Origin of the sequence: Corynebacterium sp. MC3 (assembly GCF_900099485.1) — a bacterium.
GTDB classification, from domain to species: Bacteria; Actinomycetota; Actinomycetes; order Mycobacteriales; family Mycobacteriaceae; genus Corynebacterium; species Corynebacterium pseudogenitalium.
On the sequence record NZ_LT622816.1, the window covers coordinates 345,552 to 460,894 of the forward strand.

The window sequence follows — 115,343 nt, forward strand, 5'->3', positions numbered from 1 at the left end:
CAGTTGCGGAGTTCCGCGAGCTCGAAGCTAAGTACATGCCGTCAGAATAGGGAGCGCGGAGCGTTTTGGCTGATCCCACTTCCTACCGTCCGGCTCCAGGGACGATCCCCACCGACCCAGGTGTTTATAAGTTTCGCGACCCTCATGGTCGCGTCGTCTACGTCGGTAAGGCGAAGAACCTGCGAGCTCGACTCAGCAACTATTTCCAGCCACCGGCGCAGCTCCATCCGCGAACGCGCCAGATGGTATTTACCGCCAGCTCCGTGGAGTGGACGGTTGTAGCGAGCGAAGTTGAGGCGCTGCAGCTTGAGTACACGTGGATCAAGAAATTCGATCCCTGGTTCAACGTCATGTACCGGGATGACAAGACGTATCCCATGCTCGCTGTGAGCGTGAAAGAGCGCTACCCCCGGGCATTCTTCTACCGGGGGCCGAAACGAAAAGGTGTCCGCTACTTTGGGCCGTTCTCGCACGCGTGGGCCGTACGCGAAACGCTTGATCTATTGACGAGAGTGTTTCCGATTCGTACCTGTTCGAACGGTGTGTTTAATCGACATGAGTCGCTCGGGAGACCATGCCTGTTGGGCTACATCGATAAGTGTTCGGCACCGTGCGTACAACGTGTTGATCAACAGGAATATGACGAGATTGTTGCCGGGTTCCTCTCGTTTATGGGCGGACGAACAGAGCACGTTGTCAGATCCCTCAAGCAGCAAATGGCTACTGCGGCAGAAGAACTCGAGTTTGAAAAGGCAGCGCGTCTTCGCGATGACCTTGGCGCACTGGACAAAGTGATGGAGCGCCAAGCCGTAGTGCTCAGCAGCGATACGGATGCTGACATCATTGCTATCGACAGCGATGAGCTGGAAGCAGCTGTGCAAATCTTTAACGTTCGTGGTGGTCGCATTCGTGCCCAGCGAGGCTGGGTCGTTGAGAAGACCGGCGACGAACCCGGCAGTTTGGACCGGTTAGAAGAGGGGGAAAAGGACCCTGCAGTTCCCACACTGATGCAGGACTTTCTGGTTCAGTACTACTCAGATGCCGTTGAGCGTGACGCCCAGGAGCGAAAAGAAGACCTACAGATTACAGAGCAATTCCGACGAAGGGGCGTCGATAAGCAATCGCATCGCGAAGCGGTGCCGAGTATTCCGGTGCCGCGTGAAATCCTTGTTGCGGAACTTCCAGAAGAGTTGGCCGACGTCTCTACGCTATTGACACAGCTTCGAGGTGCGCAGGTTGACATCCGCGTGCCGCAACGTGGCGACAAAGCAGCGTTGCTGGAGACAGTCCACCGCAATGCCGCTGAAGCACTCCATCAGCACAAGCTGAAACGCGTAGGCGATCTCACTGCCCGTTCACAGGCATTGCAGGATATTCAGTCGGCGCTTGGCATGGATGAAGCTCCGTTACGAATTGAGTGCACCGACATTTCTCATATTCAGGGCACAGACGTTGTGGCGTCGCTGGTTGTGTTTGAAGATGGTCTGCCGAAGAAGAACGATTACCGGCGATACCAAATTAAAGAAGCAGCCGGCGATGGGCGCTCCGATGATGTTGGATCGATAGCTGAGGTCACTCGACGGAGGTTTAAGCGCTACCACGAGGACAAACTCGCCAATCCCGACGAAGAAGTAAGCAAGATGATGTTTGCGGAGGAGGCGAGTGAGGTTGCTTCCACCGGCAATCAACGATTTGCCTATCCACCACAATTGTTTATCGTCGACGGCGGAAAACCACAGGTAAACGCAGCACAGGCGGTTTTTGATGAGCTTGGTATCGTGGATGTACAGCTCATCGGGCTGGCAAAGCGACTAGAAGAAATCTGGGTTGCCGATGACGATGAACCAATCATTTTGCCCAGAAACTGCGAGGGTATGTACCTGCTGCAACAGATACGAGACGAGGCTCACCGCTTCGCGATCACCTATCACAGACAGCAGCGTTCGAAACGGATGAGAGCATCAGTACTGGACAACGTACCGGGGCTGGGGCCTGCTCGGCGAAAAGAACTGGTGAAGCATTTCGGCAGTGTCAAACAGATTCGCAAGGCTTCGCTTGAGCAATTGCAGGAGGTAGCGGGGGTCGGGCCGAAGTTGGCAGAGACGATTTACAAGCACCTACACAAGGACATCGAAGCCTAGCTAGTATGGGCCTATGACTTCGCCTTTATTACCTGCATCCGAATCTCGTCGCCCTGTGATAATCACCGGGCTTTCTGGTGGTGGTTTGTCGACTGCCGCGAAAGTTTTTGAAGATAAGGGATACTTCGTTTCCCAGAATCTGCCTCCGCAGCTCATTCTCGATCTTGTCGAGATGTCAACTGCGGACGATTCCCCCGTTGACCATCTTGCTGTAGTCACTGATGTACGTGCCAGGATGTTCAATGGCTCGTTAATGGAGACGATTGAGGCGATTGAGGCAAAAGGCCTATCTCCGTTCATCTTATTTCTCGACGCCCGCGATGAAGTCCTTATCCGCCGATTCGACAGTGTGCGACGTACGCACCCGTTGCAGGGCAATGACACGCTGAAAGAGGGGATCGAACGGGAGCGAAAGGAGATCGCCCCGGTTCGGGAGCGTGCAGATCTCATTATTGATACGACACACCTCTCAGTTCACGACCTGCGTCGGTCGATTGAGGCCTCTGTTGGCGACCTCTCTGCACCGAAACAGCACGTCACCGTGGAGTCGTTTGGGTTTAAACACGGGACCCCTCGTGATGCGGATTTAGTGTTGGACGTACGGTTTTTGCCAAATCCGTTTTGGATCCCCGAGCTTCGGGAGTTTCGAGGTATCGATGCACCAGTCGTAGACTATGTTCTGTCGCAGCCTGGAGCGAAGGCATTCGTCGATAACTTCTTGACAATGCTGAAGGATATGCTCAAGGGCTACCGTCATGAAGGTAAGGACTTTATCACTGTTGGGATCGGCTGTACTGGCGGGCACCACCGGTCAGTCGCAATTTCGGAGGAGATTGTACGCAGGCTTCGGGAATCTGATGACGTGGACGTCAACGTCTTGCACCGTGACTTAGAACGCAACTAGCTGCTCTTTATCGTTGGAAAGAAGCACTGATTAAATTATGGGACCTGCATTTACTTGCCTTGGGGGAGGGCACGGTTTATACCAAACACTATTGGCGGCGCGGGCGGCTGAGGCTCGAGCCATCCACGCCGTGGTAACAGTTGCTGACGACGGAGGCTCATCCGGTCGGCTACGCCGTGAGATGGATATCATTCCGCCTGGTGACCTGCGGATGGCGCTCTCAGCCCTGACCGCGGATGACGAAGATGGCGCTCTGTGGAGAGATACATTACAACACCGATTTGGCGGAAATGGAGCGATGGCAGGGCACGCAGTTGGCAATCTGCTCCTTGCCGGACTAAGCGAGGAACTCGGCGATATTCAGCAAGCGTTGGACGTCATCGGCTCATGGACAGGCGCACAGGGCAGGGTTGTTCCTATGAGTCCTATGCCTCTCGACATTGAGGCCGATGTCGCGGGGTTAGACGACGACCCCCGTGTTTTGCGTTCTGTTCGCGGTCAAGTTGCCGTTGCCACCACACCCGGAACTGTGCGACGCGTCCGCCTTTTGCCCCACAATCCTCCCGCAACCGACGAAGCAGTGCAGGCGATCATGGACGCAGAAGTGGTGACAATCGGGCCTGGATCGTGGTTTTCGTCGGTGATTCCGCATCTACTCGTTCCGGACATTGTCCGCGCGTTGAATGAGACGTCCGCGTTGGTAGTTGTAGTGCTGAATCTTTCTCCGGAGGCAGGAGAGACACCGGGATTTAGCACGGAACGCCATATTCATGTCTTCGAGCAGCACGCTCCGAACCTGCATGTTGATGTGTTCCTGGCTGATAACTCAATTAGCCCGACGGAGGGCGAACGCGTTCATCTCGGGCGAGCCGCGGATCGCGTGGGTGCAACTGTATTGTTCCGAGATATTCATGAAGTTGATGATCAGTACCGCAACACAAACCGGCATGATCCACGCAAGCTTGCACATGAGCTGCTATCTCTCGTTCGTGATTTTCACGCATAACGTGCGCTACACTAATCCACCGATGTTTTTGTAGAAAGGATCACTCGGTGTCGCTGACCGCCAAAACCAAAGAAGAGCTGCTTCGAACTCCAATAGGAGCGAAGTCTGCCGCGGCCGCCGAGGCATCCGCGTTAGTTCGGTTTGCAGGAAAACTTGACGCCTCAATCCACGGGGTAACTATGATTGCGGATTTCGCGGAAGAGGCGGTGGCACGTCGCTTAATCCTGATTCTTGAAACTCTTTTCATGAGCTCACCAAAGTTCGCCGTGGTTTCACCTGGCTCGGCGACAAAGGAAACGAAATACGAAGTACGTCTAGATACTGGTGTTGAAGCGCTGTATCGGCGTCTAAATCTTCGGACGCAGTCTGGTCATCTCGTGGTAGGTATGCCCCCGCAAATCGTTTCGGGAGAAATTGCTGAAGTTGAAGCCGCGTGGCGGGGTGCGTTCCTCGCTAGGGGAGCGCTCACAGAGCCGGGCCGAACTGCCGCTTTAGAGGTCGAGTGCCCATGCGAGGAGGCTGGGCTTGCCCTAGTGGGGTTAGCGCGTCGTCTTGGGTGCCACATCAGAATGCGGGAGACTCGCGGTGTTGAGCGTGTACATGTCCGTGATGCGGAGACGATAGGGGTGCTTCTCAGTCGAATGGGTGCGCCTCTTGCTCGCCTGGAGTGGGACGCAAAACTTCGGGAGAAGCAAGCGCAGATGCGTGGCGGTCAACGGTTGGCAACTTTTGACGACGCCAACACCCGCAGAAGCGTACATGCTGCGACGGTCGCCGCTCAGCGTGTGGAACGTGCGATGGAGATCCTCGGCGACGATGTGCCTGAGCATCTCGCCGAAGCCGGATACCTGCGTGTTGAGCACCGGCAAGCCTCGCTTGAAGAACTTGGCCGGTTGGCTGACCCACAGATGACGAAGGATGCGGTCGCTGGGCGAATTCGTCGGCTGTTGTCCCTTGCTGACAAGCGGGCTGCTGAGCTCGGTATAGCGAACACTCGCGGTAAAGACACGAAGGCAACATAGAGCGTTCTGGGGCGCTCCCAGACCGCCCTGTGTGCAACATCACAATTCCGGGGGATAGCGCACAAGCAGCTTCGCCAGATACGCCCCGCGGGGGTAAAAGAGATTACCTTTGTCGTTGTTTGAGTCGCATTAGGTGTGGCTTTGGCGGTAAACAGACATTCATGCTTGGTGAAATTATGAGACGATACCCCCGGTTTCGCCGTCTCTTTGGTGATGCACCTTTAGGGCGTCTCTTGCGGCATCGTGGCCATGCACATGTTGAAATCTCTCGCTAAACTGATGAGCAACGGGCTGAACCAAGGAGCTCACCGAGAACGGAAAGAGATTGGTACCGGCCCATCAGCAAGTCTCAACAATTTCCGACATAGAGGAGTAAAGACTGTGACTATTCGTATTGGCATTAATGGCTTTGGTCGTATCGGCCGCTCGGCATTCCGCATCATCCTGGATCAGTACTCGAGCGACCTTGAGGTCGTGAAGATTAATGACCTGACCGACAACAAGACTTTGGCCCACCTTGTCAAGTACGACACAGCGTATGGCCAGCTCGGCCGCGACGTTGAGTACGACGAGTCCTCCATCACCGTTGATGGTCACCGCATCGAGGTTACCGAAGAGAAGGACCCATCCAAGCTCGCATGGGGCGACGCAAACGTCGACATCGTCCTTGACTGCACCGGCCGCTTCACCGATGGCAATGACGCAAAGGCTCACATCGAGGCTGGCGCTAAGAAGGTCATCATCTCCGCACCGGGTAAGAACGTCGATGGCACCTACGTCTGGGGCGTCAACCACACCGACTACAGCAATGATCAGCAGATTATCTCCGCTGCATCTTGCACCACGAACTCCCTTGCACCAGTCGCGAAGATTCTGGAAGAGCAGTTCGGCATCAAGTCCGGTCTGATGACCACCATTCACGCTTACACTGGCGACCAGCGCATTCAGGACGCACCTCACAAGGACCTGCGTCGTGCCCGTGCAGCAGCTCAGAACATCGTCCCAACCACGACGGGTGCTGCTAAGGCAGTTGCCCTGGTTCTGCCTGCACTTGAGGGCAAGCTGGATGGCTTCGCAATGCGCGTGCCAACGATCACCGGTTCCGCAACCGACCTGACCGTCGAGCTGAACAAGGACGTCACCGTTGATGAGGTGAACGCAGCAATCAAGAAGGCTGCTCAGGACCCAGAGTTTGGCAAGGCGCTTGAGTACACCGAGGATCCAATCGTTTCCTCCGACATCATCGGCAACACCCATGGTTCCATCTTCGATGCTGGGATGACCCGCGTCATCGACGGCAACCTGGTCAAGCTGATTGCTTGGTACGACAACGAGTGGTCCTACACCTCTCAGTTCGTCCGCATGACGAAGCACGTCGCGGATAACTTGGCATAAGACCTAGAACGGCCCGGGTGTGCAGTACGCACACTTCGGGCCATTTCTTTCGCTACTGTTTGAAAAGAAAACTACTGCAAACAACAGTCAACTGAGGAGAGTCCCATGACAATGAAAACGCTGCAACAGCTTCTGGATGAAGGCGTCGAAGATCGCCACATCCTGGTCCGTTCTGACTTCAACGTTCCGCTTGATGAGGACGGCAATATTACCGATGCTGGTCGTATCGACGCATCACTGCCAACTTTGAAGGCGCTCTTGGAAGGTGGCGCGAAAGTCATTGTCATGGCTCACCTCGGCCGCCCAAAGGGGGAAGTGAACCCTAAGTTCTCCTTGAAGCCAGTGGCTGAAGCCCTAAGTGAGCGCCTAGGTCAGTTCGTAGCGCTCGCCGGTGATGTTTCTGGTGAGGATGCACATGAGCGGGCAAATGGGCTTACCGGTGGCGAGATTCTGCTTCTCGAGAATGTACGCTTTGACCCACGCGAGACCTCGAAGGACGAGGCTGAGCGCACTGAGTTCGCAGCTGAGCTTGTAGCACTAGCTGCGGACAACGGCGCGTTTGTTTCTGACGGTTTCGGTGTAGTACACCGCGCACAAACCTCCGTCTACGACGTTGCTAAGAAGCTTCCTGCCTACGCTGGTTACCTCGTCGAGAAGGAAGTCAAGACTCTGAGCAAGGTGAAGGATGCTCCAGATCATCCATACGTTGTTGTGCTTGGCGGTTCGAAGGTTTCCGACAAGTTGGGAGTCATCGAGGCACTTGCGGCGAAGGCTGACAAGGTAATTATCGGTGGCGGCATGTGCTACACCTTCCTGGCTGCACAGGGCTACAACGTTCAAAACTCTTTGTTGCAGGAAGACATGATTGAGACCTGCAAGGACCTCATCGGCCGTTTCGGCGACAAGCTGCTATTGCCTGAGGACCTGATCGCAGCGTCTGAGTTTGCAAAGGATGCAGAGAAGCAGACCGTCGCGGCCGACGCTATTCCGGAAGGCTGGATGTCTCTCGACATTGGCCCGAAGACTGCCGCGCGTTATGGTGAGGCGCTGAAGAGCTCGAAGACCGTGTTCTGGAACGGGCCAATGGGCGTCTTCGAGTTTCCAGCGTTCGCCTCTGGCACAAAAGCCGTTGCTGAAGCAATGATCGCTGCTACGAAGGACAACGGGTCCTTCACGGTGGTCGGTGGCGGCGATTCCGCAGCATCTGTTCGCATTCTGGGCCTCGATGAGGCTGGGTTCTCCCACATCTCTACGGGCGGTGGCGCATCGCTCGAGCTGATCGAGGGCAAAGAGCTGCCCGGCGTTGCTGTACTTGGACAGTAGTCGTTGTTGAAAAGGAGTATGAATATGTCTCGCAAACCACTGATTGCTGGTAACTGGAAGATGAACCACGACCATCTCGAAGCAATCGCTTCGGCCCAGAAACTCGCGTTCGCTTTCCCGAAGGACGGCTATGAGTTCGTGGACGTTGCATTGACCGTGCCGTTTACCGACCTTCGTTCTATCCAGACTCTCGTTGAAGGCGACAAGCTGCAGATCACATATGGTGCACAGGACGTGTCAGCGCACGATGCTGGTGCCTATACTGGTGAAGTTTCGGCCACAATGCTGGAGAAGCTTGGCTGCACGTGGGTAGTTGTCGGCCACTCAGAACGCCGTGAGTACCACGGTGAGGACGATGAGCTAGTTTCCCGCAAGGCAAAGAAGGCACTTGAGCACGGCATGAACCCAATCGTGTGTGTCGGTGAGCCGCTAGACATTCGCGAACAAGGCACCCATGTCGACTACGTCGTAGAGCAGACGAAGAAATCCCTGGACGGTTTGAGCAACGAGGAGTTGGAGAAGACCGTCATTGCATATGAGCCGGTATGGGCTATCGGCACTGGCAAGGTTGCCTCTGCCTCCGATGCGCAGGAAGTGTGCCAGGCTATTCGCGGCCTGATCCGTGACTTGGCCGGTGATGCGGTTGCTGATGGCATCCGTATTTTGTACGGCGGATCCGTAAAGACGGAAACTGTCGGTGAGATCATCGCTCAGCCTGATGTTGACGGTGGTCTTGTCGGAGGTGCGTCTCTTGACGGCCAGGATTTCGCGAAATTGGCTGCTGCGGCTGCCCAGGCAGTACAGTAGATTTGCAAGATATGTCGCTCGGACCAGAGCGCGTCGAATAACACCATTCGGTGACTTCGTGTAGTCTGGACCGAGTTACATCAATGTAGGTTTTATAGTGAGGATTTACCACCATGACGTTGGCTCTTGAGATCGTGCTCGTAATCGCTGCGGTCTTGATGACAGTGTTCGTGCTGCTTCACAAAGGCAAGGGAGGCGGGCTTTCGAGCCTGTTCGGTGGTGGCGTGCAGGCTAACCTGTCCGGCTCCACTATCGTGGAGAAGAACCTCGACCGTTACACGGTTATCATTACGCTCATCTGGCTTGTATGCATCGTGGGCCTGAATCTAATTCAGACTTTTGCTGCCTAGCCGCTAGCAAAAGGCCCGCCTGGAGCAATAAGCTTCCGGCGGGCCTTTTCGTTGGTCAAAAATCCGAATCTGCGGGAATCTAACGTGGTGCCGCGTCTTCGGTGACCCACAAGATCGTTTCTTCCTTGCCGACAGCACCGGCCGCTGGCCAGTCAAGATACTCTGCCCGGTTTGCAACTGCGGACGCAGCTTCTGCCTTCTCTGCACCAGAAACAAGAAGCCAGACCTTTTGTGCTTTCCAAACAGCAGGTAGTGTCAACGAAACACGTTCCGCAGGTGGTTTTGGCGAATCCGTCACAGCAACAACCAGAGCGGCGTCCTCTCTCACAGCAGGCGTATGTGGGAATAGCGAATTAATGTGGCCTTCACCGCCCATTCCCAGTAGGTGGAGGTCGAACCCCTCAGGCGCCTCAACTTTCAGGTGCGCTTCATAACGAGTGACAGCGGGCTCCATCGTCCCTCCGTCCAACCCATACCCGAAAATGTTTCCTTCTGGGATATCTATATGATCGAGCAACGCTGCCCGGGCCTGGCCTTCATTCGAATCAGGATGGCTGACGGCTACGTTGCGCTCGTCGCCAAAGAATAGCTTCACCCTGGACCAGTCGATATCTGATGAAACAAGCGATTCAAGGAACCGGATTCCGGCTGTTCCGCCAGTAAGCACAACACGTGCGGTTCCGTCGCCGTTTACGCCACCGGTAGGGGAGCTGTGGATCTCTGAAATCAACGTTTGGAATGCGGAGGTGGAGACGTCGATAAGCTGTTCGAGGTTTGTAAAGGTGTTGGTCTTGACTGTATTGGACATCCGTCGACCCTCTTTCGGTGCGAAGTTAAGGGAGGTTATGTAACAAAGCCCGAGCATACATGGCGTCAGGATCGAGGTGGCGTAGCTCCTCAGCGAGGCATTCTGCGTCCGAGCGTGCACTCAGTGCAACAAACGCATCAGGGTATCCCGGTGCGGAAACTCGCACGGTGTGCTCATCAACAATTTGTACCTGCACAGAGCCTTGTTCGCAGTCCAGCGATAGGTGTTGGATTGGGGAGCCAGGAATGGCGTCGGCGCCTGCTACGTTTTGCACGGTTACCTCAACGCCAAAGCAGGCATCGAGCCAAGAGGCTGCGATTTGTACGCTTGGATGCTCGGTAATACCGCTGAGCAAGATCCGGCGTGGTTGCTGTTTATAGCGGTCGAAAGCTGAGGCGACAACGCCGCGCCATGGCGTGATTTTAGACCACATCATGTCCGAATCACCTGGGACGTACGCCTTAGCCAGCTGCTCTATGCATTCTGCCCCCATAGTGCGCCACGCATTCGTGATTCTGCGGTGCGCGATACTACCCAGCTCTGCTTCTGCAGGAACATCTGGCACAGTTGTGGGCCACCAAGCAACGATAGGGGTATCGGGCAGCAACAGCGGGGTGACCACCGCGTCAAGATGCTGGGTAAGTTCACCGTGGAGAGTCATGACAACCATCTCAGAGGCGCCAGCGTCCGCCGCGACGATTACCTCTGCATCCATCCAGGTTTGCTCGCTCTGGCAGTCGAGCAACAAGACGAGAACTCGAGCCGGGTGCTCCATGGTCGCGTTCCGGACCGTCTCCAGAATAGAATCGACATCATCCTCGGCATGTGCAGCGACCAAGAGTGTGAGCACGCGCCCAGTCGCCAACGAGTAATTTTCACGAGCCTCTAGGAGCGCTGTGGACACATCGCGGGTGGTCGTGTCGGGAAGAGTGACAATCAAGGATTAAGCCTCACGTTCGTTGTTTGCACACATTATGGACGACGCCATTGGCGGCCGTCCTTGGCCAGCATCGCGTCTGCTGATGCGGGCCCCCAAGTGCCCGCACGATATTCATCTGGATGTCCGTGCGACTCCCAGTAGTTGAGAATTGGATCGAGGATTTCCCAGCTCCGCTCGACTTCCGCATTGGTTGGAAACAAGCTAGATTCGTCGAGTAGTGCATCGAGGATGAGCCGCTCGTATGCTTCGGGAGACTGTTCCGTAAATGCCTCCGCGTACGAGAAATCCATGTTGACATCCCTAACTTCAAATGCAGTTCCAGGCACCTTGGAACCAAAGCGCATCAGCACGCCTTCGTCCGGCTGCACGCGGATAACGACTGCATTGTTCGTAAGTAGTTTTGTCTGATCGTCTTCGAACGGCTGGTACGGAGGACGCTTAAAGACCAGGGCAATCTCAGTCACTCGACGCCCGAGGCGCTTACCAGTGCGAAGGTAGAAAGGAACACCTGCCCAGCGACGCGAGTTTATCTCTAACGTACAGGCCGCATAGGTTTCGGTTGCAGAGTTGGGGTCAAACCCGGACTCCTCCCGGAGCCCGATTACGCGTTCAGAACCTTGCCAGCCCGCTACGTATTGGCCGCGTGCGGTCGTCTCATCGAACGGCTCGACGGGAGTCGTAGCGCGGAGGACCTTGAGTTTCTCCGCACGAAGACGCCCCGGGGAGAACGACGTCGGCTCCTCCATAGCGATCAAGGCGAGCAGCTGAATCAGGTGGTTTTGGATGACGTCTCGTGCTGCACCAATACCGTCGTAATAGCCTGCGCGGCCGCCGAGCCCAATATCTTCAGCCATCGTGATTTGTACGTGGTCGATGTAGTGCGAATTCCACACTGGTTCAAACATCTGGTTTGCGAAACGCAGCGCCATAATGTTCTGCACGGTTTCTTTGCCGAGATAGTGATCGATTCGGAATACGGATCGCTCCGGGAACACTGAATTCACTACTCGGTTTAGCTCTTTGGCGGATTCCAGATCATGCCCGAATGGCTTCTCGATGATCACTCGGCGCCAGCCGTGGTCTTGAGGCTGTGCCATTCCACTGCGGTCCAGCTGGTGGACAACGCTCGAAAAGTGCTCGGGCGGCACAGAAAGGTAAAAGGCCCAGTTTCCGTTCGTCCCCCGTGTTTCATCGGTCGAGCGCAGTGTATTGGCTAGGGCGTCGAACGCGGCGTCGTCATTAAACGAGCCCGAGACGAACTGCATACCTTCTGCGAGCCGGTCCCAAACGTTCGTATTAAACGCGGTGCGGGAAGGTGCTTCAACGGCTTCACGCACATAGTCCTCAAAATCTTGTTTAGACCAGTTTCGACGCCCAAACCCGACGAGAGCAAAGCCCGGTGGGAGGAGACCCCGGTTCGCGAGGTCGTAAATTGCCGGCAGGAGCTTTTTCCGAGCTAGATCTCCAGTTACACCGAAGATCACCATCCCAGACGGACCCGCAATGCGGGGAAGCCGCTTATCCTCGGGGGACCGAAGCGGGTTCACCCAATGCGTGCTCTCGTCACTCACATGTACTCCTTTTTATTGCAGCTTTTCCGACATGGAATTTAGCAATTCTTGCCACGCATCAACAAACTTATCGACGCCCTCCTGCTCGAGGACTCGCACGACATCAGACAAGTCGATTCCTGCAGCGGTGATAGCGTCAAACGTCTTCTGCGCGTCGTCAGCACTGGCAGACAAAGTATCGCCGTGAAGACTGTCGCTAGCCAGGGTGGCGTCGATAGTTGATTCCGGCATGGTGTTGACCGTGTTTGGGCCAGCCAGCTCAGACACATACAACGTGGCAGGGTACTCAGGGTTCTTTACACCAGTCGAGGCCCACAGCGGGCGTTGAACGTTGGCACCAGCTGGAAGGTCATCCAACGAAGAAAATTCCTCAAGGAACAAGCGGTATGCCAGTTGAGCGTTTGCCACGCCTGCTTTGCCTCGCAACGCAAGTGCTTCAGAAGTAGCAATTTGCTCAAGGCGAGCATCGACTTCGGTGTCCATGCGAGACACGAAGAATGAGGCAACAGAATGAATGGTTGAGACATCGTGGCCGTTGGCTGCAGCCTGCCGAATACCTTCCTTGTACGCGCGAATGACCTCGCGGTAGCGCTCCACAGAGAAGATCAGCGTGACATTCACTGAAATACCAGCTGCCAGTGCTGCTGTGACTGCTGGCAACGAGGCGTCTGTGGCTGGAATCTTGATCATTGCATTCGGTTTACCCACGCGTGCCCACAGCTCTTTCGCTTGAGCGATCGTCTTCGCTTCGTCGTGAGCATAGCGGGGGTCAACCTCGATGGAAACGCGACCATCAAGGCCGTCGGTCGCATCGTAGATGTCCCGGAAGATGTCGCACGCGTCGCGGACGTCGTCAATGCTCATCGCGTAAACCGCCTCGTCGGGGCTGGCACCTGACGCTCTCAACTGTTGGATTTGCTCGTCGTACGCGCTTCCAGTCGACATTGCTGAAGCAAAAATTGCAGGGTTGGTTGTCACGCCAACGACTGACTTCTCACGTTTGACTGCTTCTAGATTGCCAGTGGCGATGCGCTGGCGAGAGAGATCATCCAGCCAAGTGGACGTGCCGAGCTCCCGAAGCTTTTCAACTGTGTTCATGCTCAGATTCCTTTCTAAAAAATGGGCCTGGCCAAGCTAGGGGAGGGCTTGACCAGGACAACTCTTCAACTATCGCTGCACCGCTGCTACAGACGCGCGTCCGGCTGCTGCAACGTTGTCTGCTGTAAAGCCGAACCGCTCGAAGAGCTCTGGACCTGGTGCGGAGGCACCAAAGTGCTCCAAGGAAACGCACTGACCGGCGTCGCCTACAAAACGATGCCATGGCATGGACAGACCGGCCTCGACAGAGACCCTTGCTCGAACCTCTGCAGGAAGTACCGATTCAATGTACTCCGGCGATTGCTGCGTAAACCACTCCATGCAAGGCACCGAGACAACTCGAGTTCCGATACCTTCGGCTTCCAAGGACTTCGCAGCCTCAACAGCAAGCTGCACTTCCGAGCCAGAAGCCATCAGAATCAAATCAGGCGTCGGGGTAGAGGAGTCCACGAGTACGTACGCACCGCGAGCAACACCTTCGAATGCCTTTTCCTTTGTGCCCTCAAGCACAGGGAGGTTCTGACGGGAAAGCGCCAGTGCCTTCGGCATCGGCTTAGCCTCCAGCGCAGACTTCCACGCAGCAGACGTTTCATTCGCGTCGGCCGGTCGGATCACCGCCATATCCGGGATGGCTCGAAGCGCAGTGAGCGTTTCAACCGGCTGGTGGGTCGGACCGTCTTCGCCCAGGCCGATCGAGTCGTGCGTGAAGACGTAGTAGCCGTCGATACCTGAAAGTGCTGCGACGCGAATTGCCGGGTAGAGATACTCGGAGAAGATCAGGAACGTACCGCCGTAAACTCGTGTGTTGCCGTGCAGTGCAATGCCGTTCATGATCGCGCCCATGGCATGTTCGCGGATGCCGAAGTGCAAATTGCGACCGTACGGCTCAGCGCTGAACATATCGGTAGAAATCGCCTGAGGCCCGAACGATGCAGCCCCCTTGATAAGGGTGTTATTGGAGCCTGCAAGGTCTGCGGAGCCACCCCAAAGCTCTGGAAGGGCCGCAGCCGCAGCCTGGATTACTGCTTCAGAAGCCTTACGGGTAGCAAGGCCCTTTTCGTCAGCGTCCCAAGTTGGGAAGTCCTGCGACCAGTTGGATGGGAGCTCTCGAGCCGTCAATCGGTCAAACAGGGCCTTCTTCTCTGGGTTGGCCTCAGCCCAAACAGCAAACGTCTCGTCCCACTGTTTACGCTTCGCAGCACCACGGTCCCGGAGCTTTCGAGTATGGGTGATAACGGACTCTTCCTCCGGGAAGTGAATCTCCGGATCAAAGCCGAGAATCTTTTTGACAGCTGCGATTTCTTTCGCACCGAGAGCTGCGCCGTGTACTGCACCCGTGTTTTGCAGCGTAGGAGCAGGGAAGCCGATGACCGTCTTTACCTGAATGATCGTTGGGCGATTGGTGTCGGACTGTGCTTCCTTGATCGCTTTCTCAATCGCGACGACGTCCTCGCCGGACTCAACCGTTAGTGTTTGCCAGCCGTAGGCCTCGTAGCGCTTCATAACGTCTTCAGTGAACGCGATCTGGGTATCATCCTCGATCGAAATCCTGTTGTCATCCCAGAATACAATCAGGTTTCCGAGCTGCTGCGTCCCTGCGAGAGATGAAGCCTCCGATGTGACACCTTCTTGAAGGCAACCGTCTCCAGCCACGACGTAGATGAAATGATCGAACGGCGATTCGCCAGCCGGAGCCTCAGGGTCAAACAGGCCACGTTCCCGGCGCGAAGCCATCGCCATACCAACTGCTGATGCCAACCCCTGGCCGAGTGGGCCAGTTGTAATCTCTACGTGGTCCGTGTGGTTGTACTCAGGGTGACCGGGAGTCTTAGCACCCCAGGTACGAAGCTGCTGGAGGTCTTTAAGCTCAAGTCCCATGCCCCCCAGGTAGAGCTGAACATACTGCGTCAGGGAAGAGTGGCCGTTTGACAATACGAAGCGATCGCGCCCTGCCCAATGTGGGTCAGCGGGGTCTACATTCATCACCCGCTGGTAGAGCGTATATGCAAGAGGGGCGAGCGACATCGCGGTGCCTGGGTGCCCAGAGCCGCAGTTTTCCACGGCGTCAGCCGCGAGGATTCGGGCCGTATCAACTGCCCGCGTATCCACGTCGGTCCAGTCTTCGGGATAGTTACGTACAGTTTTTGCTTGAAGTTCAGCTGAAAGCGTCACAGAATCCTCGATTCATGCTATGGAAACAGAACAGGACCCAGCCTAGTGTAAAACTCGCTTTGTGGTGGTGACACCCAACGGTGTTGTGCGAAGAAGACTCGCGGGTGTAGCCGCCACGTTAATTCTGACAAATTGGTGAGCGGAGGCTAACATCACCGGGAGGGTCAAAGTATAAGAGGGCTGAAAAGATCATCGTGTAATGCGTTGCGGTACCATATCAGCCGAAATGCTCGACACCTGAACGCGAACCAATGTTGCGTAAGAGTTCTAGCCGAACGGTTGAAGTTTGATGTGGAGGAGAAGTATTGGAGACCATCAAGGCATACTTCGCGCTTACGAAGCCCCGGGTCATTGAACTTCTTCTAGTGGCAGCTATCCCTGCAATGTTGCAAGCAGACCGTGGCACTGTGCACGTGTGGCTCATTCTTGCAACGCTGTTCGGTGGTTGGATGGGGGCCGGTGCGGCAAATGCATTTAACATGGTCGCCGACTACGACATTGACCAGAAAATGGGGCGAACGCGTGCACGGCCACTTGTCCGGGCAAAGGTCACCAAACAGAAAGCCGCCGTATTTGCTTGGGCGCTTCTCGTCGCGAGTGTGCTTTGGCTTGGATTCCTGTGTAAGTCGTGGCTCGCGGCGTTCTTTATCATTCTGACCAACTTCTTCTATATCTACGTGTATACAAAGTGGCTGAAGAGGCGAACTTGGCAGAATGTCATCTGGGGCGGCGCAGCAGGTTGCATGCCCGTGATGGTCGGTTGGGCGGCAATTAGAGATAATGTCACCGACGGCTCCAAGGATGCGTGGTGGCAGGCGATCGTGATGTTCATGATCATCTTCTTCTGGACTCCACCGCACACCTGGGCGTTGGCAATGAAGTACCGAGCGGATTACGCCCGCGCTAATGTCCCGATGCTGCCGGTGGTAGCTTCCCCGGCGGAGACAACCCGTCAGATTCTCATGTACTCATGGTGGACCGTCGGGGTGTCCCTGCTCCTGGTTCCCGCCACCTCGTGGATCTATCTTGCAACCGCGCTGATTTCGGGTGCATTGTTCCTCGCCGTTGCCACACAGCTGCATGCTGGGGTAAAGCGCGGGGAGAAGGTGAAACCCCTCAAGCTGTTTATCCTCTCCAACAACTATCTTGCGGCGTTGTTCTTGGGGCTTTCCGTTGATGCGGTACTCGGTTGGACTCCACTATTCGCTGCCTTCTTCTAGCTCGTGGATCCTTGGAGCTTGATGGCTCCAAGGTCATTGTCACAAAACTCCGAAGTTTCGGAACCCAGTAGCGAGCTGGCGTCATCTATCGATTCACACACGTGAACTGGCGGTTCCCATCGTGTTTCTTCGAGCACTCTGGTAACAGTCTGTGCATGCTTACGGAAGCCGTTGGCATCCATTCGTATCGACGCTAAGTCCTTCATAGCAACACGTACGCGCAGAGCTGCGCCCAACTTCGTGCGCAAAGCCATTTTTGAAGTCAGAGCGTGTCAGCACAACTGCATCCACCCCGATCCCATCATTGAGCGCTTTGATCTGTGCAGCAGTACCTGGCTGGCCACTGAATACGGCTGTGGCTCCAGCCTCATCTGCTGCTACTCGGCCTTCCTCGCTTTCCGAAACGGCATACACGATGATGTCCTTCTCTCGAGCGATTGCAATCATGTACAACCCAATTGCGGAACCTGCATTCGTGACGACGACAGCTTCACCTTGCACAAGCTTCAAAATTTCGAATAGCGAATAACTTGCGGCCATTCCCGGCCGCAACATTGAAGCACCAATGTGTGGGGCGATCAGGTCAGATACAGCGACTACCCGGCTTCGGTCAACGACAACCTGCTCGGCGATGGGGCCGGAGGCATCGCTCCACGCAACCACAGTTCCTGGCGCAACCTCGTCGAGGGGGTCTTTCAGGACACGACCGCATCCTTGGTTGCCGAAGGAGGCGTCGTGAAGAAAAAACCCAGCGTAGAGGACCTCGACTAGAAGTTCTCTATCGCTGGGGAACGGTGAAGCGATATCAATGCAACGCACCTGCTGCGCGTCGAACTCAATCGCTTTCATACTTTCTCAGGCTACATGGTGTTTGCGTCTAGCGATACAGCAACTCACGACGCACAGCGTGCGCGTACAAGAACGCCGTGAACGCTACAACCAGAGAAGACAGCCCAATATGGATCGGAATCGTCCAACGCGGCACGCCCATGTAGTACTGGCTTAAACCTACTGCCCACTGGACCACGATGAGTCCAAGAAGGATCCAGGAAGTTTTCTGTGCCGCATGCGGGGCTTTCGCTCTACGTAGCAGGAAAAATGTGATCACTGTAAGAAGTAGATACGCGTACATGCACCCTGCGTGAATATATGCCAACAACGCTGTGTCAATCGCAAGCCGACCTTCCATACCGACGCTTGCGTCACCCGAGTGCGGGCCGGACCCTGTCACCATCGTTCCTGTCACAAGTACACAGCTCAACGCAACGGCAGCGATCACGGCGATCACTCGGATGTGCTCGGGGTAGCGGTCTTGAGCATCCGTGGACTCGTCTTCTGCCAAACGCATGTACAGCAATGCAGCGACCCACACGAGCACCATCGAAGGCAAGAAGTGCACGGCGACCGCCCACCACTGCAAATCAAGGCGAACAGAAATACCGCCGATAATCGCCTGGACAACGACGCCGGCGAGGGAGAACCATGCTAAGAATTGGGCATCTCGACCGCGGGATGCGCGGTAGACAGCCCAAAGCACGGCGATCGCGGCAGCCGCGACCACGAAAGTAAGCAGGCGGTTACCAAACTCAATGGTTTGGTGAATCCAAGGCGCGGCACCAGCGACGGGGACAAGCGAACCTTCGTGGCAAAGTGGCCACGTATTGCAACCAAGCCCCGAACCGGTCACTCGCACCAACGACCCTGTTACGGTGATTCCGCCTTGGCAGAGCAAGAGAATCATGGCTAGAGTTCGTTGCAACTTCAGACTGGGGGCTTGCTTTTTATCCTGATGCGTCATCGGCGCACCGGTCTGTTGTAAAGTCATGCACTTTCCTTGGACGTATAAAACACGTTCGACTATTCAGGCTCGAATCTTAGTCGATGAGCGCATGGCCTTAATCATCGAAACGGAAGAAGCGAACGCTTGAGCCAACGCCGACGATGAGCCACGCTAGCAAGCTGAGCAACGCAGGACCATTCGCAGTCAGCGCGAGTGCATCAGAAATACCAGCTGCCAGCGAAACCGTGGGTACTAGGTTCCACCAACCAGCGTGGCTAAGGTCGCCAGAATAGACGACCCAACCCACGATTCCCATCATGATTACCCACATTAAATTCGAAATGGCAAGGACCATCTCGGAACTTAGCGAGCCGCCCATCAGCAAGCCCAAGGAAGTAAAGCAAGCAACTCCCAGGAACAAGACGCAGGCCCCAAGCACCGCGCCAACGACTGAGGGTCGCCAGCCAAGGAAACCTGCAACGGCTCCTAGCACCGCAATCTGGACGCAGACCATCGCGACCACGCCAAGGGTTTTTCCGACGATGATCGTCCACGGTGGGACTCCGGAAGCACCGGTCCGCTTCAGCGCACCGTATCGGCGGTCAAAGGCGAGCGAAATCGCCTGGCCCGTAAATCCAGAGCTGGTCGCCGCGACGGCAAACACCATCGGCACCAGGGTGTCGAGGCTGTAGTCATCCCCAAAAACAGGCAAATATACCGATGCGATGAGCAACGCTGCCGGGATGAAGATGCTGAGCACCAGCTGTTCGCCGTGACGGAGCATCAGCTTGCTTTCGATGAGTCCCTGAGCGCTGGCCATCGCAAACTTCGAAGACCGTTGCGGGGCGGGCGTAAAGGTTCCTTCCTTGATGTGCACCGCTAGCTCCTTAATTCCTTACCGGTGATGTTCAAAAACACTTCTTCCAACGCCATGTGGCTTACTTGCATATCCCGAATCAGCACGGATTGGCGAAGTGCTTCTTCGGTAATACAGGCGACGAGTTCAGGAGAAACCGAACCGTTGACTACGTAGCGCATTGGGCGAACTTGGGCCACAGCTGTATCGATCTGACACAAAGCCACGTGCTGCTTCAGCTTCTCGAGGTCGAGTGGTTGCGCCGTACCAAACGTGATTTGCTGCTCAAATGATCCGCTGGTCAGGTCCGCCGGTGAACCTTCGGCGACAACCTTTCCATGATCCATGATCACAATGTCATCGGCGAGCGACTCCGCCTCGTCCATCAGGTGCGTAGTCAGGACGATCGTGGTTCCGTCACGTTTTAGTGCAGAAACAATATCCCACACAGCGTTGCGTGACTGTGCGTCCATGCCAGCGGTTGGCTCATCAAGAAAAACCAGCTCCGGACGACCTATAAGTGCAAGCGCCAGGGACAAGCGTTGCTTTTGCCCTCCGGAGAGGCGTCGATACGTGGTATTGGCGACTCCCTCGAGCCCTAGGAGGGCCATGAGCCACTCAGGGTCGTGAGGATTTGCGTTGTATGAAGCCGAAAGCTTCAGCATTTCTCTGACTTTGACGCCCGAATATGATCCGCCACCCTGCAGCATGATCCCAATTCGGTCGCGCACACGCTGAGGGTGGGTTGCAGGGTTTTCGCCTAGTACCGTGATTGTCCCTGAGGTTGGCCGGGTGAATCCTTCACACATCTCGATGGTCGTTGTCTTGCCGGCTCCATTCGGACCGAGCAAAGCCAGCACGGTTCCTTCTTTTGCGGCAAACGATGCTCCATCTACAGCAGTAACGTCCCCAAAAGTTTTCTTCACATTGTCAACTGAAAGAACAGGCGCGTTCATGGATAGCTAGTGTAGCCTGCCGGCACCAAAGCGCCGATACAACAGGAAACTGAGCCCAACAAATACGACAAAACAACAGGCTGCGACACCGTAAATAGTGAAAACTGTCTTTGCTTGCAGGCCGAGACCACGCGGTAGTACCAGAAAACTAAATACAGCAGAGTACACAGCCACCCCGGCGCGGAAAAAGAACCTATTTGCCCATGCAGCAAGGGGATAAATAGCCCACAGAGGGTACCAAGGGTGTACAACTGGGAAGAATATAACAAGCACGAGCGTTGCGACGCCAAGTCCACCTGCAGGGTGAATGGCTCCCCGCAACGTAGCCCACAGTAGGCGAACCAGAAACGCCACCGCGATGGCCACTCCAATCCCGCGGGTGACAATGAGAACTGCGTCAATGTGGTCGCCGAGACCAAGCAGCATTCCTAGAAAGCCGCTGATTACGCCCACGTCTGTTGAGATCGAGAGCCAGCTACGAATCGATGCTGCTCCGCCTTGACCAGTGACCCATCCGAGCCCAATGCTTGTTATAAGTGAAACGGCGGCAGTAGTGACAATGAGAATAACTGTCTGAAAAAGCACCGCGATGCTAAGGGCTGTAGCTTTGCGCTGGCGTTGCCCAAGCACACGAGCGATTGCCATGCCTATAAAACCGAGACCGAGAAAGCCTGTCACTTTGACTAGTCCTCCGCAGGTAATGGTGATCGCGGAGAGAGCCAGGTAACCCCACGCTTGCGCTGAACTGATGGTCCTCAACCTGTCGGCCCCGCGAAGTCCTAGCTCAAACCCGACTAACACCAATCCGAGCATGATCGCTTCATTATGGATGCCACCAATGAGATGCAGAATCGTTAGCGGATTGAGCACCCCGAGCCACAGTGCGGCAGTCTCTGGTACGCCACAGCGGCCGGCAATCTTTCGGATCCCCCACGCTGCGGCGAGCACTCCGACGAGTGATACGACGCGGTGCGCAATCACCCCGAGCACAATAGAGTCAGCAGTAATACGAGAAATTGCCGCTGCAATACCTAACGCGACAGGCCCGTAGGGGCTTGGAGAATGCGCCCAAATAAACGGGACCGAGCGCGCTAGATGGTGTTCTGGCCCGAGAAGCTCGACTGGTCCAGCGGAGTACGGGTCAAGACCAAACCGGACAATTGCACCATTAGCTAAGTATGAATAGATGTCTTGGGTAAAGAGGGGAGCGGTAATCACCAGAGGAGCAACCCATACAACGAATGTTCGCATAAGAAGCGGCGTCGAAACGCGGGGCCTCTGGCCACTTACGCCAACGAAGGGGCCCATACACAACCAAGCGGAGACCAAGAGTCCTACTCCGAACAGAACTATGGAAGACGACGCTTGCATCATTCGGCCAAGCAAGGCCCCGCCAGGCAGAGAGAACCAAGGATTATCGACGACCGGCAAGGCCCCGCCCCCGAGGCCTCCCAAGCCAATGAGAAGTGTGCCGACCAAACCCAGCCATCGAAGTACGGCAAACCGGTTCTGCTCAGCGTAGTTGGTTGAACGAAAGTCTTGTCCTCGCCAAACCTCTTTAGAGACTCGGTGGAGCCCAGCCGACCGTGATCCAGGCTTGCCGATGCGAGGAAACGCATCAAGCAAAGACTTTATCGGTGAATCCTGGAACAACACAGGCAAGATTGTAGCCGAACGACCGGGTTAAACGTGCACATTGAATTAGGACACAGTAGTGTTGTGTAAAGGCCGGTCGGTGTACAGCCAATCGGTTGGAAAGTCAGAGATCAAAGCAGATCGAAGCGAGGTGAGCCAGTGCTGAACCAAGCGCGGTCAGTTGACGGTGGCACTCGCAAGCGAGTGATGGCGCTCTTGCTGAAAAGCGGACCGGTGACTGCATCAACACTTGGTGAGCAAACTGGAATTTCAGCTGCCGGTATCCGTCGGCACCTGGATAAGCTCACTGAGGCTGGACTCATTGAGACGTGTGAGCCACTGCCGGTTGCTGGAGAAGAGCCACCGCGAGGCCGTCCCGCGAAGCACTACTGCTTGACGGAAGAAGGCCGAGAAAGCTTCGGTAGCAACTATGAGAATATGGCGCTTGATGCAATCGAAGCTCTTGAAGAACTTGGCGGCCATGAAGCAGTCAAAGCGTTCGCCAAAACTAGGATTGAACGCATCCTTGAAGAAGTGGAGCCGATTTCGGAGCGATCAAGCAGTGGCGACCTTGAATCAGTCGTGCTCGAAGTCGTGTCCGTTTTAGAGCGTCACGGCTATGTTGCCTCGGTGACTCAGGCAGGAACTGGAATTCAAATTTGTCAGCATCACTGCCCGGTGTCACAAGTAGCGTCTGCGCATCCCGAAATTTGCGAAGCAGAGCAAGAAATGATCGCTAAGATCGTAGGCCGACACATCCAACCACTTGCCTCCATTACAGAGGGCAATGGTGTCTGCACAACAAACATTCCACTCGCTGCTGTTCACGGGCCGAAAAATAACGTATCTGAAAGGAGCGGAAAATAATGACGAAAGCTAATCCCGCACCCGGTTTAGAGAAACCAATGAACGACGAAGAGATTATCGAGTCAATCGGTAGCTACAACTACGGGTGGCACGACCCAGACGCTGCCGGGCAGGCAGCAAAGCGTGGTCTTAACGCTGGGGTAGTCAAGGACATTTCTGGCATTAAGGAAGAGCCAGAATGGATGCTGGAACAGCGCCTCAAGGCTTTGGACATTTTTGAAAAGAAGCCACTGCCGACTTGGGGCGCAGACCTGAGTGGCATCGACTTTGACAACATTAAGTACTATGTCCGCTCTACGGAGCAACCAGCTACGAGCTGGGATGACCTTCCTGAAGACATTAAGAATACGTACGACAAGCTTGGCATTCCTGAGGCAGAAAAGCAGCGCCTAGTCGCTGGTGTTGCTGCGCAGTACGAATCTGAGGTTGTCTACCACCAGATTCGTGAGGATCTCGAAAAGAAGGGTGTCATCTTCGTAGACACTGACACCGCGCTTCGCGAGCACGAGGACATCTTTAAGGAGTACTTCGGCTCGGTCATCCCCGCTGGCGATAACAAGTTCTCAGCTCTGAATACGGCAGTATGGTCAGGCGGTTCGTTTATCTATGTTCCGCCGGGCGTCCACGTCGATATCCCGCTCCAGGCATACTTCCGTATTAATACCGAGAACATGGGCCAGTTCGAGCGCACGCTCATCATCGTTGATGAGGACGCCTACGTCCACTACGTAGAAGGATGCACCGCCCCGATTTACAAGTCCGACTCGCTTCACTCCGCGGTCGTTGAAATCATCGTGAAGAAAGGTGGCCGCTGCCGGTACACCACGATCCAGAACTGGTCGAACAACGTTTACAACCTCGTCACCAAGCGCGCTAAGGCCGAAGAGGGCGCAGTGATGGAGTGGGTCGACGGCAATATCGGTTCAAAGGTGACGATGAAGTACCCAGCAGTCTGGATGACTGGCGAGTATGCCCGTGGCGAAGTGCTTTCCGTCGCTTTTGCTGGTGAAGGACAGTTCCAGGACACCGGTGCCAAGATGACACACATGGCTCCGCACACCTCGAGTTCAATCGTTTCAAAGTCAGTTGCGCGCAGTGGCGGACGCGCGGCCTACCGTGGCCTGGTACAGATCAACGCAAACGCGCATGATTCCGCCTCGAACGTTGAGTGCGACGCGTTGCTTGTCGATGACATTTCTCGTTCTGACACTTACCCGTACAACGACATTAGGAACGATCGGGTTACGCTCGGACACGAGGCGAAAGTCTCCAAGGTCTCTGAAGAGCAGCTGTTCTACCTGATGTCCCGCGGTATTGCCGAAGAAGAAGCTATGGCGATGATTGTCCGTGGCTTCGTCGAGCCTATTGCCAAGGAGCTCCCGATGGAGTACGCCCTGGAGCTCAACCGTCTGATTGAATTGCAAATGGAAGGATCAGTGGGCTAATCACCATGACTTCAACGATTAATCCCGTATCGAATGCAACTCCTCACAACAACAAGGGAGATCTGTTTTCGTCGTTCAATGTTGAGGATTTTCCCGTTCCACGTGGACGTGACGAAGTCTGGCGGTTCATTCCACTTCGCCGCATCCGAGGTCTGCACAACGGGGAGTTCCCGCAACAGGCTGACGCCCAGATCACGATTGATGCGCCAGATGAGGTCGTCGTCACGGAGCTTGACGCAGCTGACGATCAGCTCAAAGTAGCCGGCGCGCCCGTAGACCGCGTTGCTGCACAAGCATGGTCGAGCGCGAAAACCGGCACCTTGATTACCGTGCCTGGTAACAGCAAGTTGTCCAAGCCCATCACCGTCACCATCACTGGTGCCGGCGCCGACGTGACATCCTTTGCAACGATCCTTTTTGAAGTTGGGACCCATGCAGAGGCTGACATCGTTGTCAAGTACACCGGCACAGGTGTGCATGCAGACAACGTCAATTGGCATATCGGCGCAGGCGCGCACGTACGCGCAGTCGTAGATACGGACTGGGACTTGGACGCAGTACACATTGGTCAACAGTCCATCTTGATGGAGCGCGATTCGGTACTGCGCCACAACGTCGCAGCTTTCGGTGGCGAGATCGTGCGCATCACCCCACGCGTAAAGTTCCAAGCTCCGGGGGCAGACGTCGAGCTCAACGGCGTTTACTTTGCGGACGCGGGTCAGTACATCGAAAACCGTATGCTGGTCGACCACAGCGTTCCGAACTGCCGGTCGAACGTGCTGTACAAGGGTGCGTTGCAAGGCGACAAGGCGTCGGATCTGCCAGAAGCACGAACCTGCTGGGTCGGTGATGTGCTGATTCGCGCAGGCGCGCACGGCACAGATACATATGAAACGAACCGGAACCTGGTCTTGACGGATGGTGCTCGCGCTGACGCAATTCCAAACCTCGAGATCGAGACTGGTGAAATCGCTGGAGCCGGCCATGCCGCAACCGTTGGTCGGTTCGATGACGAGCAAGTGTTTTATCTCCGGTCCAGGGGCATCCCTGAGGACGAAGCCACGCGCTTGATCATTCGCGGATTCTTTAACGAGGTCCTCAATCAGGTCCCGCTCGAAGACCTCCGTGAAGAACTCGTTGCACGTGTGGCCGGAGAGCTCGAGCAAACGAACCAGTAAAACGAAAAGGAATCAGTAAAACAATGTCTACCCTGGAAATCAAGAACCTCCACGCAAACGTCCTGCCGACCGAGGAAGGTCAAGAGCCAACGCCGATTCTCAAGGGCGTAAACCTCACTATTAAGGGCGGAGAGACTCACGCCATCATGGGGCCGAATGGTTCCGGTAAGTCCACGCTTGCCTACACGCTCGCTGGTCATCCACGCTACGAAGTTACTGAAGGCGAAGTACTCCTCGATGGTGAGAACATCCTCGAGATGGATATCGACGAACGCGCTCGCGCCGGACTCTTCCTGGCAATGCAGTACCCAGTTGAGGTGCCGGGCGTCTCTTCTTCGAACTTTATGCGCTCTGCTGTGACTGCTGTTCGTGGGGAAGCGCCGAAGCTTCGCGATTGGGTTCGTGAACTCAATGATGCTCGCGACTTGTTGAAGATGGACTCTTCTTTCACTGAGCGTTCGGTCAACGAAGGCTTTTCTGGCGGTGAGAAGAAGCGACATGAGGTCATGCAGTTGTCGTTGCTCAAGCCGAAGTTTGCTGTGATGGACGAAACGGACTCCGGCCTTGACGTCGATGCGCTGCGAATCGTATCCGAGGGGATCAACCGCTACCAGGAAGAAACCAACGGCGGTGTCCTAATGATCACCCACTACAAGCGGATCCTGGAGTATGTGAAGCCTGACTTCATTCACATCTTCTCGGATGGCAAGGTCATCCAGACTGGCGACGCCTCGTTGGCTGATGTTCTCGAGGCAGAGGGATACGAAAAGTTCATCTAATGGGATACTTACATTCCGATGGAACACTGAACACAGACGCGATTCGCGCAGAGTTCCCGATCCTGAGTCGGACCGTGCGCGATGGGAAGCCCCTCGTCTATTTGGACTCCGGGGCTACGTCCCAGCGTCCGCAGTCTGTGTGGAACGCTGAGCAAGAATTCGTCCTGAACACATTTGCACCAGTCCATCGTGGCTCCTACCAACTGGCTGAGGAGGCGACAGACGCTTATGAAACTGCCCGTGAGCGTATCGCTAACTTTGTTGGTGCTGACGGGGAGGAGATTGCATTCACGAAGAACGCTACTGAGGCTCTGAACCTCGTCGCATATGTTCTTGGTGATGATCGTGCCGGTAAGCACCAGATCAAACGCGGAGACACGATTGTTGTCACTGAACTGGAGCACCACGCGAACCTCGTGCCTTGGCAAGAACTGGCCCGCCGCACTGGAGCAACGCTCAAGTGGTACTCGATGACTGCTAATGGACGCATCGACCTTGACAGCTTGGAACTCGACGATACTGTAAAAGTTGTTGCGTTCACGCACCAATCAAACGTAACTGGTGCAGTAGCGGACGTCGATGAAATCGTGAGGCGTGCTCGCGCAGTAGGAGCACTCACGGTCCTTGATGCGTGCCAATCTGTTCCGCATATGCCTGTTAACTTTCACGAGCTTGACGTCGACTTTGCAGCGTTCTCAGGGCATAAGATGTGTGGACCTTCTGGTGTGGGCGCCGTATACGCGAGAAAGTCGATCTTCAGGGAACTTCCACCATTTTTGACAGGTGGATCCATGATCGAGATCGTCAAGATGGACTCTTCGACGTATGCGCCGACGCCCCAACGGTTCGAAGCTGGCACGCAGATGACAAGCCAGGTCGTTGGCCTTGGTGCTGCCGTCGAGTTCTTGGAATCCATCGGAATGGAAAATGTCCAACGCCACGAGCATATGTTGACGGAGTATGCCCTGGAACGAATGCAAGAGATTCCAGGATTAGTTATCGCTGGTCCTGCGGTGGCTGAACAGCGCGGCGGTGCGATCGCTTTTACCGTCGATGGCGTGCATCCGCATGATTTAGGACAGGTGCTTGATGCTCACGGTGTTGCTATCCGCACCGGCCACCACTGCGCGTGGCCCGCTCACAGAGAACTCGAGGTGCAGGCAACCTCTCGAGCAAGTTTCTACCTGTACAACACCAAAGAGGAAGTAGACGCCTTGGTTGAAGCCATTCGCGAAGCGCGCCGCTTCTTCGGAGTCGAGGAGGATTCCTAGACGATGAACCTAGAGTCTATGTACCAAGAAGTAATCTTGGACCATTACAAGAACCCACGGCATAAGGGGCTGCGCGAACCGTACGAAGCGGAGGTGCACCACGTCAACCCATCTTGCGGTGATGAGCTGACGCTGCGTGTGCACCTGTCTGCCGACGGAAAGACGGTTGAAGACGTCTCTTACGATGCTCAAGGTTGCTCGATCTCCCAAGCCTCAACCAGTGTGATGACAGAAGAACTGGTGGGGCTACCTGTTGCGGATGCGATGGAAAAGTTGCACTCGTTTGAGGAAATGATCACCTCTCGCGGGACCAAAGAAGGGGATCCGGAAGCCATCGGCGATGGCATTGCGTTCGCAGGTGTTTCTAAGTTCCCAGCTCGCGTCAAGTGTGCGTTGTTGGGCTGGAAAGCATTTGAAGCCGCCACGTCCGAGGCGTTAGACAAATAGAAAGGCGAAAATATGGTGGACAACGATCACACTTCGAACCTTGGCGATGGCGACGAGCGGCCAGCACAGACCGAGGAACAGCTCAAAATCTGTGGTGAAGTAGAGGAGTACCTACACGACGTCATTGACCCCGAGTTGGGTATCAATGTTGTTGACCTTGGACTTGTCTATGACGTGTGGGTAGAAACTAACGATAATGTCCACCGAGCAGTCGTCAACATGACGTTGACTTCGCCGGCTTGCCCGCTTACCGATGTCATCGAAGAACAAGCTGATCACGCTATCACGACGAATACTGTGTGTGATGAAGTCGTCATCAATTGGGTGTGGATGCCACCATGGGGACCGCAGATGATTACGGAAGAAGGGCGCGAGCAGTTGCGTGCACTAGGTTTCGCTGTTTAGACCACGTTTTCGTCTACTCACGCGGCCTTGTAGAGTAACCCTTTGTGATTGTTACTAATGATCTCGAAGTCCGTGTAGGAGCCCGGACGCTTCTCGAAGCGCCTGGGCAGCATCTCCGTGTTCAACCTGGTGACAGAATCGGTCTCGTCGGCCGAAATGGTGCCGGGAAGACCACTACGATGCGAATCCTCGCAGGAGAAACAGAACCCTACGCGGGCACGGTTACTCGTACTGGCGAGATCGGATACCTGCCACAAGACTCCAAAGAAGGCAATATCGAGCAGAGTGCCCGAGATCGCGTTCTTTCGGCGCGAGGCCTTGATCAGATCCAACGCTCGATGGATCGGCAGCGTTCCATCATGGAAGAGTCAGATGGTGCGACCCGTGATAAAGCAATCGAGAAGTTTTCCCGGCTCGAAGAGCAGTACCACGCGCTAGGCGGTTACGAGGCGAACGCAGAGGCTGCGCAGATATGTGACAACCTCGGGCTTCCAGCACGAGTGCTCGACCAACAGCTCAGTACCCTCAGCGGTGGTCAACGCCGTCGCGTGGAGTTGGCACAGATCCTTTTCGCCTCTCGGGCGGGTTCTGGAAAGTCCCAAACCACACTGCTTCTCGACGAGCCCACTAACCACCTCGACGCGGACTCTATTACATGGCTGCGTTCGTTCTTGAGCAAGCACGATGGTGGCTTGATCATGATTTCGCACGATGTTGAGTTGCTTGAGGCAGTATGCAATAAGATTTGGTTCCTTGATGCAGTGCGCGCTGAGGCTGATGTCTACAACATGGGCTTCAAGAAGTACCAGGATGCCAGGGCACTCGATGAAGCACGACGCCGCCGTGAACGCGCTAATGCGGAAAAGAAAGCTTCCGCACTGCAAAAACAAGCGGCCAAACTCGGAGCGAAGGCGACGAAGGCTGCAGCTGCTAAACAGATGCTTGCTCGCGCTGAGCGCATGATGGGTGAGCTTGATGACATTCGTGTAGCGGATAAAGTAGCGTCTATTTCCTTTCCGAAGCCAGCACCATGCGGCAAGACACCCTTGTTTGGCAAGGGCCTTACCAAAATGTATGGCTCCCTCGAAGTGTTCGCTGGCGTCGATCTAGCTGTTGATAAAGGATCCCGAGTTGTAGTGCTTGGCACCAATGGTGCAGGCAAGACGACGCTGCTCAAGTTACTTGCTGGCGTTGAACGCACGGATGGGGAAGGCGGAATCGTGTCAGGGCATGGCCTCAAGATCGGGTACTTCGCCCAGGAGCACGACACGATCGACGGTAACAAAACAGTCTGGGAGAACACGATCGAAGCCTGCCCAGATGCAGGGCAGCAGGATCTACGCGGTCTACTCGGGGCGTTCATGTTCTCGGGAGACAAGCTAGACCAGCCAGCTGGAACACTGTCTGGTGGTGAGAAAACGAGGTTAGCGCTGGCAACGCTCGTTTCCTCGCGCGCAAATGTCCTTCTTCTTGACGAGCCGACAAACAACTTGGATCCGCAGTCCCGACAGCAAGTATTGGATGCGCTGAAAACCTATACCGGCGCTGTCGTTCTCGTCACGCACGACCCTGGAGCTGTCGAAGCACTCGAGCCAGAGCGAGTGATCATCATGCCTGAAGGCGATGAAGACCTGTGGAGCGACGAGTATATGGAGATCGTCGAATTGGCGTAGTCGACTCAGTGTAACGTGGAGGTCGTGAATACGACACGATTCGAAACACTGTTACTTGACGTACGTAATAGCTGGAGCGGCATGTCCGCGCAGGAGCGCAGGCTCATTGCATCGCTCGCCTCCATCGATTTACTGGGCAAAATTACGGCGCTAGTTCATTTGGCCAGGACTGATAACCGGAAAATCCGCGGCTCGAAGTGGGTATGGGGCCCTGCCGTGGGCGGCGTGAATATGTTTGGATGGATTGCTTACTTCCTCTTCGGGAGGAAGTAAGCCCCACCGCTGGGGTGTTTAATTCCGGAACCCGTGGACCGGCGCAGGGATGAAGCCACCGCGCTGAATAAACTCCGTATTTTGTTTTGTACCTACCTCGATTACAGGGGCGTAGCCGAGGAGGCCACCGAAGTTCACCTCGTCGCCCGGCTTGGTGCCCGGTACGGGGATGAGGCGCGCTGCGGTGGTCTTATGGTTCATGACGCCGATTGCAGCCTCATCAGCGATCATCCCCGCGATCGTTTCCGCCGAGGTGTTGCCGGGGATGGCGATCATGTCAAACCCGACAGAGCAGATCGACGTCATCGCTTCGAGCTTGTCCATACTGATGGATCCAGCGCGGACCGCGTCGATCATGCCCTTATCTTCCGAAACCGGAATAAAGGATCCAGAAAGCCCTCCGACACGGGAGCAGGCCATCATGCCGCCTTTTTTGACGGCGTCGTTAAGAAGCGCGAGCGCAGCCGTCGTGCCGTGCGTGCCAACCTGCTCTAGCCCCATGTGTTCGAGGATATGCGCAACGGAGTCACCAACCTCAGCGGTCGGTGCCAAGGAGAGATCGACGATGCCAAATGGCACTCCGAGACGTTCTGAAGCAAGGTTGCCAACCAGCTGGCCTGCGCGGGTGATCTTGAACGCAGCCTTCTTGATCTCTTCAGCTACCTCGTTCAAGCTGGCTTTTCCGAGCCGCTGGATCGCATTGTCGACGACACCAGGGCCTGATACACCAACTGAAACAACCGCGTCAGGCTCCTCAATGCCATGGAACGCTCCGGCCATAAATGGGTTATCACCCACAGCATTTGCGAACACAACAAGCTTTGCGCACGCAATCGAAGAACGGTCTTTGGTCAGCTCCGCTGCCTCTTTCACGACGCGCCCCATCTTCGCGACAGCATCCATGTTGATACCAGCACGGGAAGTAGCGATGTTCACCGAGCCACACACGTTCTCCGTGACGGTCAATGCCTCCGGAATGGACTCGATGAGACGCATATCAGAGGTGGTTGCCCCCTTTTCAACGAGCGCCGAGTAACCACCTACGAAGTTGACTCCCAGCTCACCCGCCGCTTTGTCAAGCGCTTTTGCAATGTCGACCGGATTGCCGTCCACCCCAGCTGCGACCAAAGCAATGGGAGAAACGGAGACTCGCTTGTTCACAATGGGAATACCGAGCTCGCGTTCAATGTCCTGGCAAACTTCTACCAGACGGGCTGCCTTCGTCGTCACTCTGTCGTAGACCGCCTGGCACGTTGCATCCATAGTGGGACGTGTACAACCGATGAGTGAGATTCCCATTGTTACAGTACGAATGTCCAGCCGGTAGTCCTCAATCATCTTGATGACGTCAAGAATGTGTTGGGACTTGAAATCAAAATCAACAGCCACAGCAACCCCTCCCTAGATTTCGTTCATGGCGGTGAAAAGGTCCTCGGACTGGATCCGAACAATGACCCCCAAAGATTCACCAGCTGCTGAAAGGTGAGTTTGCAGTGATTCCATGTTTACATCGCCTTCGGGAAGTTCCACACGCATGATCATGGTGAAGAAGTCATCCATGAGAGTTTGGGAAACATCTACGATATTGAGGTTTACCTCAGCCGCGGCGATCGCAACTCCTGCGATGATGCCTACACGGTCTTTACCTGTGGTTGTGATGATTGCATGCATAAGTAGGAATTCTAGCTACCAGAAACAAGTTGTTTCTACTCAACCCACGCAGTATTGCGTAAATGATTGTAAAATTCTGTTTGCCCACGAAACATCGTGAAGAGGCAGCCCCTTTACGATCTTGTCGTAGTCTTCCGGAGAGAAGTACCCATAGTTAGCGAAGAAGTCCATACGAGTCTGCATTGCTTTGGCATCCATCTCCGCATGAAATTGCGTCGCCCAAACATGATCACCGTACCGAATCATCTGAACCGGACAACTATTCCCAACTGCCAATATCTCAAGTGAGGGCGGGAGGGTGGACTCGTCAGGATTCTCGGTATGTCCGGTCAGCGCTGTGAAGTTCCCTGGGAACCCCTGAAGCAGTACGTCACGTTTACCGGCGTCTGAAAGCGAAACCTGTGTCGGGCCAGAGTCCTCTGGATGCGTGTGAACGATGTTTCCTCCGAGGTAGTGCACCAGCCAGCTCGTTCCGAAACAAACGAAGAACACGGGTTTTCCAGATTCCACAACCTCAGTGAGCACAGCATCTACATGCTGCGCCCACGCTGAGGTATGTGCATCTGAAACGTTTAAAGAACAACCTCCAACGATCACGCCTTCAACTGAATCCAGTGACTTCAGCTGGGCGTGCTCGTCAGAGATATGACAGAGCTCTATAGCTGTCTGATCCATCTTCGTCGCTTTGAGTACGTCGTTGTACTCGGCGTGAGCAACGTCAGCACCGATCTCACCATTTCGCAGCGACACCATAAGCAACTTAGACATGACGAACAGTCTATATCGCCCGGTAGCTAGCTAGAAACCGAAGATCGAACAGACTGCTCGACAACGTCTAGCATTGCTTCCAGCTGCTCTGGTGGCTCACCTGCGGCCAATTTGATTATGAACCCTTCCAGAACTGTCTCTAGATAGGTCTGCATTACTTCAATTGGCACATCTTGCCGCATCGCCGTATTCGATTCCAGCCGTTTCCGCACAGCCTCATCAAGTACTTCCTGGTGCTTCCTCCACCGAGCTTCAAATGCAGGATCTGTGCGGAGCTTTCGAACAATCTCAGAACGCGTCACGAACCAGTCATTTTCTTCCGGATGTTGCAAGAGGTCGTGCATAACTTCTACGAGCCCCTGTCGGCTAACTACCTCAGCTTGGCGTTCAGCGTCCTCGCTGGCGATGGCGAGAAACAACGTTTCCTTGTCTACGAAGTGATGAAAAATAGCACCACGCGTTTTGCCAGTGGCCTTTTCCAAACGAGCTACGGTAGCTCCTTCAAACCCATACTTGGCGAAGCATGCTCTCGACGCATCCAAGATTTCTTTGCGACGCCGCGCGAGCTCTGCATCACTAATGATCGGCATAGTCAGGCGCCCAACCTTTCGAGCTACTTAATAATTGCATTGGAGAAAAAGAAAGACTTAAGGGGTCACCACATACCGCGGAGACCCCTCAAGCGTGTTACGTAACTACGGTGTTAGTTCTTGACCATCTGGCGAAGAACATACTGCAAAATACCACCGTGACGGTAGTATTCAGCCTCACCTGGTGTATCTACGCGGACTACAGCGTCGAATTCTACGGTCTCGCCGGAATCCTTCGTTGCGGATACACGGACGGTCTCAGGGATCGTTCCGTTCTCATTGAACGCTGTGATGCCGCTAATGGAGATCGTCTCTGTGCCGTCGAGCCCGAGCGATGCGTGAGACTTTCCTTCTGGGAACTGCAGTGGAAGCACGCCCATGCCGATGAGGTTCGAACGGTGAATACGCTCGAAGGACTCAGCGATGACAGCGCGGACGCCGAGCAGCTTCGTGCCCTTTGCAGCCCAGTCGCGGGAAGAACCAGTGCCGTATTCCTTGCCTGCCAGGACGACAAGCGGAATACCAGCGGCCTGGTAGTTCTGTGCAGCATCGTAGATGAATGCCTGCGGTGCACCTTCCTGGGTGAAGTCGCGAGTGTAGCCACCAGCGTCTTCAACAAGCTCGTTGCGGAGACGGATGTTGGCAAAGGTACCGCGAACCATGACCTCGTGGTTACCACGACGTGAGCCGAAGGAGTTGTAGTCCTGACGCTTGACGCCGTTTGCATCGAGGTAGTTTGCTGCCGGCGTACCTGGCTTGATGGACGAAGCAGGGGAGATGTGGTCCGTCGTCACAGAGTCACCCAACTTGGCAAGTACGCGAGCACCATCGATGTCCGAAACGTCGTTTGGCTCAGCTGGCATTCCGTCAAAGTACGGGGCCTTGCGGATGTACGTGGAATCGTCGTTCCACTCGAATGTCTTGCCGGTTGGGATATCCAGATCCTGCCACTGCTTGTCACCCTTGAAGACGTCGGCGTAGTCAGCCTCGTACATTTCACGGGAGATTGTGCCAGCAATGGTGGATTCAATTTCCTCAGTTGATGGCCATACATCCTTCAGGAAGACGTCGTTGCCATCCTGGTCCAGACCAAGTGGCTGGGTCTCGAAATCGAAGTCCATCGTGCCAGCGATGGAGTAGGCGATGACGAGCAGAGGCGAAGCCAAGTAGTTCATCTTGACGTCAGGAGAAATGCGGCCCTCGAAGTTACGGTTGCCAGACAGGACTGCGGTCGCGGTCAGGTCGTATTCGTTGATAGCGTCGGAGACCTCTGTTGGCAGAGGACCAGAGTTACCGATGCAGGATGCACAGCCGAAGCCGGTGAGGTAGAAGCCAACAGCCTCGAGGTCCTTCCAGAGATCGGCGCGTTCGTAGTAGCCGTCGACAACCTGGGAACCCGGTGCCATGATTGTCTTAACCCATGGCTTCGCCTTCAGACCCTTTTCCGCAGCCTTGCGTGCGAGCAGAGCAGCGCCAACCATGACCGATGGGTTGGAAGTGTTGGTGCAGGAAGTAATAGCTGCAATCGCAACCATGCCGTGATCCAGGGTGTACTCGCCACCCTGCGGCGACTCAACGATAACGGGCTTCGAAGCACGACCCTCTGCGCCGACCGCTGCAGATTCTCCATTTGCAGGCCAGGACTGATTGAAGTCAACTGTCTCAACCTTCGCCGCACGAACTGGCTCGAAGGTCTCGTTGCCAGCATCGTTGTAGTCCGGCAGCTGCTTACGGAAGGTGTCCTTGGATTCGGACAGGAGGATGCGGTCCTGCGGACGCTTCGGGCCAGCGATTGACGGAACGACCGTTGAGAGATCAAGCTCCAAGTATTCGGAGTACTTCGCCTCTGGAGCGTCCTGCTCAAGCCACATGCCCTGAGCCTTCGCGTATGCCTCCACACGGTCGATGTCCTCCTGGGAACGACCGGTAAGGTGCAGGTAGTTGATGGTCTCTTCATCGATTGGGAAGATCGCACAGGTGGAGCCGAACTCAGGCGACATGTTGCCGATCGTCGCACGGTTTGCAAGTGGGATCTGCTTTACACCATTGCCGTAGAACTCGACGAACTTCTGAACCACGCCGTGCTCGCGCAGCATCTCGGTAATCGTCAACACAACATCGGTAGCGGTGACGCCGGCAGGAATCTCACCGGTGAGCTTGAATCCGACAACGCGTGGGATCAACATCGAAACTGGCTGGCCAAGCATTGCAGCCTCAGCCTCAATACCGCCAACGCCCCAGCCCAGGATGCCAAGGCCATTTTCCATGGTGGTGTGGGAGTCGGTACCAATACAGGTGTCTGGGTATGCAACGCCATCGTTATCGAATACAACACGGGAGAGGTACTCAATGTTGACCTGGTGAACGATACCGGTCCCCGGTGGCACAACGCGGAAGTTCGAGAAGTTCTCAGCGCCCCAACGCAGGAACTGGTAGCGCTCCTCGTTGCGTTGGTACTCGATTGCGACGTTCTTGTCGAGAGCGTTGGTGGAACCGAACGCCTCGATGATCACAGAGTGGTCGATGACCATCTCGGCTGGGTTCAGCGGGTTGACCTGATCAGGATCACCGCCGAGTGTGGAAACTGCCTCACGCATGGTGGCCAGGTCCACGACACAAGGAACACCAGTAAAGTCCTGCATAAGGACGCGGGCAGGGGTGAACTGAATTTCTACAGATGGCTCGGCATCTGGATCCCAGTTCGCGATAGCCTCGATGTGTTTCTTGGTCACGTTCTTGCCGTCCTCAGTGCGGAGGAGGTTTTCACCAAGAACCTTGAGGGAGTATGGAAGTTTCTCCATGCCTTCAACCGCATCAAGTGCGAAGTAGTCATAAGACTTCTCGCCGACCTGAAGCGACTTCTTGGCGTTAAAGGAGTTCTTGCTTTCGGTCACAGTAAGCTCCGTTTCTCGTCGTAAACCAGATAAATTGGAACAAGGTCCAAACGGTCAACCTCAAAGATATGCGATTAACCGCCTATGCGTAGCAATGATAACAGTACGGATGTAATGTTTGTTCTCCAACAGGGAAGATTTGAGAAAAAATGGAGCTAAACCCCCCATTTGGGGCACAACCCAACAATCTCCGCAGTTAAGGCGAACTGTACGGGGGAGTACAAGGTGATTATCGCCATACAGGATAGAATGAGGGGCCCATCGACCACAGAGGAATGTAGCCGCGACATGCAATACCAAAATCCAGACCCACGATTCGATAGCCTTGTAGATCAGCTCAATATTGACGGTATCGCATTCGAGACTGCCAATGAAGGCACCGGCAGCCTGGAACAGTCACTATCTTCCACCTTGTCGAGCGCGCATGATCATTCTGGCCTTAATGTGGGGCTCGTTTTTCTCGACTCGACGCCTCCCCGCATTCCTGAGTTAAGAGATCTGGCGCAAGACCTCAATCTTGCCACCGGAATCGAAACTATCTATATCCGAACGCCCGATGTCGCCATTGCTACATCAGAAAAGTTTCCACGTTCCTCAATCGAGGCTGGCCAGCTCGCCTCTGTACGGGCCTCAAGCTACGAAGATGGGGTGGCACAGTTTCTGCAAGAGGCAACCTCTAGGCAGCTTGATTGGATTTCGGTATTGATTGCGGTTGCAGTAGTCCTCATCGTCACGTGTGGAGCCACCGCTATCCAGAATTGGCGTCAGGCGTAGAGCCTTGACATTTCGATTAGCAACTTTTAAGTGACGATAATCACACTGCTACTTTTGTGCCTACATAATCCAAGGTTAGAGCTCTCGTCGTCAAGTGAAAATCCTTAACTTCTGTTACTGAAGATAAAGTTTGTGTAACAAATCAGTTAAGTGTCGTATGGTTTGTTTGTTGCCTCATGAGCTGAGGTGTGTTGCAAACGTGCCAGAGCTTTCCTCTAGTCAAGGAAGTTGCACTGACTTTTGACACGTGTGGTCCAGTCAAACCACGTCTATGTTTGCGTCGTACACAACCGTGAGGCTGTTTTCAGTAGTCGATTTAACAGAGCCGTACTCGTCTCAGCACGCGGAGTCTTCACAGGTCGGGTTTGCCTGACAGCGAGCTAGTCACTCGCTTGCTTGCCCGGCGTGAGACTTTGCATGAGTTGATGTTGGGTGCGGCGTGAGGAGCACCTTCGTGGTTACCCCGTCGAAGAGCACGCGAACGCGTGCTCGCCAGGTTTGGTCCAGCACCCTTGCTTGTTCAACCAGTTTCGCGTTGGCTTTTTCATTGAGCTCTCCTGTGGGCCCTGCTGTTGCTGCTCCCGCAGCGCAGTCAACTGCGTCTGCTCTAGTAGCCAAGCTTTCAGCATCGCAAGCTGAGATCGCCGAACTAGACCTGAAAATTGGTCAACTACGGGAAGCGGCAAATCGTGCTTTTGTAGACCTCCATGATGCTCAGTCTCGTTCTGAGCAGGCACGCCGCGGTGCTGAGGAGGCGAAGCGTCGTCTGGAGGAATCGCAGGCGGCAGTTGAGAAAGCTCGTGCTGAGCTATCCGCAGTGACTCGGTCGCAGTATCGCAACTCCGCTGGTGGAAGCCCGATTCAGGCACTCGGTGGAGAGCAATCGCAAAAGGATGTACTTGACCGTTCACTCTTTCTCCGTCAACGAAGCGAGGAAAAACAGCAAAAGCTCGCCGAAGTTGAGCAAGCACGCCTCGAGGCTGCGAACGATGAATCTCTGCAGCGCCAGGCCAGTGAAGTTGCGCAGCAGGCTGCGGACGAAGCTGCGGCCGCAGAATCCGCTACGCGTGATGAGCTTGCCTCTCTGTCTTCACAACTAGACGATGTCATTGAGCAGCGCGAGGCTGCATCTGCGGAGTTGAACAGCATCGAGAGCGACGTCGCGCAGGAACGTGGCATCTCAAATAGCCCTGCGCCGCAGTCAGCTGAGGTTCAGGAGACTCCAGCTGAAACGTATGAGGTTTCGCCTGAGCTTCTTGACGCCGTCGAAGAACGAATGAACGAAATTGCCCCCGGAGCTGAGGTTCCAAATGAACAAGCACTAGTACAAGCCGTGAATACGGCGCAGCGTACAGGTGGATATGTGGAGGTCTCCAACCAGGCAGATACGCCGCGGCTCGAGTACTCCGAGGGGAGCGATGTCACTGACTTGCTGACCCAAGCGGCAACCATCGTCGCTTCTGAAGCCCTCGTTGGTTCCTCTCAGCCTGATCACAGCGAAACAGCGAACCCCTATGGAGGCTCGAGCACAAGTGACGTCATTGCTGCTTTCGCACAGGGGCTCAATAGTGTTCTGGCTGCTGATTCCTCCGCTGGTCAGCCTGACTCTGCTACTTCCGATCTGTCGCAGGTCGTTCCTGCAGTTGGCACTTTCGAGTCGATTACGAATGAAGTTCGGTCTGCCTTAGCACCGTCGGCAAATTCCTCGTCTGTAGAGACAGTAATCGCACGTGCCGAAGCGATGATCGGTACGCCGTATGTTTGGGGCGGTGGTGACGCGAATGGTCCAACCGTGGGTGTGAATGGCGGGAGCATGTCTGGATTCGATTGCTCTGGGCTTGTGCTCTACGCCTTTGCTGGCGTAGGAATTTCGCTGCCGCACTACACGGGCTACCAGTACCAGCGAGGAACTCCAGTTGCGCCGAGTGAAGCACAACGTGGCGATCTCTTGTTCTGGGGCCCTGGCGGCAGTCAGCACGTGGCAATTTACCTCGGCGACGGCATGATGATCGAGGCTCCTCAAGCTGGCCAGAATGTTCAGATTGCTCCAGTTCGTTGGTCTGGTATGTCAGCGAATGCAGTCCGTCTGCTTTAGTTCATTAGAATCATTCCCCATGGCATTCAAAAATTTCGATGCGTTGCTCGTGCTCTCTTTCGGTGGACCAGAAGGGGAGGGCGAAGTAATTCCATTCCTCGAAAATGTCACACGCGGCAGGGGCATCCCGAAAGAGCGGTTGAAAGTAGTTGGTGAGCACTATTTCCACTTCGGTGGAGTGAGCCCAATTAATGGCCAAAATCTAGAAATCATCGAGCAGCTTCGTGCCGAGCTGAGTAGGCGGGGGCATAATCTTCCGGTCTATTTCGGAAATCGGAATTGGCATCCTTTCGCAGAAGATACCGCACGCGAAATCTCAGAAGCTGGGCATCGGAACATCCTCGTTTTCGCTACGAGCGCTTGGGGCGGTTACTCCGCTTGCCGTCAGTATGATGAGGATATTGCTCGGTTGCACCAGGCACACCCTGAGCTGCATTTCACAAAACTGTGGCAGTTCTACGGGCACCCAACGTTTGTCCGGCTCATGGGTGATTCGTTGAAGCAAGCAATGGAGTCAATTGATGACAAGGCTTTGCGAACGACCCGGATCCTCTTCTCGGCGCACTCAATTCCCACAGCTGCAGATGCCGCCGCTGGCGGCCACGAGGACGCTCATCTTTACTCGCGGCAGGTCCTTGAGGCTTCGCGCCTCGTCGCAGAGCATGCAGGAGTAGAGACTTACGAAAACGTTTGGCAATCGCGTTCCGGCAACCCGCAGACTCCGTGGCTAGAGCCCGATATTATCGACCGCGTCAAGGAGCTCCATCAACAGGGAGTCACTCACATCGTTTGCGTGCCGATCGGGTTCTTGACTGACCATATGGAGGTTGTGTGGGATCTCGATACCGAATTGAAGGCTGAGTGCGACAAGCGCGGCGTTGAATTCACCAGGGTCCCGACTATCGGTCTCGAGCCGCGGTTCGCATCGATGATCGTTGACATTGCAGAATGCATTAGCCACGGCACGACGCCTCCTACGCTGTCCACGATTTCGGTGCAGGGCTGCACCGAAAATGGTGTTCCTTGCCACACTGATTGCTGCGCTCCGATTCGTCCGCGCGTTACCGAGTAGCCCGAAAATCGCGAACGGCTTCCGCAACGCCTGCTGTTCGCGCTCTTCGGATGCTCCTTCCTAATACGAGCAAGTGCTGATCAAAAGAGTGATCTCCCAGCCGGTCTGTCACCGTCTCGACGATCGCCGAGACTCTATCCGCGCGCGCAAAAATCTGAGCTGCCCTTGGCGTGGTGGCAATTGGCAATCCTGGGGTGTCATAGAAATCGGTGATATGGCCGACCGTGAGTCGGGGTGAGGACAGCGTTTCGTTGGGCTGGGCGACGGCCTCAATCATCATCGCAGCTTGATCTGTTGCGTTTCTCAGCATTTGGTCGGCCTGACCAGGAGAAAGCCAGTCTGGTTCGGGTGGGCGTCGATAATCCTCGAACCAACGCCAGTGCACGCCGTCTGTTTCGAAGCTCGGAATGAGAATGTGATAGAGCCCTTCTGCACCGATGATGATCAAGGCTCCTGCATCCGTCATTGCTTCCGCCGCTGCTGTGTGAGCCCACAGCGCCGGAGTGTCGCCCGCTCCACCTAGGACTAGCCGCACGACCGGCTCGCGGGACTCAAGATGAGCCACCCTGCGAATTTCGGTGAGTAATTCTACGCCCCCACCGGTGACATAATGGTGGCCTCCACCGAGCTCGTCAAGTGCTGCGAGCGTTTCGTCTGTCGACGTCACGTGATACAACCACGCTGCGATCCACACCGCAGTGTTTTGCAGTGGCGAGTAAACATACGCGCGAAGATTCATTCGTCTGATGGTAACCGATAGACTAGTGCCACTATGACACCGGATAATCGTTACAGCGGAGATATTTTCCAAGGGCATTCGCGCAACAAGAAGCCCAAGTATCCCAGCATCCCCGCAGAGCCGGGCATCATCGTTGAGATTGTGGGCGACGAATTCGTGGGAGCCGTAGTTGGTTTTGAGCGTACGTACGACGGTGATTTCGTTCGTCTTGAGGACAGGCACGGGCAACAACGCCTTTTTAAGATGCTTCCCGGAGCCTTCGAAGTAGAGGGACAGCGAGTCTCCTTACACCGCTATGTCGCTCCGCAGCAGGAATCGAGCACCCACTCAAACTCCGGTTCACGGAAAGTAGCTAACGCGAAAGCGAAAGTTGCGCAGCCAAGCCGAATTTGGGTGGAAGGTATTCACGACGCCGCTATCGTACAGAAGGTATGGGGGCACGACCTCAAAGTCGAAGGTGTCGTCGTTGAGTATCTTGAGGGGCTTGACAACTTGAGCGACAGGCTGGAGGAGTTCCACCCGGGACCGGGGCGACGCATCGGTGTGCTTGCTGACCACCTCATCGAAGGCACAAAAGAGTCCCGCCTCGTCGAGGGGGTAGGTCCACACGTACTTGTCACAGGCCACCCATACATCGACATTTGGGAAGCCGTCAAGCCGGAACGAGTTGGGTTGAAGAACTGGCCAAAGGTGCCTTACGGAGAGGATTGGAAGACAGGGGTATGCCAACGCGCCGGGTGGGGCAGCCCGAAGGATGGCTGGCGGCGTGTCTACGATGCTGTCGAGACATACCGAGATCTTGATTCCACCCTTATCGGCGCAGTTGAGCGACTCGTGGATTTTGTCACCAATCCGCAGCTTAAGAAATCCGACTGCTGACCGAATCGTTTTTGTATAGTGAAGCCGTGGGTAGTCTTATTTGGCTAGGCATTGCCGTAGCATTCGCAGTTGCTGAACTCGCCGTAGGGGAGTTCACGTTCCTCATGATTGCAGCAGGGGCGCTTACTACGTCTGCTATTGCGCTTGCCGGGGTGCCTTTGGGGGTTGAAATCGGGGCGTTTGTAGTTGCTTCGGCCGGTTTCTGGTTCCTCCTCCGGCCTTACTTGCACAGGCGCTTGCGCCGCCCATCTGCGGTGGGGGAGCTTGGCCAATCACTCATTGGCGCGAGTGCACAAGTGGTTGAGGAGATCACGCCGAGCAGCGGTCAGATTCAACTGGACGGATCGCTTTGGTCCGCGAGAGCAATTGATCCAAGCCACACCATTAAGTCTGGTTCCACAGTCATCGTTTCAGATATTGACGGCCCAATCGCCGTCGTATGGAAGGAGTCGCCATAATGGCCTTGGTAATACTGGGGCTGCTGCTCATCTTGGTAATCGCGGTGCTGCTCGCATCTGTGAAGCTAATCCCGCAAGGTGAGTCAGCAGTTATTGAGCGTCTGGGGTCCTATACACGGACCGTTTCCGGTGGGCTAACACTACTGGTGCCGTTTATTGATCGTGTTAGAGCGCGCGTTGATACGCGCGAGAGGGTCGTTTCGTTTCCTCCGCAGGCAGTAATTACGCAGGACAACCTCACCGTCGCAATTGATATTGTGGTGACGTTTCAGATTAACGATCCGGCAAAGGCTATTTACGGCGTCGATAATTATTTGGTAGGTGTTGAGCAAATATCCGTCGCGACGTTGCGTGATGTCGTCGGCGGGATGACGCTTGAGGAAACGCTGACCTCGAGAGAAACTATTAACAGGCGTCTGAGGGGTGAGCTTGACGCTGCTACCGCCAAGTGGGGATTGCGTATTAGCCGCGTTGAGCTGAAAGCGATTGATCCGCCACCATCGATTCAGCAATCGATGGAAATGCAGATGAAAGCCGACCGCGAAAAGCGCGCCATGATTCTTACCGCTGAAGGTAAGCGCGAGTCGGACATCAAGACTGCCGAAGGTGAAAAGCAGGCACGAATCCTCTCTGCTGAAGGCGAGAAGCACGCTGCTATTCTCGCGGCTGAAGCTGAGCGTCAGGCGATGATTCTACGCGCGGAAGGCGAGCGTGCGGCGAAATATCTTGAGTCGCAAGGTGAAGCGCGAGCCATTCAGAAAGTCAACGCGGCGATCAAGTCCTCAGAGGTGACGCCGGAGATGCTTGCGTACCAGTACCTGGAGAAGCTGCCTAAGATCGCGGCCAATGAAGCATCAACGATGTGGATGATTCCGAACAGCTTTGGCGATTCTTTGGAGCAGTTCGCCAAGGCGTTCGCTGGCAAGGACAGCGACGGAGTGTTCCGCTACGAACCCCAGCGTGCAGATTCACAAACGCGCGCTATGGCCGGCGAAGACGACAGCACGGACCAGTGGTTTGATACCTCCACTGATCCTGAACTTGCTCGGGCACTTGCAGAGGCGCGTGCCGTCGCGAACAAGCACGTCGACGACCCGGATCCGACAAGCGCATTCGACGAAGTCTCTACCCCAACCGAAACGCCGCAAGTTGCCCAAAAGGGCGAGCACCGGGCAATTGAATCTAATGACTCGCGCGACGCATAAGGTGTAGCGCGAGTTTCCAGCCAGCCTGCTCGGCCTGCCACCCGGCGGCCTGCAGGCGCTGGCTCATTGCCTGTTTAGAAATACCTAGCTGCGCTGCGGCTTCATTTTGGTTGAGCCCAGAGCGCACGAGCGATGTGGCTTCGCGGCCTTCAAACGTTCGCTTATGCAGAATGTGCGCCAGCAGGGCAAACGTCGCTGAGATATCTTCTGCCTCGGTGTCAGGCGCATGAGCATCCGTGATAACTTTCACTTGCGCTGCACGTGTGCCGACAGCCTCAGTGGCGGCAAACTCTGCACGTCGCCTGCGCGTGATTCCCAGGCCGACAGCCCAATTACCATCTGACAGCAGCGCCATAATGAGGTTAAGTGCCGTCTCCGGCCCATCCACTGTTGTGCGGATATCCTCAACGCCAATGACTTCGAACGGCGAAACACCCGGAAGCGTCGAGAGCGCGTGAGCCGAGGACTCGACGAACGCGGCGCGACCTTTTTCGCGACCACGGTAACGTGCATGCACAGCAATCATGCGTACATACTAGCGTGCTTCAAGAAAGTACACGCTCGAGCCTTTACTCTTCTATTCGACGCGGCTTCGCCGGGTGGCGCGCGTCGATAATCAGTCCTGTCACGCCAAGAACCGATAGTGCAAACACTGCGCCGAGAAGTACTGGGTTTGCATCTCCGCTCAACGTGTCTCCGAACAATGCAACGAGAATCGTGTTAGGAGCCGAGCCGATGAGCGTTGCCCCCATGAACGGCAAAAGCCGGACTCTACTTAGCGCTGAAGCGTAGTTCATGACCGAGAAAGGGATACCGGGGATGAGTCGCAGGCTCATTACAGCCAGCCAACCGCGCTGTTCCAACCGTTCATTAATCATGTGCAGCTTGGGGTGAGAAATTTTGCTCTCAACCCAGTCACGTAAAAGAAACCGCACAACAGTTAGCGAAAGACCTGCTGAGGCCGTCGTTGCGGTAATAGCGAGCAGAATCCCGAACCAACCACCGAACAGAACACCGGAGGAAATGGTGAGCAACGTACGGGGGATCGGGAACTGCGTGATGAGTACGTAGAGCAGCCAAAAAACGACTGGGAACCAGGTTCCCGTGCTATCAGCCCATTCGCGAAACGTCGACAGCGAAGGTATTTCAAAGAAGCGCCAGACCCACAGTGCAATTGCGAGAAGTACCAAAATGACCATCACGCGTAGTGGTGACTGTTGGCGCATCCGTTTGCCCTTCGTTTTAACTTGCGGCCTAAACAAAAAACCGGCTTCCTGGAGGAAGCCGGTCTTTGTGCCCGGAGGGGGACTTGAACCCCCACGTCCGTTAATAGGACACTAGCACCTCAAGCTAGCGCGTCTGCCATTCCGCCACCCGGGCTGGGTGTTTTGCTTTCAACCTCTCGGCTGGGCACTTGCACTACTATAGAGTGACGTTGATTCAAGATGCAAATCGCCAGTACAAATGCCCAAACGTAGGTCACTAGGCTAGTCGGAGCTCAAGGCGATCCAGGGGAGTTCGGAGCCAACAGCATCTGTAATATTGGAAAGTCCATGGGCTTTAAGTTGCTTCTGTAAGCCCTTGTGAATTCGGTAGATCCACCCCGGACCACCGTAAATAAACGGCGTATACCCCTGGAGAAGGCTTGCGCCGGATGTGATACGCTCCCATGCCTGTTCTGGTGACGAAATGCCACCGGAACTAACCAGTACGAGTTGGTCGCCGACTCGCGCATGGAGACGTCGCAAAACCTCCAGTGCGCGGTTGTTGAGCGGCGCGCCGGAAATGCCACCCGCCCCCATGTCTTCCACTTCGGCAGCATCGGTTCGAAGGCCTTCGCGGGAGATGGTCGTATTGGTCGCCACGATGCCAGCAAGGTTCATTTCGACGGCCAGGTCTGCAACTGCGTCGATATCCTCGTCGCTGAGATCAGGGGCAATTTTTACCAGCACAGGCGTCGTAGTTGCCGTAGTAACCACGTCAAGGATTGGCCTCAACGATTCAACTGACTGAAGGTTGCGAAGCCCAGGGGTGTTCGGGGAAGAAACATTGACCACAAGGTAGTCCGCCAGAGGGCCGAGCACAGTCGCGGTAGCCCGGTAGTCGCCAACCGCGTCCTCGGAGAGCTTGTTTTTCCCGATGTTGATTCCAACGATCTCAGGAGTCTTCCGGGCTCGGAGACGCTCTGCAACGCTCAGCGCGCCATCGTTGTTGAAGCCCATTCGGTTGAGGATCGCTTTGTCCTTCGGCAAGCGATAGAGCCGTGGACGTTCATTTCCGGGTTGCGCCTTCGGGGTCACAGTTCCTAATTCCGCATAACCGAAGCCGATCGCCGACCACGTGTCCGGAGCTTCCGCATTCTTATCAAATCCTGCTGCGAGACCCACCGGGGCGGGGAAACGCACGCCGAACAATGTCTGCTCGAGAAGCGGACCGTCGACACGTACGACACGAGTCATAGCTCGGGTGAGGGGAGTTAGGCGTTGTAGGGTTTTCAGCCCGCCCATGATGATGTCGTGGATGCGCTCAGGCGGAATTGTAAACATTCCCCGAAGTGCGAGCCCATATACCATGTCGTACAAATTGCGTTGATTCATTTCTATTTGGCCTCAATGCTTTCAGTGGAAACTATTTGCAGGCCACTACCTGACGCAGATCCGATAATGAGTGTTCCGTCAGAGAGTGCTGCAATACTTTGTGCATCTGGAACTGTACTGACCTGAGCACGTTCAACGGGGACGCCGTGGGAAATGTCATAGGCAGTCGCCAGGTTCCTTTCGGTTGAAGTCACCCACGCGAGCTTATTAGCGCTATCCCACGCGACGTCCCACGCTCCGGAGGGCACCGGCACACTCTGCTGGAGACGAATGACTTCATTGGTGGTGTACACGAGTAGCTGGTTACCCGTCGCATCCGCAGCGAGCACCAGACCGTGCTCTCCAGCAGCAACCTTGCCGACGCCAAGCCCAGCGCGCAACGTTGCCCCCTGACGTCCAGTGCCCCAATCAAGGTCCTGAATGGTGGTGTCAAATGTGTTGACGCGCACCACGGAATCGGCACCACCATCTACCGGAACAGCCTGCAGCTGGTGAGTTTCGCGCGCGACAGAAAACTCCTTTTTGAGCTCACCGTTGCTATACAACCACACTGACTTCGCACTGTCGCTTCCGGCTAAAACACTGCCGTCCGAGGCGACTGTTGCCGCAGTCACCGGGTGGTCGGTAGCAACTTTTTGAAGCCCCTCTTTGTTAATGATGGCAATGAAATCCCCGCACCCTACCGCAAACTGACCAGCGTTTGCCGAGACTTCACCGCAAGCATCCTCCAACTTGAACTCTTCTACTCGGTCTTCTTCGAATTGTGCGCTGGTCCCAACGTAAAGCGCATCCGGGGTGCGCACACCAATCAAGTCGTTCGTTTGATCCACATCGACGATGGTGCCAAATTGAAGCGACTGGCCGTCAGGATGTGCCGAAGGGGGTGACGCAACTGGTTCAGCGCTACCCATACTTATGGCGTCATTTGGGTCAACGACATCAGGAGTACACGCCGCAACAGCCAAAGCTACGGCCATAATGGGCAGCATTAAGGCGACTTTTCGTTTTGTTCTCACGGAGGTCAACCTTATCAATGCTGTACGCATGTGGGGATTTTTCTCCGCACGGGTAAGGTTTTCCAACATGATTGCCGCCTCTCAGTTAGCAGAGTCAATGACATGGGCTCAAGTGATTGTCCTCTCGGTCGTCCAAGGCTTAACCGAGTTCCTTCCAGTCTCATCGTCAGGCCACCTCCGCATTGTGTCCGAGCTTTTGTGGGGCGAGGACGCTGGCGCGAGTTTTACCGCTGTCATTCAGCTCGGCACCGAACTCGCTGTGCTGGTCTTCTTTGCGAAGGACATTTGGAGGTTCCTCTCTGGATGGTGTGTCGGACTGTTTGATAAGACGAAGCGCGGGTTCGATTACCGGATGGGGTGGATGGTCATCGCTGGCACTATTCCAGTCGGGGTGCTTGGCTTTGCGCTGAAAGACTTGATCCGTGAGAACTTCCGTAACCTTTGGATTACTGCAACAGTTCTCATTTTGTTTTCGTTCGTGTTCATCTTGGCGGAAAAGCGCGGGACGAAAAAGCGTAGCTTCGAGCAGCTGACAGTAAAAGATGCCATCGTGATGGGCCTGTGGCAGTGTTTAGCTCTCATTCCGGGTGTTTCGCGTTCAGGCGGCACTATTTCGGGCGGTCTCTTTTTGAACTTTGAGCGGGAAGTAGCAACTCGTTTTTCGTTCCTCTTAGCTATCCCGGCTGTGCTCGCATCAGGCATCTTCTCACTACCGGATGCGTTTGACCCGCAAGCAGGGCAAGCAGCAACAGGTCTGCAGTTGCTCGTCGGAAGCGCTATCGCATTTGTTTTGGGATATATTTCCATTGCTTGGCTGCTGAAGTTTGTTTCGCACCACTCATTCTCCTGGTTTGCTGCGTACCGCATACCTCTTGGCATCATCGTGATGGTGCTGCTGGCTACCGGAGTTATGCAACCGGTGTAGGCAATGCTTGCCTTTGAACGCCGGTAACCGCGGCATGATGAGCATGCCGCGGTATGGTGGTCACTATGCATTCTTGGCCACAACCTGTAGTCCCTGCTGTCTCTGGTACTCCGGTGCCGCTGTCTCTGTACGACACCGCAGATAGGGTGGTAAAGCCCGTTAACACAGCTGCTCATCACTCGGGGAAGGTGGGAATGTACGTCTGCGGCATCACCCCATACGACTCCACTCACCTTGGACACGCAGCTACGTACCTCTCCTTTGATCTCATCTACCGTCAGCTCCTTGCTAACGGCCACGACGTTCATTACGTGCAGAACATCACCGATGTCGACGATCCATTGTTCGAGCGCGCGGAGCGAGACGGCGTCGATTGGCGCGAGCTGGGAACGGAACAGATCAACCTTTTCCGCAGCGACATGGAAGTGCTCTCAGTCATCCCGCCTCAGGACTATGTTGGCGCGATGGAGACTGTCGATGAGGTCATTGAGATGGTGCAGCGCTTGCTCGACGTCGGCGCAGCGTACCGCCTAGACCACGGTGATATTTACGCTGATATCACCGCAACCAAACAGTTTGGATACGAGTCAAACATGACGCGCGAGCAGATGGAGCATTTCTTTGCCGAGCGCGGGGGAGACCCTGACCGTGAGGGGAAACGAGACTCACTCGATGCGCTGGTGTGGCGTGGACACAGGGAAGGGGAGCCCGCGTGGGATTCGCCCTTCGGCCCCGGCCGCCCAGGTTGGCATGTCGAGTGCTCTGCCATCGCTGCGAACCGTCTCGGCGTACCGTTTGCAATCCAAGGCGGAGGCTCGGACCTAGCGTTTCCACATCACGAGTTTTCTGCCGCGCATGCTGAGGCTGCGACTGGAAAACAACGGATGGCACACCACTACGTGCACGCGGGAATGATCGCGCTTGAGGGAGTGAAGATGTCGAAATCTCTCGGCAATCTCGTCTTTGTGCACAAGCTAACAGAACAGGGACACTCAGCGTCTGCGATTCGCCTTGCCGTTTTCTCCGGCCACTATCGCCAAGACCGTGATTTTTCCTACGAGGCACTCGATCAAGCAGAGCATCGACTCAAGTCGTGGCACACAATTCTTTCTCAGTCAGATGAGCAGTCTCACGTGGAGCAGACAATTCAAGATTTGCGCCAGGCCCTTGCTGACGACCTCGACACACCAACTGCGATTCAAATTATCGACGCCGCCAAAGGTGATTACAACGGGTTACTTCGACAAGCTATCGAAGGCTTACTCGGTGTAAAGGTAGGCAGCAACGATGAGTAGTCTCCGATCCGCATTCCAATCCGATGTCGACGAGTTCATCGAGGATTTGAGGGTGTTTGCATCCGGTGAATATTTGCAAGAGCAGGATCTCGAACTCTGGGAAGCCCCATTTGACCCTGCCGTACTACCTGATCTCCGGGAAATCCTCGAGATCTTCCTCGACACTGCGTCGCTCGTCGCACAGCCGGTTGACGACGCCACCATCAGCGACCTCTACACGGGCCTCATCGCCAATCTTGAAGAGTTCAACGCTAAGCATCAATATGCCGTGCTCGAGCCAGAGGAGATGTCGGACATCGAGGGAATTTTCGCGAAGGTCTCGGCACACATTGGCGCGGATCCATCCGTTGTCCAGGAGCTGTTCAATCGTGAGTAGGGTTCGCGCTCCCCAAGCTGTGCTGTGGGATATGGATGGGACGCTCATCAATACCGAGCCGCTTTGGGCACAAGCAACCTTTGAGCTGTCTGAGCTTTTGGGCAAGAGGCTTTCTGCGGAGGAGCGTCGAAAAGCGGAGGGCGTCAGTTTCCCCACAGCGTTGAGCATCATCACTACTTGGACCGGGTATTCCTTGCAGCCCGGAGATACAGAGCGGCTGAAGCGATGGATGCAAGAACGGATGCAGCAACTCCTCGCCCAAGGTATTGAGCTGAACCCGGGAATACGCCATGTCCTTGACATACTGCGGGACCATGGCATTCCGATGGCCATTGCGACGAACACAGAACGCGCGCTCGCTCAAACCTGCATTGATTTCATCGGCAACGATTACTTTCAAGCAACCGTGACTGGAGATGAGGTATCCAACCCAAAACCAGCTCCGGATATGTATCTGAAAGCAGCGCAATTGGTTGGTGCTGAGCCGTCGCGCTGTATCGCAGTTGAAGACTCTCAGGCGGGAATGCAAGCAGCGATTAGGGCAGGTGCACGGGTGCTCGGCTTGGCCGACTATGTCCCGAAGCCGGCCACAAGAATCACCTTCAGCGATTTACAGTCTGCGACACTTCATGATGTTGCAAGGTGGTATTCCGCGCCATAAACCGCGCTCAAAGCTCTTCTGTTTCCGCTAAGGTGTTGTGCGTGAAGGACTTCGATCAACTTTTTGCTCAGCTCACTGAAACTGCCGACTCCAAGCGCCCTGACTCAAGCACGGTGCAAGCGTTAGAGAAGGGCGCCCATTTCATCGGCAAGAAAATCATCGAAGAAGCTGGTGAAGTGTGGATCGCTGCCGAGTATCAGTCTGACGAGGAGCTGGCGGAGGAAATGAGCCAGCTGATGTACTGGACCCAGGTAATGATGCTGCAACGAGGTCTTACCCCTGATGACATCTATAAATACCTCTAAGGATTTCGCCTGATGATTAAGTTTGCGGTTCCAAATAAAGGCTCTTTGTCAGAGAAGGCGCTCCAGGTTCTCAAAGAGGCCGGTTACAAGGGGAGGGGCACGTCAAAAGCCCTGAATATCTGGGATGAAGAAAACGGTATTGAGTTCTTCTTCCTGCGTCCAAACGACATCGCTATTTACGTTGCTCAAGGCCACCTTGACCTGGGTATCACTGGGCGAGATTTGGCGCTCAATTCCCATGCCGAAGTAGAAGAAGTACTTCCGTTGAGCTTTGGTGCATCGACATTCCGGTTTGCTGCCCCGCAGTCTGAAACGTGGGCGGTGCCTGATTTGGAAGGTAAGCGGATAGCAACTTCATACCCGCACCTCGTGATTGACTATCTTGACGGGCTCGGCATCACTCCGAAGGAAGTCATTGAGCTTGACGGCGCTGTTGAGATTTCGATCAAGTTGGGCGTCGCCGACGTTATTGCTGACGTCGTATCCACTGGCACGACGCTAAGACAACATGGACTGGCACCATTTGGGGAGCCCATTCTTGCCAGCGAAGCCGTCGTCATCAAGCGCAAGGGCGTAACGCTAGCAAACGAACATGAGGTAGTGCTTCAGCGTATCCGCGGCATCTTGAACGCGGAGAACTTCCTGATGCTCGATTACAACATTTGCCGAGATGACCTCGACAAAGCCAGCGAACTTACACCAGGCATGACGGGGCCGACTGTCTCGCCGCTGTCGCGCGACAACTGGGTCGCGGTGCGCGCTATGGTTCCGCGAACCCAAGCGAATGCGGTTATGGACGCTCTCTCTGCAATTGGCGCGGAAGCCATTTTGGCCACTCAGCTGCGCATTGCACGCCTATAGGATTTTCAATTAATCACCGATAAGTCACCCCTATCCCTATTATTGGGGTGACTAGGTGGCCCAAAAGTTGTATAGCGTCGAATTTGCGTACAATCAGTGGCATGAGTAATCGCATTGAAGAAGATCTGCTTGGCACACTTGAAGTGCCCTCCGACGTCTACTACGGCATCCACACCCTGCGTGCCGTCCACAACTTCCCGATCTCCGGTCAGACCATCAATGACCTGCCAGAGTTCATTCGTGGCATGGTGGAAGTAAAGAAAGCCACCGCACTGGCCAACCACCGCCTCCGTGTTCTGCCAAAGAAGAAGGCGGACGCCATCGTCAAGGCCTGCGACGAGATCCTCGACAACGGTCGCTGCATGGACCAGTTCCCAATCGACCAGTTCCAAGGCGGCGCTGGCACGTCCCTGAACATGAACACCAACGAGGTTGTCGCAAACCTCGCTCTTGAGATCCTCGGTGAAGAAAAGGGTAGCTACGACATCATCAACCCGAATGATGACGTCAACATGTCCCAGTCCACCAACGACGCATACCCGACCGGCCTTCGCCTCGGTGTGTACTACGCCGTCCAGGGCCTGCTGACCGAGCTTGAGGAGCTCACCAAGGCGCTCAACGCTAAGGGTGAAGAGTTCGACGACATCATCAAGATGGGGCGCACCCAGCTCCAGGACGCAGTCCCGATGACGCTCGGCCAGGAATTCACTGGCTTCGGTGCACTGCTTGAGGAGGAACTGGACGTCATCAAGTCCGCAGCACAAGCACTGCTGACCGTCAACCTCGGTGCAACCGCAATTGGTACCGAGCTCAACACTCCAGACGGCTACCGTCAGAAGATCGTTGAGGCTCTCGCGGAAGTCACCAAGCTGGATATCAAGGGCGCACCGAACCTGATTGAGGCAACGTCCGATACCGGCGACTACGTGTGGATGCACTCCGCACTGAAGCGCGCCGCGATGAAGATCTCTAAGGTATGTAACGACCTTCGCCTGCTGTCCTCCGGCCCACGTGCTGGCCTGAACGAGATCAACCTGCCGGAAATGCAGGCTGGCTCTTCGATCATGCCTGCGAAGGTGAACCCTGTCATCCCTGAGGTTGTAAACCAGGTGTGCTTCAAGGTCTTCGGCAACGACGTTGCCGTCCTGACCGCATCTGAGGCCGGCCAGCTCCAGCTCAATGTCATGGAGCCGGTAGTTGCCGAGGCCCTGTTCAATTCCATCCGTCTCCTCACCAACGCCGTTCGTACGCTACGTGAGAAGTGCATCGTTGGCATCACCGCTAACAAGGATGTGTGTGAGGCCTTTGTGAACAACTCCATCGGCATCATCACATACCTGAACCCAGTGATCGGCCACCACAATGGTGACGTCATCGGTAAGGAAGCTGCTGCTACGGGCAAGAGCGTTCGTGATCTTGTTCTCGAGCGTGGCCTGCTCACGGAGGAGGAGCTGAAGGTTGTGCTGGGCAAGGACAACTTGATGCACCCAGAGTACCGCGGCGAATTTTTCGACGAGGACTAATCAACCAAAAGTAGTAAATCTCACACTCCCCTGATTCGGTAGTTATCGCCTCTTAGTGCGATAATGGAAACGAATACTAATTCGACCGAATCAGGGGAGTTCCTGTGTTACTTGTGATACAACTCATCATCCTGTTCGGCGCCATTGTGCTCGGCGCCCGGATGGGTTCCATTGCTATCGGTTTTGCCGGTGGCCTTGGCGTTTTGCTTCTCGGACTCACTGGCATGTCCGTAACTGCCGATGACATCCCCTTTGATGTCATCGGCATCATCATGTGTGTGATCGCTGCTATTTCTGCAATGCAGCTGGCGGGAGGCATGGACTACCTCGTTTACCTCGCTGAGAAGTTCCTACGCCGCAATCCAAAGCGCGTCACAGTGTACGCGCCAATCGTTACTTGGTTGATGACCGTGCTGGCAGGCACTGGCCACACCGCTTTTTCCACTCTTCCAGTTATCGTTGAGGTTGCTAAGGAGGGCGAAGTTCGCCCGTCCCGCCCGCTTTCGGTCGCAGTCATCGCATCACAGATGGCAATTGTTGCCTCGCCGATTTCTGCTGCAGTCGTCTTTATGGCCTCCGTACTTGAGCCACTGGGCGTCGGATACCTGCAGTTGCTCGGCGTCATGATTCCTGCGACCTTCCTCGCGATCTTCCCAACCGCTTGGGTTTCAAACAAGCTTGGTAAAGACCTTGTTGACGACGAGGTGTACCAGCGTCGCCTCGCAGACGGATTGGTTGCAAAGTCCACGACTACTTCGAGCAGCTACCAGCCGAAGGACGGCGCGAAGGCATCCGTGTGGATCTTCCTTGTCGCGATTGTCATCGTTATGTTCTACGCGACGATCATCTCCGATCAGATCGGTCTCATCGAGAACCCAACCGTCCCTCGTAACGAGGCAATCATGGCGATCATGCTTTCCGCTGCCGCTGCGATCCTGCTTATTACGAAGTCTCGCGCAGCTGAGGTCTTGAACACCCAGGTGTTCCGTTCCGGCATGTCTGCTTCTGTGTGTGTGCTTGGTGTTGCATGGCTGGGTACGACCTTTATTAACCACTACATTGAGGACATTCAAAACATTGCTGGTGACGTCCTGACGGCACAGCCATGGCTGCTCGCAGTCGTTCTGTTCTTCGCCGCATCTCTGCTCTACTCGCAGGCTGCCACCGCGAAGGCACTTATCCCAGCTGCTCTCGCAATTGGCGTCAGCCCGCTCACCGCTGTTGCAGCATTCCCAGCAGTGTCCGCACTGTTCGTGCTTCCGACGTACCCAACCCTGCTTGCAGCAGTGGAGATGGACGATACAGGCTCGACCCGAATCGGCAAGTACGTCTTCGACCACCCATTCATTCTGCCGGGTATCGTCTGCATCGCAGTCTCGGTAATTCTCGGCTACCTCATTGGGGCGGTGCTGATTTAAAGCTAAACTAGGGGCATGTCTACACAACATCACGACAGCCCCAAGTCCGAAGTTCTAACTGATGTGGAGATCGCTCAAGCGCATACGCTTGAACCGATCTCCACTATTGCGTTCAAGGCCGGTATTTCCGAAGATGCGCTGATTCCATATGGCAAGTACATGGCCAAGGTCGACCCCTCGCTTGTCAAGGACGATAAGCAAGGCAAGATCATTCTTGTCACAGGTGTTTCCCCAACCCCAGCGGGGGAGGGGAAATCCACCACACTGATTGGCTTAACTGATGCGTTTACAAACCTCGGCAAGAACGCCATTGTTGCTTTGCGGGAACCTTCTCTCGGCCCTGTGATGGGTTTGAAGGGCGGCGCGGCAGGTGGTGGCTACTCGCAGGTGGTTCCGATGGAGAACATTAACCTCCACTTCACTGGGGACTTCCACGCGATTACCAGTGCGAACAATACGTTGGCTGCGATGATCGACAACCACATTCACCAGGGCAACGAGTTGAATATCGACCCGCGGCGTATTACGTGGCAGCGGTGCTTGGACGTCAACGATCGTTCCCTGCGAAACGTAGTAACTGGTCTGGGGGGACCAGCCCACGGAGTACCGACGGAGACTGGATTTACGATTACTGCGGCTTCGGAAATTATGGCAATCCTCGGTCTTGCGAACGACCTTGACGACCTCCACGAACGCCTGGCACAAATCACTGTCGGTTTTACCTACGATCGCAAGCCGGTGACTGCGGGTGAGCTTAATGCAGCCGGGGCTATGACAGCGCTGCTAAAAGACGCATTGAAGCCGAACCTTGTGCAGACCATGGGTGGCACTCCTGCATTTATCCATGGCGGTCCGTTTGCAAACATTGCCCATGGTTGCAACACCTTGATTGCCACGAAGACAGCACAGAAGTGTGCTGACTACGTCTTTACGGAAGCGGGATTCGGGGCTGATCTCGGCGCGGAAAAGTTCTTCGATATCAAGTCACATTACGGTGACCTCGACGTGGCTGGCGCGGTAGTGGTCGCCACTATCCGTTCTATCAAGTACAACGGTGGTGTTGACCGCTCCGATCTCAAGGCTGAAAATATTGATGCGCTGGCGAAGGGCATTGTGAACCTTGAGCGGCACGTCGAAAACCTTCGTAAATTTGGTGTCCGCCCTGTCGTGGCGCTCAACCTGTTCACTTCTGACACGGATCGCGAACGCGCTTGGATGGCAAAGTGGGCAAAGGATTTCGGTGTTGCACTGGAAGAGGCCGAGGTATGGGCGCATGGCGGTAAAGGCGCCGAGAAGCTGGCAAAGACGGTCCTTGACAACCTGGTCGACGGTGCTTCTTCGTCGCTGTACAACCCGGAGGAAGGCGTCGAGCAGTCAATCGAGACGATTGCCCGCGAGGTATACCGCGCGGCAGATGTTCAATACTCGGATGCGGCGCGGAAAGACCTCGAGAACTTGCGTGCGAGTGGCGCAGATGCCCTACCGGTATGTATCTCGAAAACGCAGTACTCGTTTAGCGACGACCCCTCTCGCCTCGGAGCGCCCGAGGGCCACACGTTGCATGTGCGTCAGCTCATTCCGCGTACGGGTGCCGGATTCGTACTAGCACTCACTGGTGCTGTGATGACAATGCCTGGCCTGCCGAAAAAACCAGCAGCCAACAACATTGATGTCGATTCGAGTGGCAACATCAAGGGGCTATTCTAGTTTTAGCCTGCAGTGGTCCGTCGCGGTGTTTACTCCACATCCGCCGCGGACCCCGGCCACCCAGGGTACTGCGGTGGCGTCCCTCCGAACTCCGGGCAGTACGCCTGAAACGCACACCAATCACAGAGCCTGGAACGTTTTGGTCGGAACTGTCCGGATTCACCGTCACGGGTAATTTTGGCCCAAAGTTCACCGAGGTCGCGCTCGAAGTACTCGAGTTCTTCACTTGAAGGGGTAAGGAAGAGTGAATCTGCCACCTTGAGGTACATGAGCCGCAGTTGATCAGGTATTTCGTTGAAAAGCCGCCAGTACACCAGTGCGTAGAAGCGCATCTGGAACTTCGCGTCGTGTGAGAACCTTGGCTGTGGTTTCTTGCCGGTCTTGTAGTCAACGACCCTGATTTCACCAGTTGGCGCGACGTCAACGCGGTCGATGAAGCCTCGCACGGGCACACCGTTGGGCAGCACAGTATTGACATACATTTCTTGCTTGTGTGAGTCAAAGCCAAGTGGGTTTTCCATCTGGAAATATCCGCGTAGGAGCGTGCGGGCGTCGATAAAAAGCAGTTGTTCGTCCTCGATGGGGTCTGCAACGCTGGGGTCCTGTTCGCACATCTTCTGCCATGCGGGGACGATGAGTTTCACCGCCGCAGGGTAGGTGCGTTGTTCGCGTTCCATCCCAAACAGTTCCTCGAGGACGGCATGCACGAGGGTGCCTTTGACCTGGGGTTCAGTTTTGGGTTCTTCGATTTTGTCGATCGCTCGCAGCCTGTAGAGCAGTGGGCACTGCTGGTAGTCGGACGCGCGCGAGGGGGACAGGGCTAACGGTTTCGCTTTCATATTCGTCCTATCCTAGTGGTTTCTCTCGAGCTAGACTCGCACGTATGACTACATCGATTGATTCGTTTCTTCGATTTCTTAGCGCAAGCCCGAGCGCGTTCCACGCAGCTAGCCAAGTTCGCTCGATGCTCGTAGGCAAAGGATTTCTTGACGACGCCAGCTCCACCGCATCTCCCGCAACTCCGGGTGGCCATGTGGCCGTCGAAGGAGGGGCAGTCGTAGCGTGGTGGATACCCGAAGAGTTTGACTCCGAGACCAGCCGATTTCGGATTGTTGGGTCGCATACGGATTCCCCTGGGCTTATGGTGAAGCCGAGGCCTGACGTTAAGGGAGAGGGGATACATCAGGTGGCAGTTGAGGTCTACGGCGGGCCGATTTTGCAGAGTTGGTTCGACCGTGACCTTGCCTTTGCGGGGCGTGTGGTGGACGCGAGTGGGAAGACCCACTTGGTAAATACTGGTCCGATTGCTCGGGTCCCGAACCTCGCAATTCACTTGTACCGAGCGGATACGCCTCCGGTTGAGCGCCAACAACACACGCAGCCGGTGCTCGGCGTGGATCGTCCGCTGCTAGACATCATCGCTGAGCAGATCGGGCTCGACGGTGAGCAGGTAGTTGCACATGAACTGATCTCGGTGGATACGCAAGAAGGTGCAGTCATCGGTGACATGCTGATGGCAGGCAGGCTAGACAACCTTTCGAGCGTGTGGGCGAGCCTAGAAGCGCTGATTGAAGCCCAACGTGAGGCAACACATTCCGATGTATTGGTTCTCGTCGCGTTCAACCACGAAGAGGTCGGTTCAAACTCACCGACGGGCGCAGCAGGCCCACTACTCGAGCGATTCCTACGACGAATCGCGTCCGGGCTGGGGGTCAATGACTTCCTGAGCCTCTGCGCTAGGTCTTCGATGATCTCAGCCGACGCGGCTCACGCGGTGCACCCGAACTATGCAACAAAGCACGATCCTTCGCACCGCCCCTTGCTGAACGCCGGGCCTGTCCTGAAGGTGAACGCAAATCAGCGCTACGCCTCCGACGCGGAAACTGAGGCAACGTGGCTTCGCGCTTGCGAGGCGGCGTGTGTGCCGAACCAGGTGTTCGTCGGAAACAACGACGTCCCTTGCGGTTCGACGATCGGACCTATCGCCGCGACTCGCCTTGGCATCCCTACCGTGGATGTTGGTGTTCCGTTGCTCTCGATGCACTCCGCCCGTGAAATGTGTGGGGTAGAGGATATGAAGTGGTTTGTACAGGCGATCCACGCCTTTTACACGGACGCACGAGTGTAAGGCATACTGAACAACATGTATTCAGGTCCATTTCGCGTTGGCGATAAAGTCCAACTCACGGACGCAAAGCGTCGCCACTTCACCATCCAACTCGTTGAAGGAGGGCAGTTTCACTCACATAAGGGGATTGTCAGCCACGACGACATCATCGGCGCGCACGAAGGCTCGGTGGTGAAGTCCACCTTGGGTGCGGACTATCTCTGTTTCAGGCACCTTCTCGTTGATCACGTGTTATCTATGCCGCGCGGCGCCGCGGTCATTTATCCAAAGGATGCCGCTCAGATTCTTGTCGAGGGCGACATTTTTATGGGTGCGCGCGTGTTGGAGGCCGGCGCAGGTTCCGGTGCTCTCACGATGTCGCTCTTGCGTGCTGTCGGGCCCGATGGCCATGTGTTTTCCTACGAGATTCGCGATGATCATCTGAAGTTCGCGAAAGACAACGTAGAGGACTACTTCAATGGTCGCCCTGATTGGTGGACACCACGTCTGGGAGATTTCGGTGAGGTCACTCAAGAGGACCTTGGCGGACCAGTTGACCGCGTGATCTTGGACATGGTTGAGCCGTGGCACTTCATCGACACCGTTAAGAATGTGTTGATCCCCGGTGGCGTTTTCATGACGTACGTGGCAACAGTCCCGCAGCTGATGAACATTATGGAGGGCATCCGCGAGGCAAAGTGCTTTACGGAACCTCGCGCATGGGAAACCCTGCTGCGTGAATGGAAGGTCGAAGGTCTGGCAACTCGACCAGAACACCGCATGAACGCGCACACTGCATTTCTCGTGTGGACGCGCCGACTCGCGGACGGAGTGACACCACCTCGTCCGCAACGGCGCGCGCGTCGCTAAGATTCCTTGTATGACTGAACGCTTGCCCGAAGTCCAGGTACTCACACGCGACAACCAGCAGCTCCGCGCGCGCAATGCACAGCTTGCGGACATGCTCAAAACCAGTCGGGACAAGCTGCAAGAGCTCTACGAACAGGTTGAGTCCCTCGGCGACCCAGCTTCGACGTACGGCCTGTTCCTTGTGTCCACTGGCAATGGGACAGACGCTGAAGTCTTTACAAGCGGTCGGCATATGCGTGTCAAGGTCGCGCCAACGATCGCGATCGACCGAGTGAAGCCGGGGTCGCTGGTGAGGCTTGGCGATGGCAGCGTGGTACTCGAGGTCTGCCAATATCCTGCTGTGGGCCAGCTAGCTACGCTCGTTGAAAAGCTGGACGCCGGTCGCGCTATTGTGCAAGACATCCAGGGAACGGAGCACGTCGTACGGCTTACAGACGAGCTACAGCGTGAAAGCCGTGCCGGTGACACGTTGCTTACTGATGTGCGCGCACAGTTCGCGTTTGAGCGCATTGCAAAGACCGAGGTGAACCAGCTTTCACTCGAAGAAGTACCCGATGTGACGTATGAGGACATCGGCGGGCTCCAAGAACAGATTGAGCTCATCCACGATGCGGTTGAGCTGCCGTTCGCGCACCCTCACCTTTACCAGCAGTATGACTTGAAGCCCCCGAAGGGCCTGCTACTGTACGGCCCGCCCGGGTGCGGTAAGACGCTGATTGCGAAAGCGGTCGCGAATTCGTTGGCGCACCGGCTTGGTCATAGTGCGTCGGCGCACTTCATCAACGTGAAGGGCCCCGAGCTGCTGAATAAGTTCGTGGGAGAGACCGAGCGTAGAATCCGGCTGATTTTCGAGCGTGCGAGGGAGCTCGCCTCGGAAGGTCGCCCCGTGATCATTTTCTTCGATGAGATGGAGTCGATCTTCCGTACCCGCGGTTCGGGGGTGTCCTCCGATATGGAAACGACAGTTGTGCCGCAGCTGCTCACAGAGATTGACGGCGTAGAAGATATTTCGAACGTCATCGTCATCGGCGCGACGAATAGGGAAGAGCTCATTGACCCTGCGATTCTCCGACCTGGACGCCTCGATATCAAGGTGCGGATTTCACGCCCGACTAAAGCTGAGGCCCTCGATATCTTCGGCCGGTACTTACGCCCTGAAGTCCCTCACGCAGCTCCTATCGAGGAGCTTGCACAGATCGCCGTCGAGGAGTTGTTCGCGCCGCGGCCTTTCGTCCGTCTCCGGTTGATTGATGGCTCTGAGGAGACGTTGCACTACTCTGACTTTGTCTCTGGTGCGATGATCGCGAACATTGTCAGCCGCGCCAAAAAGCTTGCTATCAAGGACGCTATTTCCGGCGAGTCAGATACCGGCGTTACTGCGGAGCACCTGCGTGCGGCGGTTCGCGCGGAGCAGCAGGAAAATGAGGACCTGCCAAATACTGCCGACCCAGATACTTGGTCGCGACTAGCCGGTCGACAAGGCAAGCAGGTGGTCGCTGTGGAGGTCGTCGCTAGGTCAGCATCCTAGAAACTCAGTGAGGGAGCGCGTTGCGGCATCAAAGTCTTGGTCGCTCAGCGTTGAGAAACTGAGCAGTGCAAAACAGTCTTCGCCAGCGCCAGTTGAATCACCGGTCGCGCAAATACAGCCGACGCGTTTCAGCTGCTCCCTGAAGCGCTGCAGATCGCGTTGATGAGAAAACTCAACAATAATGTCAGCGCTACTCGTGTTGCTCATGGTGGCGTTGCTCGCACCACTGACTTCGGCAATACGCTCGAGGAGTGGGGTTACTTGTCGACGCCGCTTCGCAAGCCTAGTGTGAAACGCTTTGGTGCTTTTCCGGACGGTGCCATCAGTCAGTAGGTGCGCGATCGCGTGTTGGGTAACTGTCGACACCGGCATTCCTAGCACTTCCCGGGTCTCTTGCACCGAGGAAAACGTATCCGGTGTGGTGACGATGTAGCCGGCGGAAAGCTGCTTGTGCAGCAGCGTTGTGAAAGTACCGAGCGTGAGCACGCTGCCTGAGTTCGGTAGAGCGCTCAGTGTCGGTTGGGGAGCGGTTCGGTAGCGCAGTTCTGTGTTGAAGTCATCCTCGATGAGCAACGTACCCGTTGCCGATGCCCATTCGAGTAACTCAACGCGTCGGCGTACTGTCATGACACCGCCAAACGGCGGCACGTGTGCTGGCGTGATGAGCAGTGCGTCGATGTCGCATGGAAGCTGCGAGACCAACACGCCTTCGTCGTCACATTGGCAGGGCACCGTCGCATGGCCTGCGAGAGCGATCACGGAACGAAGCCCGCTAGACTCCGAAGTTTCAACACCAACTCGGACGCTGTTGCCAATAGACATCAGCGTGAGCAGTAGTCCTTCGCGGGTCCCACCGGTGACGATGACCTCCTCCGGAGCAACGTGAAGCCCACGAGCTACTCGCAGGTGCTCGGCGATTGCAGTCCGTAGTTTCGGCTCGCCTTGTGGGTCGGCCTGTTTCGGCACGCAATATGAGGCTTCGCGCCATGCACGGTGCCAGGCTGCCGGGCGGATCATGCCGTCGATACCTGATGTTGGGACCAGCGAAAGTACTGCAGGTGTTGACGCCTCGTTGGATGCTCTTTGCCTCCGTTGTATCGACTGCTTCGGTACTCGGAGCTCAGGATGAATCCTTGTTGGTGCTCCCTGCGTGGTATCCAGATAGCCTTCGCTGATGAGCTGATCGAACGCGCTGACCACGGTCCCACGCGATACGCCAAGTTGGGCAGCAAGCTCGCGGGTAGATGCGATGGTGTCTCCGGGTCGCAGTGTGCCTTCGGCAACCGCGGTTCGGATTTGCGCTGCGATTTGGGCAGGAAGTGAAAGTGATGCGTTACGCGAGACTGGAAAGAACATACTCACCAACTGGTACAAAATATTGCTGTAAAACTGGACCTCGTAATCGTCCAGATCGTACCGCATGATGGAACCCATGACTGATTTTTCGAAACATGCAGAGTTGACCAACAGCTTGCGCGGCGGCGTCATTATGGACGTCGTGACCGCAGAGCAGGCGAAGATTGCGGAGAATGCCGGCGCCGTTGCCGTCATGGCACTTGAGCGAGTCCCGGCAGATATCCGTGCCCAGGGAGGGGTGGCGCGTATGTCCGACCCCGACCTCATCGAAGAGATCCTCGACGCGGTGGAAATTCCAGTCATGGCAAAGGCGCGCATCGGACACACGGTCGAGGCCGCGATCTTGGAGCATCTCAAAATCGATTACATCGATGAGTCCGAGGTGCTCAGCCCAGCTGACTATGTCAACCACATCGATAAGAACGCATTCGACACCCCCTTCGTGTGCGGTGCGACAAACTTGGGTGAAGCACTTCGCCGCATCAATGAAGGCGCGTCCATGATTCGTTCCAAAGGCGAGGCTGGTACTGGTGATGTCTCCGAGGCCACGAAACATATCCGCACTATCAAAGCCCAAATCGCACAGCTGCAGGCTACGGTAGCGTCTAACCCAGATGAGCTCTACGTCGCGGCGAAAGAGCTGCAAGCCCCATATGATCTGGTGAAGTACGTTGCTGAACACGGCGAGCTTCCCGTTGCCCTGTTCACCGCTGGTGGCGTTGCAACACCGGCTGACGCAGCTCTGATGATGCAGCTTGGCGCTGACGGCGTCTTCGTCGGCTCGGGCATCTTTAAGTCCGAGCATCCAGAGAAGCGCGCGGAAGCTGTCGTTCGTGCAACCCGCAACTGGCAAGACATCGCCGAAGTCACAGCAGCTTCACGCGGCCTTGGCGAGGCAATGGTTGGCATTAACGTCAGCGATCTGCCTGCGCCGCATCGCTTGGCTGAGCGCGGCTGGTAAATGCCAGCACGGGAGGTAGCGTCGCGGTACAGTCGTGAGCCATGGGACGTTTCATGGGAACAGAAACTGAGTATGGCATCACGACTCCGAGCGACCCGACGCTCAGCCCGCTCATAACCTCGACGCATGCCGTCGTGGCATACGCTGCGATGCATACGAGTGCTCGAAGCCGATGGGACTACGCGGAGGAACACCCTCTGAAGGATGCTCGCGGATACGACCTCCAACGCTATCGGACGGTTCCTGTTGTCGACCCAAACGCGATTGGCGTGGCTAATGTGGTGACTACTAACGGTGCTCGGTATTACGTCGACCACGGCCATCCTGAATACTCCTCCCCGGAAGTTGATAACGCCTGGGACGCCATGCTGTACGACGCCGCTGGTGATCTCTACTTGCGGCAGTCCATGGACGACATCCGCGATCTCTGGGACGAAGGTATTTCGGTGCTTGACGGCGCTGCACCATGCCCACCCATTAAGTTCTACAAGAACAACGTCGATGGCAAGGGCCAGTCGTACGGCAGTCACGAAAACTACCAGTACTCACGCCACACTGACTTCGCAGCGGTGGTAGAGGGGCTCATACCGTTCTTCGTCACTCGTCAGGTCATCATTGGCGCCGGACGAGTTGGCATCGGGCGCGAAAGTGAACATGCCGGTTTCCAGATTTCACAGCGCGCAGACTACTTCGAGCAGGAAATCTCACTCGAAACGACACTGAACCGAGGCATCATCAACACGCGCGACGAACCACACGCTGACGCTACACAGTTTCGACGCCTCCACGTCATCATCGGTGACGCCAACATGAGCCAGTACTCCAACTTCTTGAAGATGGGCATGACCAAACTCGTGCTCGATGCAATCGAAGCTGGAGTGGACTTCTCGGGCCTCACCATCCAGGACCCGGTTGCTGAGCTGCAACGCATCTCGCACGACCCAACGTGCACACACAAACTACTTCTTGCCAACGGTAGGCGCTGCACAGCAATCGAGGTGCTTCGGGAAATCCGAGATCGGGTGCAGGGGCTGCCGAACGAAGGGGACGTCGATAAGCGAGTGCTCGCCCTTTGGGCTGAAGTGCTCGATGATCTCGCAGTCGACCCATTGCGCACCGCGGATCGCCTTGATTGGACGGCCAAGTGGGCGCTTGTGCGCTCGTTCATGGACCGAGGAGTAGCCGCGGACGACCCAAAGTTGAAAATGATCGACATCCAGTACGCTGACATAGATCCTGCGAAGTCGCTGTATCACGCACTCGTCCGAAAAGGATCGATACGGACACTGGCAAGCGATGAGGAGATTGCTCGCGCAGCAAAGAACCCGCCGAGAAACTCCCGCGCGTACTTCCGTGGCAAGGTAACCGAAAAGTTTGGGGAAGAGATCGCGGCATCGAGTTGGCAGTCCACCGTTTTCAGGATTGAGGATCGAATGGTCCGCGTGCCGCTCGACGATGTCAATGGCTGGACGTATGAGCAAACTGCCCAAATCATCAACCGCGCTACAACGGCATCGGAGCTGCTAAACGCGCTAGGGTATAAGCATGTCTAAGCAGCAACAAATGTTCGGTGGAGGAGACGCCCCGGAACCGCAGAATGAAGAAGGCAACAGCGCCCAAGCCCAGGTCGAGGTGACAGGCACTGACGATTTACTCGATGAGATTGATGCCTTGCTTGACACGAACGCTGAGGAGTTTGTGCGTTCATTCGTTCAAAAAGGTGGCCAATGAGTTCCGAACACCCTGCGTTGTATGCGCGCCGAATCATGGGGGTGGAGACGGAGTTTGGGCTCGCCGCCTACGCACATGGGCAATCCATCCTTGGCCCGGAAGAGCTTTCGCGCTACCTGTTCCGGCCGGTAGTTTCGCGCTATCGGTCGTCGAATATCTTCACCCAGAACGGCTCTCGGCTCTACCTCGACGTAGGTGCGCACCCTGAAATCGCGACGCCAGAATGCGACTCACTGATGCAGCTCTTGCAATACGACAAGGCTGGCGAGATGCTCTACCACCAGCTTGCGCTGCATGCAGAGGAAGCCCTTGCACAGGAGGGGACTCCGGCCCAGGTGTACCTGTTTAAGAACAACGTCGACTCACAGGGCAACTCTTACGGTGCACACGAGAATTATCTAGTGAGTCGAGAAATCGTCCTGAAGTCATTCAGCAAGCAGCTCCTGCCTTTTTTGATTACGAGACAGCTAATATGCGGCGCAGGAATGATCAATAAGGGCAAGTTTGTGCTGTCCCAGCGCGCCGACCAGGTGTGGGAAGGGGTTTCATCTGCCACCACGCGCACGCGTCCCATTATTAACACTCGAGATGAGCCACACGGAGATTCTCATCGATTCCGCCGAATGCACGTCATCGTCGGTGACTCCAACATGTCGGAAACTACGTTCGCGCTCAAGGTAGGCGCGACGCAGCTGGTCATTGAGATGCTCGAGGCTGGCTTCCCGATGCCGAACGTGGAGCTCGAAGATCCGATCAAGCATATTCGAGCGATTGCGCTCGACCCGACTGGCCAAACGCTCCTTACTTGTAAAGATGGTTCAACTGTTACAGCACTCGCGGTGCAGCAACAGATTCTTGACGCCGCCACAAAATGGCTGACACAACGGCCAGACGAGGGAACCTCAAACGAGGAACTCGGTCGGGTAGTGGAGCTATGGCAAAGAGTGCTGACTGCAATCGAGACGCAGGATTTCTCTGCGGTTGACACAGAGATCGACTGGGTGATCAAACACAAGCTCTTAGAGCAGGTTCGTGAAAAACTAGACACGGACTGGTCACATCCGAAATTGGCACAGATTGATTTGACCTATCACGACATCAACCCGGAGCGTGGTCTGTTCTACCTGCTGCAACGCAAAGGCCTCGCGGCGCGTTGGACTACCGACGCGGACATTCGAATAGCTGCTGAGCAGCCTCCTGCCACGACTCGCGCCGCGCTGCGGGGCAGGTTCCTCTCAGCTGCTCGGGACTACAACGCGGAGCACAACGTCGACTGGGTGCACCTGAAAGTAAACCGTCCAGAGCCTCGAACGCTCAAGCTTCTCGATCCCTTCGAAACCGAGAACGCTGACGTCGACGCCTTGATCCAATACATCGTGGACAACCACCAACAGGAGCATCATGACACGTAGTGATGTAATGACTTCCCGGCAGCTGAACTTGGCGTTCGCGTTACTGGGGTCACCGCGTCCGAGGACACAGCAGTGGATTGCCAAGCACGTCGACGGATACGCTGATCGAACTCCAGAGGCCCTGGAAAAACTGATTAAGCGCGACGTCGACGACCTTCGCCGTGTTGGCGTGCCCGCAGAAACTCGAGCAGGCGAGGCATGGATCGAACACGATAAGTACGAACTCGAGCCGCTCAACCTCACTGTTGAGGAGGCAACGGCGCTTGGTCTCGTAGTTGATCTCAGCCAGGCGGGACGCCTAGGCGCGTTTGCGCGATCCGGTTGGACAAAGATCGCGGCATCTGGTGTGACCAGGATGTTTGATAGCCCAACCATTGCGTTCGTCGACAACGACATCATCAACCTCGACCCGGATGTGCTCAAGGCGGCCTTGGCTTGCGCACGCACCAAGACCCGCATGACGTTCGATTTTCAGCCAGCTCCAGGTGCGTCGATCCAGCGCCGAACGTTCGACCCTTGGAGCGTCGTACCTCTCAATAACAAGACTTACCTTGTTGGTTGGGACTGCGATCGCGGCCAAGAACGCGTCTTCAGACTGATGAAGGTGAGCAACATCAGGAAGTCGAAGAATCAGACATCGTTTCACGACGCCACCAAGGACCCGCGTGACGTACTTCAGAACGTACTGCGTGGCCCGCTCGTCGATGCCGTGGTGGAAATTTCGGCTGGTGTAGGCGAGGAGCTATCGCTGCAAGGGGAGCGCTCAGAGGGCGCTGCAGCGGGTCTGGACCGGATAGCTGTCAGTGGGGTCGAACGCGACTGGCTCGTGCGCACTCTCGCGAGCCTTGCTCCGCATGTGCACTCAATTACGCCGCCCGATATCCACGAAGAGGTATCTGCACTCTTGCGCAAACAGCTTCGAGGACAGGAACGAGTTGAAGCATGAAACAAGACACTGCTGTCGAACGCCAGGTGCGTCTGGCACGGCTTTTAAACCTGTTGTCATATCTGTCGCAGCACCCGGACCGTTCACCAATGGAAATAGCGCGGGACATCGGAACTGACGCGGAACAGGTGAAAAGCGACTTGGCGATGCTCCATTTGTCGGGAGTTGGCAATGGCCCCGGGGAGATGATTGATCTCAAACATTCGTGGACCGAGGTGACCGTCATTGACGACCAAGGTTTGAGTCGGCCCTTGCGTCTCACACCAACCGAGGCAAACACATTGTTACTGCTGCTCGACTCATTCGAGACCATGCCAGGCCTGCTCGACCAAGCGGCGCTGAGTTCTGCAGCAGAGAAGTTGCGAGCTGTAGTTGGCAGTACCTCCGTGCTTGACGCGGATGGGGAGCAAAGCGATCAAGAATCCATCCTGGGGATACTTCAAAGTGGTTTGCAGCAAGACGTTCAAGTGCAGGTGACATACTTTTCGCCTTCCTCCGATACGCTTCGTGAGCGCCAGTTGACCGGTATTCGGTTCTTTCACCAAGGTGGTCACACCTATTTCACGGCGCTGGATGGAGGAGAGGAGAAGAGCTTCCGAACTGACCGAATTCGTGAAGCTCGGTTGACCGAAGTTCCAGCCGACCGTTCTGCGGTAGGCAAGACGTTCGATGGCTCCGACCCGTTTGGCTTCGACTCCGAAAACATCGCTAACCTACTCGTATCTTCCGATGCGACATGGCTTGCGGACTACTGGGAAATCGAAATCGGTGATGCCTATGATGACGGACGGATTGAGGCAACCATGGTCTACGGGTCCGCGGACTGGCTTATCCGTTTCTGCCTTAGCCAAGGAGACCGCATCGAACTCATCGGTCCGCCAGAGCTGGCTGATGAGGCACGCCGTCGTGCGTTTTCCGGCTTAGAGGCATTAGAATAGCGGAGGACTCTACCCAAGCAGTGTGAAAGGAATCCAATGCCGAATTTAGGTTGGATGGAAATCCTCATTATTTTGGCCATCGTGCTGTTATTGTTCGGGGCAAACAAGCTTCCCGACTTGGCACGTTCGATGGGTCGCTCCGCCCGTATCTTCAAGTCTGAAGTCAAGGAGCTGCGCAACGACGACGAGACGCAAGCTACTCCGCAGCAGCCTGCGCAGAGCCAGGAACCTAAAGAAATCGCTCCTCCATCGAATCCACAGCAGCAAACAGGCCCTAACGCTCAGCAAAGCTTTTGGGACGCGCCTGAGAACCAGCACCGCCAGTAGCGTTTGTTGTTAAGGAATTCTTGGAGGTCGTAGTTCAGTGGGGCAACAGCAAGTTCCGCCTGCACAAAAGGCAGGTCGTCGATTTCGTCGGAAGCCAAAGAATGCTACCGGCGAGATGACGCTCGTTGAACACCTGAAAGAGCTACGACGCCGCGTCATCGTCTCGCTCGTCGCAGTGTGCGTCGGCACCGTTGTGGGATTCATTTGGTATCAGTCTGCGCCTTTTCACTGGTACCCACTCGGCGAAATCATTCGAGGCCCGTACTGCAACCTCCCGACTGAGCTTCGAGCGGACTTCACAGGTGATGGCAATTGTCGTCTCTTAGCGACGGGCCCCTTCGAAATGTTCATGCTGCGGCTGAAGGTAGGCGCGCTCGCTGGGCTCGTCATGGCATCACCAGTGTGGCTGACCCAAATTTGGCGATTCATCACGCCGGGGCTCCACAAGAATGAAAAACAGTACACATTCACGTTTGTGACGCTTGCGGTACTGCTCTTCGTGGCCGGGGCGATGCTTGCGTACTTTGTTTTGGACAAAGGACTGTACTTCCTGATGACGATGGGCAGCGAGGTGCAGATTGGCGCACTGTCTGGTGGAAGCTACTATAACTTTTTGCTCGGGCTCATCGTCGTCTTTGGTGTGAGCTTCGAAGTCCCCCTCATCATCGTGATGCTCAACGTCGCGGGCATCATTCGTTATGAACAGGTAAAGGATAAGCGCCGGATCATCATCGTTGGGATCTTTATCTTTGCGGCGTTTATGACACCCGGCCAGGACCCGTTCTCGATGGTCGCGCTGGCGCTCTCCATCACACTCCTCGTCGAGTGCGCATTCCAGTTCTGCAGGATCAATGACAAGCGCCACGCCAGGAACAGACCGGACTGGCTCGACCTCGACGACGACGAGTCCTCAGGACCTATCGACGCAGCTTCGCCCATCGAAAAGGCAGCACCGATTGGTAACGTAGCGGCCGTAGAGAAGCCAAAGCCCGTGCACACGTTTACCGAGGATCCCTTCAACGACGTACTGTAGGGGCATGTCCGCTTCCTCTGACTCGTTTCTCGCACAGTTTCAAGCCTCGAAGGATTTTCCGCTCGACCCATTCCAAATTGAAGCTTGCCAGGCACTCGAAGACGATCGGGGCGTGCTCGTCTGCGCCCCAACGGGATCCGGGAAAACCGTAGTCGGTGAGTTCGCCGTTGCGCTGGCGCTCTCGCGAGGCACAAAGTGCTTTTACACCACACCAATTAAGGCGCTGAGCAATCAGAAGTACCACGACTTCGTCGCGGCATACGGCGAAGAATCCGTTGGACTGCTGACAGGCGACGTGAGCATCAACGGTTCGGCGGACATCGTCGTGATGACGACAGAGGTGCTCCGAAACATGGTGTACGCGGAAGCACCTCGCCTGGACCGACTAACCCACGTGGTAATGGATGAAATCCACTTCCTCGCAGACCCGGAACGTGGACCTGTTTGGGAGGAGATCATTCTCAACTTGGACGACTCCGTCCAGATCGTTGGGCTTTCGGCGACTGTGTCGAACTCGGAAGAGTTCGGTGAATGGCTCAACACTGTTCGTGGCGATACGACCGTGATTGTTTCCGAAGACCGTCCGGTTCCGTTGAGTCAGTACATGATGGTTGGCAAGAAGGTCCTTCCATTGTTCGAACCTGCCAACCCATCCTCCGAGCCCGAACTTAACAGGGCTTTGGCACATCAGATCGCTCGTATCGAGTCTCGAACGATGGAAGAAGGCGCGGATGACTTTCATGAAGGTCGCGGGTTCCGTGCCCGCTCGAGTGGACGTCGCCATGGGAGGACACGCCAACAAGACCGCTACCGTCCGGTTGGGCGGCCGGAAGTTGTCGAGGTGCTCGATGGGCTAGAGATGCTTCCGGCAATTGTGTTCATCTTCTCTCGAGCGGGATGCGATGGCGCTCTCTACCAATGCCTCCGTTCGCGGAAGGAACTCACGACAGAAGAGGAACGTGCACGTGCCGCCGAGATCATCGACGCGGGTGTTGAAGGCATCCCGGAAGAGGATCTCAAAGTACTGAACTACCGGCAGCTTCGCAGCGCGTGGCTGAGGGGGTTCGCATCGCACCACGCAGGGCTATTACCCGCGTTCAAGCACATCGTCGAGCAGTTATTTGTGGAAGGGCTCGTCCGGGTGGTCTTTGCGACCGAAACGCTGGCCCTGGGCATCAACATGCCGGCCCGAACCGTCGTGCTGGAGAAGTTAGTCAAGTTCAACGGCGAGGGCCACGTAGACCTCACACCAGGGCAGTACACCCAGCTCACGGGGCGCGCCGGTCGGCGAGGGATCGATGTGCTCGGCAACGCTGTTGTGCAGTGGGCGCCAGCGATGGACCCGCAGTATGTAGCTGGATTGGCGTCGACAAGAACGTATCCACTCATTTCACCATTTGCTCCCGGCTACAACATGGCTATCAACATGCTTGCCATGAATGGTTTCGACGACTCCATTCGACTTATCGAGCAGTCATTTGCTCAGTTCCAAACCGACCGATCCGTGGTTGGCGAGGTGAGGGACCTAGAGCGGCTGGAAGGCAAAGTTGCTCGACTTCGCGCCCAATTATCCCGCGATATCTCTTCGTACGCGCCACCATCAGATCACGCGATTGAGGACCTGTTGGAGTACTTGGACATCCGACATGCTCTCAGCGTGGAGGAGAAGAAAGCACGGAGAGACGCGCTCGACAACCGGCACACCGAGGTCGCCCGCGTGCTGGCCCGACTGGAAGTCGGCGAGATCATCGCGCTTCCTGGTAAACGTCAACCGGAGCTCGCGGTGGTGGTTCAGCCCGCCGGCAGACACGACGATCCGCGCCCCTGGGTCACCACCGAGCGCGGCTGGTCGAGCCGCATCAACGCTGATTTTTTCAAGAACACTCCACTCGTCGTAGGGCGAATGAAAGTTCCGCGGCATACGCGGGACCAACCACGCAAATTTGCGAAAAAGATCGCAAGCCAGCTCCGCCACGCTCCGGTGCATGCACCAAAGCGACTGCGTGAGAAGGCCCGGTATCGAACTCCAAAATCCGTCACCAAACTTCGCGAGCAACTTCATGCGCACCCCGTCCACTCATGGCCGGCCACGGACCGCGAAATGCTGGCCCGAGTAGGCGAGAAGCTTGCCCGTGAGCAGCGCGCACTTGACCGGCTGAGCAGGCAAGTAGACAACGCCACCGACACACTTGGCAGAACATTCGAGCGCCTGATCGGGCTGCTGCAAGAACTCGACTACGTGGAGCTCGTGGAAGGAGAATTCCAAGTCACTGATGAGGGCGAGCGTTTAGCAAAGCTGCACAATGTTTCGGACCTCCTCGTTGCGCAATGCCTAAAACGCGGGATCTGGGACGAGTTGGACCCCGCCGAGCTCGCCGGTGTCGCGTCGATGGTCGTGTTTGAGAACCGCCGTACCACGGGAGGCTCCCCGGAGGCCGCTACAGAGCCAATGGCCCACGCAATGAATGAAACGATGCGTGTGTACGGCGAACTCGTTTCCGATGAGCAGCGTCACAAGCTTCCACTCACCAGAATGCCAGACCCACATTTCTCACTCGCGTTGCACCAATGGACCGCCGGCGCACCGCTTGGGTACGCGCTTGCAGCCGCGGCAGAATCTGGCGCGGAACTGACCGCGGGCGACTTTGTCCGATGGTGCCGGCAGGTGATCGACCTGCTAGAACAGGTGAAGAAGGTCGGCTACAGCGATGAGATTCGCAACAATGCGAACCGCGCGATAGAAGCTATTCGACGCGGTGTAGTAGCAATCGGGAACTAGTGCGAGTACTAGTGCGCCTACGATGGGCGTATGACTTTCTTCGGAAGCGATACATTTGAACGTCGACGCGCAGCAGCCTGCAAATTTCTTGCTGCAAATCACCTGCGCGCCGTGATCATCGGCCCTGGCCCGGAATTTGAATACCTGACCGGTACACAAATCGATACGCACGAGAGGCTCTCCGCTATCGTGCTCACCGATGAAGGAAACGCTACCGTTGTCCTCCCCAGCACCGACGCTGGCTCCTTCCCCTCAGACGACCCGGCGCTCATCCCCATTGGGTGGCGCGATGGCGAAGACCCCTATGAAATTGTTTATAAACTCATCGCATCGCCTGCCGACAGCGCAACGCCTCCGATCATTGGCCTGGGCAGCACGCTCACCGCGGATCACGTGCTGGCTTTGCAGCGATACCCATTCAAGACCTGTCTTGCGCAGGACGCATTGTCTAGTCTGTTTATGGTCAAGGATGATGACGAGATTGCGCAATTGGCTCAGGCCGCCGAAGCAATCGACCGCGTTCATGCCCTCGTTCCCTCGCTACTTACCCCAGGTATTACCGAGCGCGCTGTGGCTGACGCACTGCACACGGCGATCATGGAGGAGCACACTGCAGTAGACTTCATCATTGTCGGTTCTGGCCCCAACGGCGCAAACCCTCATCACGACTTCTCCGATCGAATCATTGAAGCAGGGGACATCGTCGTCGTCGATATCGGAGGGACGATCGCGAGCGGCTACCACTCCGACTGCACGCGAACGTATCTTGTCGAAGGAGCACCGGGCTGCCAAGAGCAGCTCGATGCCTACGAAGTGCTTTTGCAAGCGCAACAGGCAGCTTGCGACGCCGCTCGGCCTGGAATGCGAGCAGAAGAGCTCGACGCGGTTGCGAGGAACATTATCTCCGAGCTCGGGTACGGCGAGTGGTTTACGCACCGAATCGGGCACGGCATTGGGTTGGCTGGCCACGAACCGCCGTTCCTGGTCACCGGCAATGATCTCGTCCTAGATGAAGGAATGGTCTTTTCCATCGAACCAGGAATTTACAAACCAGACAGCTGGGGAATGCGTATCGAGGACATAGTGCATCTCCAGGCAGACGGTGCACACGCGCTGAACACCAGGCCAAAGACCTTGCAGCCCCACCCACGAGACACTCCGAAGATCTAGGAAAGCACATACATGGAGTTCGGCTTAACTCTTCGCACACTGCTGCCGCTTAGCGTTGACCTCTCACATTCACATCCGCTCACAGATGCGGAGTACGGCAAAGCAACTTGGGCAGTCGGCGCTAGTCCTGGCACACTGCTGCAAGCAACGCCGATTCGTCCTATAGGGCTGCAGTACAGGCTCAATCGTGCCAACGCATTCAGAATTGAATACACCACGACCGACGAGCGGGAACGCGTGATGTCTGCTACCGGCGCGGTGTTCCTCAGCAAGCGTCCCTGGCATGGCAATGGACAGCGTCCAACCGTCGCGTTCGCCCCCTCCACCCAAGGCGTTGCCCCGGCATGTGACCCTTCTTACTCCTGCACAGTGGGACTTCGACTTCGACGCAAACCACTGGACCTTATCGCTGCCTACGAGCAGCCTGCGATCAACATGTTGCTCGCCGCGGGAGCGAATGTCGTGTTGACGGACTATCCACGAGATCCCGAAGACAATGTGCAGCTCTATTGCTTCCACCGCGCAGCAGCCCACGCACTCGCCGATGCAGTTCGCGCCAGCGTAGGCCTAGGCTGCAGCGTCGAAAAGCTTGGTCTCTGGGGTTTTTCTCAGGGCGGTGGCGCCGCAGCTTCATGGTTAGAGCAACCCGAGTACGCGCCGGAACTACATCTGCGTGCCGCAGTCGTCGGAGCACCACCTGCAGATCTGCTTGCGATGCTCGACCGCATCGATGGGACGCTTCCGTCCATCATGATTCTTTACGCAGTCGCCGCCCTTCTAGCATCCGACCCAGAGATCACGGAAGAGCTGATGCCCCACCTCAGCCCCGTTGGTATGTTCGCTGTCATCCTTGATGCGAACATCTGTGCAGTGGGCGCGGTCCTCCGACATGCTTGGGCAAGCACCGTACACTGGACGGCAGCAGGTATCCCAATGTCTACGCTCCTCGAGGATCTTCCGAAAACAGCCGCAGCGCTCGACGATCAAGCATTAGGTACTCGTACACCACTCGATATCCCACTCAGACTGTGGGGCAGTAAGCACGACGACATCGTCCCGTGGCAAGTGGTCGCCGAACTAGGGGAGAGGTGGGATAGACCCGTTCAAATGCGAAAACTTCCCAAGCTTCCGGGAAGAACTGGCATCAACCACTTCGCCCCATACTTCCAGCACCTCCGAAAGGACGTCCTGTGGCTATTAAGCCAGCTAGAATCCTCAGGCAAGTAACCGTGTAGTCCGGCTAAGATGGTCGGCATGCCAATCTACATTTTGACGTATTTCCTCGTAGAAGCGCTGGCGTTTTTCCTTGTCGCGAAGTCAATCGGCGTTGGCTGGGCTTTGCTGGCAATCTTCGCGCTGATGGTGCTAGGCGGTGCACTGGCGACGCTCACGCTCCGCGGCGAACTCGCAAAGGCGGCACGTGGCAAAACATCTGTAGGGAAGCTAGCAGGCGACTCTGCGCTTCTCATGGTTGGCTGGGCTTTTTGCATTATCCCAGGCTTCGTTTCTTCAATCCTGGGGTTCTTCTTGGTCTTCAGCCCTACTCGCTCGATACTCCGAAACCACCTTTCACGCTCTCTGCGGCAACGCGTGGAAAATGTTGGAATCAGGATGTACGAATCGACGCCGATGTCCCGAAACTCTGCTTCCTACGGCTCGTTCACGCGGCCGACTCCTGAGCGTGGGGCCAGCGACGATGAGCACCCCGTCATTGACACGGATGAAATTGAAGACTGGCTCTACGAAGAGCACAAACGCCGATCAGAAGGTGGGGAAGAGGGACCACGGTCGTGAATGCGTCACTCCGACTTGTCCTCGCGGTACTTTCCGGCGTTGCGGTTGCGTTCTCCTATGAGCCGTTCGGGTACTGGTTCCTCGCAGTACTCGGCGTTGGTGCGTTCTACCTCGCTCTGATGCCGTGGAAACGTTTTGCTACAGCAGCGAAGCCATCGCCAAGTGCAGCATTTGGCTGCTTGCTCGGGTTTGCCCATGCCGCCACGTGCTACTTGATCCTCCTGCCCTGGATCGGAGCATTCGTCGGCGCGATGCCCTACGTGGCGCTCGCTATCACGCTGGCGCTCTCAGCGCTTATCACTGGCGCGGTTGGCGTCCGCATTGCCCGTTGCCAGTATGGGTTCCTTGCTTTTCCATTTGTGTATATCGCGGTGGAGTTCCTCCGCTCGTCGCTTCCATTCGGCGGATTTTCCTGGGTCCGGCTGGCATGGGGGCAGGTCAATGGGCCTCTGGTGTGGCTATCTTCAATTGGTGGTCCAGCGCTAGTTTCTCTCGCCGCCTGTCTCGCTGGTGTAAGCCTCGTGACGTTTCTCATCACGCGTGGGAGAACCCGCAGGGTAGCTGCGTTAGGTTTCGCGCTCCCGATCGGGCTCGGAGGACTTATCAGCCCGAGTTTCGATGGCGAGGGGGCAGAGGCTCAGACGGCACAGGGCAACTCCGTACTGGTCGCAGCGATTCAAGGCAATGTGCCGCGCCTCGGGCTTGACTTCAACGCTCAGCGCAGAGCCGTGTTACAAAATCACGTCGATGAAACTGTTCGCGCAGCGAATGATGCCCAAAAACAAGGTGAAAAGCTTGACCTCGTTATTTGGCCGGAGAACTCGTCGGACGTGAACCCGTTTCAAGATCCTTTGGCGGCGTCGTCAATCGAACGCGCTGTGAGCGCAGTAGGGGCACCGGTGCTGGTGGGGACGCTGACGCGCGACGAGGTCGGTGCGCGCAACACGATGGTCGTGTTTGACCCGGAAACAGGGCCAGGCGAGACGCATCATAAACGCTTTTTGCAGCCGTTTGGCGAGTACATGCCAATGCGCGACTTCTTCCGGAAAATCACGGACCTCGTGGACCTCGCCAGCGATTTCAAGCCCGGCAATGGCCCAGGTGTCGTCCACATGGGAGGCATCCCTGTTGGGGTTGCCACATGCTATGAAGTGGCAGAAGACCCGGCGTACCGGATGGCAATTAATAATGGTGCGCAAATTCTCGCTACACCGACGAACAACGCGACTTTCGGGTTTAGCGATATGACCTATCAGCAGCTGGCGATGAGCAGGCTGCGTGCCATTGAAACGGATAGGGCAGTGGTTGTTGCAGCTACTTCAGGTGTGTCAGCAATCGTGCACCCTGATGGAACGGTGAGCCAAGAAACTTCTATATTTGAAGCTAACCACCTGATTGAACGCCTGCCACTACATACAACGCGGACATTTGCTGTGCGTTTTGGGGACTACCTCGAGGCTGCGTTCGTTTGGCTTGGGTTCATGCTCATACTCGGTGCAGCAGTCCGCCGACCCAGGGAGTATGCTAGACAACATTTGAACAACGGCGAGAAACGTTGCTGGAAAAGGAGCAGCCACCGTGGCGAATTCGACATTAGTGATCATCCCGACGTACAACGAGATTGAGAATCTTCCCCTCATTGTTGGCCGGGTTTTCGATGCAAACGATGATGTAGACATCCTTATTGTCGACGACAATTCTCCTGACGGAACGGGGCAGAAGGCCGACGAACTGGCAGAAGCGAATGATCGCCTGCACGTCTTGCACCGTGCTGGCAAGGAAGGGCTACTCGCCGCGTACCGCGACGGTTTCAACTGGGGACTCGAGCGTGACTATGAGGTTATCTGCCAGATGGACGCCGATGGCTCGCATGCACCTGAGGAGCTTCACCGCTTGTTGGAGGAGATCGAAAGCGGCGCAGATGTCGTAATCGGTTCGCGGTATGTGGACGGCGGGGAAGTTAAAAATTGGCCGAAGCAGCGCTACTTGCTTTCCAAGCTGGGAAACGCCTATGTTTCCCTTGCGCTGGGTGGCGATGTTCGCGACATGACCGCAGGTTACCGCGCTTTTCGACGCGAAGTCCTCGAGACCATCGATCTCCAGGAGTTGTCCAACAAGGGCTATATTTTCCAGGTCGATATGGCGCACAAGGCCGAGCTTGCCGGTTTCGACGTTCGCGAAGTACCGATTACATTCGAGGACCGCACGTTGGGCGAATCTAAGCTAGACGCAAGCTTCGCGACAACTTCTCTCTGGGAAGTCACCAAGTGGGGTGCCACCGAAAAGTTTGGCACCGCACGGGAGATGGCGAAAGAGGGATTCCGAATGCTCAGCTACGAGGCCAAGCGCTCTAAAGCAAACGAGCTGCTGAGCAAGGCGAACGACCTGCCTCAGCTCGCGGGCAACGTCGTAGAGGTTGCCAAGGAATTCATCGCTTCGAAGCGTAAGTAACTTCGCGTTGACAGTTAGACGAAAAGCGAGAAGCTACAGAATATGTGGCCTCTCGCCTTCGGGCTATAACTAGCTCTTACTTCTTGTTTTCTGCTGCTTGTTCTTTCGCCAAGCGCGCAGCAGCGCGACGACGTTTCCGCAGCTGTTCAAGGCGCTCTTCAAGCAGCACGTCGAGCTCTTCGATAGTACGGCGTTCGCGAAGCATATCCCAGTGAGTACGGGGTGGCTTCGTCGGCTTCGACTCGACGCCTTCGCCTTCCATAAGGGTGCCGAGCTGGCCGTTCTTGCACATCCATTCCTCTGGAATCTCTGCATCATCTGCGAACGGCACTTCGAAAATCTCGCCGTTCGGAGTGCGGTATCGCGCTTGCTGCCGAGGCGCGAGATCATGGTCTCGGTCCGTCTCGTAGCTCACAGCGCCCATTCGACTTCCGCGAAGAACACGATCAGCCATACTCAATTGTCCCTTCTAAACACATTTAAATGCAGTCGCCCTATTATAACGTTCACCTTTTAGATTTTGTTCCCGCAGTATTGAACCGGACATGCATTCCGTTCAAGGTGTGTATTAGGCTGACCCGTATGCCAGAAAGTGATGTGTACGCGAAGAGCGAATCGCCTACGTGTCAGTGGTGTGGCAAAGAAATGGCGCGGCAGCAGGGAAGAGGACGCCGCCGAAAATATTGCAGCCAGTCATGCAAGCAGCGTGCGTATGAACAGCGTAACTTTGTAGCCGGCACTGCGATTGATGAAGGGGCAGCCATCCTTAAACCGGAAACTGTGTCTATGCTCCGCGACAACCTTTTCGTTTTGCGTTGTACAGCGGAAGATATCCGGACAGCTGTGGATGAAGGTGCAAACCCGGATGAATTACGTAACATGTGTGACGAATTAATTGAATTAGCGCGAACAGTTGAGAAGTTGAGGTAAGTACCCATGAAGGAAGTGCAAGCTCCCAGCGACCGCAAGAAGAAGCTCTTGATGGTCATTGTTGCGGGAATTGCGGTGCTCGCGGTCCTGATCGCGATGATCCCATTGCTGCTCAACATGTTTGGTGGCGGTGGAGTCAAGACAGAAGGAATTGATACAGACCGACTTAAACCGGCGGACACTGACATCAACGGCGTTTGGAAGATCCAAAAGCGTCCTGGCGTCAACTCGACGTCCGTTGGGTTCACGTTCGATGAAGTTCTTCCTGGTGAAGCAAAGACGACCTCAGGATCGACGACAGGCGTTGAAGGCGAAGTACATATTGAGTCGGGTGTACTGCAATCTGGCGAAATCGTAGTCGACATGACGAATTTGACTACAGACAGCGATGTTCGAGACAACAACGTACGCCGGAAGATTCTTCACACGGATCAATACCCGACGTCAAGCTTCACGATCACCGAGCCGATTGATCTATCCAAGGTTCCATCAGACGGTTCCGCTGGAACCGTGAACGTGGTCGGAGACTTGACCATCCATGGCGAGACGAATCGCGTCACAGCACCTTTTGACGTAGCCCTGTCTGGCAGCCATCTCATCGTCGCGGGCGATGTACCGTTTGATAGAGCTGACTACGGCGTTGAGACGCCTGAATTTGTCGCAGCGAAGATTGCCGAGAGCGGGCTACTCAATATTCGCCTCAATATGACCAAGTAGACTGTCCAGAATTACCCGCCCAATTACGTCACGTTACGTTATTGGGCGGGCTTCCGCTATCTATATGCAAAGTTGTGGAAATGTCCGATAATGTACATTATGTCAACTAAGGCACTTGACCCTTGCTTCTTATCGGCGCCCACCCCGGTGCTTCCGTACCAATACCGCCTGTGCCAGATCCAAGCCCCCTACTGATGCAACTGCTTCGCGAACCGCAAACTGCCAGAGCCATAGTCGGCGAAATACTTCGTCATAGCCATCGGCCGCGGCTTCACGGAGCCGCCCTTCAAACATTTGACGCTGCAAACGAATCGACAACCGAAGATGTTCCGGCGCACGGCTAATACTGATCGCTTGGAGATGCGTTTGCTGTTCAACTAGCTTCAGAAAATCGACTTCATATTGATACTCCATACCTGGCCATACATACGCACCAAGCACCTGAAGCGCACTCCGACACGCTCGGTTCACGGATTTTGATTGCACGCGACGTGCCATCACCGATTGCACACCGATACGCCCGCCTGGAAGTAGCATGCGGTCCATCGCGCGAAGGTACTGCACTTTATCGCGTTTCGGGCATGATTCAAGCTGACTAAATGAAACGATTGCATCATACGGCCCATGCTGCTGGGCCCATTGAGCGTCACCAAGTTTGCCCACGGCAACGCGCACATCGTTCGCAGCGCCATTAAGAATGAGGTATTCCCGAAGATGAGCGGCACTGTCATGGCTAATTGCGAGAGTATCAACCACCACTCCGCGCCCTATCGCGGCCAGAGCCACAGCACCTCCCGAGTTCGGATACTCGAGCATTCTCGTACCGCGCCCTGCACCGACTAGGTCCAGCAACTGCTGAGCGCTCCGCGCCTGTATATCACCCAAGTCGGCTCGATCCGCATCGAGCGGTGCTTCGTAGGTGGTCACATCGATATAGCGGCGCTTCGCGCCACGCTGTTTGGCACGCTGCTCCGGGTAGGACTTGGTCAGTTTGCGCTCGGTAGTTGCGACACCTGTAGCGAAATGACCCTGGAAAGCACTCACACGATCGCCCGAAAAGTGCTGTACGAGAGAACTCGGCAGCATCGCTCCAACAGTTTCCGGCCGTGGCTTCCACGATGTACGGCGGGGTACGTAGCCCTGCCCCAGCAGCTTCGCAATGACTTCAACAAGTACATCCGATGAGGTCACTGACCACTCGCCTGCCATGTACCCCTCTGCCAGGCCTGTCCAGCCAGCAGCCGCGATTCGTTCAAAAAGCCGCTCATGGTTCACGAGAATGTCGGCGTCGTCACCAGAAAGCGTTACACCCGCGGCGTCACAGGCTCGAGCAAACTCGGCCTCTGCAAGCCTGGCGCGAGTTTTCAGAGCAAACCCATCCAACGGCTGCACTAGCCGTGGCCACTTTGTGGCGTCAACAGTGTGTAAATGCGTTGGTACTGGTTCAGGAATCGGCACGCTTCCCCACCTTACTTGGTCAAACTTTCAGCGGAGTTTTCGACGCTTCATCTCCAAAACCATACCGTTCTAACATTATGGGCGTACTATAAAGGGAAGAAAATTCAAACAGCTTTCCCAAGGAGCGACACTTTTATGACTCAGACACCATACCGCCCCGCTGGAAACCGCCATCACGTCGTGATCGTAGGTGCGGGGTTTGGTGGCATTAACGCTGCTCATGCACTCGCGGATGCAGACGTAGACATTACGATTATTAACCGCACAAACCACTTCATCTTCGCCCCTCTGCTCTATCAGGTAGCGACCGGTCTTCTGTCTGTCGGCGAAATTGCCTCTTCGGTTCGCCAGATTTTGGCAAGCCAGGACAACGTTCGCGTTGTGCGCGGCAATGTTGACGAGATCGATACCGCGAATCAGATCGTCACTGCTTCCGATGATGGTGCGTCGTCACAGTATGCCTACGACTCATTGATCCTCGCAGCGGGTGCAGGCCAGTCCTACTTCGGCAACGATCACTTTGCGGAGTTCGCACCTGGTTTGAAAACAGCCGATGACGCGCTCGAGGTGCGCGCGCGCATTCTTGATGCCTTCGAGAAAGCTGAGCTAGCTACTTCCGCTGAAGAACGCGAACGGCTGCTCACTTTTGTGCTCGTCGGCGCCGGTCCAACTGGTGTTGAGCTCGCTGGACAGATCGCCGAGTTGGCGCACCGCGCATTTGCTGGAGGCCAGTACTCGTTCTCACCAGATCAGACCAAGATCCTTCTTATCGACGGCATGCCACAGGTTCTGCCACCATTTGGAAAGCGTCTTGGCCGGAAGGCGCAGCGCGAGTTGGAGAAGGCAGGCGTTACTGTCATCTTGAATGCCATTGTGACTAACGTCGACGCTGAGAGCGTCACGTACAAGAACACCAAGACCGACGAAGAGACCACTGTCTACACTCCAACGAAGATTTGGTCTGCTGGTGTCCAGGCTTCCCCGCTGGGCAAGCAGGTCGCCGAGCAAGCTGGTGTAGAGGCTGAACGTAACGGCAAGGTGCCGGTGAACGCCGACCTGTCCGTTGGCGAACTGTCGAATGTATTCATCGTGGGCGACATGATGAGCCGCGACCGCTTGCCAGGCGTCGCCCAGGTTGCAATTCAGTCCGGTGAATATGTCGGAAAGATCTTGAAGGCACAGGTTGAAGACGAGATTACGCCGGAACAGCGCGAGCCATTCTCCTACTTTGACAAGGGATCGATGGCTATCGTCACTCGCTTTAACGCTGTCGTGAAGATGGGCAAGGTCGAAATCGCTGGATTCTTGGGTTGGTTGATGTGGCTCTACGTCCACGTCTCATTCCTCACTGGACTGCGCAACCGCACTGTCACAGCGTTGACGTGGGTTTACAACGCTTTGAGCTCGAAGCGATACAACCTTCCGACGACACCCGGCCAACGCCACGCGAGCTTCGAAAACGCAGAGAACTAAATGACTCTGCTGACGCGCCTCTCCCCTTTGTATACGGTTGGAGAGGCGCGTTCGTGTTCCGTTCTCGAAGGGCGTAGTATCTCGAGCGTTGTTGTATCCCTCGCCCTTGATTGGCGCGACGCAGGTAGTAAAGGGGGCCACTATGCCACCAAGGATCCCGTTGTCGAGGAAGTCGTCGAAAAGCACGCTTCAACCATCGCGCATACCGGTGAAGGTCCCTCTGGAACGCTCGATCGACTTTTGCAAAGTATTTGTCGACGGCAAGCGCGTCCCTGGCAACTATCGGATTCCACAGGCACTGCAGGTCGCACGGGAGCACGATAACGCGTTTGTGTGGGTCTCGTTGAAAGGTCCGACAGATGAGCAGATGACCAAGATCTCGTCGTTTTTCGACATTGACGATCTGATCGTTGACGACGTAGTCGATGCCCACCAGAGGCCAAAGGTTGAGCGCTACGATGAGCAGCTGTTCATGGTCGTGCGCTCGGTGTATTACCGCGACGATGAGGAGGTTGCGGATGCCCGTGAAATCATTTCCACTGGTGAAGTCCAAATTGTGACCGGTCCGAACTTTGCGATCACGATCCGGCACGGCGCACCACTGCCTGATTTGACTGGCAAACTAGAGAGCGAGGAGGAGCTTGCGGTGCTTGGCCCAAGTGCCGTCGCATGGGTGGTGTCCGACTACATCGTCGATAACTATTTGAAGGTCGCAGACAACCTGAGCCGCGACGTCGATGAGCTGGAAAACGAGGTGTTTACGCCTCGGCGAGACATTAACATTGACAAGATTTACAACTACAAACGTGAGATCTTGGAGATGCGCCACGCGATCGACCCACTTGCACCGGCGTTAAAGAATGGGTTGACCAACAACCGTGATCTGATGCGGAAAGCGCTCAGATCTTACTTCCGTGACGTGCAGGACAACGCGACGATCGTGAGTGACCACCTCTCAGGCTTCGATGAACGCCTTTCCTCCCTGCTTGACGCCTCGGTTGCGAAGGTTTCGATGCAACAGAACTCCGATATGCGTACGATATCTGCAGTAGTTGGTATGGCTGCGGCCCCGACCATGATTGCCGGTGTTTATGGCATGAATTTCGAGAATATGCCGGAATTGGCTTGGAAGTACTCCTACCCGGTGGTGCTCGGCGTAATGATCCTGACCATGGCACTGATGTATTGGTGGTTCAGGAAGAACCGCTGGCTTTAGGGTACGAGGAGCTTCAGATTCGTCAGGGCCACTAACTTGCCTTCGTGATGCATTTCGATGCGCCAGAGGTGGGTTCGCCGCCCGACATGAACTGGGCGCGCGGATGCTTCGATTCGCCCGTCACGGACGCTTCGTAGGAGGTCGGTGTTGTTGTTCATGCCGACAGCAGGTCTGCCAGCTGTCGCCATCGCTGCAACGGAACCTACCGTCTCTGCGAGACCGGCATAGACTCCCCCGTTGACGATCCCGGCAGGCTGAAGATGCTGGGGTCCGACGTCTATATGTGCAGTTACGCACTCTGGGCTACACGCCGTGATCACCATTCCGATCGTGTTGGCGTAACCGTTGTTGTATTCGTTGAGGGTCCGCAATTCTTCCTCGTTGAGCTCGCGATCAACTTTTTCGAATAGAAAACTCATTCCGTTCTTTCCTCTCAGCAGCGTAGTATTGTCTGCATGACTACCACCGAGCATGATACGAATCAGTCCCAGACTCATCTCGCCCAGATCGGCGTTGTCGGTATGGCGGTGATGGGTTCGAACCTAGCACGTAATTTCGCCCGCAACGGACATACGGTTGCTATCTACAACCGGTCCCCTGAGAAGACTCGCGCCGTAATGGCCGAGCACGGGGATGAGGGCTCGTTTATCCCATCTGAAACGATTGAGGACTTTGTTGCCTCGCTGGAGCGTCCACGCCGTGCTGTCATCATGGTCCAGGCTGGCAAGGCTACGGATGCAGTGATCAATCAGCTCGTCGAAGCGATGGATGAGGGCGATATCATCATCGATGGCGGTAACTCGTTGTTCACCGATACGATCCGCCGTGAGAAAGAAGTCGCTGAAAAGGGGCGCCACTTCGTCGGCGCAGGTATCTCTGGCGGCGAGGAAGGTGCACTGCTTGGTCCTTCGATCATGCCTGGTGGTCCTGTCGAGTCATGGGAGGCGCTTGGCCCACTCCTTGAGGATATTGCCGCGAAAGTCGATGGCGTTCCGTGCGTGACCCACATTGGCCCAAATGGTGCCGGACACTTCGTCAAGATGGTGCATAACGGCATCGAGTACGCCGATATGCAGGTCATCGGCGAGGCATACCATTTGCTTCGCTACGCAGCTGGGTTGGAGCCGGCGGAGATCGCTGAAATCTTCTCCGAGTGGAATGAGGGTGACCTGGATTCCTACCTGATCGAGATCACCGCTGAGGTACTGAAGCAAGTCGATGAGCAAACAGGCAAACCGTTTGTCGACGTCGTTGTGGACGCGGCTGGCCAGAAGGGCACGGGTCGCTGGACTGTGAAGGAGGCCCTAGACTTGGGCGTCCCAGTCACTGGCATCGGCGAAGCAGTGTTTGCTCGTGCGCTTTCTTCTTCTACTGCGCAACGCACCGCGGCCTTGGAGGCCAACCTCCCTAGTGGCGTAGAAGCTTCGTTCGCTGACCTTGGTCTGGACAAGGCGCAGTTCGTCGAGGATGTCCGGCGTGCTCTGTACGCCTCAAAGCTCGTTGCGTACGCGCAAGGCTTTGATGAAATTGCTGCGGGTTCCGAGGAGTACGACTGGGGTCTGAAGCCTGGTGAGCTGGCGAAGATTTGGCGTGGTGGCTGCATTATCCGCGCGAAGTTCCTCGACCGCATCACCGAGGCGTATGAGAAAAACCCTGAGCTGCCATCACTGTTGCTCGACCCTTACTTCCGCAATGAGCTGGAGGGCGGCGTCATTGATGCGTGGCGTCGCGTCGTCATAACGGCTACGCAGCTCGGGCTTCCGGTTCCGGTATTCGCGTCCTCGCTCTCCTACTACGATTCCTTGCGTGCAGACCGCTTGCCTGCGGCGCTGATTCAGGGACAACGTGATTTCTTCGGTGCGCACACCTACAAGCGCGTCGATATGGACGGCACGTTCCATATCGCGTGGTCTGGCGACCGCAAGGAGCTTCGTTACTAAGCGTGGCGATAGCACCTGACCGCAAAAAGGCACTAGGGTGTTTGCAATGAAAAGTTTTGCCGATCTCGGCCTTCCCCACCCCCTGGTGCGCGCGCTCAACGCAGAAGGAATTACTCGGCCGTTTCCAATTCAGGAAGCGGCTATTCCTGATGCCCTAGCAGGCAGAGACGTGCTTGGGCGTGGTCCGACCGGCTCCGGCAAGACTTTTACGTTTGGTTTGCCGATGTTGGCGCGTCTGAGTGGTGCGCCAAGTCAGCCTGGACGGCCCCGTGGACTTGTGCTCGCACCGACGCGTGAATTGGCAAGCCAGATTCAACAGCGATTGAACAGCCCCGCGAGCGCACAAGGCCTTCGCGTGCTGGATGTAGTTGGTGGCGTCAATATCAATACGCAGATCCGCGCTTTGGCGGCACCAGTCGACCTCTTGGTGGCGACACCGGGCCGTGCAGAGGATCTATTGCAGCGTGGCGTCCTCGATTTTCGGGCTCTGGAGATCGTCACGCTTGATGAAGCCGACCAGATGGCCGACATGGGCTTCATGCCTCAGGTCATCAAGCTTGTCGACCGAGCGCCAAAGGATTCCCAGAAGTTACTGTTTTCTGCAACGCTCGATGGCGATGTACAGAGAATCGTTGACAGGTACATGCATAATCCGGTTACGCACTCCACAGCTCCAGCGAAGTCAGCTGTAAAGACCATGAAACACTTCGTCCTGTTGTGTGGCAGCCGCGAGTCGCGCAATGCTCGAGTGCTGGAAATCGCCGCACGCGAAGGCAAGACGATCATGTTTATGCGCACGAAGCATGGTGTGGACAGGCAGGTGAAGAAGCTTCGTCGCGCCGGAGTTCACGCGCAGGGAATTCACGGTGACAAAGGTCAAGGTGCTCGAACTCGCGCACTAGAGGGGTTCGCTGATGGTTCAACTCCAGTCTTAGTTGCGACGGACATCGCAGCACGCGGAATCGACGTTTCGGGAGTCTCACTCGTTGTCCACATCGACCCGCCTGCAGAACACAAGGCATACTTGCACCGCGCGGGGCGTACAGCGCGTGCGGGCACTGAGGGCAACGTTGTTACGTTGGTCATGGATGAACAGCGTAAGGAGGTTCGCTCGCTTCTAAACAAAGCTGGAGTGCGAGCGACCGAAGTCCGGGCGCAGGAGCTCACACCTGAGGTCGTTGAGATCACCGGAGCTCGGCAGCCGTCTGGGAAGCCCCTGCCACCGCCTGGTGGCCAGCCACCACATCAGCGAAAGAACCACAACGCAACCAGGCGTTCGAAACGCCCCAGTGCGAATGCTCAACGACGACGGTCGACGGGAAGGAGCGGTAGGCGTCGGACGCCTCGGTCATAGTCGATGGATATAGTCATTTCAATCTTTGCTCTTTTGGGCTTCATCTTGTTGACGGCCTCAACGGGCCTGTTCGTCGCAATCGAGTTTGCAATGACAGGACTCGAGCGCTCAACTATCGATGAGCACGTCCGGGAGGTCGGCGACCGCACGGCGAAAGCCGTCGCTCGAGACCACGCGAACCTTTCGTTCGTGTTGTCAGGCGCGCAACTCGGTATTACCGTGACGACGCTCGCAGCTGGCTTCCTCGCCGAGCCGGTGTTGGGCAAGTTCTTCACTCCCCTGCTTGAGCTCGTTGGTCTGAGTGAAGCGGCCTCAACGACAGTAGCGCTGATCCTTGCATTGGCGATTGCGACATTGCTCTCGATGGTTTTTGGCGAACTTGTTCCAAAGAACATGGCGATTACGGATCCGCTGAAGACTGCGCGGGTCGTGGTACCTCCTGTGAATGCGTTTAATACCGCAGCTGGTTGGTTTATTAAGTGGCTCAATTCTTCGGCGAACTGGGTTGTGCGAAAACTCGGGATTGAGCCAGCAGATGAGCTAGCCTCCGCTCGTTCTGGCCAAGAGCTGGGTGCGGTGGTCCGAAACTCGATGGAGTCTGGAGACCTTGACGCAGATACCGCAGCGGTGATCGACAGATCGCTGCAGTTCGGAGAGACCACCGCCGAAGCCGTGATGACGCCACGTTCAACCATTAATGCGCTTGACGCCGAGGACACCGTAGCGGATTTGATAGCGTTTGCCCGTGAGACAGGCCATTCGCGCTTCCCCGTCCGTCGCGGTGACTTGGACGACACAATAGGCGTGGTCCACATCAAAGACGCCTTTTCTGTAGATAAGAAGCAGCGTGCAACCACCAAGCTGTCAACGCTGGCCAAGCCAGTTCCGTTTATCCCCGGGACGCTTGACGGCGATGCGGTGCTCAACCGGGTTCGCTCCGCGGGCTCACAGGTAGTGCTGGTTGCGGATGAGTTCGGCGGAACGCAAGGTCTGGTCACGATTGAGGACGTGGTCGAGGAGATCCTCGGTGAGGTGTACGACGAGTACGACGACCGCGAATCCGAGCGGGACTTTTTGCACGTCGGAACGTCGTGGGAGATTTCTGGTTTGGTGCGGCTCGATGAACTGCAGGAGGAGCTCGGTTATGTTGCACCCGAGGGGCCTTACGAAACTCTTGGAGGACTGATTATGTCAGCACTTGGACATATCCCAACAGTTGGCGACAAAGTAGTGCTCCCCTCCGGTACAGCTGATTTCCAGGAACAGTTTGAAACAGGCAGCGCTGGCCACTGGCTCGCAAGGGTTTCCACAATGGATGATCGCAGGATCGACAGGGCAATTTTGAGTCCGATTTCTCCAGAGGAAGCAATCGAGTTTCAGAGGAGGTCAGCACAGTGAATATTTGGGTAGCATTCCTTCTCATTTTGGTCCTGCTGGCGCTCAACGCGTTCTTCGTTGCGTCCGAGTTCGCACTCGTGTCCTCCAGGCGCGATCGATTGGAGTCAATGCAGGCACAAGGCAAGACAAATGTTACTGGCGTGCTGTACGCGACGGAACACCTCTCGATTTACCTCGCAGGTGCCCAACTGGGCATCACCATCGCGTCGCTCGTGCTCGGTAAGGTCGCTGAGCCTGCGGTTGCACACTATGTTGAAGTTCCGTTTCTCGCGATGGGGTTGCCGGGTGAGTGGCTGCATCCTGTTTCCTTCGTGATTGCGCTGGCGTTCATCTCCTTCTTGCATATTTTGTTCGGCGAGATGGTGCCGAAGAACATTGCGATTGCCGGACCAGAGTCAACTGCTGTTTGGCTTACCCCCGCTATGACGCTTTGGATGAAGGCCACGGGGCCGTTTATTCGCTTCTTGAACTGGGTAGCGCGTAAGACGCTGGCTCTGTTTGGTATTGAACAGCGCGATGAGCTTTCATCCACTGTGGACCAGAAACAGCTGGCGAACATGATTCGTGAATCACGCGAAGAGGGTCTTCTTGACGCTGAGGAAACAGCTCGCCTTTCAAAGGCGCTGCGCTCTGAGTCGAGGAACCTCAAAGAGGTAATGATCCCGCTCGATCGTCTGACAACCATCCCCTTTTACCCTGAGGGCGTCGCGCTTTCGATAATCGAGCAAGCTGTACGTGAAACCGGATATTCGCGCTTCCCCGTTGCTAGGCCTTCCGGCATTCTCGTTGGATATATTCACGTGAAGGACATTTTGGACCTGATGGAGTCCGATGAGGATGATCCACTGGTACCGGTGAGCCGCATCCGCCCATTGATGGTGATTGATGGCTCTGAGTCGCTGGATAGTGCGCTGACGTCGCTGCACCGTCGCTCTGCACACATGGCTCAGGTCCGCGATCAAGGTCGCCTCGTTGGCGTACTTGCTCTTGAGGACGTCATTGAGGAGTACGTGGGCACGGTCGCAGACTGGACCCACGAGAATTCATGATTCGTACGTTCCTGGAGTCAGCCGAATACGAGGCTCGGATCGCGTCGCATGAGGAACGTGCGGCCGGATTCGTCGAGCCACACCTAGCTCGCCGTCGTCGCGCACAGAAGCACCCGGTGTGGGACTTCCTGTTCGACTACTACAGGTTCCGCCCCACACACCTTAAGAAGTGGCATCCTGGCGCAAATACAGTGCTTCTCGACGCCTCTACGCTTCCTCAAGCTTCATGGCGCGACTACCAAGTTGTAGACAGCAGGCACGTGTGTGCAGACATCGCGTCGTTTCTTGCGCACCGTGAACACGACGTTCGGGAAATTGACGAACTACTTCGCGCGACAGCCTCTCGTTCGGCGCACTTTGACTGCTTCGGTTTGCATGAATGGGCAATGTTGTATCGCGAGGAACACCCTCGCCATGATCTTCCGCTTCGTCTCGGAGCAGACGGCACGAACTCAGTGGTTGAATCTCATCAGCTTCGATGCAGCCACTTCGACGCGTTTCGTTTCTTTACTCCCCCAGCTCGCCCCCTCAACGTTGTGGCGTTGCGGAGGGAAGACCAGGTATCGAGGGAACAACCAGGCTGTGTGCACGCCACCATGGATCTGTTTAAGTGGGCTTTGAAACTTGGCCCATTGGTCCCTGGCGAGCTCCTCCTTGACTGTTTCGAATTGGCCAAGGACGCGCGTCGCCTCGATATGGAGGCATCCCCGTACGACTGCCGGGAACTCGGCTTCGACATCGTTCCTGTGGAGACTACTGAGGGAAAAGCCATGTACGTGCAGCGCCAACGAGCGCTCAGCGCACGTGGAGAAGAATTACGCTCCCGGCTCGTCGCTCTCCTCGACGTAGTTCTAGGGCGATAGACTGTTTGACAACGCTAGACGGGTTGTACACGAAGTAAGGACGGTATTGGCATGGGCCGACATTCTGATGGCAAGAGTAACTATCGCTTGTCCGGTGGAGCGATCCTGGTCATTCTGGTCGCGCTCGCTGTGATTTTGAGTGCCATTTTGATGATGAAGCTGAAGCCAGAACAGTCCGATGATGCTTCTGAAGCACAGTGCGTGTCTGGAGAACTCTCACTGCCAGTAGCGTCTACGGAACGATCGGTCGGTGAAGCGATCGTAGCCGCGTACAACGAGTCGCACCGTGTTGTGCGGGACTACTGTATGCAGGCAGAGCTCGTCGATAAGGTCGAGGACGCAGCTATCCTTCTCGCTCCGGAAACCGCGAACCCAGACGCCGTACTTAGGAACGCAAAACGCTCGGCGGCGGTACCTGACCCACAGATTGTTTACGCGGCGCCTCTCGGCGTGGAGGGGCAAACTTCTACTGATCCAGCGACACTTAAGCTGGAGTCAGTGCGATTTGTGTTGCCTGAACGCTCGGATGCCTCTGTTGCTGTTGCGTCATTGCTTGCCAAAGATGAGGCAGGCGCCGTAGATGTCCTACAACAGCAGGCAGTGGAAGATATAGAGTCAATCCAAGATGAACAGAGTCTATACGCAGCAGCTATTGAACAAGCATCCGGTGACCGGGTTTTCACATCGCTAGATGCAGTTTTGAACTACGTCGGTATACCGCTGAACAGTACTGATAACGTCGATGAGAATAAGTCTCGCGCCGGGCAGGACCTCATGAAGTACGCGGCGTCAACGTTGAAAACTGATAGCAAATCACAGGTGGTTGATGTCCCTGATCAGGTTTGGTCCCAGGTGGCAGAAATTCCGGTCGATGAAACAGAAAAGGAACAGAAAGAAGTTGGTTCCGAGAACCAACAGCAAGCTCTGGACACGTTATTCCTGTACGATACGTCAGATGCGATGCAGCCTTTCAAGCCAGCAGTCGACACCGCGATACGCGATGCTGCATACCGTGTCACCGAATCTGGCCATCAAGTAGCGCTCTGGAACTACTCTTCCCCACTGAACCCTGGTGTAACGAAGGGTTGGCGCAGCAACATTGCTATGACCAGTGATGCCGAGGACGTCGCATACACCGCCAGCTTGCTTGGCACCGGCGGTGCTCCGCAGACTCGGGAAGCGCTCTTCGCTGCCGCCGATGCCATGCGTGAGCTCGATCGCGATATTCGCATCGTGTTGATTACCACCGGCACCGCCGATGATGATGGTTCACCACAGGCGGCAGCAGCACTGCAGGACCGGCTCGGTGAGCGAATCAAGCTTGACGTCGTTCGTGTAGGCGATAGCCCTGCAGATACGGCTGTGACAGATGTCGCATCCGTGGTGAAAGAGGCTCCATCCGCTGAGCAGGTCAGTGCCGCTCTGACCGCCGTTGTGGACTAACCACTTGCGCTAGACCCACAGCAGTACGAAAGGCTGCAGCCCCGCCGGGGAGTAAACGGCGGGGCTGCAGCCTTTCAGAACTCTCTAGGAAGACTTACGACGGCGACGATCTGCGAGTTCATCGAACCCGGCAGGCTGAGGGTCATTGAGTTCGGGATTGATGGTTTCTGCTGGGAAGTCAGCAATTGTGCCAGTCAGATCCTTCATAATCTGCGGGACCGCGATACCAAAGACACCCTGGCCGCCGCCGAGAAGGTCAATGACCTCCTCGTTGCTGCGGCACTCGTACACCGTTGCGCCATCAGAGACCAACGTGATCTCGGCGATGTCATTCACACCCCGGTTACGGAGCTTATCCACGGCTAGGCGAATGTTTTGCAGTGAGATCCCGGTATCCAAGAGACCTTTCACGATTTTCAGAACCAGAATGTCCTTGAAGGAGTAGAGGCGCTGGGAGCCGGAGCCCTTTGCGCCACGGATTGAAGGCTTCACCAAGTCAGTGCGCGCCCAGTAATCGAGCTGGCGGTACGTGATGCCTGCTACCTGGCATGCAATCGGAACTCGGTACCCCACTTCGTCAGAAGGCCCGATATCAAACAGCGTTTCCTGAACAGGCCCTTCCACTGCGGAAAGTTCAAGCTCTTGTTGCAGATCGCTCATTTTCCATACTCCCGTTTTCTATTGTCTCGGCTAACAGTATTTGTACTGATAGCTTAGGCATTTGACTCTATCAGCTCGGGCCGACACGCCGAAGTCTCAACCTTTACTTTACATTGAGGGAGGTTTAGTTGGCAGCCCCGTCTCCATCTTCATCATCGGAAGTAAAAAGATCATCCGCGCCAAGGCTCTTCATCAGCTGCTCAAAATCGCGGTCTGCTTCTGGGTCACCGCTTGCGGAAACACTTCCGTCTTCAGCGTCCCCTTCGACAACGGGAAGATCAAGGTCAAAGATACCTTTCGCATCTGCCGCGGAAATCCGTATGCCGGCTTGCCGCAAAACCTGAGGGTCCACCTCGAGAGCAATATCCCCTGTCCAAGCCAAAAGCAGCGCGTCGGACATGCTCGTGTCTACTTTGCTGCCAGTACTCAGCAACACCTCGGCATGAAACACACCTTCGTAATAGCTCGCAATGCGCACGGCCTGCACTTGAGCGCCGAGATCCTTTAACGTTTCCAAATACGTTTCGTAAATACTCGGGGTCAGGGGGCCTACATCATCAATGAGCGCGGCCAGCTTGCCTCCAGAAAATGGCGAAAGCCAAATTGGCAGGAATAGGTTCTGCTCTGGTGCGTGCAGCAACGCGCACAGAAAGCGTTCCGGGCCGACCGGGTAGACCCCGAGCAAATTCAGCGACCGCATCTCAGCGCCCGGAATTTCGCAGCTCGTTCTTGAGCAGCGAAGCGTGCAATGATACGACCAGGGCAGAAAGCTGCTGCCCGAGTTCTTCCGCCTGCTGTGCTGAATTTTCCTTACCGGACTTCGCAACGGGTTCCGTTACTTGAGAGATGAGATCAGCCTGGCGACGAGCCATAGTCCGCAGCGTCTTGAGGTGGCGAGAATCCAAACCGAATTCCGCTAGCGCCATGGCTGCAGTAACCACGCGGACGTCGTCGGCGGTGAAATGACCAGCCACATCAGGAACGATCAATCCATCACGCACGAACTCATCGACAAGTTCTTGGTCTGCTTGAGCCTGCTCGGCAACGTCTCGGTCGCTCAAGTGCGTCGAAGTTGGTGCGCGGAAGCTATCTGGAGAAACTAGTGGATCAGCTTCGCTCGCGCTCATGATCGCGGTGACCTGACCGGAATCCATGGCCTCGAGCTGCTCGCGGATCACCTTTAATGGAAGGTAATTGTCTCGCTGGGTAACCAAGATGTAGCGAAGTCGCTCGACATCATCACTTGTAAAGCGCCGGTATCCGGACGCAGTGCGTTGTGGAGTAATCAGGCCTTCGGACTCAAGAAAGCGGATCTTCGACACAGTCACATCAGGGAACTCTTCCCGCAACTGTTTCAGGACAACACCAATAGACATGGTCTTTGTCCCTGACGGGGCGACGGTGGCTCCCATTTGCTCTGTAGCAGCTCGACGTATTGCACTCACGGTGATGATTAATCTCTTCTAATGGGCAGGGGCAGACAAACGGACAATACTATTTTTCGTCGGCGATAAAGACCAGGCGGAATTTACCAATCTGAATCTCATCCCCGGAGGAGAGCACCTGCGAGTCCTTTGGCTCTCGGTTCACATAAGTGCCGTTCAGTGATCCCACGTCAACGACTTCGAAAGAGTCACCATCGCGGCGGAACTCAGCGTGACGGCGGGACACCGTGACGTCATCAAGGAAAATGTCGGCCTCAGGATGGCGACCTGCGGTGGTTGCATCCTGGTCCAACAGGAACCTTGCACCAGCGTTCGGTCCGCGCTTCACCACGAGCAACGCAACACCATCCGGCAAATTCTCCGTGCTGGTGACGTTATCGTTGGCTGCAGCAGCGCCGTTCTCCATCTCCTTCAAAAGGTCAGCGCGAAAGACGGAGGTCGTTTCGACCTGGACGATGTCTGCATCTTTGTTTTCGGCCATTCCAAACTCCTGACGGTGTTTTTGAAAGTCAATAAATTCTAAATCGCAATATTACCCAATTGTGGGTCAACGTGCTGTTGCGGTTCTAGTGTAACGCTCTGAACCTCAACATGAGGATTAACGGAAAATATTTCCAATCCCGGAGATCACCGAGTTCCCCGAACCCGCCAACGGATTATCCGACACCATGTAGGTCCACGTCGCACTCGGACGCTTCCAACCAGCATCTTCGAGGTGTGCTCCATCGTTATCAATCACGACTTTCCTGAAAGTATCGACGGCCTGATCTACGGCACGATTCGCTAGTTCTTTAAATTCACGAATGGCGATTCGATGGTATTCGTCGATTGGCGTTTCACGGGCGATGGCGCGCAGGTGGATCGATTCGCGAACATCGTCCATGAGCGCGAGGTACTCAGACCACTCATGGTCCAGGTGGTAGAGCATTATCTCACGAGCTGCCTGCCGTAGTTTGTCAGCATCGATGGCATCCAGCTCGGTGGCGCGCTCCGGTGCTCGTTCGCTAAGCTCACGCCACGCCGCGTCGGTATCGAGCAATGACGCTCGCCGCTCATCAAGGATTGTGCGGTGATCCGAGATGAGCTTGTTGTATTTCCACGTTTGCGAGTGAATTTCTAGCAGCTGGCCCTCTGTAACGCGTTGGCAGTGGTCAACAAACTGCTGTGCACGCGAGGATTCGATCCTGCCCGACGCGTCGGGATGTACGGTGATGCGCTCATCCTCTCCCCCGGTAACAACAATGTCGTCTTCCAGGGAGACAAAGAACAGGCTCAGGCCAGGGTCGCCCTGACGCCCTGCACGTCCGCGCAACTGATTGTCGAGCCGCGCTGTGCGGTGGCGTGCTGTGCCTATAACGGCAAGACCGCCCAGCTTCGCAACCTTGTCGTGATCTTCTTCGTCAGCGCCACCTAGACGAATATCGGTACCGCGGCCTGCCATTTGTGTAGACACGGTCACCCGCCCCAAATCTCCAGCCTCAGCCACAATGCGTGCTTCCTCAGCGTCATTCTTCGCGTTGAGCACGTTCACGCTGATCCCACGCTCGTTCAATGCCGCTGCGAGAGCCTCAGACTCTGCTACGTCATGAGTCCCTACAAGAACAGGTTGACCATTCGCGTGGAGCAGCGCGATCTCTTCGACGATCGCTTGGTTCTTCTCCTCCATCGTTGCGTAGATCCGGTCGGCTTCATCAAATCGCTGCAACGGATTTGCGCGGTCAATAACAGATACGTGCAGGTCGTAAAATGAACGCAATTGATCAGTGGCTTCCACGGCGGTACCAGTCATGCCACATACCGTCGGATAGCGACGCATAAGTGCTTGCAGCGTGATCGAGTCGAGAATTCGGCCCCCCTCGGAGACCTTCAGCCCCTCTTTTGCCTCGACTGCTGCCTGCAATCCGTCAGGCCAACGCTGCAGTTCAGCGACGCGGCCGCGGGAGGCGTCAACAAGCGCCACCTTGCCGTCCTCGACGATGTAATGTACGTCGCGGATCAGCAGTGCTCGAGCGTGTAACGCAAGGTTGACCCGGACAAGTGTGGTGCCAATGTGCTCATCAGAATAGAGCGAGTCGATACCGAGCAAACGTTCAACTCTCTTCGCCCCCTCCTCGGTAAGGAAGACATTGCGACCATCGGCATCAGTTTCGTAGTCCTTCTCCTCGTCAAGGTGCGAGACCGCTTCGGTGATCTTGCCTGTGGGCTGCTGCGTACCTTCAGAACCAGCCAGGACGAGCGGGACGAGGGCTTCGTCGACAAGGACGCTATCGGCCTCATCGACAAGAGCGACCTCGGCTGGTAGCTGAACGGTTTGAGAGCGGTGCGTGATCTGATTATCACGAAGGTGATCAAAGCCGATCTCGGTCACCGGAGCATAGACGACGTCACATCGGTATGCCTCTACGCGCTGTTCACGTGGCGTCGATTCCGTTACAGCGGCAACGCTGAGCCCAAAGAACTCGACAAGCGGCCGCATCCACGTGGCATCGCGCTCAGCGAGATAGTTATTCACGGTCATGAGGTGCACCCGCTTACCAGTGAGCGCAAAACCGGTCGCAGCGATAGCCCCAACGAGGGTTTTGCCCTCGCCGGTGGCCATCTGAATTACATCGCCTTCGAGTAGGCGCAAAACCGCCTGGTTTTGAACGTCGAACGGGGTCATCCCAAGGGTCCGAGTGGCGGCAACCGACAGAATTGCGAGGAAGCGAGGCTTGTCGACGACCTCTCCGTCACGCACGGTGTCACGCACAGCGGCGCTCAGCGCGACGTCGTCAAGAGCTTCGAACTCTCCGATGAGCTCGTGGGCTTTCGCCACGATCCCCTTCGACTTCTTGTTGTTGCGTTCGGACGTTGCACCCATTGCTTTCCAAAACCAGCCAAATGCAGCCATTCCTCATACGACCTTTCGTCACGGCAAAAGTGGCCTTTTGCCTCTCGCACTACCTGGACTACATGGTAAGTGCTTCTCACTCGCTCACGTCAATGTACTCTATCCTTGTTCAAGCAAAGACCACCGAATGCGTCCCCGTTCTCAGGAGGAAAGCCCACATGTTATCGCTGAACGTGAAGGTGCCGTCGTCGACGGGCAAGATGATGGCCGGAACGATTGACCGGCCTGACGGGCCGGCGAAAGCCTACGCGATTTTCGCACACTGTTTTGCGGGGTCCAGACACACTCCTGGTGCTTCGCGAATCTCCAAGCGGTTAACAGAGTTCGGCATTGCAACGCTCAGATTTGATTTTCCTGGTCTCGGACAATCTGAGGGTGACTTCGCCGATACTTCGTTCTCACAAAACGTTGACGACATCGTGGCTGCAGCAAAGTGGTTAGCCAAAGAGTTCAAAGCGCCACAGCTTATCATGGGCCACTCGCTCGGGGGCGCTGCAGCACTGAAAGCGGCGACCCATCCCGATCTCAAAAAGACGCTCAAAGCCGTAGCGACAGTCGGTGCGCCGTTCGACCCTGCACACTCGGTGTTGCACTATGCGGATAAGATTGGTGACGCGGACCGCGACGGCTATGTCCCCGTCATCCTCGGCGGCAGGGAGCTCATCATTTCACGCGACTTCCTTGAGGATCTCGCCGACACGAACCCCGAAGAATACCTGCCGAAACTGCGCAAGCCACTATTGCTGGTCCACTCGCCTATCGATGTGACGGTAGGCATTGATAACGCCCAGTCAATTTTTAGCCTCACCCGCTACCCGAAGTCACTCATGGCGCTGGACAAGGCCGATCATTTATTGACGCGCCAAGGCACCGCACAGCGTGCGGCCGACATTATCGGCTCGTGGGTCATGCAATACATCACCCCCGAATTTGTCCCGGATGCCACCGGCGACTCCAACGCAGTCTCCTACTCCGCCCGCGGGACGAAGTATGGCGACGTAGTTCGCACCTCCAATCGTGCGATCGCAACTGACCGGGCTAAGAATGCTGGCGGCAAGGGCCAGGGCGTGACGTCGACAGGCTTGTACATGTCCGCGTTGGCAGTATCTTGTTCCCAGGCAATTCGTTCCGCCGCGAAAGGACTTGCGCTCAACGACGTGCGCGTGGAGGTCACACATCTCGGTGAGGGGCACTTCACACGTGACATCACGTTATTCGGCGACCTCAGCGACGCCGAGGCCCAGACGCTCATGGAGGCCGGCAAACGCTCAACCGTCGACGGCTACGTTCACAGCGCCTCGGTGCAGACAACCATCGACGTGGTGCGCTGACGTGAAACGCTGCCCATGTGGCCTCGATCGCCCATACCCCCTGTGCTGCGGCGCCCTGCACGCAGGCAAACCTGCTCCCACAGCAGAATCGCTCATGCGGGCACGCTACAGTGCGTTCGTCGTCGGCGATGCGGATTACTTGCTGCGCACCTGGGCTTCGAGCACACGACCGGCATCGTTAGAGCTTCCACCAGGTGGCGAACCATATATTGCGCTGCGAGTTCTCCACTCCGAACAAGGTGGCCCAACGGATACCTACGGAGAGGTCCGCTTCGAGGCCCTTCACCCGAGTGGCACCCAGCGAGAACATTCCCGTTTCATTCGCGAGGGCGGCGCATGGGTGTACCTCAACGGCACTGCCTTCTAACAGCTGGTTTCATAGTTGAAGTAACTGTGCGCTAAACTATCGGAGCTGTTCCGGTATTCGCCGGATGAAGGCAACGGGCTGTGGCGCAGTTTGGTAGCGCACCACACTGGGGGTGTGGGGGTCGCAGGTTCAAATCCTGTCAGTCCGACAACTATCAATAAAAACCCCGCTTGACCAGGTGAAACTCCTGGTTGGGCGGGGTTTTTCCTAACTAGGTAACCGCAGGTCAAGTGCGACAAAGTGCGACAAGGTGCGGGTAGGTGTGGGCAAAATGTGGGCACGCCCCACACCAGCTACGCCACCTCATCAGCCTCGCTATCAACCTCAGCGCCGTGGCCCTCAGCGACCTCAGCGACCTCAGCACCACCGTCTACGACGTCGCCCCCACCGTCAGTCTCCACAACAACCTCCTCCCACGCATCGCTCACACCCGGCTCCCAACGGTTCAACTCATCCACCCGCGACTCAAACACCTTGTCAGCATGGCCAACCACCGACCCTGCCGGGTACATCATCATCTGGTTACCCGCCGGATCAACCCACGCGGGCGCAACCTTCCCCGCCTCATACTGCTCCCGTGTGATACGGGCTGGCCCAGGGACCACCCCATCGGCCATCAGCTTCGTCAACGCCGCCGACTGCGCCTCAAGCTCACGGCGTCGGTCGCGCTCCACACTGACCATCCATCCGATCAGTGACTCAAACTGCGCCTTGCTTAGCTCCTGAATTTCACGTACTAACTCGTCCATTAGCAATCCTTCCTACTAGTCTGCTGCATTAATGATCTTCATCTTCACATCCCGATGTGGCGGGGCGCCGTTTGGCGTTGACGGCTTAGTGCCACCACCCACAAGTTGCAGGTCATCCACCTCAGTGAACTTGTAAGTCGTATTCACGACGTCCTGATCCTCCGGGTACAGCGGGTATCCCGCGATAGGCTTGCCTGCCGGTATCCGCACCCGCCTATTCTCCTCATCCCGCACCCACACATCACGGTTGCAAGTCACCGTGTTCTTGAGTCGAAACTGCTCACGTTCATTCACGCGAACCAATCCATTCATGTCGGCCACGAACGTATCCCACTCGTGTGACGGGCGAGATAGATCACCCGATAGCTTCTTTGGGTTCTTCACACCGTCTCTCAAAGATGCCTCGGCCTCTCGCATGAGCGAGCGCGGGTACACGATTACCGTGTATGAACGCATACTGATATGTGATGCGCCGCCTTTAAACTGCCAAATCCTACTGCTTGCCGTCACGTCCACCGTCCATGCGTCGGCCGCGCCGTTAGTCCAGTTGATTAGCACAGTGACGCGCCCCAGCCACGTACCGCGGCACCTCAGTTCACACGTGTAGCGGTCAATGTCCCTAAACCAGACGTACGGCGTTTCCCAAACATTCGTTCGGAAGTTTATATTCACCGAGTCAATGCCGCGATAAACCTTCCCGCCCTGCCCCGGCACCCACCCGTAAACCTTCGGGCTACGAATATCCAACAACTCAATCATGTCCTGGTGCGACCACAGTGCACGCTGCGATAGACGGTTGAACTTACGCTGCTCCGCGTTGATACGTTCTTGCGCTTCGTCGGCTTCTTGCAGCGCGTCAATCGCCTTGTTCTGGGCGTCGTCCACATCCTTCTGAACCGGGATGTCCGGCCCGAACTCCAACCCTGTGATCCACTGGTTCGCCTTCGCCGACCCGTTAGAGTGGTTCCAGTAGAACTTGCCGAACCTTAGCTCAGTGACACCCTCACGGATCTCGACAACCCGCTCGACTAGCTGCCAATGCGGCAAAAACTGGTAGTTGTCCACCGGGTACGACGTCCAGTTGCCTAGCTTTTCGGTGCGCTTCCCCGTCTTACGATCCACGCTCGTCGTCACTATCCGCAACGGCGCGCCCCCGTTTCCACCCTTGCCCCACATCTGAATATAGAACCGGGAACCTGGCACGTGGGCGCGGGCAAAGAATGACAGTTTGTACCGTTTACCAGGCTCGACACGCATCCACGCCGTCTTACAGTTCTTCGTGCTAGTTGAGGACGGTACCCCCCACATGTCGTCAAACCTGTCCATGAACCGCTTTTCGCTATCGCTGGCGGTTTTCTTCTCCTTATACCACTGTGTTGCCGTCGCCCATGATGGTTTCCACGGCTCACGCTTACCAGCCTTCACCTCAGCCTCAGTAAGGTCCTCCCACACCAACAACGACTGTGCCGTATCCTTGCGCGCCAGCGCGATAATAGCGTTCGTGTTCGCGGACATGGCGGTGGTGGCTGTTGTTTGCCACTCCTCTGCCTTTGCGTTCCATTTGTTTTGGAGGTCGTTCGCCTTGTTCAGTCCCGCGATTGCCGAGGTGTTAGCCGAAGTCAGCTTAGCCTGAGTCGCGTTCCAGCCCTTCTGCGTGTCGTTCCACTTGAGCTGTAGGTCGCGCGCCTCCACCAGTACGTCAATAGCCTTCGCGTTCGACGCACCAACAGCGGTGTTCTTGAGGATCGCGTTATTTTGGAGACGGTCAACAGTGGCCTGGTCTGGAACCTCAGGCAGCACCTTCAACCCGGCGACGTAGATAACCGCGTCCTGCGGACCCTTGCCTCCCCAGTGCCACTCCAACCTGTCAATCTTGACGAACTCAAGGTCGTCCCGCAGCTGGAACCGTCCAGAGAACTTCTGCCACTCGTTCGCCTTGGTGATCTTGATGGCACCACCAATACCCCAAGTCGTGGTGTGCCACTGCCCAGGGTTGTCCTTCGGTTCCAGCTTCGCAATTGCAGGCCGAACCTTCTCCCCGTCCACAAGGCGAATCAGCAACGCTGCGTCAGCCTTGTTCGCCTGCGCCCAAAATTCGTAGGTGTACCACCTGCCCGCAATAGCCTTCACCTTCCTAGCGTTCACAATTTCGGTGTAACCCTGCGTAGCGTTGCAGCGGTACACACCCTTCACGTTCGTTGGAGGGTCCGGCATCTTCCCGCTACTGTACGCAGCTCTCGACCAGTCCGGGGTATCAGTACCAGGAATCAGAGCAACCAGCGACGCCCCAATATCCACCATGTTCTCAATGGACTTCGACGCCTTCTCAGCCTCGGAAACAGCATCCTTGACCTTCTTGTTCGCCTCAACCACCGTCTCCATCTGCTTCTTTGCCTTGGTGGTGAGGTTGCCCTGCTCGTCGGAAATCTTCTTAAGCGTCTCCCCAAGCGCACGGGCTTCGGTGACTGAGTTTCCCACCTCGGTGTTGATCTGACCGATCCGGGTGTTGATATTCCCCTGCTCGGTAGTGATGCCACTCAGTTTGTTTTGGAGCTGCTTAGACTCCTTCGCGTACTTGCGAGCGAGGTCGTCCTGCGCCTTCTTATAGTTGGCAACACTCTCCGTCAACGACTTCGCGTCCGCCAGCGCTTGTTTTGCATCCTTCCCCGCCTGCTTCTGCGTCTGCTCAAGCTCCTCTTGACGCCTAATCGTCTTATCCATCTTCGACGAAATAGCCACCATCCGCTCGCCCGACTCGGAAACTGCGGTCTTAATCGGCCCCATCTTCTTATCAACCGCACCCCCAATCTCCTTCATCGACGCACCCTCACCCATAATCGCGCGCGCGATACCCCCGGCTACTTCCTTCGCGGCCTCAATCACATCCGCGGCAAGTTTGCCGACGCCCTTAATCGTGCCGCCGATAAGCTGGCCGAGGGTGGAAAAGAACCCCGTGACCAGGTTCATCAACAACCCGCCCACAAGGTTGAACCCGTCCGGCTTCTCCGGCGGGTCAGGCAACACCGGGTTATCCTCATCACGAGGAACAATCTGGTACTCACTCATCGACCGTCACCCCCTCCTCTTCCACCCGCACGCCACACGCGTCGTACAGGTGTGTGGCTATACGGTCTACCGGCCCCTCAAACCGCAGGTCCACCTCGGGCCACGGCGGGTCGGCCGGAATCTTGATGTGCTGCAAAATCTTCGTCAGCTTAAAAATCTGCTGCCCCCTAGTCACCCTGCTCCCTCCTTTCAATATCGGCCCGCAGCATCCTCGGTATCGGCACCTGCTCCCGAACGTTCGGGAACCTCCGGTGCACCACCGAAATATGGTCCAACGCCAACGGGTACTTCGTCACCGTGACATGCTCAAGCTCATCCAAACGACGCGTCTTATCCGCGTTCTCAGCCAACAGGTAAGCAATCGTCGCACGCGAATCCCCAGACCCGTGCTCTTCCTTATCCTTTCGGCGGGCAAGCCGCGAGTTCCAAATACCCCACGCCAGCGTGCCAGCCACGGTGATAACTGATCCAAGAAAAGCCCAAAAGTTATCGACGACCTCCGGCGGCGTCAACTGCATCGCTACCCCCTTCGGACAGCTCAAACCTCGTCGTGCGCCCAATCCCCCACGTCAGCATCGCGCACAGCGCAATGTACAAAGACCCCCGCGAAAGGAAAGCGTCAGGGTGAGACCAAAGGAACAGCACCCCCCACAGGAAGATCACTGCCGCGGTAAACCCAATCGACCCCGACAGCAACCGCCGACTCTTCGACAGCACACCAACCGTGATGAACGCCCACGCCGTCCCCCACACCAGCGGCGACAACCAGTCAGTGTTCAAGTTTTCGACGAGGTGGGCAAGCACGGTGTCCCGCTCGGAAAAGTACGACAGTGTACGAGCGGCAGTCAGGACCCACAGTATCCACACTGCTCCCTCAATCGTCTTAAACCGGCTCACCGCCCTTTGCGCAAACTCGCTGCTCATACGGGTTCACCAACCTCAGCGAGCCGGTCACGCGCCTGCGCATACGTTTCTTCACGGTGCTTGCCCACCGATGGGGCAGCTTCCTCAAGACGTGCCGCCATCGACGGGGTGATTGCACCCTTCGTACCAGCGTGAACCACAACCTGCGCCACACCGACCACCACGGCAACCAATAGGCCAACCCACTCAGGGAACCCCTGCGTGAATACGACAGCCAGGTTGCCAAGCTGTAGCACCGTACCGGCCACAGCCACCAGCGTGTCCTTGCGCCGCATGAACCACGACTGGTGCGCGAGCGCGTTCGATACAGCGACCGTAATATCCGTTGGGACAGCCATTGCTACTTCACCTCCGCCTTGTTGTCGCGGGCGCGTGCTTCTGCCACAACCTCGTCCGGGTCAAGGCCAACCTTGCGGGCAACCGCATCCATCAACTGCCTCGACTCCCACACCGCGGCATCCACCAACCGCATGTAGGTCACCAGGTCAAACGCCTTCGAGCCGTTTACCAGCGACGGCTGCTTCGTCTCTAGCGTCGCAACAACCTTGTCCAACTTCTTATCTGCGGAGCGCGCATGGACTTTCGCCTCATGCAACGCCCCAACCTGGTCGGGTCCAAACATCCCGTCACTCTCCTTCTTTGCTGTAGTCTTCGGTTGCGCGTATGCGTAGCCCTTCGGTGGGATCAATGAGCACAGTTGGTCAAAACTGAGCCAGTAGCCGTAGGGGTAGAACCCACTATCGGCAACCCACACCTTGTGCTGGCCGTGGTTCGAGTAGCCCATCACAGCGATGTAGTGATAGACGGTTCCGCCCCCGTACTGTGGGTTAATCTTCGACGGCCATACCGCCACCGGGTAGTTATTCGGCGGGGCAACAATGTTCGCCACAACCCCGTAATCCGCATCAATCGAGGACACAATGTTCTTCCACAGTGCATCCTTCTGCTCCTGTGTTGGCGGGTCCTTCGGCATACTCACCGCAACATAGTTGGCCTTAGTTAGGTACTCATTGAGCACCTTCGGGAAAAGGCCAACATAGTCTGTACCCCCAGTGTGGGTGCCTAGCTTCTTCGCCAGCGTGTTCTCGCTTACCGTCACCCCTGTGACAGCCTTAATGATTGTTTGCGCACTCGCCGGTCCGCAATAGTAGCCCGTGTCCTGTGTCACCTGGTCACGGGAATAGTGGATAATCTTCTCCACCGCTTCCTCCTCTTTCGGTAGTAGTTTTCCCCCAAACCTCAGCGCGCGCTCATAGCGGAAGGCCCGGTCCTGCAACCCGTTCGGGACTGGCACCCACCCGTTAATATCCCGCGACGCCCTCAGCACATCCCCAGCATCCGCCCACCCGTTCAGGCTCGGACGTGCCACAGTCCAGTACCACGCCGCCGCCAAGAACCCCCACTCCGGTTCACTTACCTTTTCCGGGTTCGCCACAAAATTGATAGTGGTGAACCCCCGACTATTCGCCCACTCGGTAAACCGCCGATAGTTCGCACGCCCCGTCAACTGAATCGGGCCACGCCCCTTAAACCGGCGCCCGTCACCCGGCACGGTATTGCCCAAATCGCGACGCCCCTCATAGGCGGAACCATCTGCAAGCTCCTCCATGTAGCGCAACCCGTACGACTCATGGCCGATCTGCGCTGCGAACATCGCCGCCCGTTTCACCGTCGTAATGTTCGCCGCCTTCATCGCCCTCACATAGGCACCCAGATACTTCTGGTACTGGTCCCTCCCGGCCGTCGCCCCCATCACAGCCTCAAAAACGGATACGTCCATGCACAAAACCTTCCTACGCACGTGTCCCCACATGAGTTGACTTTACCGCACCAACGGGCTTTAATACCTACTTGGGGACAGTCCACCCGTTTTCCACACTGTCCTCACACAACACGAGGCCCCGGTAACCCCCATACATGCCGGGGCCTCACCCATTTCTTCCCTACTGCGTCAACAGCGCCACCTTGTTAATCATCGAGGTCACACCCTTAATCTGACGCAACGACGCATCCAACGGATCACGCACCGGCCGGTCGGCCACCTGCACCTCAACCTGCGGGGCACCCTCATCCGTCCACGTGTAACGGATCGACGTCACAAACGCCACCACATACCTATCCCCAGGCAGCTCAAGCGACAACATAGACCCCACCCGGTAATCCACCCCAGGCTGCAACCCCACCGTCGGCAACAGTTGGAACTCGTGCGCCTTCGTCGAACGCGACTTAAGCTGCAACCGCTTAATCGTCGTCAACGCATCAACCGTCAACCCCACCGTCGGCGCGAACGCCTCCATCATCCCAAACGGCCCCATCCTCCTCATGCGCGCACCATCAGGCCACGAGTGGTACGACATGATCCGGTTATTGCCAATCTGCGCCACCGCGGACGAGTTCAGCATCACGCCCAGCCCGCCACTAGCCACGTTGATCGCGGTACCAATCGCCATCTGCGACAAAATATTAATCCACTGCGGGGACTGCCCACCGACCGTGTAACGCCACGCCGTCGGCTTCACCGTCTCAATGCGTAGCGACGCATACTGATGCTTACGGATCATCAACTGCGGCTCGCCCCAGTACTTCACCGCGTCAACCGACTGGTCCTGCAACGTCAACGACGACCAAATGTCAGACCAAAAGTCCTGCAAGGTGCGCACAAACCCGCGCAACATCACCCCACCCGACGGTAGTTTTGCCCGCTGCTCCACATTCCACATGATCGCCGGGCGCTTCGGGTCATGCCCACTCGGCGGGGTTTGCCCGCGCCCCGGCAGGTACACGCTGGCCGCAATGGTCAGGGCCTCGGTATCAATCAGGTCCTTTATCAGGTCAAGCATTGGGTTCATCTTCACTTGGATAATCACCATGCGGGAGTACTGGTCGGCCGGTGCCGCCGGGGCCACGTAGTGCAGCCGGTCCTTGCGCCACGTCATGCGCCGAAAGTTCCGGTTCAATAGCTGCTTGACCACTGTGACTACCGGCCCAACATAGGTGCCCTCCTTGTTGACCTGCGCCTCAGCCGGTGCCTCCGGCAACGGCCACGCATACAGTGTTTCCAGGTACTTCTCCGGGGATACCGCCACCACCTGTATCGTCGGCGTGGCCCCCTCGTACCATTCCACAACGTTCGTGGTCAGCCACAGCGTTTCCATCGCGCCCGCCTGCACAATGATCGGGATCGCCTCGTCCGGGTGGGACTGTAGAAACACCGCCTCCGTGGTTGGCGATAGCTCCACCTCAAGGCGTAGCTGGCCAACATCATTCATCAACACCTCATACTCGATGCTCAACGTCCTCGTCAGCTGCGTGTGCCTCGACCCGTCAGGGCTTAACACGAACACTTTCGCCTCGGGTGCCGACGCGGACCGTAACGCGTGCTCAGACACTAGCCCCACAACCTTTCGTATCGGTAGGTGTGGTCAACGTAGACGTTGCCCAACCCTGTAGCCTTCTTCACCTCAACATCCATTTCCCACTGCGGCGGCACCACAACCGCTGCCGACTGCCCCCACGGCAACCCAATCGGGCGCGCCTCCGACGCCGCCCCCGACCAATGCAGGCCGCGAGCATTACCGGACGGTTGGAATCGTTTTGCCTTCGCATTGAACTTGCCGGGCGTGAACGTCAACTGTGCCGGGTCCAGATCAAAGCATCCACTACCGGGCACGTTGAACTTAAACGTTGCCGACTGCGCTTCATTCTTCTGCGACTCCATATAAAACGCGTACTCCCCATAGCCTGGCTTTAAGATATCGCTCGGCTTTACGATGACCGAAACGGCCACCTCACCACCAGTCGCCGCCTCTACATACACCTTCGGCGAGATAGCGACGTCGCCACCATTTTCAGGCGACCACCTCGACTTCCTCGTGTCTTCGCTCACGTCCCGCAACTGCTCCACCAACACATCGCTGCGCGGGTATGGATCGTTCGAGGCGCACACCACCAACATCTTCATCGACCCTGCAACCCGTGGGTCCATGTTGGTCAAAACCTCGAACTCCTCAGTCCGATACACGTCCAAATACCGTGAACCATACTGCGGGTGGTCCACCTTTAACGTTCCCGCCAAGGGCGCTGCCGACGTCCCCATATCCGACGGCCACGACGCCATCCAACGCTCAGCAAGAAAACCAACCGGAACGCCCGCAAACTCACCGTAATCCGGCATCGTAATATGCACCGGCAACTCAATCGTCAACTGCTTCGGCTTCGTCCCCACCCGGTACGTATGCCGCGACTGCAACACCCTGCGCGTCTCCACATCCACCGGCGGCCCCCACAGCCCACGCACACCCCGGCGTAGCGTCACCGGGTGTGCATTCTGGTCCGGCCCAGCCAACTGCCACTGCGGCATGACTGTCCCCGCCATCGGCGGGATATAGGTAATCGTCGTCGCTTCAAACCCGCTCGCCAACTTAAACCACTCCTGTCAAACTCTCGAAACCAACCATCGTCTTACGCCTAAACTTCGACGCCGCATCCCCAGCATCCGCCGCCGTAATGTTGCCAATCGTCTGATTGACCACCACACCCCCACCCGAATCAGAACGAGTCGCAGCACCAGAACGAGCACGCTGCACCGCCTCCATACCAGCCGCACGCACCTGCTGCTGCTCACGCTCACGCTTCAACTCGCGCTCAACATCCTTCTGCAACTGCTTCGGCGTTTTCTGCTTCTTGTCCGCACCCTTCAACTGCTCCTTCTGCGCCTTCTCCGCATCACGACGAATCTTCGTCTCCCGCTGGTAACGATCCGTGTACCTGCGCTCAAGGTCCTGCTGGCCACCACGCATATCCGCCAGCACCGCGTTCCACGCATCCGCATCCGGGTTGACCATGTTGTACAACGGCACATCCCGCAAATGGCGAGCGTCAAGTTCCACCAGGTCCGCCAGATCGTCCCCATACCAGCCCTGCATGTACCGGCCGAACGTCTTAAGGTCAAAGTCCTCAAACCGACGCTTCGGCTTAAACAGTCGCTCCGTATCAATCTGACGATGCCACCCCTCATCCCGTACAACATCCTCACCAGTCAACAGTGCGTGCTTGACGTCGGCCGGAAGGTCAGTCAACGGCATCGCCCCATCAACCGCACGCCGAGCCTGCGCCACCTGTGCCGGGTCCATCCCCTGCGCCAACGCCTTCGCCTGCAACCCGTCCGCCTTCGACTTGTACTCGTCGCGGAACCTGGTATTACCCATCGCGTTAATGATGCCGACCGAACGATCATCCAAACCGTCCCAGTCCTTGACCGTCGAGGCCACACGAACCTGCCCAGGCACCAACCCCGCATGGTCCACAGCACGCACCGCACCCTCAGCATCCGGGGCAACATCCGTGTAGATGAACTTGCCATCCCGATACCCGGTCATCTTCCGGGCAACATCCTCATGCTTGCCATCCTTCGACCGCTCCTTGATCGCCGCCAGCTCCGCCTCAAGACGCGCCGCCTCAGCAAGCTCCTCACGGGTAAGCGGCTTCTGCTTCCGCTTCTTCGCCAGCGCCTCCGCCCGTGCGCGCTTCTTGTTTAGCTCCGACAGTTCACGGGAACGCTGCGACTTCACCCCACCATCGGCCATTGGGGTGATGCTGCTGCCGTCGCGCTCCACATGCTTCCCGTTACGGTCCACTACATCCAGGCCGAAACGGTTGGCGGTCTCCACCAAAATCTGTGTCGAACGCTTCCGCTTCGACAACGAATGAGGAATGTACGACTCGTCCTCAGTCTCATTCTCCGCCCACAGAATGTACGACCCCTTACGGGCAATCATCGCACTGCGCGAGGCGAACCCATCCGCCGCTGGAACAATGGAACCATTCGCCTGCATACCAGCTGAAATTGCAGCCCCGGCCACACCACCAATCTGCGCGCCCACGTTCTGCATGATCGTCTTGACGATACGGATATGCGTGGATTGGGAATCACCCGGCGGGGTGACCTGCCCGGTATTGACCACGTTACGGCTATGGGTTGAGTCCGACGACGGCGGCGGGGCCACCTCGCCTGTGTTCGTCACATGACGCTCATGCTCAGACTTAGAGTCCTTCGGCGGCTCCGTATCACCCGTCTTCGTCACGTTAATCGTCGAGGTGATTGTCTGTCCCTGAATACCCAACAGCTCGCCAAGCACCTCGTCAACGTTGCTCACCAGCGTCAGCTTGCCCTCAGCGTTCGGGGTCGCCAGCTTCAACTCTTCCAGCTTCGCCATCACATCCGGGGCGTTGGTGTCAATGTAGATCGACCCGTTGACCTCCTTCGCCGCGATACCAAGCTGCGACAGCTTCTCCATCACCCCGTCAACTTGGCCGGCCTCCACGTTGATAGCGATGTTTGCGCTGGTCATGCCGTCGAGCTGCGCCTTGAGTTCGGCAAGCTGGTCCACCGCCACGTCAAGGCCACGGGCTTGAATCTCGGCGTCGGGGAGGTCCTGAATCTCAGCGGTAATCTTCTCAAGCGCACCGTTGATCTCCATCTCGTTTTGGAACTCAACACGCAACTTGCCAGGCTGGCCCTCAATCTCGTCAACCTGCGCACCCAAATGACGCAACGCATTAACAGCACGATCACCCGGATCGGCCTCAATAACCATCGTCTTCTTGTCGGGAATATCAACGATCTTCTGCCCCAGCATCGTCGCCACCGACGCGGTAGCATCCGCCGACTGACGCGCCCCATCAAAACCACCCTCAAGCTGCTGCAAGCGCACCTGTGCGCGCTCCATAACCGCGGCGAGCTTCTGCCATTCCGCAGTATCAACGCTGCCAATATCCTCACTCAGTCGCTCACGCGCCTGCCCAATATGGCTAGTGAGGGCTTCACGATCCTTCTGCTTAAACCGCTCGCCACGCGCATTGTCGGTGTACTGGTGCTTGTACTTCTGGTCCAGGCTCTCCGTCTGCTTGTCGGCATACTTGCCGAGCTTCTCCCGTTCCTTCTTCGAACCAGGGCCACCAAGCGTCTCGTTCAGCGCGTGCGCCGCGTTCGCCAACAGTGGCACCACAGCATCAAGCGTGCCGATCATCTTCGTCATGACGCTCAAAACATCCTGGCCGAAATTGCCAATCGACTCACCATGCTTGTCCAGGAAGTCCCTGGTAGCCGGGATCATGTCGGTGACAATCGTTTCACTCCACTTGCCAGCAATGTCCATCAACGTCCTGGCACTATCAGTGGCCCCCTCAAAAAAGTTCGCGATCTTCGCCTGCCCAATATCCGAGGCGGCGAACTCACGGAAGTCGGCAATCGCCCCACGCATCGCGCCCCACACGCCACCCTCACCAAACGACGCGTCGGCACCATCAGCCATCGCCTTCAAGAAATCAGCACTGCCAGCCCACAAGTCCTTCGTCAGGCCACCCAGCTCGCGGGCACCATTCTTCGCCACATCAATCCACGACGACACACGCTGCTCGTTAAAGTAATCCTTCGTCCACTGGCCCAGGTCAGTAAACGCACGCCCCAACGCCGGTAACGCCTCACGCGCGCCCACCTCAGCCATCGTCATGAACGACTCGGTAAACGCCTGCATCCCCGGCCCCATCTCCCGGAACGACTCGGTGATCCCCTCGAACATGCTGCGCATCTGCTCCGTCGCCTTCGGGGTAGACAACGCACCGAACACCGAATCGGCCATGTCCCCAATCGCCCCAGCCATCTTCGGCCACTCATCCGACAGCACCGGCATCATCGCATCAGACATGCGGGTAAACGAGTCGGCCATCCCGTCAAAGAACTGCTCCTGCATCGTCTCCCGCATCTCGGAAAACGGTTCAGCCACATCAGCCACAGCTTGAGCGAAATCACGCGCCGCCGGGGTCAGTTCCTCCAACGCTTCGGCAAACTTCTCCGGGTCCCCAATCGACCCCAACGCTTCACCGACACCCTTAAACGACAGTGCTACCGCACCAATACCCGTCGCCAACTGTGCCAACGCCGCCGGGGCAACCACAACACCCTGCATCAGCTGGCCCACCGGCTTCAAAATCGACACAGCCATCGCCGACAACCCCGCCAGCGCATCAGTGACAGCACCAATGAGCACCGCAATACCGCCACCCATCGTGGAAAGACGGAACCCTTGCGCGCCCACACCCGCCACAGCCTGCAAGACCATCCCCAGCGGCCCACCAGCCTTCCCGGCCCCCTTGAGTGCACCAGACTTACCGCCACCAGTAGCCGACGGCGACCACTTGCTCGACGGCCCCTTCGACAACCCCTTGCCAAAGTCCACAACCCCAGTCGCGTCCTTGAACCCTAAGCCACCACCCTTGACCCCCGGCAACTTCTTCGGCATACCCGCAAACAACTTCGCCACGTAACCAGGCGCGGCAAACACCTCAGCAAACGTCTTACGCATCATCGCAGACATCATCGAGTCATAGGTACGAGGCACACCCGTCGCCTTCGCCGACTTAATCCACGTATCAGCACCGTGACGAATCTGATCCCGCGACACACTCTTAGACCGCTTCGACGACGCGCCGGTAAACCCGTTGTCAAACAAGTCCGCATTACGACGTAGGTAACGTTGCAGCTCCTCAACAACCGCAGGGGCCTGCACCTGTGCAACCTTCAATGGGCGCGACTGGCCCAACTCCTGAATACTGGCCACCAAACGCTCACGCTCACGCCCCAACAAATCGAGCTTCGCGAACATCGCATCCGCCTGATGGCTCACCTCAAACCGCGGATGCCTGCGCGTCTCACGCACCGTACGCGCATCAATACGATCCAGGCGCGCCGGGTCCACAAGCACATCGCCGAGGGTGGACATGCCCCGCTTAAGGTCGCCCAGCTGTGCATCACCCCTAGCCGCCCTTGCCGCTGCCGCCATCTGGCCTTCAAGCTGCGAAATGCGAGTGGACTTACCCGATGTAGCGAGCCGGTTATAGAGCGTCGCAAGCGTGTCGTGAATCTTCTCCACCGACACATCAATCGACTTCACCCGACGCTCATACAGCTCACGTTCCCACTGCTTGCCCGCATAGTGTCGGCCACGGTCAATCGCCGCCCCCGCGGCGTCGTAGTCCACAACACTCCGGCGAGCCGCCGGGCGCGTAACAGTGCGCTCTACCTGTTCGCGTAGCTTCTTGACCTCCTCAACAACCTCAGCCTGTGAGGCTGGTGCGCGCCGCGTCGCGTTGAGCGCATCCATCCAGCCAGGTACCAGCCGGTCACGTATCCAGCCCGCCGAACCGATAGTCCCATCGTTTCGGTACATCGCCTTAAGCGCATCCTCACGCGCACCCGCCTGCGGGGTGTGAGCGTGAATCTGCGCCTCAAGGACCGCCTTTTGCAGCTCCATCACATCCTGCGCGGTGTTGGTGTAGCGCTTGATAGTGGAGTCTTTCAGCCCAAGACGGCCCAAGATACGGGATGCTTCAACATCACCCATCGAACGGATAGTGCCGCCACGTCGGCCGGTCGGTGCCCCGACGGCGCGTTCGACACGGGTGGCCACCCCGTCAATATGCTTCGCGGTCTCCTCGACGCCACGTTGGCTTTCCGCGTTAGCCTTCTTCGTACCAGCGTTGATGGTCTCCACAATCATCTCGGCGGCGGACTCAACATCGCGGCGCACAACATCCGCATCGTGGCGACGCTGCCCGCTCGCCCCGGTGACGTTGGCGTGAATGTCTACCGTGCGGTCGCGGGTAAGTTTCGCCAGTGCGGCTTCGGCGGCTTCGGTGTGGACGTCGGTGAAAATCTCAATCCGGTTGTTCGGGTTGTCAATCCACGCACTGCCCAGGGCGTTGACCTTATCGACCGCCTGGTCCAGCTCGTCGTTAAGCGAGTCCAGGTCGTCGATAGAGTCACGGCTTACCTTGACGCTTAGCTCTTTGCCCGTGGTCAGTTTCGCAAGGTCAGCGTCGTAGCCGTCACCAACAAACTCGGTGCGGATTAGTGCTACCCGGTCGCGGGAAAGTGACTGCAACACCGACTCGGCCTGGCCGGTGCCGTCAACATCAACCTCAAGGGTGATCTTCTTACGCTCCGGTAGTGCCGCCAACGCCTTGAACACTTCACTCGTGTCGTTGCCTTCGCGGTCCTTAAACTGCGGGTCGATAAACACCCGCATGTCACGATCCGCAACAAGGTCCTCGACGTGGGTATCCCACAAGGCGTTGCCGTCGTCGTCCGCCTCGAACGTTAGCTCGGGGTAGATGTGGACCGTCTTGTAGAAATCGTCCCCGTCACGGTCGAACCCATCCATGAGGTCGCGTAGTGGGTTGGACTCCTCATCGACGGACAGTTTGATCTTGACGTCGCCAACCTCGCGCAGCTCGGACAGCTTGCCCTTAAGGTCACCAATCTCACCGTCAAGCCGGTCACGCCCCTTACGCCCTAGGGTGACTGGTATCTCAAGGTCCTGGCCAACCTCCTGCTCAAGACGCTCACGGAACTCGTGTGCCGTCGCCAGCGTGACTGCCGCTGAACGTGGGTCCAGCCCCACCTTGACCGGCACCGGCTTGCCGACAGCATCATCGACGGCGCGCTGCTGCTTGTCGAATGCCTCCTTCATCTTGGCGTACTGGCGGTGCACCTTCGCTTGGTCAATCTCGCCAGTGACCGCCTCGACCTGCACACGCACATGCTTGCCGTCAAGGCGAGCAATCTTCGCCTCAGCCAGTGCGGTATCCGCATCTACCTTGAGTTTGACCTTCACCGACTCGCGCTTGTTCAGCTTGCGGGCAAACTGGTCCAGCTCCTTACCAAACTGCTTCTTCGACTCATCATCGTCAGCAATTTTCAGCCGAACCTTCTGGGTGGGCGCGTTCTCAGTGTCCTTGTCGTTCTTCTTCTGGAACCGTTCGCGTTCCTTTTTCCACTCCTCGTCGTCAATCTTTGGTTTGAGTTTGACGTCGGGCTGGTTCTCCTCGTCGTCGCCCCACTTAGCGACGTCCTTTGTGAGCTTGTTGAAAAAGTCGTCTGTATTTGGGTGGACCTTGACCCACGCCTCGCCAACATTCGTCACGGTAACGCAACCTTCCCGGCCGGGCGCAACGGTCCGACCAACTACAACGCCTGCCCAGTAATGGCAAGCACCATCTGATCTATCTGCTGCTCAGCCTGCTTCTGCTGCAACAGCGTCACCGCCGACACCGGCCTCGGCAACGGCGATGGAGGACGCACCTTCGGGTTGCCCACCGTCACCCACACAAGGTCCCGCAAACAGTCCTGAATGTCCCGCAACGCCGCAACCACCGGCGTCTCATCCACAAAGTCCAGAACAACCCCATCATCGCCCTGGCCTGCAAGGTCAAGCTCCGCCGCCAACTGTGGGTCCATCAACAGCTTGTTCTTATACAAACTTGCCGTAGGCAGTGCCGACGCCAACCGGCCCAACTGCCCCCACGGGCGTGCCCCCAACGCGAACTCGTGAATATCCAGCCCGTAATGGCGCTGGAAGTCCACCTCAAGCTCGGCCCCCGCATAGTCAAGCAACGCTGCTACTCGGTAGAGTCCTCGTCGCCTTTTCCCGCATCAGCCGTCTCCAAACGCAAATTGAAATGGTCAAAGATACGGTCATACAGCTCACTGGTCACCTCAAGCGGCGCGGTCAAAAGGATCGGCTTTAAACGGCCCCAATCCTCCGGCGAGAAAAAGTCCTCCAACACCGACAGCACCCACTCCACCATCGAGTAGTCAGCCTTACGCTCAAGACCCATAAACAGCTGTAGCGGCACATGATCCAACACTACCGGCTTGCCACCATCGCCCAGGTCAATCTTGAGCGGGTCCTGCTCGCGCCCCTTAACTTCCTTCACCAGTTTCGCAAGGTCGAGTTTCGCCATGTCAACAATCCTTTCCATCCAAACATGCCAATAGGGACAGAATACCCTATCCGGTACCCTGCCCCTATCTAGAAACATTGGTGCGGTTAACCGCTAAAACCCATCGCCTTCAAGCGCGCCTTCGCGCCCGGACCACCGTAGAAACGCTTCGACGAAAAGCCCAGCTTCGTGTGCTTCGTCGCCGTCGCCGTCAGCGGGTAGGTCACCTCAGACTGAGGGTTCCAGCTCTCGGTGCCAATCTTGATCGACACACGCGGAAGGTAACGACCAAAGTAGAACGCATCCTCACCAGTGCCATCCGCACCAATCATCAGCATCTGGAAGAACTGCGTACCCGGCTGTGGGTTATCCACAATCCCAAACTCGCCGTTGGTGCCCGGCTTCACCTGCTTCATGTACTCCATGTCGCGGCGAGCCGCCAGCATCAGCGTTTCCTTGCGGGTGTCCTGCAAGGTCGCCTCAACCGTTAGCGTCGAGGTCGTAATGTCACGACGCGACGGCTCCATCTCACCCCACGTCTCCACCGTGTCCTCCTGCACATCGGCATTAAACGTCGGGGCACCATCCTTCGCGATACGACCCAGACCAATAAAGCCAGCCTGTTCCACAAGAAGGCCCTTGTCGTCCGTGAACTTCGTGATCGGCGACGCACTGATCGGCGCAATCAGAATTGCACCACCCGACACCATCTTGCGTACAAGGCCATCCTCGACG

106 protein-coding genes and 2 tRNA genes (2 of these 108 cut by a window edge) are annotated in these 115,343 nt (G+C 56.3%); 64 read left to right on the plus strand and 44 right to left on the minus strand.

The genetic code is table 11. The features are described from left to right. From BQ4436_RS10580 to secG, 9 genes are all read left to right on the plus strand, one after another. Window positions 1-50, plus strand: the end of a protein-coding gene (locus BQ4436_RS10580) for a PH domain-containing protein (RefSeq protein WP_070362417.1). The gene continues 484 nt to the left of window position 1, outside the view; 50 of the gene's 534 nt are visible here — the last part of the coding sequence; its start codon lies off the left edge, out of view; it ends in the stop codon at window positions 48-50. Between the two features lie 15 nt (window positions 51-65). Then, complete coding sequence (uvrC, locus tag BQ4436_RS10585; protein WP_070976861.1) at window positions 66-2,141, plus strand: excinuclease ABC subunit UvrC; 2,076 nt, start codon at window positions 66-68, stop codon at window positions 2,139-2,141. Window positions 2,142-2,154: 13 nt separating this feature from the next. Beyond that, window positions 2,155-3,045, plus strand: a complete 891-nt coding sequence (gene rapZ / locus BQ4436_RS10590) for an RNase adapter RapZ (RefSeq protein WP_070976863.1) — start codon at window positions 2,155-2,157, stop codon at window positions 3,043-3,045. Window positions 3,046-3,082: 37 nt separating this feature from the next. After that, entirely contained in the window at window positions 3,083-4,051 is a 969-nt protein-coding gene (gene yvcK, locus BQ4436_RS10595) for a gluconeogenesis factor YvcK family protein (RefSeq protein ID WP_070976866.1), read from the plus strand. Between the two features lie 47 nt (window positions 4,052-4,098). Further along, complete coding sequence (whiA, locus tag BQ4436_RS10600; RefSeq protein ID WP_070362421.1) at window positions 4,099-5,073, plus strand: DNA-binding protein WhiA; 975 nt, start codon at window positions 4,099-4,101, stop codon at window positions 5,071-5,073. A gap of 381 nt (window positions 5,074-5,454) precedes the next feature. After that, window positions 5,455-6,468, plus strand: coding sequence for a type I glyceraldehyde-3-phosphate dehydrogenase (gap, locus tag BQ4436_RS10605; RefSeq protein WP_070976869.1), 1,014 nt, complete (start codon window positions 5,455-5,457; stop codon window positions 6,466-6,468). 105 nt (window positions 6,469-6,573) lie between these two features. Next, window positions 6,574-7,791: a phosphoglycerate kinase gene (gene pgk, locus BQ4436_RS10610; protein ID WP_070362423.1), complete on the plus strand. Its 1,218-nt coding sequence runs from the start codon at window positions 6,574-6,576 to the stop codon at window positions 7,789-7,791. 24 nt (window positions 7,792-7,815) lie between these two features. Continuing rightward, complete coding sequence (tpiA, locus tag BQ4436_RS10615; protein ID WP_070976872.1) at window positions 7,816-8,598, plus strand: triose-phosphate isomerase; 783 nt, start codon at window positions 7,816-7,818, stop codon at window positions 8,596-8,598. 113 nt (window positions 8,599-8,711) lie between these two features. Beyond that, complete coding sequence (gene secG, locus BQ4436_RS10620) at window positions 8,712-8,948, plus strand: preprotein translocase subunit SecG (protein ID WP_070362425.1); 237 nt, start codon at window positions 8,712-8,714, stop codon at window positions 8,946-8,948. 79 nt (window positions 8,949-9,027) lie between these two features. Here secG and pgl read toward each other — a convergent pair whose 3' ends face one another. From pgl to tkt, 5 genes are all read right to left on the minus strand, one after another. Further along, on the minus strand, window positions 9,028-9,756 hold the full coding sequence (gene pgl, locus BQ4436_RS10625) for a 6-phosphogluconolactonase (protein WP_070976875.1): 729 nt from the start codon (window positions 9,754-9,756) through the stop codon (window positions 9,028-9,030). 25 nt (window positions 9,757-9,781) lie between these two features. Further along, window positions 9,782-10,696, minus strand: a complete 915-nt coding sequence (locus BQ4436_RS10630) for a glucose-6-phosphate dehydrogenase assembly protein OpcA (protein ID WP_070976878.1) — start codon at window positions 10,694-10,696, stop codon at window positions 9,782-9,784. A gap of 32 nt (window positions 10,697-10,728) precedes the next feature. Further along, window positions 10,729-12,267 (minus strand): glucose-6-phosphate dehydrogenase, encoded by a 1,539-nt coding sequence (gene zwf, locus BQ4436_RS10635; protein ID WP_070976881.1) that lies wholly within the window; start codon window positions 12,265-12,267, stop codon window positions 10,729-10,731. 12 nt (window positions 12,268-12,279) lie between these two features. Continuing rightward, entirely contained in the window at window positions 12,280-13,365 is a 1,086-nt protein-coding gene (gene tal / locus BQ4436_RS10640) for a transaldolase (protein ID WP_070976883.1), read from the minus strand. Window positions 13,366-13,434: 69 nt separating this feature from the next. Continuing rightward, window positions 13,435-15,537 (minus strand): transketolase, encoded by a 2,103-nt coding sequence (gene tkt / locus BQ4436_RS10645; protein WP_083329547.1) that lies wholly within the window; start codon window positions 15,535-15,537, stop codon window positions 13,435-13,437. A 305-nt stretch (window positions 15,538-15,842) separates the two neighbouring features. Here tkt and BQ4436_RS10650 point away from each other — a divergent pair, with 305 nt between their 5' ends. Beyond that, window positions 15,843-16,757, plus strand: coding sequence for a heme o synthase (locus BQ4436_RS10650; protein WP_070976886.1), 915 nt, complete (start codon window positions 15,843-15,845; stop codon window positions 16,755-16,757). 159 nt (window positions 16,758-16,916) lie between these two features. On the opposite strand, the gene BQ4436_RS10655 is transcribed toward BQ4436_RS10650, so the two are convergent. The 5 genes from BQ4436_RS10655 to mptB form a co-directional block, all read right to left on the minus strand. Further along, on the minus strand, window positions 16,917-17,606 hold the full coding sequence (locus BQ4436_RS10655) for an MDR/zinc-dependent alcohol dehydrogenase-like family protein (protein ID WP_070976889.1): 690 nt from the start codon (window positions 17,604-17,606) through the stop codon (window positions 16,917-16,919). 28 nt (window positions 17,607-17,634) lie between these two features. Continuing rightward, window positions 17,635-18,582, minus strand: a complete 948-nt coding sequence (locus BQ4436_RS10660) for a COX15/CtaA family protein (protein ID WP_070976893.1) — start codon at window positions 18,580-18,582, stop codon at window positions 17,635-17,637. Between the two features lie 70 nt (window positions 18,583-18,652). Next, window positions 18,653-19,414: an ABC transporter permease gene (locus tag BQ4436_RS10665; RefSeq protein WP_369822089.1), complete on the minus strand. Its 762-nt coding sequence runs from the start codon at window positions 19,412-19,414 to the stop codon at window positions 18,653-18,655. Between the two features lie 2 nt (window positions 19,415-19,416). Continuing rightward, window positions 19,417-20,349 carry an ABC transporter ATP-binding protein gene (locus BQ4436_RS10670; protein WP_070477084.1) on the minus strand — a complete coding sequence of 311 codons (933 nt, stop codon included), beginning with the start codon at window positions 20,347-20,349 and terminating at the stop codon, window positions 19,417-19,419. A 6-nt stretch (window positions 20,350-20,355) separates the two neighbouring features. Continuing rightward, window positions 20,356-22,005, minus strand: coding sequence for a polyprenol phosphomannose-dependent alpha 1,6 mannosyltransferase MptB (mptB, locus tag BQ4436_RS10675; RefSeq protein WP_369822090.1), 1,650 nt, complete (start codon window positions 22,003-22,005; stop codon window positions 20,356-20,358). 138 nt (window positions 22,006-22,143) lie between these two features. Here mptB and BQ4436_RS10680 point away from each other — a divergent pair, with 138 nt between their 5' ends. The 9 genes from BQ4436_RS10680 to BQ4436_RS10720 are packed head-to-tail and all read left to right on the plus strand — an operon-like array spanning window position 22,144 to window position 30,322. Further along, the gene (locus BQ4436_RS10680; RefSeq protein WP_070362435.1) at window positions 22,144-22,851 is read left to right on the plus strand and encodes a helix-turn-helix transcriptional regulator; all 708 of its coding nucleotides are present in this window, start codon (window positions 22,144-22,146) and stop codon (window positions 22,849-22,851) included. Further along, window positions 22,851-24,296 (plus strand): Fe-S cluster assembly protein SufB, encoded by a 1,446-nt coding sequence (gene sufB, locus BQ4436_RS10685; protein WP_070362436.1) that lies wholly within the window; start codon window positions 22,851-22,853, stop codon window positions 24,294-24,296. Before BQ4436_RS10680 ends, sufB begins: the two co-directional genes overlap by 1 nt. 5 nt (window positions 24,297-24,301) lie before the next feature. Continuing rightward, a complete protein-coding gene (gene sufD / locus BQ4436_RS10690) occupies window positions 24,302-25,474 on the plus strand; it encodes a Fe-S cluster assembly protein SufD (protein WP_070362437.1) in 1,173 nt (390 codons plus the stop codon). A gap of 23 nt (window positions 25,475-25,497) precedes the next feature. Further along, window positions 25,498-26,253 (plus strand): Fe-S cluster assembly ATPase SufC, encoded by a 756-nt coding sequence (sufC, locus tag BQ4436_RS10695; protein WP_070362438.1) that lies wholly within the window; start codon window positions 25,498-25,500, stop codon window positions 26,251-26,253. Further along, window positions 26,253-27,524 (plus strand): cysteine desulfurase, encoded by a 1,272-nt coding sequence (locus BQ4436_RS10700; RefSeq protein ID WP_070362439.1) that lies wholly within the window; start codon window positions 26,253-26,255, stop codon window positions 27,522-27,524. Before sufC ends, BQ4436_RS10700 begins: the two co-directional genes overlap by 1 nt. A gap of 3 nt (window positions 27,525-27,527) precedes the next feature. Then, complete coding sequence (sufU, locus tag BQ4436_RS10705; RefSeq protein ID WP_070362440.1) at window positions 27,528-27,971, plus strand: Fe-S cluster assembly sulfur transfer protein SufU; 444 nt, start codon at window positions 27,528-27,530, stop codon at window positions 27,969-27,971. Between the two features lie 12 nt (window positions 27,972-27,983). Next, the gene (locus BQ4436_RS10710; RefSeq protein WP_070362441.1) at window positions 27,984-28,376 is read left to right on the plus strand and encodes a metal-sulfur cluster assembly factor; all 393 of its coding nucleotides are present in this window, start codon (window positions 27,984-27,986) and stop codon (window positions 28,374-28,376) included. A gap of 44 nt (window positions 28,377-28,420) precedes the next feature. Continuing rightward, complete coding sequence (locus BQ4436_RS10715) at window positions 28,421-30,049, plus strand: ABC-F family ATP-binding cassette domain-containing protein (protein WP_070362442.1); 1,629 nt, start codon at window positions 28,421-28,423, stop codon at window positions 30,047-30,049. 24 nt (window positions 30,050-30,073) lie between these two features. Then, on the plus strand, window positions 30,074-30,322 hold the full coding sequence (locus BQ4436_RS10720; RefSeq protein ID WP_143000871.1) for a PLD nuclease N-terminal domain-containing protein: 249 nt from the start codon (window positions 30,074-30,076) through the stop codon (window positions 30,320-30,322). Between the two features lie 18 nt (window positions 30,323-30,340). Here the strand turns inward: BQ4436_RS10720 and BQ4436_RS10725 are convergent, their stop codons facing one another. The 5 genes from BQ4436_RS10725 to acnA form a co-directional block, all read right to left on the minus strand. Beyond that, complete coding sequence (locus tag BQ4436_RS10725; protein ID WP_083329548.1) at window positions 30,341-31,711, minus strand: PFL family protein; 1,371 nt, start codon at window positions 31,709-31,711, stop codon at window positions 30,341-30,343. A 12-nt stretch (window positions 31,712-31,723) separates the two neighbouring features. Continuing rightward, window positions 31,724-31,993 (minus strand): ACT domain-containing protein, encoded by a 270-nt coding sequence (locus BQ4436_RS10730; RefSeq protein ID WP_070362444.1) that lies wholly within the window; start codon window positions 31,991-31,993, stop codon window positions 31,724-31,726. Between the two features lie 39 nt (window positions 31,994-32,032). After that, on the minus strand, window positions 32,033-32,761 hold the full coding sequence (locus BQ4436_RS10735) for a glutamine amidotransferase-related protein (RefSeq protein WP_070362445.1): 729 nt from the start codon (window positions 32,759-32,761) through the stop codon (window positions 32,033-32,035). 26 nt (window positions 32,762-32,787) lie between these two features. Next, the gene (locus tag BQ4436_RS10740; protein WP_070362446.1) at window positions 32,788-33,351 is read right to left on the minus strand and encodes a TetR/AcrR family transcriptional regulator; all 564 of its coding nucleotides are present in this window, start codon (window positions 33,349-33,351) and stop codon (window positions 32,788-32,790) included. 113 nt (window positions 33,352-33,464) lie between these two features. After that, the gene (gene acnA / locus BQ4436_RS10745; RefSeq protein WP_070477099.1) at window positions 33,465-36,245 is read right to left on the minus strand and encodes an aconitate hydratase AcnA; all 2,781 of its coding nucleotides are present in this window, start codon (window positions 36,243-36,245) and stop codon (window positions 33,465-33,467) included. A 288-nt stretch (window positions 36,246-36,533) separates the two neighbouring features. Here acnA and BQ4436_RS10750 point away from each other — a divergent pair, with 288 nt between their 5' ends. The 3 genes from BQ4436_RS10750 to BQ4436_RS10760 all read left to right on the plus strand — a co-directional run bounded on the left by BQ4436_RS10750 (window position 36,534) and on the right by BQ4436_RS10760 (window position 40,186). Further along, complete coding sequence (locus tag BQ4436_RS10750) at window positions 36,534-37,019, plus strand: Rv1476 family membrane protein (protein WP_143000872.1); 486 nt, start codon at window positions 36,534-36,536, stop codon at window positions 37,017-37,019. Between the two features lie 547 nt (window positions 37,020-37,566). After that, on the plus strand, window positions 37,567-39,114 hold the full coding sequence (locus BQ4436_RS10755) for an NlpC/P60 family protein (protein ID WP_070977206.1): 1,548 nt from the start codon (window positions 37,567-37,569) through the stop codon (window positions 39,112-39,114). Between the two features lie 19 nt (window positions 39,115-39,133). Continuing rightward, on the plus strand, window positions 39,134-40,186 hold the full coding sequence (locus tag BQ4436_RS10760; protein ID WP_083329561.1) for a ferrochelatase: 1,053 nt from the start codon (window positions 39,134-39,136) through the stop codon (window positions 40,184-40,186). Here BQ4436_RS10760 and BQ4436_RS10765 read toward each other — a convergent pair. After that, window positions 40,176-40,925: a hypothetical protein gene (locus BQ4436_RS10765; RefSeq protein ID WP_070976899.1), complete on the minus strand. Its 750-nt coding sequence runs from the start codon at window positions 40,923-40,925 to the stop codon at window positions 40,176-40,178. The two genes, BQ4436_RS10760 and BQ4436_RS10765, sit on opposite strands and share 11 nt — an antisense overlap. Window positions 40,926-40,958: 33 nt before the next feature. Here BQ4436_RS10765 and BQ4436_RS10770 point away from each other — a divergent pair, with 33 nt between their 5' ends. The 3 genes from BQ4436_RS10770 to BQ4436_RS10780 are packed head-to-tail and all read left to right on the plus strand — an operon-like array spanning window position 40,959 to window position 43,467. Then, a complete protein-coding gene (locus tag BQ4436_RS10770) occupies window positions 40,959-41,804 on the plus strand; it encodes a DUF3097 domain-containing protein (protein ID WP_070477105.1) in 846 nt (281 codons plus the stop codon). Window positions 41,805-41,830: 26 nt separating this feature from the next. Continuing rightward, on the plus strand, window positions 41,831-42,262 hold the full coding sequence (locus BQ4436_RS10775; protein ID WP_070977209.1) for an NfeD family protein: 432 nt from the start codon (window positions 41,831-41,833) through the stop codon (window positions 42,260-42,262). Continuing rightward, window positions 42,262-43,467: an SPFH domain-containing protein gene (locus BQ4436_RS10780; protein WP_176754853.1), complete on the plus strand. Its 1,206-nt coding sequence runs from the start codon at window positions 42,262-42,264 to the stop codon at window positions 43,465-43,467. The genes BQ4436_RS10775 and BQ4436_RS10780 overlap by 1 nt, the downstream gene beginning before the upstream one ends. Here the strand turns inward: BQ4436_RS10780 and BQ4436_RS10785 are convergent. The 5 genes from BQ4436_RS10785 to BQ4436_RS10805 all read right to left on the minus strand — a co-directional run bounded on the left by BQ4436_RS10785 (window position 43,445) and on the right by BQ4436_RS10805 (window position 47,080). After that, a complete protein-coding gene (locus BQ4436_RS10785) occupies window positions 43,445-43,993 on the minus strand; it encodes a MarR family transcriptional regulator (RefSeq protein ID WP_070362453.1) in 549 nt (182 codons plus the stop codon). The two genes, BQ4436_RS10780 and BQ4436_RS10785, sit on opposite strands and share 23 nt — an antisense overlap. A gap of 43 nt (window positions 43,994-44,036) precedes the next feature. Next, the gene (locus BQ4436_RS10790) at window positions 44,037-44,693 is read right to left on the minus strand and encodes a TVP38/TMEM64 family protein (protein ID WP_070977212.1); all 657 of its coding nucleotides are present in this window, start codon (window positions 44,691-44,693) and stop codon (window positions 44,037-44,039) included. A gap of 68 nt (window positions 44,694-44,761) precedes the next feature. Continuing rightward, window positions 44,762-44,847, minus strand: a tRNA-Leu gene (locus tag BQ4436_RS10795). 107 nt (window positions 44,848-44,954) lie between these two features. Continuing rightward, the gene (locus tag BQ4436_RS10800; RefSeq protein ID WP_143000883.1) at window positions 44,955-46,040 is read right to left on the minus strand and encodes a quinone-dependent dihydroorotate dehydrogenase; all 1,086 of its coding nucleotides are present in this window, start codon (window positions 46,038-46,040) and stop codon (window positions 44,955-44,957) included. Between the two features lie 26 nt (window positions 46,041-46,066). Next, window positions 46,067-47,080, minus strand: coding sequence for a YncE family protein (locus BQ4436_RS10805; RefSeq protein WP_255366191.1), 1,014 nt, complete (start codon window positions 47,078-47,080; stop codon window positions 46,067-46,069). 67 nt (window positions 47,081-47,147) lie between these two features. Between BQ4436_RS10805 and BQ4436_RS10810 the strand changes: the two genes are divergently transcribed. The 9 genes from BQ4436_RS10810 (at window position 47,148) to BQ4436_RS10850 (ending at window position 56,151) form a co-directional block, all read left to right on the plus strand. Further along, on the plus strand, window positions 47,148-48,005 hold the full coding sequence (locus BQ4436_RS10810; protein ID WP_070977215.1) for an undecaprenyl-diphosphate phosphatase: 858 nt from the start codon (window positions 47,148-47,150) through the stop codon (window positions 48,003-48,005). Window positions 48,006-48,070: 65 nt separating this feature from the next. Beyond that, on the plus strand, window positions 48,071-49,300 hold the full coding sequence (gene mshC, locus BQ4436_RS10815) for a cysteine--1-D-myo-inosityl 2-amino-2-deoxy-alpha-D-glucopyranoside ligase (protein ID WP_070977218.1): 1,230 nt from the start codon (window positions 48,071-48,073) through the stop codon (window positions 49,298-49,300). Continuing rightward, window positions 49,293-49,676: a hypothetical protein gene (locus BQ4436_RS10820; protein WP_070976908.1), complete on the plus strand. Its 384-nt coding sequence runs from the start codon at window positions 49,293-49,295 to the stop codon at window positions 49,674-49,676. Before mshC ends, BQ4436_RS10820 begins: the two co-directional genes overlap by 8 nt. After that, window positions 49,669-50,337 (plus strand): HAD family hydrolase, encoded by a 669-nt coding sequence (locus tag BQ4436_RS10825; protein WP_255366192.1) that lies wholly within the window; start codon window positions 49,669-49,671, stop codon window positions 50,335-50,337. The genes BQ4436_RS10820 and BQ4436_RS10825 overlap by 8 nt, the downstream gene beginning before the upstream one ends. A 41-nt stretch (window positions 50,338-50,378) precedes the next feature. Beyond that, the gene (locus BQ4436_RS10830) at window positions 50,379-50,642 is read left to right on the plus strand and encodes a phosphoribosyl-ATP diphosphatase (protein ID WP_070362457.1); all 264 of its coding nucleotides are present in this window, start codon (window positions 50,379-50,381) and stop codon (window positions 50,640-50,642) included. A gap of 12 nt (window positions 50,643-50,654) precedes the next feature. Beyond that, a complete protein-coding gene (gene hisG, locus BQ4436_RS10835; protein ID WP_070976910.1) occupies window positions 50,655-51,503 on the plus strand; it encodes an ATP phosphoribosyltransferase in 849 nt (282 codons plus the stop codon). 101 nt (window positions 51,504-51,604) lie between these two features. Next, the gene (gene aspA / locus BQ4436_RS10840; protein ID WP_070976912.1) at window positions 51,605-53,026 is read left to right on the plus strand and encodes an aspartate ammonia-lyase; all 1,422 of its coding nucleotides are present in this window, start codon (window positions 51,605-51,607) and stop codon (window positions 53,024-53,026) included. Between the two features lie 104 nt (window positions 53,027-53,130). Then, on the plus strand, window positions 53,131-54,444 hold the full coding sequence (locus tag BQ4436_RS10845) for an anaerobic C4-dicarboxylate transporter (RefSeq protein ID WP_070976914.1): 1,314 nt from the start codon (window positions 53,131-53,133) through the stop codon (window positions 54,442-54,444). 15 nt (window positions 54,445-54,459) lie between these two features. Continuing rightward, entirely contained in the window at window positions 54,460-56,151 is a 1,692-nt protein-coding gene (locus BQ4436_RS10850) for a formate--tetrahydrofolate ligase (protein ID WP_070976923.1), read from the plus strand. A gap of 29 nt (window positions 56,152-56,180) precedes the next feature. On the opposite strand, the gene BQ4436_RS10855 is transcribed toward BQ4436_RS10850, so the two are convergent. After that, window positions 56,181-56,990, minus strand: a complete 810-nt coding sequence (locus BQ4436_RS10855) for a RecB family exonuclease (protein WP_070976926.1) — start codon at window positions 56,988-56,990, stop codon at window positions 56,181-56,183. 44 nt (window positions 56,991-57,034) lie between these two features. Here BQ4436_RS10855 and BQ4436_RS10860 point away from each other — a divergent pair, with 44 nt between their 5' ends. From BQ4436_RS10860 to arc, 3 genes are read left to right on the plus strand one after another with little or no spacing between them, the layout of a single operon-like run. Beyond that, on the plus strand, window positions 57,035-58,279 hold the full coding sequence (locus BQ4436_RS10860; protein WP_070976929.1) for a M18 family aminopeptidase: 1,245 nt from the start codon (window positions 57,035-57,037) through the stop codon (window positions 58,277-58,279). Window positions 58,280-58,294: 15 nt separating this feature from the next. After that, window positions 58,295-59,128, plus strand: coding sequence for a tRNA (adenine-N1)-methyltransferase (locus tag BQ4436_RS10865; RefSeq protein ID WP_070477125.1), 834 nt, complete (start codon window positions 58,295-58,297; stop codon window positions 59,126-59,128). A 10-nt stretch (window positions 59,129-59,138) separates the two neighbouring features. Then, window positions 59,139-60,656, plus strand: coding sequence for a proteasome ATPase (gene arc / locus BQ4436_RS10870; protein ID WP_070976930.1), 1,518 nt, complete (start codon window positions 59,139-59,141; stop codon window positions 60,654-60,656). On the opposite strand, the gene BQ4436_RS10875 is transcribed toward arc, so the two are convergent. Further along, window positions 60,645-62,078: a MocR-like pyridoxine biosynthesis transcription factor PdxR gene (locus tag BQ4436_RS10875; protein ID WP_176754854.1), complete on the minus strand. Its 1,434-nt coding sequence runs from the start codon at window positions 62,076-62,078 to the stop codon at window positions 60,645-60,647. The genes arc and BQ4436_RS10875 overlap by 12 nt on opposite strands. 10 nt (window positions 62,079-62,088) lie before the next feature. Between BQ4436_RS10875 and pdxS the strand changes: the two genes are divergently transcribed. The 14 genes from pdxS to BQ4436_RS10945 all read left to right on the plus strand — a co-directional run bounded on the left by pdxS (window position 62,089) and on the right by BQ4436_RS10945 (window position 77,554). Then, complete coding sequence (pdxS, locus tag BQ4436_RS10880) at window positions 62,089-62,973, plus strand: pyridoxal 5'-phosphate synthase lyase subunit PdxS (protein WP_369822092.1); 885 nt, start codon at window positions 62,089-62,091, stop codon at window positions 62,971-62,973. 41 nt (window positions 62,974-63,014) lie between these two features. Continuing rightward, on the plus strand, window positions 63,015-64,526 hold the full coding sequence (gene dop, locus BQ4436_RS10885; protein ID WP_070976933.1) for a depupylase/deamidase Dop: 1,512 nt from the start codon (window positions 63,015-63,017) through the stop codon (window positions 64,524-64,526). Next, the gene (locus BQ4436_RS10890; protein WP_070976935.1) at window positions 64,519-64,704 is read left to right on the plus strand and encodes a ubiquitin-like protein Pup; all 186 of its coding nucleotides are present in this window, start codon (window positions 64,519-64,521) and stop codon (window positions 64,702-64,704) included. The genes dop and BQ4436_RS10890 overlap by 8 nt, the downstream gene beginning before the upstream one ends. Continuing rightward, window positions 64,701-66,116 carry a Pup--protein ligase gene (gene pafA / locus BQ4436_RS10895; RefSeq protein ID WP_070976938.1) on the plus strand — a complete coding sequence of 472 codons (1,416 nt, stop codon included), beginning with the start codon at window positions 64,701-64,703 and terminating at the stop codon, window positions 66,114-66,116. The genes BQ4436_RS10890 and pafA overlap by 4 nt, the downstream gene beginning before the upstream one ends. Continuing rightward, window positions 66,106-67,062, plus strand: a complete 957-nt coding sequence (locus BQ4436_RS10900; RefSeq protein ID WP_070976941.1) for a helix-turn-helix transcriptional regulator — start codon at window positions 66,106-66,108, stop codon at window positions 67,060-67,062. The genes pafA and BQ4436_RS10900 overlap by 11 nt, the downstream gene beginning before the upstream one ends. Continuing rightward, window positions 67,059-68,000 carry a helix-turn-helix transcriptional regulator gene (locus BQ4436_RS10905; RefSeq protein ID WP_070976944.1) on the plus strand — a complete coding sequence of 314 codons (942 nt, stop codon included), beginning with the start codon at window positions 67,059-67,061 and terminating at the stop codon, window positions 67,998-68,000. Before BQ4436_RS10900 ends, BQ4436_RS10905 begins: the two co-directional genes overlap by 4 nt. Window positions 68,001-68,036: 36 nt before the next feature. After that, window positions 68,037-68,327, plus strand: a complete 291-nt coding sequence (tatA, locus tag BQ4436_RS10910) for a Sec-independent protein translocase subunit TatA (protein WP_070362472.1) — start codon at window positions 68,037-68,039, stop codon at window positions 68,325-68,327. A gap of 115 nt (window positions 68,328-68,442) precedes the next feature. Then, a complete protein-coding gene (gene tatC / locus BQ4436_RS10915) occupies window positions 68,443-69,360 on the plus strand; it encodes a twin-arginine translocase subunit TatC (RefSeq protein WP_070362473.1) in 918 nt (305 codons plus the stop codon). Window positions 69,361-69,364: 4 nt separating this feature from the next. Next, entirely contained in the window at window positions 69,365-72,139 is a 2,775-nt protein-coding gene (locus BQ4436_RS10920; RefSeq protein WP_070976947.1) for a DEAD/DEAH box helicase, read from the plus strand. A gap of 30 nt (window positions 72,140-72,169) precedes the next feature. Continuing rightward, window positions 72,170-73,309, plus strand: a complete 1,140-nt coding sequence (locus BQ4436_RS10925) for a M24 family metallopeptidase (RefSeq protein ID WP_070976950.1) — start codon at window positions 72,170-72,172, stop codon at window positions 73,307-73,309. Window positions 73,310-73,321: 12 nt separating this feature from the next. Then, window positions 73,322-74,536 (plus strand): lipase family protein, encoded by a 1,215-nt coding sequence (locus BQ4436_RS10930; RefSeq protein WP_070976952.1) that lies wholly within the window; start codon window positions 73,322-73,324, stop codon window positions 74,534-74,536. Between the two features lie 27 nt (window positions 74,537-74,563). Further along, window positions 74,564-75,103, plus strand: a complete 540-nt coding sequence (locus tag BQ4436_RS10935; protein WP_070363522.1) for an FxsA family protein — start codon at window positions 74,564-74,566, stop codon at window positions 75,101-75,103. Continuing rightward, window positions 75,100-76,728 carry an apolipoprotein N-acyltransferase gene (lnt, locus tag BQ4436_RS10940; protein ID WP_070362477.1) on the plus strand — a complete coding sequence of 543 codons (1,629 nt, stop codon included), beginning with the start codon at window positions 75,100-75,102 and terminating at the stop codon, window positions 76,726-76,728. The genes BQ4436_RS10935 and lnt overlap by 4 nt, the downstream gene beginning before the upstream one ends. Beyond that, window positions 76,682-77,554 carry a polyprenol monophosphomannose synthase gene (locus tag BQ4436_RS10945; protein WP_083290780.1) on the plus strand — a complete coding sequence of 291 codons (873 nt, stop codon included), beginning with the start codon at window positions 76,682-76,684 and terminating at the stop codon, window positions 77,552-77,554. The genes lnt and BQ4436_RS10945 overlap by 47 nt, the downstream gene beginning before the upstream one ends. Before the next feature lie 76 nt (window positions 77,555-77,630). On the opposite strand, the gene BQ4436_RS10950 is transcribed toward BQ4436_RS10945, so the two are convergent. Next, complete coding sequence (locus BQ4436_RS10950) at window positions 77,631-78,008, minus strand: RNA polymerase-binding protein RbpA (RefSeq protein ID WP_070477143.1); 378 nt, start codon at window positions 78,006-78,008, stop codon at window positions 77,631-77,633. Window positions 78,009-78,136: 128 nt separating this feature from the next. On the opposite strand from BQ4436_RS10950, the gene BQ4436_RS11770 reads away from it, so the two are divergent. Further along, the gene (locus tag BQ4436_RS11770; RefSeq protein ID WP_071572633.1) at window positions 78,137-78,484 is read left to right on the plus strand and encodes a hypothetical protein; all 348 of its coding nucleotides are present in this window, start codon (window positions 78,137-78,139) and stop codon (window positions 78,482-78,484) included. A gap of 6 nt (window positions 78,485-78,490) precedes the next feature. Continuing rightward, the gene (locus BQ4436_RS10955; RefSeq protein ID WP_070477145.1) at window positions 78,491-79,201 is read left to right on the plus strand and encodes a YceI family protein; all 711 of its coding nucleotides are present in this window, start codon (window positions 78,491-78,493) and stop codon (window positions 79,199-79,201) included. Window positions 79,202-79,330: 129 nt separating this feature from the next. On the opposite strand, the gene BQ4436_RS10960 is transcribed toward BQ4436_RS10955, so the two are convergent. Next, window positions 79,331-80,593 (minus strand): SAM-dependent methyltransferase, encoded by a 1,263-nt coding sequence (locus BQ4436_RS10960; protein ID WP_083329549.1) that lies wholly within the window; start codon window positions 80,591-80,593, stop codon window positions 79,331-79,333. Window positions 80,594-80,794: 201 nt separating this feature from the next. Between BQ4436_RS10960 and BQ4436_RS10965 the strand changes: the two genes are divergently transcribed. After that, on the plus strand, window positions 80,795-82,132 hold the full coding sequence (locus BQ4436_RS10965) for an NAD(P)/FAD-dependent oxidoreductase (protein WP_070976955.1): 1,338 nt from the start codon (window positions 80,795-80,797) through the stop codon (window positions 82,130-82,132). A 142-nt stretch (window positions 82,133-82,274) separates the two neighbouring features. Next, window positions 82,275-83,348 carry a magnesium and cobalt transport protein CorA gene (locus BQ4436_RS10970; RefSeq protein WP_070362481.1) on the plus strand — a complete coding sequence of 358 codons (1,074 nt, stop codon included), beginning with the start codon at window positions 82,275-82,277 and terminating at the stop codon, window positions 83,346-83,348. Here BQ4436_RS10970 and BQ4436_RS10975 read toward each other — a convergent pair. After that, window positions 83,345-83,767, minus strand: coding sequence for a PaaI family thioesterase (locus BQ4436_RS10975; protein WP_070362482.1), 423 nt, complete (start codon window positions 83,765-83,767; stop codon window positions 83,345-83,347). The genes BQ4436_RS10970 and BQ4436_RS10975 overlap by 4 nt on opposite strands. A 36-nt stretch (window positions 83,768-83,803) precedes the next feature. Between BQ4436_RS10975 and gndA the strand changes: the two genes are divergently transcribed. Genes gndA through BQ4436_RS11005 form a run of 6 tightly spaced genes read left to right on the plus strand, consistent with a single transcriptional unit; the run spans window position 83,804 to window position 91,395 of the window. Further along, a complete protein-coding gene (gene gndA / locus BQ4436_RS10980) occupies window positions 83,804-85,288 on the plus strand; it encodes an NADP-dependent phosphogluconate dehydrogenase (protein WP_070362483.1) in 1,485 nt (494 codons plus the stop codon). Between the two features lie 46 nt (window positions 85,289-85,334). Beyond that, window positions 85,335-86,642, plus strand: a complete 1,308-nt coding sequence (locus BQ4436_RS10985; protein WP_070477214.1) for a DEAD/DEAH box helicase — start codon at window positions 85,335-85,337, stop codon at window positions 86,640-86,642. Between the two features lie 3 nt (window positions 86,643-86,645). Continuing rightward, window positions 86,646-88,040 carry a hemolysin family protein gene (locus BQ4436_RS10990; RefSeq protein ID WP_070477150.1) on the plus strand — a complete coding sequence of 465 codons (1,395 nt, stop codon included), beginning with the start codon at window positions 86,646-86,648 and terminating at the stop codon, window positions 88,038-88,040. Continuing rightward, entirely contained in the window at window positions 88,037-89,089 is a 1,053-nt protein-coding gene (locus tag BQ4436_RS10995) for a hemolysin family protein (protein WP_070477152.1), read from the plus strand. Before BQ4436_RS10990 ends, BQ4436_RS10995 begins: the two co-directional genes overlap by 4 nt. Continuing rightward, window positions 89,086-89,952: a 3-methyladenine DNA glycosylase gene (locus BQ4436_RS11000; protein WP_070362487.1), complete on the plus strand. Its 867-nt coding sequence runs from the start codon at window positions 89,086-89,088 to the stop codon at window positions 89,950-89,952. The genes BQ4436_RS10995 and BQ4436_RS11000 overlap by 4 nt, the downstream gene beginning before the upstream one ends. Before the next feature lie 51 nt (window positions 89,953-90,003). Beyond that, window positions 90,004-91,395, plus strand: a complete 1,392-nt coding sequence (locus BQ4436_RS11005; RefSeq protein WP_070477156.1) for a hypothetical protein — start codon at window positions 90,004-90,006, stop codon at window positions 91,393-91,395. An 84-nt stretch (window positions 91,396-91,479) separates the two neighbouring features. Here BQ4436_RS11005 and BQ4436_RS11010 read toward each other — a convergent pair whose 3' ends face one another. From BQ4436_RS11010 to secA2, 5 genes are all read right to left on the minus strand, one after another. Further along, complete coding sequence (locus BQ4436_RS11010) at window positions 91,480-92,055, minus strand: MerR family transcriptional regulator (RefSeq protein ID WP_070362489.1); 576 nt, start codon at window positions 92,053-92,055, stop codon at window positions 91,480-91,482. 124 nt (window positions 92,056-92,179) lie between these two features. Continuing rightward, complete coding sequence (locus BQ4436_RS11015) at window positions 92,180-92,755, minus strand: bifunctional nuclease domain-containing protein (protein ID WP_070976958.1); 576 nt, start codon at window positions 92,753-92,755, stop codon at window positions 92,180-92,182. Between the two features lies 1 nt (window position 92,756). Next, the gene (locus tag BQ4436_RS11020) at window positions 92,757-93,500 is read right to left on the minus strand and encodes a transcriptional regulator FtsR (protein WP_083290782.1); all 744 of its coding nucleotides are present in this window, start codon (window positions 93,498-93,500) and stop codon (window positions 92,757-92,759) included. A gap of 49 nt (window positions 93,501-93,549) precedes the next feature. Further along, on the minus strand, window positions 93,550-93,981 hold the full coding sequence (gene odhI / locus BQ4436_RS11025; protein WP_070362492.1) for an oxoglutarate dehydrogenase inhibitor Odhl: 432 nt from the start codon (window positions 93,979-93,981) through the stop codon (window positions 93,550-93,552). A gap of 117 nt (window positions 93,982-94,098) precedes the next feature. Next, window positions 94,099-96,390 (minus strand): accessory Sec system translocase SecA2, encoded by a 2,292-nt coding sequence (gene secA2 / locus BQ4436_RS11030; RefSeq protein ID WP_070976960.1) that lies wholly within the window; start codon window positions 96,388-96,390, stop codon window positions 94,099-94,101. A 158-nt stretch (window positions 96,391-96,548) separates the two neighbouring features. Between secA2 and BQ4436_RS11035 the strand changes: the two genes are divergently transcribed. The 3 genes from BQ4436_RS11035 (at window position 96,549) to BQ4436_RS11045 (ending at window position 98,236) form a co-directional block, all read left to right on the plus strand. Continuing rightward, the gene (locus BQ4436_RS11035) at window positions 96,549-97,721 is read left to right on the plus strand and encodes a bifunctional alpha/beta hydrolase/OsmC family protein (protein ID WP_070976963.1); all 1,173 of its coding nucleotides are present in this window, start codon (window positions 96,549-96,551) and stop codon (window positions 97,719-97,721) included. Window position 97,722: 1 nt separating this feature from the next. Next, window positions 97,723-98,088: a YchJ family protein gene (locus BQ4436_RS11040; protein WP_070477164.1), complete on the plus strand. Its 366-nt coding sequence runs from the start codon at window positions 97,723-97,725 to the stop codon at window positions 98,086-98,088. A gap of 74 nt (window positions 98,089-98,162) precedes the next feature. Then, window positions 98,163-98,236, plus strand: a tRNA-Pro gene (locus BQ4436_RS11045). 145 nt (window positions 98,237-98,381) lie between these two features. Here the strand turns inward: BQ4436_RS11045 and BQ4436_RS11050 are convergent. From BQ4436_RS11050 to BQ4436_RS11110, 13 genes are all read right to left on the minus strand, one after another. Then, a complete protein-coding gene (locus tag BQ4436_RS11050) occupies window positions 98,382-98,837 on the minus strand; it encodes a hypothetical protein (RefSeq protein WP_070976965.1) in 456 nt (151 codons plus the stop codon). 15 nt (window positions 98,838-98,852) lie between these two features. Next, window positions 98,853-101,903 carry a coiled-coil domain-containing protein gene (locus tag BQ4436_RS11055; protein ID WP_070976969.1) on the minus strand — a complete coding sequence of 1,017 codons (3,051 nt, stop codon included), beginning with the start codon at window positions 101,901-101,903 and terminating at the stop codon, window positions 98,853-98,855. Further along, complete coding sequence (locus BQ4436_RS11060) at window positions 101,896-102,078, minus strand: hypothetical protein (protein ID WP_070976974.1); 183 nt, start codon at window positions 102,076-102,078, stop codon at window positions 101,896-101,898. The genes BQ4436_RS11055 and BQ4436_RS11060 overlap by 8 nt, the downstream gene beginning before the upstream one ends. Further along, the gene (locus BQ4436_RS11065) at window positions 102,071-102,421 is read right to left on the minus strand and encodes a hypothetical protein (protein WP_070976977.1); all 351 of its coding nucleotides are present in this window, start codon (window positions 102,419-102,421) and stop codon (window positions 102,071-102,073) included. The genes BQ4436_RS11060 and BQ4436_RS11065 overlap by 8 nt, the downstream gene beginning before the upstream one ends. After that, window positions 102,390-102,827, minus strand: coding sequence for a hypothetical protein (locus BQ4436_RS11070; protein WP_070976980.1), 438 nt, complete (start codon window positions 102,825-102,827; stop codon window positions 102,390-102,392). Before BQ4436_RS11070 ends, BQ4436_RS11065 begins: the two co-directional genes overlap by 32 nt. Further along, entirely contained in the window at window positions 102,824-103,165 is a 342-nt protein-coding gene (locus BQ4436_RS11075) for a hypothetical protein (protein WP_070976984.1), read from the minus strand. The genes BQ4436_RS11070 and BQ4436_RS11075 overlap by 4 nt, the downstream gene beginning before the upstream one ends. A 2-nt stretch (window positions 103,166-103,167) precedes the next feature. After that, entirely contained in the window at window positions 103,168-104,607 is a 1,440-nt protein-coding gene (locus tag BQ4436_RS11775; protein ID WP_070976987.1) for a C39 family peptidase, read from the minus strand. A gap of 163 nt (window positions 104,608-104,770) precedes the next feature. Then, window positions 104,771-106,216: a Gp37-like protein gene (locus BQ4436_RS11085; RefSeq protein ID WP_070976990.1), complete on the minus strand. Its 1,446-nt coding sequence runs from the start codon at window positions 106,214-106,216 to the stop codon at window positions 104,771-104,773. Further along, window positions 106,216-107,247 (minus strand): hypothetical protein, encoded by a 1,032-nt coding sequence (locus tag BQ4436_RS11090; protein WP_070976993.1) that lies wholly within the window; start codon window positions 107,245-107,247, stop codon window positions 106,216-106,218. Before BQ4436_RS11090 ends, BQ4436_RS11085 begins: the two co-directional genes overlap by 1 nt. A gap of 1 nt (window position 107,248) precedes the next feature. Next, a complete protein-coding gene (locus BQ4436_RS11095) occupies window positions 107,249-113,809 on the minus strand; it encodes a phage tail family protein (protein ID WP_070976995.1) in 6,561 nt (2,186 codons plus the stop codon). Between the two features lie 41 nt (window positions 113,810-113,850). Continuing rightward, on the minus strand, window positions 113,851-114,279 hold the full coding sequence (locus tag BQ4436_RS11100) for a hypothetical protein (RefSeq protein WP_070976997.1): 429 nt from the start codon (window positions 114,277-114,279) through the stop codon (window positions 113,851-113,853). A 5-nt stretch (window positions 114,280-114,284) separates the two neighbouring features. After that, complete coding sequence (locus BQ4436_RS11105; RefSeq protein WP_070977000.1) at window positions 114,285-114,629, minus strand: hypothetical protein; 345 nt, start codon at window positions 114,627-114,629, stop codon at window positions 114,285-114,287. Between the two features lie 86 nt (window positions 114,630-114,715). Further along, on the minus strand, window positions 114,716-115,343 hold the 3' portion of the coding sequence (locus BQ4436_RS11110) for a phage tail tube protein (protein WP_070977003.1). The gene runs 59 nt beyond the window's last position; 628 of the gene's 687 nt are visible here — the last part of the coding sequence; its start codon lies beyond the right edge, outside the window; the stop codon is at window positions 114,716-114,718.

Excerpts from the sequence above, each read along its gene's own strand:
- rapZ (WP_070976863.1), top strand. The coding sequence starts at position 2,155 with ATGACTTCGCCTTTATTACCTGCATCCGAATCTCGTCGCCCTGTGATA.
- yvcK (WP_070976866.1), top strand. The coding sequence starts at position 3,083 with ATGGGACCTGCATTTACTTGCCTTGGGGGAGGGCACGGTTTATACCAA.
- pgk (WP_070362423.1), top strand. The coding sequence starts at position 6,574 with ATGACAATGAAAACGCTGCAACAGCTTCTGGATGAAGGCGTCGAAGAT.
- tpiA (WP_070976872.1), top strand. The coding sequence starts at position 7,816 with ATGTCTCGCAAACCACTGATTGCTGGTAACTGGAAGATGAACCACGAC.
- secG (WP_070362425.1), top strand. The coding sequence starts at position 8,712 with ATGACGTTGGCTCTTGAGATCGTGCTCGTAATCGCTGCGGTCTTGATG.
- pgl (WP_070976875.1), bottom strand. The coding sequence starts at position 9,756 with ATGTCCAATACAGTCAAGACCAACACCTTTACAAACCTCGAACAGCTT.
- tal (WP_070976883.1), bottom strand. The coding sequence starts at position 13,365 with ATGAACACAGTTGAAAAGCTTCGGGAGCTCGGCACGTCCACTTGGCTG.
- BQ4436_RS10655 (WP_070976889.1), bottom strand. The coding sequence starts at position 17,606 with ATGAAAGCGATTGAGTTCGACGCGCAGCAGGTGCGTTGCATTGATATC.
- BQ4436_RS10660 (WP_070976893.1), bottom strand. The coding sequence starts at position 18,582 with ATGACTTTACAACAGACCGGTGCGCCGATGACGCATCAGGATAAAAAG.
- BQ4436_RS10670 (WP_070477084.1), bottom strand. The coding sequence starts at position 20,349 with ATGAACGCGCCTGTTCTTTCAGTTGACAATGTGAAGAAAACTTTTGGG.
- sufB (WP_070362436.1), top strand. The coding sequence starts at position 22,851 with ATGACGAAAGCTAATCCCGCACCCGGTTTAGAGAAACCAATGAACGAC.
- sufD (WP_070362437.1), top strand. The coding sequence starts at position 24,302 with ATGACTTCAACGATTAATCCCGTATCGAATGCAACTCCTCACAACAAC.
- sufC (WP_070362438.1), top strand. The coding sequence starts at position 25,498 with ATGTCTACCCTGGAAATCAAGAACCTCCACGCAAACGTCCTGCCGACC.
- BQ4436_RS10700 (WP_070362439.1), top strand. The coding sequence starts at position 26,253 with ATGGGATACTTACATTCCGATGGAACACTGAACACAGACGCGATTCGC.
- sufU (WP_070362440.1), top strand. The coding sequence starts at position 27,528 with ATGAACCTAGAGTCTATGTACCAAGAAGTAATCTTGGACCATTACAAG.
- BQ4436_RS10710 (WP_070362441.1), top strand. The coding sequence starts at position 27,984 with ATGGTGGACAACGATCACACTTCGAACCTTGGCGATGGCGACGAGCGG.
- BQ4436_RS10730 (WP_070362444.1), bottom strand. The coding sequence starts at position 31,993 with ATGCATGCAATCATCACAACCACAGGTAAAGACCGTGTAGGCATCATC.
- BQ4436_RS10735 (WP_070362445.1), bottom strand. The coding sequence starts at position 32,761 with ATGTCTAAGTTGCTTATGGTGTCGCTGCGAAATGGTGAGATCGGTGCT.
- BQ4436_RS10740 (WP_070362446.1), bottom strand. The coding sequence starts at position 33,351 with ATGCCGATCATTAGTGATGCAGAGCTCGCGCGGCGTCGCAAAGAAATC.
- BQ4436_RS10750 (WP_143000872.1), top strand. The coding sequence starts at position 36,534 with ATGCAATACCAAAATCCAGACCCACGATTCGATAGCCTTGTAGATCAG.
- BQ4436_RS10760 (WP_083329561.1), top strand. The coding sequence starts at position 39,134 with ATGGCATTCAAAAATTTCGATGCGTTGCTCGTGCTCTCTTTCGGTGGA.
- BQ4436_RS10765 (WP_070976899.1), bottom strand. The coding sequence starts at position 40,925 with ATGAATCTTCGCGCGTATGTTTACTCGCCACTGCAAAACACTGCGGTG.
- BQ4436_RS10770 (WP_070477105.1), top strand. The coding sequence starts at position 40,959 with ATGACACCGGATAATCGTTACAGCGGAGATATTTTCCAAGGGCATTCG.
- BQ4436_RS10780 (WP_176754853.1), top strand. The coding sequence starts at position 42,262 with ATGGCCTTGGTAATACTGGGGCTGCTGCTCATCTTGGTAATCGCGGTG.
- BQ4436_RS10785 (WP_070362453.1), bottom strand. The coding sequence starts at position 43,993 with ATGATTGCTGTGCATGCACGTTACCGTGGTCGCGAAAAAGGTCGCGCC.
- BQ4436_RS10790 (WP_070977212.1), bottom strand. The coding sequence starts at position 44,693 with ATGCGCCAACAGTCACCACTACGCGTGATGGTCATTTTGGTACTTCTC.
- BQ4436_RS10800 (WP_143000883.1), bottom strand. The coding sequence starts at position 46,040 with ATGGTATATGGGCTCGCACTTCGGGGAATGTTTACAATTCCGCCTGAG.
- BQ4436_RS10810 (WP_070977215.1), top strand. The coding sequence starts at position 47,148 with ATGATTGCCGCCTCTCAGTTAGCAGAGTCAATGACATGGGCTCAAGTG.
- mshC (WP_070977218.1), top strand. The coding sequence starts at position 48,071 with ATGCATTCTTGGCCACAACCTGTAGTCCCTGCTGTCTCTGGTACTCCG.
- BQ4436_RS10820 (WP_070976908.1), top strand. The coding sequence starts at position 49,293 with ATGAGTAGTCTCCGATCCGCATTCCAATCCGATGTCGACGAGTTCATC.
- hisG (WP_070976910.1), top strand. The coding sequence starts at position 50,655 with ATGATTAAGTTTGCGGTTCCAAATAAAGGCTCTTTGTCAGAGAAGGCG.
- aspA (WP_070976912.1), top strand. The coding sequence starts at position 51,605 with ATGAGTAATCGCATTGAAGAAGATCTGCTTGGCACACTTGAAGTGCCC.
- BQ4436_RS10850 (WP_070976923.1), top strand. The coding sequence starts at position 54,460 with ATGTCTACACAACATCACGACAGCCCCAAGTCCGAAGTTCTAACTGAT.
- BQ4436_RS10855 (WP_070976926.1), bottom strand. The coding sequence starts at position 56,990 with ATGAAAGCGAAACCGTTAGCCCTGTCCCCCTCGCGCGCGTCCGACTAC.
- BQ4436_RS10860 (WP_070976929.1), top strand. The coding sequence starts at position 57,035 with ATGACTACATCGATTGATTCGTTTCTTCGATTTCTTAGCGCAAGCCCG.
- BQ4436_RS10865 (WP_070477125.1), top strand. The coding sequence starts at position 58,295 with ATGTATTCAGGTCCATTTCGCGTTGGCGATAAAGTCCAACTCACGGAC.
- arc (WP_070976930.1), top strand. The coding sequence starts at position 59,139 with ATGACTGAACGCTTGCCCGAAGTCCAGGTACTCACACGCGACAACCAG.
- BQ4436_RS10875 (WP_176754854.1), bottom strand. The coding sequence starts at position 62,078 with ATGCGGTACGATCTGGACGATTACGAGGTCCAGTTTTACAGCAATATT.
- pdxS (WP_369822092.1), top strand. The coding sequence starts at position 62,089 with ATGACTGATTTTTCGAAACATGCAGAGTTGACCAACAGCTTGCGCGGC.
- dop (WP_070976933.1), top strand. The coding sequence starts at position 63,015 with ATGGGACGTTTCATGGGAACAGAAACTGAGTATGGCATCACGACTCCG.
- BQ4436_RS10890 (WP_070976935.1), top strand. The coding sequence starts at position 64,519 with ATGTCTAAGCAGCAACAAATGTTCGGTGGAGGAGACGCCCCGGAACCG.
- pafA (WP_070976938.1), top strand. The coding sequence starts at position 64,701 with ATGAGTTCCGAACACCCTGCGTTGTATGCGCGCCGAATCATGGGGGTG.
- BQ4436_RS10900 (WP_070976941.1), top strand. The coding sequence starts at position 66,106 with ATGACACGTAGTGATGTAATGACTTCCCGGCAGCTGAACTTGGCGTTC.
- BQ4436_RS10905 (WP_070976944.1), top strand. The coding sequence starts at position 67,059 with ATGAAACAAGACACTGCTGTCGAACGCCAGGTGCGTCTGGCACGGCTT.
- tatA (WP_070362472.1), top strand. The coding sequence starts at position 68,037 with ATGCCGAATTTAGGTTGGATGGAAATCCTCATTATTTTGGCCATCGTG.
- tatC (WP_070362473.1), top strand. The coding sequence starts at position 68,443 with ATGACGCTCGTTGAACACCTGAAAGAGCTACGACGCCGCGTCATCGTC.
- BQ4436_RS10920 (WP_070976947.1), top strand. The coding sequence starts at position 69,365 with ATGTCCGCTTCCTCTGACTCGTTTCTCGCACAGTTTCAAGCCTCGAAG.
- BQ4436_RS10925 (WP_070976950.1), top strand. The coding sequence starts at position 72,170 with ATGACTTTCTTCGGAAGCGATACATTTGAACGTCGACGCGCAGCAGCC.
- BQ4436_RS10930 (WP_070976952.1), top strand. The coding sequence starts at position 73,322 with ATGGAGTTCGGCTTAACTCTTCGCACACTGCTGCCGCTTAGCGTTGAC.
- BQ4436_RS10935 (WP_070363522.1), top strand. The coding sequence starts at position 74,564 with ATGCCAATCTACATTTTGACGTATTTCCTCGTAGAAGCGCTGGCGTTT.
- BQ4436_RS10950 (WP_070477143.1), bottom strand. The coding sequence starts at position 78,008 with ATGGCTGATCGTGTTCTTCGCGGAAGTCGAATGGGCGCTGTGAGCTAC.
- BQ4436_RS11770 (WP_071572633.1), top strand. The coding sequence starts at position 78,137 with ATGCCAGAAAGTGATGTGTACGCGAAGAGCGAATCGCCTACGTGTCAG.
- BQ4436_RS10955 (WP_070477145.1), top strand. The coding sequence starts at position 78,491 with ATGAAGGAAGTGCAAGCTCCCAGCGACCGCAAGAAGAAGCTCTTGATG.
- BQ4436_RS10965 (WP_070976955.1), top strand. The coding sequence starts at position 80,795 with ATGACTCAGACACCATACCGCCCCGCTGGAAACCGCCATCACGTCGTG.
- BQ4436_RS10970 (WP_070362481.1), top strand. The coding sequence starts at position 82,275 with ATGCCACCAAGGATCCCGTTGTCGAGGAAGTCGTCGAAAAGCACGCTT.
- BQ4436_RS10975 (WP_070362482.1), bottom strand. The coding sequence starts at position 83,767 with ATGAGTTTTCTATTCGAAAAAGTTGATCGCGAGCTCAACGAGGAAGAA.
- gndA (WP_070362483.1), top strand. The coding sequence starts at position 83,804 with ATGACTACCACCGAGCATGATACGAATCAGTCCCAGACTCATCTCGCC.
- BQ4436_RS10985 (WP_070477214.1), top strand. The coding sequence starts at position 85,335 with ATGAAAAGTTTTGCCGATCTCGGCCTTCCCCACCCCCTGGTGCGCGCG.
- BQ4436_RS10990 (WP_070477150.1), top strand. The coding sequence starts at position 86,646 with ATGGATATAGTCATTTCAATCTTTGCTCTTTTGGGCTTCATCTTGTTG.
- BQ4436_RS11000 (WP_070362487.1), top strand. The coding sequence starts at position 89,086 with ATGATTCGTACGTTCCTGGAGTCAGCCGAATACGAGGCTCGGATCGCG.
- BQ4436_RS11005 (WP_070477156.1), top strand. The coding sequence starts at position 90,004 with ATGGGCCGACATTCTGATGGCAAGAGTAACTATCGCTTGTCCGGTGGA.
- BQ4436_RS11010 (WP_070362489.1), bottom strand. The coding sequence starts at position 92,055 with ATGAGCGATCTGCAACAAGAGCTTGAACTTTCCGCAGTGGAAGGGCCT.
- BQ4436_RS11015 (WP_070976958.1), bottom strand. The coding sequence starts at position 92,755 with ATGCGGTCGCTGAATTTGCTCGGGGTCTACCCGGTCGGCCCGGAACGC.
- odhI (WP_070362492.1), bottom strand. The coding sequence starts at position 93,981 with ATGGCCGAAAACAAAGATGCAGACATCGTCCAGGTCGAAACGACCTCC.
- secA2 (WP_070976960.1), bottom strand. The coding sequence starts at position 96,390 with ATGGCTGCATTTGGCTGGTTTTGGAAAGCAATGGGTGCAACGTCCGAA.
- BQ4436_RS11035 (WP_070976963.1), top strand. The coding sequence starts at position 96,549 with ATGTTATCGCTGAACGTGAAGGTGCCGTCGTCGACGGGCAAGATGATG.
- BQ4436_RS11050 (WP_070976965.1), bottom strand. The coding sequence starts at position 98,837 with ATGGACGAGTTAGTACGTGAAATTCAGGAGCTAAGCAAGGCGCAGTTT.
- BQ4436_RS11055 (WP_070976969.1), bottom strand. The coding sequence starts at position 101,903 with ATGAGTGAGTACCAGATTGTTCCTCGTGATGAGGATAACCCGGTGTTG.
- BQ4436_RS11065 (WP_070976977.1), bottom strand. The coding sequence starts at position 102,421 with ATGCAGTTGACGCCGCCGGAGGTCGTCGATAACTTTTGGGCTTTTCTT.
- BQ4436_RS11070 (WP_070976980.1), bottom strand. The coding sequence starts at position 102,827 with ATGAGCAGCGAGTTTGCGCAAAGGGCGGTGAGCCGGTTTAAGACGATT.
- BQ4436_RS11075 (WP_070976984.1), bottom strand. The coding sequence starts at position 103,165 with ATGGCTGTCCCAACGGATATTACGGTCGCTGTATCGAACGCGCTCGCG.
- BQ4436_RS11775 (WP_070976987.1), bottom strand. The coding sequence starts at position 104,607 with ATGGACGTATCCGTTTTTGAGGCTGTGATGGGGGCGACGGCCGGGAGG.
- BQ4436_RS11105 (WP_070977000.1), bottom strand. The coding sequence starts at position 114,629 with ATGGCGAAACTCGACCTTGCGAAACTGGTGAAGGAAGTTAAGGGGCGC.